Annotated in this window: 102 protein-coding genes, 1 pseudogene and 1 riboswitch (1 of these 104 running past the window's edge); of the genes and pseudogenes, 52 read left to right on the top strand and 51 right to left on the bottom strand. The window is 59.5% G+C overall.

Annotated elements, in window-relative coordinates:
- Positions 1 to 21 carry the 3' end of an alpha/beta hydrolase gene (locus AC1DTN_RS08915; protein WP_442206712.1) on the top strand. 588 nt of this gene lie to the left of the window's left edge, so 21 of the gene's 609 nt are visible here — the last part of the coding sequence; its start codon lies beyond the left edge, outside the window; it ends in the stop codon at positions 19 to 21.
- 65 nt (positions 22 to 86) lie between these two features.
- Here the strand turns inward: AC1DTN_RS08915 and AC1DTN_RS08910 are convergent, their stop codons facing one another.
- Positions 87 to 2,360 carry a polysaccharide biosynthesis tyrosine autokinase gene (locus AC1DTN_RS08910; protein WP_442206711.1) on the bottom strand — a complete coding sequence of 758 codons (2,274 nt, stop codon included), beginning with the start codon at positions 2,358 to 2,360 and terminating at the stop codon, positions 87 to 89.
- Between the two features lie 598 nt (positions 2,361 to 2,958).
- Here AC1DTN_RS08910 and AC1DTN_RS08905 point away from each other — a divergent pair.
- The gene (locus tag AC1DTN_RS08905; protein ID WP_477920513.1) at positions 2,959 to 3,792 is read left to right on the top strand and encodes a metallophosphoesterase family protein; all 834 of its coding nucleotides are present in this window, start codon (positions 2,959 to 2,961) and stop codon (positions 3,790 to 3,792) included.
- 14 nt (positions 3,793 to 3,806) lie between these two features.
- Here AC1DTN_RS08905 and AC1DTN_RS08900 read toward each other — a convergent pair whose 3' ends face one another.
- The 4 genes from AC1DTN_RS08900 to AC1DTN_RS08885 all read right to left on the bottom strand — a co-directional run bounded on the left by AC1DTN_RS08900 (position 3,807) and on the right by AC1DTN_RS08885 (position 8,539).
- On the bottom strand, positions 3,807 to 4,466 hold the full coding sequence (locus tag AC1DTN_RS08900) for a hypothetical protein (protein ID WP_477920511.1): 660 nt from the start codon (positions 4,464 to 4,466) through the stop codon (positions 3,807 to 3,809).
- Between the two features lie 257 nt (positions 4,467 to 4,723).
- The gene (locus AC1DTN_RS08895; protein WP_477920509.1) at positions 4,724 to 5,404 is read right to left on the bottom strand and encodes a hypothetical protein; all 681 of its coding nucleotides are present in this window, start codon (positions 5,402 to 5,404) and stop codon (positions 4,724 to 4,726) included.
- Positions 5,405 to 5,497: 93 nt separating this feature from the next.
- Positions 5,498 to 6,709, bottom strand: a complete 1,212-nt coding sequence (locus AC1DTN_RS08890; protein ID WP_477920507.1) for a polysaccharide biosynthesis/export family protein — start codon at positions 6,707 to 6,709, stop codon at positions 5,498 to 5,500.
- Between the two features lie 252 nt (positions 6,710 to 6,961).
- Positions 6,962 to 8,539: an O-antigen ligase family protein gene (locus tag AC1DTN_RS08885; RefSeq protein WP_477920505.1), complete on the bottom strand. Its 1,578-nt coding sequence runs from the start codon at positions 8,537 to 8,539 to the stop codon at positions 6,962 to 6,964.
- Between AC1DTN_RS08885 and AC1DTN_RS08880 the strand changes: the two genes are divergently transcribed.
- The gene (locus AC1DTN_RS08880) at positions 8,458 to 9,321 is read left to right on the top strand and encodes a transglutaminase-like cysteine peptidase (RefSeq protein WP_477920503.1); all 864 of its coding nucleotides are present in this window, start codon (positions 8,458 to 8,460) and stop codon (positions 9,319 to 9,321) included. The two genes, AC1DTN_RS08885 and AC1DTN_RS08880, sit on opposite strands and share 82 nt — an antisense overlap.
- Positions 9,322 to 9,419: 98 nt before the next feature.
- Here AC1DTN_RS08880 and AC1DTN_RS08875 read toward each other — a convergent pair whose 3' ends face one another.
- Complete coding sequence (locus tag AC1DTN_RS08875) at positions 9,420 to 10,466, bottom strand: substrate-binding domain-containing protein (protein WP_477920501.1); 1,047 nt, start codon at positions 10,464 to 10,466, stop codon at positions 9,420 to 9,422.
- A 285-nt stretch (positions 10,467 to 10,751) separates the two neighbouring features.
- Between AC1DTN_RS08875 and AC1DTN_RS08870 the strand changes: the two genes are divergently transcribed.
- The 6 genes from AC1DTN_RS08870 (at position 10,752) to AC1DTN_RS08845 (ending at position 17,092) form a co-directional block, all read left to right on the top strand.
- Positions 10,752 to 11,786 carry a Gfo/Idh/MocA family protein gene (locus tag AC1DTN_RS08870; RefSeq protein WP_477920499.1) on the top strand — a complete coding sequence of 345 codons (1,035 nt, stop codon included), beginning with the start codon at positions 10,752 to 10,754 and terminating at the stop codon, positions 11,784 to 11,786.
- A 12-nt stretch (positions 11,787 to 11,798) separates the two neighbouring features.
- Complete coding sequence (locus AC1DTN_RS08865; RefSeq protein ID WP_113320061.1) at positions 11,799 to 12,701, top strand: sugar phosphate isomerase/epimerase family protein; 903 nt, start codon at positions 11,799 to 11,801, stop codon at positions 12,699 to 12,701.
- A gap of 66 nt (positions 12,702 to 12,767) precedes the next feature.
- Positions 12,768 to 14,000 (top strand): ABC transporter substrate-binding protein, encoded by a 1,233-nt coding sequence (locus AC1DTN_RS08860; RefSeq protein ID WP_477920497.1) that lies wholly within the window; start codon positions 12,768 to 12,770, stop codon positions 13,998 to 14,000.
- A 298-nt stretch (positions 14,001 to 14,298) separates the two neighbouring features.
- A complete protein-coding gene (locus AC1DTN_RS08855; protein WP_477920495.1) occupies positions 14,299 to 15,201 on the top strand; it encodes a carbohydrate ABC transporter permease in 903 nt (300 codons plus the stop codon).
- Positions 15,198 to 16,025 carry a carbohydrate ABC transporter permease gene (locus AC1DTN_RS08850; protein WP_477920493.1) on the top strand — a complete coding sequence of 276 codons (828 nt, stop codon included), beginning with the start codon at positions 15,198 to 15,200 and terminating at the stop codon, positions 16,023 to 16,025. Before AC1DTN_RS08855 ends, AC1DTN_RS08850 begins: the two co-directional genes overlap by 4 nt.
- Complete coding sequence (locus AC1DTN_RS08845; RefSeq protein ID WP_477920491.1) at positions 16,022 to 17,092, top strand: ABC transporter ATP-binding protein; 1,071 nt, start codon at positions 16,022 to 16,024, stop codon at positions 17,090 to 17,092. Before AC1DTN_RS08850 ends, AC1DTN_RS08845 begins: the two co-directional genes overlap by 4 nt.
- A gap of 428 nt (positions 17,093 to 17,520) precedes the next feature.
- Here the strand turns inward: AC1DTN_RS08845 and AC1DTN_RS08840 are convergent, their stop codons facing one another.
- A complete protein-coding gene (locus AC1DTN_RS08840) occupies positions 17,521 to 17,658 on the bottom strand; it encodes a hypothetical protein (protein WP_477920489.1) in 138 nt (45 codons plus the stop codon).
- A gap of 80 nt (positions 17,659 to 17,738) precedes the next feature.
- Here AC1DTN_RS08840 and AC1DTN_RS08835 point away from each other — a divergent pair, with 80 nt between their 5' ends.
- Complete coding sequence (locus AC1DTN_RS08835; RefSeq protein ID WP_477920487.1) at positions 17,739 to 17,987, top strand: hypothetical protein; 249 nt, start codon at positions 17,739 to 17,741, stop codon at positions 17,985 to 17,987.
- A gap of 141 nt (positions 17,988 to 18,128) precedes the next feature.
- Complete coding sequence (locus AC1DTN_RS08830) at positions 18,129 to 18,431, top strand: hypothetical protein (RefSeq protein WP_477920485.1); 303 nt, start codon at positions 18,129 to 18,131, stop codon at positions 18,429 to 18,431.
- 6 nt (positions 18,432 to 18,437) lie between these two features.
- Here AC1DTN_RS08830 and AC1DTN_RS08825 read toward each other — a convergent pair whose 3' ends face one another.
- Entirely contained in the window at positions 18,438 to 18,680 is a 243-nt protein-coding gene (locus tag AC1DTN_RS08825) for a DUF6074 family protein (protein ID WP_025668238.1), read from the bottom strand.
- 228 nt (positions 18,681 to 18,908) lie between these two features.
- Between AC1DTN_RS08825 and AC1DTN_RS08820 the strand changes: the two genes are divergently transcribed.
- On the top strand, positions 18,909 to 19,688 hold the full coding sequence (locus tag AC1DTN_RS08820) for a DUF1194 domain-containing protein (RefSeq protein WP_477920483.1): 780 nt from the start codon (positions 18,909 to 18,911) through the stop codon (positions 19,686 to 19,688).
- A 16-nt stretch (positions 19,689 to 19,704) separates the two neighbouring features.
- On the opposite strand, the gene AC1DTN_RS08815 is transcribed toward AC1DTN_RS08820, so the two are convergent.
- Positions 19,705 to 20,625 carry a TIGR03571 family LLM class oxidoreductase gene (locus AC1DTN_RS08815; RefSeq protein WP_477920481.1) on the bottom strand — a complete coding sequence of 307 codons (921 nt, stop codon included), beginning with the start codon at positions 20,623 to 20,625 and terminating at the stop codon, positions 19,705 to 19,707.
- A 73-nt stretch (positions 20,626 to 20,698) separates the two neighbouring features.
- Positions 20,699 to 20,842, bottom strand: coding sequence for a hypothetical protein (locus tag AC1DTN_RS08810; protein ID WP_477920479.1), 144 nt, complete (start codon positions 20,840 to 20,842; stop codon positions 20,699 to 20,701).
- Between the two features lie 423 nt (positions 20,843 to 21,265).
- Here AC1DTN_RS08810 and AC1DTN_RS08805 point away from each other — a divergent pair, with 423 nt between their 5' ends.
- Positions 21,266 to 21,412, top strand: coding sequence for a DUF1127 domain-containing protein (locus AC1DTN_RS08805; RefSeq protein ID WP_113184802.1), 147 nt, complete (start codon positions 21,266 to 21,268; stop codon positions 21,410 to 21,412).
- 418 nt (positions 21,413 to 21,830) lie between these two features.
- Here the strand turns inward: AC1DTN_RS08805 and AC1DTN_RS08800 are convergent, their stop codons facing one another.
- From AC1DTN_RS08800 to AC1DTN_RS08790, 3 genes are all read right to left on the bottom strand, one after another.
- On the bottom strand, positions 21,831 to 21,998 hold the full coding sequence (locus AC1DTN_RS08800; protein WP_477920478.1) for a hypothetical protein: 168 nt from the start codon (positions 21,996 to 21,998) through the stop codon (positions 21,831 to 21,833).
- A gap of 95 nt (positions 21,999 to 22,093) precedes the next feature.
- Positions 22,094 to 23,023, bottom strand: coding sequence for a lytic transglycosylase domain-containing protein (locus AC1DTN_RS08795; RefSeq protein WP_477920666.1), 930 nt, complete (start codon positions 23,021 to 23,023; stop codon positions 22,094 to 22,096).
- 94 nt (positions 23,024 to 23,117) lie between these two features.
- Complete coding sequence (locus AC1DTN_RS08790; protein WP_442206701.1) at positions 23,118 to 23,381, bottom strand: DUF982 domain-containing protein; 264 nt, start codon at positions 23,379 to 23,381, stop codon at positions 23,118 to 23,120.
- A 316-nt stretch (positions 23,382 to 23,697) separates the two neighbouring features.
- Here AC1DTN_RS08790 and AC1DTN_RS08785 point away from each other — a divergent pair, with 316 nt between their 5' ends.
- The 3 genes and pseudogenes from AC1DTN_RS08785 to AC1DTN_RS08775 all read left to right on the top strand — a co-directional run.
- Positions 23,698 to 24,468 (top strand): siderophore-interacting protein, encoded by a 771-nt coding sequence (locus AC1DTN_RS08785; RefSeq protein ID WP_477920476.1) that lies wholly within the window; start codon positions 23,698 to 23,700, stop codon positions 24,466 to 24,468.
- Positions 24,469 to 24,602: 134 nt separating this feature from the next.
- Positions 24,603 to 24,785: a hypothetical protein gene (locus tag AC1DTN_RS08780; RefSeq protein WP_113320045.1), complete on the top strand. Its 183-nt coding sequence runs from the start codon at positions 24,603 to 24,605 to the stop codon at positions 24,783 to 24,785.
- A 41-nt stretch (positions 24,786 to 24,826) separates the two neighbouring features.
- Positions 24,827 to 25,036: pseudogene (locus tag AC1DTN_RS08775) on the top strand (DUF2934 domain-containing protein); the annotation flags it as partial.
- Positions 25,037 to 25,069: 33 nt separating this feature from the next.
- Here AC1DTN_RS08775 and AC1DTN_RS08770 read toward each other — a convergent pair.
- The 7 genes from AC1DTN_RS08770 to AC1DTN_RS08740 form a co-directional block, all read right to left on the bottom strand.
- Positions 25,070 to 25,444: a hypothetical protein gene (locus AC1DTN_RS08770; protein ID WP_113320043.1), complete on the bottom strand. Its 375-nt coding sequence runs from the start codon at positions 25,442 to 25,444 to the stop codon at positions 25,070 to 25,072.
- Between the two features lie 66 nt (positions 25,445 to 25,510).
- A complete protein-coding gene (locus AC1DTN_RS08765; protein ID WP_113320042.1) occupies positions 25,511 to 25,729 on the bottom strand; it encodes a hypothetical protein in 219 nt (72 codons plus the stop codon).
- 170 nt (positions 25,730 to 25,899) lie between these two features.
- Positions 25,900 to 27,903 (bottom strand): aldo/keto reductase, encoded by a 2,004-nt coding sequence (locus tag AC1DTN_RS08760; protein ID WP_477920473.1) that lies wholly within the window; start codon positions 27,901 to 27,903, stop codon positions 25,900 to 25,902.
- A gap of 36 nt (positions 27,904 to 27,939) precedes the next feature.
- Complete coding sequence (locus AC1DTN_RS08755; RefSeq protein WP_477920471.1) at positions 27,940 to 29,022, bottom strand: ABC transporter ATP-binding protein; 1,083 nt, start codon at positions 29,020 to 29,022, stop codon at positions 27,940 to 27,942.
- A gap of 11 nt (positions 29,023 to 29,033) precedes the next feature.
- On the bottom strand, positions 29,034 to 29,870 hold the full coding sequence (locus AC1DTN_RS08750) for a carbohydrate ABC transporter permease (protein WP_477920469.1): 837 nt from the start codon (positions 29,868 to 29,870) through the stop codon (positions 29,034 to 29,036).
- Positions 29,867 to 30,727 (bottom strand): carbohydrate ABC transporter permease, encoded by an 861-nt coding sequence (locus AC1DTN_RS08745; RefSeq protein WP_113320038.1) that lies wholly within the window; start codon positions 30,725 to 30,727, stop codon positions 29,867 to 29,869. Before AC1DTN_RS08745 ends, AC1DTN_RS08750 begins: the two co-directional genes overlap by 4 nt.
- An 80-nt stretch (positions 30,728 to 30,807) precedes the next feature.
- The gene (locus AC1DTN_RS08740) at positions 30,808 to 32,082 is read right to left on the bottom strand and encodes an ABC transporter substrate-binding protein (RefSeq protein WP_113320037.1); all 1,275 of its coding nucleotides are present in this window, start codon (positions 32,080 to 32,082) and stop codon (positions 30,808 to 30,810) included.
- An 85-nt stretch (positions 32,083 to 32,167) separates the two neighbouring features.
- Between AC1DTN_RS08740 and AC1DTN_RS08735 the strand changes: the two genes are divergently transcribed.
- Both AC1DTN_RS08735 and AC1DTN_RS08730 read left to right on the top strand, forming a co-directional pair.
- Complete coding sequence (locus tag AC1DTN_RS08735) at positions 32,168 to 33,076, top strand: helix-turn-helix domain-containing protein (protein ID WP_113320036.1); 909 nt, start codon at positions 32,168 to 32,170, stop codon at positions 33,074 to 33,076.
- A gap of 211 nt (positions 33,077 to 33,287) precedes the next feature.
- Entirely contained in the window at positions 33,288 to 33,572 is a 285-nt protein-coding gene (locus AC1DTN_RS08730) for an acylphosphatase (protein WP_113320035.1), read from the top strand.
- A 3-nt stretch (positions 33,573 to 33,575) separates the two neighbouring features.
- Here AC1DTN_RS08730 and AC1DTN_RS08725 read toward each other — a convergent pair whose 3' ends face one another.
- The 5 genes from AC1DTN_RS08725 to AC1DTN_RS08705 all read right to left on the bottom strand — a co-directional run bounded on the left by AC1DTN_RS08725 (position 33,576) and on the right by AC1DTN_RS08705 (position 39,991).
- Positions 33,576 to 34,556, bottom strand: a complete 981-nt coding sequence (locus tag AC1DTN_RS08725; protein WP_113320034.1) for an ABC transporter ATP-binding protein — start codon at positions 34,554 to 34,556, stop codon at positions 33,576 to 33,578.
- A gap of 3 nt (positions 34,557 to 34,559) precedes the next feature.
- Positions 34,560 to 35,384 carry a carbohydrate ABC transporter permease gene (locus AC1DTN_RS08720; protein WP_113320033.1) on the bottom strand — a complete coding sequence of 275 codons (825 nt, stop codon included), beginning with the start codon at positions 35,382 to 35,384 and terminating at the stop codon, positions 34,560 to 34,562.
- On the bottom strand, positions 35,381 to 36,244 hold the full coding sequence (locus AC1DTN_RS08715) for a carbohydrate ABC transporter permease (protein ID WP_113320032.1): 864 nt from the start codon (positions 36,242 to 36,244) through the stop codon (positions 35,381 to 35,383). Before AC1DTN_RS08715 ends, AC1DTN_RS08720 begins: the two co-directional genes overlap by 4 nt.
- Positions 36,245 to 36,307: 63 nt before the next feature.
- Positions 36,308 to 37,588 (bottom strand): ABC transporter substrate-binding protein, encoded by a 1,281-nt coding sequence (locus AC1DTN_RS08710; protein WP_477920465.1) that lies wholly within the window; start codon positions 37,586 to 37,588, stop codon positions 36,308 to 36,310.
- A 69-nt stretch (positions 37,589 to 37,657) separates the two neighbouring features.
- A complete protein-coding gene (locus tag AC1DTN_RS08705; RefSeq protein ID WP_477920463.1) occupies positions 37,658 to 39,991 on the bottom strand; it encodes a family 78 glycoside hydrolase catalytic domain in 2,334 nt (777 codons plus the stop codon).
- 142 nt (positions 39,992 to 40,133) lie between these two features.
- On the opposite strand from AC1DTN_RS08705, the gene AC1DTN_RS08700 reads away from it, so the two are divergent.
- Positions 40,134 to 41,153 (top strand): LacI family DNA-binding transcriptional regulator, encoded by a 1,020-nt coding sequence (locus AC1DTN_RS08700; protein ID WP_477920461.1) that lies wholly within the window; start codon positions 40,134 to 40,136, stop codon positions 41,151 to 41,153.
- Between the two features lie 29 nt (positions 41,154 to 41,182).
- Here AC1DTN_RS08700 and AC1DTN_RS08695 read toward each other — a convergent pair whose 3' ends face one another.
- Entirely contained in the window at positions 41,183 to 41,602 is a 420-nt protein-coding gene (locus AC1DTN_RS08695) for an RrF2 family transcriptional regulator (RefSeq protein ID WP_439017931.1), read from the bottom strand.
- 102 nt (positions 41,603 to 41,704) lie between these two features.
- Here AC1DTN_RS08695 and AC1DTN_RS08690 point away from each other — a divergent pair, with 102 nt between their 5' ends.
- The 3 genes from AC1DTN_RS08690 to AC1DTN_RS08680 all read left to right on the top strand — a co-directional run bounded on the left by AC1DTN_RS08690 (position 41,705) and on the right by AC1DTN_RS08680 (position 52,437).
- A complete protein-coding gene (locus AC1DTN_RS08690; protein WP_439017932.1) occupies positions 41,705 to 42,394 on the top strand; it encodes a TehB-like domain-containing protein in 690 nt (229 codons plus the stop codon).
- Positions 42,387 to 43,601: an NO-inducible flavohemoprotein gene (hmpA, locus tag AC1DTN_RS08685; protein WP_477920458.1), complete on the top strand. Its 1,215-nt coding sequence runs from the start codon at positions 42,387 to 42,389 to the stop codon at positions 43,599 to 43,601. Before AC1DTN_RS08690 ends, hmpA begins: the two co-directional genes overlap by 8 nt.
- Before the next feature lie 340 nt (positions 43,602 to 43,941).
- Positions 43,942 to 52,437 (top strand): glycoside hydrolase family 94 protein, encoded by an 8,496-nt coding sequence (locus AC1DTN_RS08680; protein WP_477920456.1) that lies wholly within the window; start codon positions 43,942 to 43,944, stop codon positions 52,435 to 52,437.
- Positions 52,438 to 52,503: 66 nt separating this feature from the next.
- Here the strand turns inward: AC1DTN_RS08680 and AC1DTN_RS08675 are convergent, their stop codons facing one another.
- The 7 genes from AC1DTN_RS08675 to AC1DTN_RS08645 form a co-directional block, all read right to left on the bottom strand.
- Positions 52,504 to 53,562: an adenylate/guanylate cyclase domain-containing protein gene (locus AC1DTN_RS08675; RefSeq protein WP_477920454.1), complete on the bottom strand. Its 1,059-nt coding sequence runs from the start codon at positions 53,560 to 53,562 to the stop codon at positions 52,504 to 52,506.
- Between the two features lie 88 nt (positions 53,563 to 53,650).
- The gene (locus AC1DTN_RS08670) at positions 53,651 to 54,097 is read right to left on the bottom strand and encodes an SRPBCC family protein (protein WP_113320024.1); all 447 of its coding nucleotides are present in this window, start codon (positions 54,095 to 54,097) and stop codon (positions 53,651 to 53,653) included.
- Positions 54,098 to 54,288: 191 nt separating this feature from the next.
- Positions 54,289 to 54,657 carry a c-type cytochrome gene (locus AC1DTN_RS08665; RefSeq protein ID WP_477920452.1) on the bottom strand — a complete coding sequence of 123 codons (369 nt, stop codon included), beginning with the start codon at positions 54,655 to 54,657 and terminating at the stop codon, positions 54,289 to 54,291.
- Between the two features lie 4 nt (positions 54,658 to 54,661).
- Positions 54,662 to 55,249 carry a GXWXG domain-containing protein gene (locus AC1DTN_RS08660; protein ID WP_477920450.1) on the bottom strand — a complete coding sequence of 196 codons (588 nt, stop codon included), beginning with the start codon at positions 55,247 to 55,249 and terminating at the stop codon, positions 54,662 to 54,664.
- Positions 55,250 to 55,367: 118 nt separating this feature from the next.
- Positions 55,368 to 55,703, bottom strand: a complete 336-nt coding sequence (locus tag AC1DTN_RS08655; RefSeq protein WP_477920448.1) for a glutathione S-transferase family protein — start codon at positions 55,701 to 55,703, stop codon at positions 55,368 to 55,370.
- A gap of 23 nt (positions 55,704 to 55,726) precedes the next feature.
- A complete protein-coding gene (locus AC1DTN_RS08650) occupies positions 55,727 to 55,996 on the bottom strand; it encodes a glutathione S-transferase N-terminal domain-containing protein (protein ID WP_477920447.1) in 270 nt (89 codons plus the stop codon).
- Between the two features lie 107 nt (positions 55,997 to 56,103).
- The gene (locus AC1DTN_RS08645) at positions 56,104 to 56,520 is read right to left on the bottom strand and encodes a DUF2000 domain-containing protein (protein ID WP_477920445.1); all 417 of its coding nucleotides are present in this window, start codon (positions 56,518 to 56,520) and stop codon (positions 56,104 to 56,106) included.
- A gap of 132 nt (positions 56,521 to 56,652) precedes the next feature.
- Here AC1DTN_RS08645 and AC1DTN_RS08640 point away from each other — a divergent pair, with 132 nt between their 5' ends.
- The 8 genes from AC1DTN_RS08640 (at position 56,653) to AC1DTN_RS08605 (ending at position 65,357) form a co-directional block, all read left to right on the top strand.
- On the top strand, positions 56,653 to 57,120 hold the full coding sequence (locus tag AC1DTN_RS08640) for an Lrp/AsnC family transcriptional regulator (protein WP_007823392.1): 468 nt from the start codon (positions 56,653 to 56,655) through the stop codon (positions 57,118 to 57,120).
- Positions 57,121 to 57,489: 369 nt separating this feature from the next.
- Positions 57,490 to 59,184, top strand: coding sequence for an ABC transporter substrate-binding protein (locus tag AC1DTN_RS08635; RefSeq protein ID WP_477920442.1), 1,695 nt, complete (start codon positions 57,490 to 57,492; stop codon positions 59,182 to 59,184).
- A gap of 19 nt (positions 59,185 to 59,203) precedes the next feature.
- Positions 59,204 to 60,184: an ABC transporter permease gene (locus AC1DTN_RS08630; RefSeq protein WP_477920441.1), complete on the top strand. Its 981-nt coding sequence runs from the start codon at positions 59,204 to 59,206 to the stop codon at positions 60,182 to 60,184.
- The gene (locus tag AC1DTN_RS08625; protein WP_037096740.1) at positions 60,184 to 61,086 is read left to right on the top strand and encodes an ABC transporter permease; all 903 of its coding nucleotides are present in this window, start codon (positions 60,184 to 60,186) and stop codon (positions 61,084 to 61,086) included. Before AC1DTN_RS08630 ends, AC1DTN_RS08625 begins: the two co-directional genes overlap by 1 nt.
- Positions 61,083 to 61,898, top strand: coding sequence for an ABC transporter ATP-binding protein (locus tag AC1DTN_RS08620; protein ID WP_477920440.1), 816 nt, complete (start codon positions 61,083 to 61,085; stop codon positions 61,896 to 61,898). The genes AC1DTN_RS08625 and AC1DTN_RS08620 overlap by 4 nt, the downstream gene beginning before the upstream one ends.
- Positions 61,895 to 62,821 carry an ABC transporter ATP-binding protein gene (locus AC1DTN_RS08615; protein WP_477920439.1) on the top strand — a complete coding sequence of 309 codons (927 nt, stop codon included), beginning with the start codon at positions 61,895 to 61,897 and terminating at the stop codon, positions 62,819 to 62,821. The genes AC1DTN_RS08620 and AC1DTN_RS08615 overlap by 4 nt, the downstream gene beginning before the upstream one ends.
- Before the next feature lie 13 nt (positions 62,822 to 62,834).
- Complete coding sequence (locus AC1DTN_RS08610) at positions 62,835 to 63,305, top strand: GNAT family N-acetyltransferase (protein ID WP_477920437.1); 471 nt, start codon at positions 62,835 to 62,837, stop codon at positions 63,303 to 63,305.
- A 30-nt stretch (positions 63,306 to 63,335) separates the two neighbouring features.
- The gene (locus tag AC1DTN_RS08605; RefSeq protein WP_442206685.1) at positions 63,336 to 65,357 is read left to right on the top strand and encodes a beta-N-acetylhexosaminidase; all 2,022 of its coding nucleotides are present in this window, start codon (positions 63,336 to 63,338) and stop codon (positions 65,355 to 65,357) included.
- Positions 65,358 to 65,492: 135 nt separating this feature from the next.
- Here AC1DTN_RS08605 and AC1DTN_RS08600 read toward each other — a convergent pair whose 3' ends face one another.
- The gene (locus AC1DTN_RS08600) at positions 65,493 to 65,945 is read right to left on the bottom strand and encodes a winged helix-turn-helix transcriptional regulator (RefSeq protein WP_477920434.1); all 453 of its coding nucleotides are present in this window, start codon (positions 65,943 to 65,945) and stop codon (positions 65,493 to 65,495) included.
- 85 nt (positions 65,946 to 66,030) lie between these two features.
- Here AC1DTN_RS08600 and AC1DTN_RS08595 point away from each other — a divergent pair, with 85 nt between their 5' ends.
- Positions 66,031 to 66,846, top strand: a complete 816-nt coding sequence (locus tag AC1DTN_RS08595) for an oxidoreductase (protein WP_477920433.1) — start codon at positions 66,031 to 66,033, stop codon at positions 66,844 to 66,846.
- Between the two features lie 49 nt (positions 66,847 to 66,895).
- Positions 66,896 to 67,897: an NADP-dependent oxidoreductase gene (locus tag AC1DTN_RS08590; protein WP_477920431.1), complete on the top strand. Its 1,002-nt coding sequence runs from the start codon at positions 66,896 to 66,898 to the stop codon at positions 67,895 to 67,897.
- 212 nt (positions 67,898 to 68,109) lie between these two features.
- Here AC1DTN_RS08590 and AC1DTN_RS08585 read toward each other — a convergent pair whose 3' ends face one another.
- Positions 68,110 to 68,997, bottom strand: a complete 888-nt coding sequence (locus AC1DTN_RS08585; protein ID WP_477920664.1) for a helix-turn-helix domain-containing protein — start codon at positions 68,995 to 68,997, stop codon at positions 68,110 to 68,112.
- Between the two features lie 130 nt (positions 68,998 to 69,127).
- Here AC1DTN_RS08585 and AC1DTN_RS08580 point away from each other — a divergent pair, with 130 nt between their 5' ends.
- Positions 69,128 to 70,039: a DMT family transporter gene (locus AC1DTN_RS08580; protein ID WP_477920429.1), complete on the top strand. Its 912-nt coding sequence runs from the start codon at positions 69,128 to 69,130 to the stop codon at positions 70,037 to 70,039.
- Positions 70,040 to 70,139: 100 nt separating this feature from the next.
- On the opposite strand, the gene AC1DTN_RS08575 is transcribed toward AC1DTN_RS08580, so the two are convergent.
- Positions 70,140 to 71,342 carry an ROK family transcriptional regulator gene (locus AC1DTN_RS08575; protein WP_113320012.1) on the bottom strand — a complete coding sequence of 401 codons (1,203 nt, stop codon included), beginning with the start codon at positions 71,340 to 71,342 and terminating at the stop codon, positions 70,140 to 70,142.
- 297 nt (positions 71,343 to 71,639) lie between these two features.
- On the opposite strand from AC1DTN_RS08575, the gene AC1DTN_RS08570 reads away from it, so the two are divergent.
- Complete coding sequence (locus AC1DTN_RS08570) at positions 71,640 to 72,554, top strand: DMT family transporter (protein WP_477920427.1); 915 nt, start codon at positions 71,640 to 71,642, stop codon at positions 72,552 to 72,554.
- Here AC1DTN_RS08570 and AC1DTN_RS08565 read toward each other — a convergent pair.
- The 6 genes from AC1DTN_RS08565 to AC1DTN_RS08540 are packed head-to-tail and all read right to left on the bottom strand — an operon-like array spanning position 72,551 to position 81,744.
- Complete coding sequence (locus AC1DTN_RS08565; protein WP_477920425.1) at positions 72,551 to 73,681, bottom strand: glycosyltransferase family 2 protein; 1,131 nt, start codon at positions 73,679 to 73,681, stop codon at positions 72,551 to 72,553. The two genes, AC1DTN_RS08570 and AC1DTN_RS08565, sit on opposite strands and share 4 nt — an antisense overlap.
- 10 nt (positions 73,682 to 73,691) lie before the next feature.
- The gene (locus tag AC1DTN_RS08560) at positions 73,692 to 75,434 is read right to left on the bottom strand and encodes an ABC transporter ATP-binding protein (protein WP_477920423.1); all 1,743 of its coding nucleotides are present in this window, start codon (positions 75,432 to 75,434) and stop codon (positions 73,692 to 73,694) included.
- Positions 75,431 to 76,522, bottom strand: coding sequence for a glycosyltransferase family 2 protein (locus tag AC1DTN_RS08555; protein WP_477920421.1), 1,092 nt, complete (start codon positions 76,520 to 76,522; stop codon positions 75,431 to 75,433). Before AC1DTN_RS08555 ends, AC1DTN_RS08560 begins: the two co-directional genes overlap by 4 nt.
- A gap of 6 nt (positions 76,523 to 76,528) precedes the next feature.
- Positions 76,529 to 79,540, bottom strand: a complete 3,012-nt coding sequence (locus AC1DTN_RS08550) for a glycosyltransferase (RefSeq protein WP_477920419.1) — start codon at positions 79,538 to 79,540, stop codon at positions 76,529 to 76,531.
- Positions 79,534 to 80,712 carry a glycosyltransferase family 2 protein gene (locus AC1DTN_RS08545; RefSeq protein WP_477920417.1) on the bottom strand — a complete coding sequence of 393 codons (1,179 nt, stop codon included), beginning with the start codon at positions 80,710 to 80,712 and terminating at the stop codon, positions 79,534 to 79,536. The genes AC1DTN_RS08550 and AC1DTN_RS08545 overlap by 7 nt, the downstream gene beginning before the upstream one ends.
- A gap of 45 nt (positions 80,713 to 80,757) precedes the next feature.
- Positions 80,758 to 81,744, bottom strand: coding sequence for an NAD-dependent epimerase/dehydratase family protein (locus AC1DTN_RS08540; protein WP_477920415.1), 987 nt, complete (start codon positions 81,742 to 81,744; stop codon positions 80,758 to 80,760).
- Positions 81,745 to 82,402: 658 nt separating this feature from the next.
- Between AC1DTN_RS08540 and AC1DTN_RS08535 the strand changes: the two genes are divergently transcribed.
- The 7 genes from AC1DTN_RS08535 to AC1DTN_RS08505 all read left to right on the top strand — a co-directional run bounded on the left by AC1DTN_RS08535 (position 82,403) and on the right by AC1DTN_RS08505 (position 90,702).
- On the top strand, positions 82,403 to 83,929 hold the full coding sequence (locus AC1DTN_RS08535) for an ABC transporter substrate-binding protein (RefSeq protein ID WP_477920413.1): 1,527 nt from the start codon (positions 82,403 to 82,405) through the stop codon (positions 83,927 to 83,929).
- A 78-nt stretch (positions 83,930 to 84,007) separates the two neighbouring features.
- Entirely contained in the window at positions 84,008 to 84,949 is a 942-nt protein-coding gene (locus tag AC1DTN_RS08530) for an ABC transporter permease (protein ID WP_477920411.1), read from the top strand.
- Positions 84,949 to 85,818 carry an ABC transporter permease gene (locus tag AC1DTN_RS08525; protein ID WP_439017957.1) on the top strand — a complete coding sequence of 290 codons (870 nt, stop codon included), beginning with the start codon at positions 84,949 to 84,951 and terminating at the stop codon, positions 85,816 to 85,818. The genes AC1DTN_RS08530 and AC1DTN_RS08525 overlap by 1 nt, the downstream gene beginning before the upstream one ends.
- Positions 85,819 to 87,027, top strand: coding sequence for an amidohydrolase/deacetylase family metallohydrolase (locus AC1DTN_RS08520; protein WP_477920410.1), 1,209 nt, complete (start codon positions 85,819 to 85,821; stop codon positions 87,025 to 87,027). It begins immediately after the preceding gene.
- Between the two features lie 21 nt (positions 87,028 to 87,048).
- Positions 87,049 to 87,582: a RidA family protein gene (locus AC1DTN_RS08515; RefSeq protein ID WP_477920409.1), complete on the top strand. Its 534-nt coding sequence runs from the start codon at positions 87,049 to 87,051 to the stop codon at positions 87,580 to 87,582.
- A 51-nt stretch (positions 87,583 to 87,633) separates the two neighbouring features.
- Positions 87,634 to 88,830 (top strand): aminotransferase class V-fold PLP-dependent enzyme, encoded by a 1,197-nt coding sequence (locus AC1DTN_RS08510; protein ID WP_477920407.1) that lies wholly within the window; start codon positions 87,634 to 87,636, stop codon positions 88,828 to 88,830.
- Positions 88,831 to 88,866: 36 nt separating this feature from the next.
- Complete coding sequence (locus tag AC1DTN_RS08505) at positions 88,867 to 90,702, top strand: ABC transporter ATP-binding protein (protein ID WP_477920406.1); 1,836 nt, start codon at positions 88,867 to 88,869, stop codon at positions 90,700 to 90,702.
- A gap of 57 nt (positions 90,703 to 90,759) precedes the next feature.
- On the opposite strand, the gene AC1DTN_RS08500 is transcribed toward AC1DTN_RS08505, so the two are convergent.
- Entirely contained in the window at positions 90,760 to 90,957 is a 198-nt protein-coding gene (locus tag AC1DTN_RS08500; RefSeq protein ID WP_113319998.1) for a hypothetical protein, read from the bottom strand.
- A 253-nt stretch (positions 90,958 to 91,210) separates the two neighbouring features.
- Here AC1DTN_RS08500 and AC1DTN_RS08495 point away from each other — a divergent pair, with 253 nt between their 5' ends.
- On the top strand, positions 91,211 to 92,386 hold the full coding sequence (locus tag AC1DTN_RS08495; RefSeq protein ID WP_477920405.1) for an adenylate/guanylate cyclase domain-containing protein: 1,176 nt from the start codon (positions 91,211 to 91,213) through the stop codon (positions 92,384 to 92,386).
- Between the two features lie 228 nt (positions 92,387 to 92,614).
- Here AC1DTN_RS08495 and atzF read toward each other — a convergent pair whose 3' ends face one another.
- The 7 genes from atzF to AC1DTN_RS08460 are packed head-to-tail and all read right to left on the bottom strand — an operon-like array spanning position 92,615 to position 102,214.
- Positions 92,615 to 94,420 carry an allophanate hydrolase gene (atzF, locus tag AC1DTN_RS08490; RefSeq protein WP_477920404.1) on the bottom strand — a complete coding sequence of 602 codons (1,806 nt, stop codon included), beginning with the start codon at positions 94,418 to 94,420 and terminating at the stop codon, positions 92,615 to 92,617.
- A 3-nt stretch (positions 94,421 to 94,423) separates the two neighbouring features.
- Positions 94,424 to 97,963 (bottom strand): urea carboxylase, encoded by a 3,540-nt coding sequence (uca, locus tag AC1DTN_RS08485; protein ID WP_477920403.1) that lies wholly within the window; start codon positions 97,961 to 97,963, stop codon positions 94,424 to 94,426.
- A 1-nt stretch (position 97,964) separates the two neighbouring features.
- Positions 97,965 to 98,615, bottom strand: a complete 651-nt coding sequence (locus AC1DTN_RS08480; RefSeq protein WP_477920402.1) for an urea amidolyase associated protein UAAP2 — start codon at positions 98,613 to 98,615, stop codon at positions 97,965 to 97,967.
- A gap of 10 nt (positions 98,616 to 98,625) precedes the next feature.
- Positions 98,626 to 99,447, bottom strand: coding sequence for an urea amidolyase associated protein UAAP1 (locus AC1DTN_RS08475; protein WP_477920401.1), 822 nt, complete (start codon positions 99,445 to 99,447; stop codon positions 98,626 to 98,628).
- The gene (locus AC1DTN_RS08470) at positions 99,444 to 100,268 is read right to left on the bottom strand and encodes an ABC transporter ATP-binding protein (protein ID WP_477920400.1); all 825 of its coding nucleotides are present in this window, start codon (positions 100,266 to 100,268) and stop codon (positions 99,444 to 99,446) included. The genes AC1DTN_RS08475 and AC1DTN_RS08470 overlap by 4 nt, the downstream gene beginning before the upstream one ends.
- A complete protein-coding gene (locus AC1DTN_RS08465) occupies positions 100,265 to 101,083 on the bottom strand; it encodes an ABC transporter permease (RefSeq protein ID WP_477920399.1) in 819 nt (272 codons plus the stop codon). The genes AC1DTN_RS08470 and AC1DTN_RS08465 overlap by 4 nt, the downstream gene beginning before the upstream one ends.
- Positions 101,084 to 101,140: 57 nt before the next feature.
- Positions 101,141 to 102,214, bottom strand: coding sequence for a putative urea ABC transporter substrate-binding protein (locus AC1DTN_RS08460; protein ID WP_477920398.1), 1,074 nt, complete (start codon positions 102,212 to 102,214; stop codon positions 101,141 to 101,143).
- Between the two features lie 74 nt (positions 102,215 to 102,288).
- A riboswitch (guanidine-I (ykkC/yxkD leader) is annotated at positions 102,289 to 102,401 on the bottom strand.
- Between the two features lie 327 nt (positions 102,402 to 102,728).
- Between AC1DTN_RS08460 and AC1DTN_RS08455 the strand changes: the two genes are divergently transcribed.
- The 9 genes from AC1DTN_RS08455 to AC1DTN_RS08415 all read left to right on the top strand — a co-directional run bounded on the left by AC1DTN_RS08455 (position 102,729) and on the right by AC1DTN_RS08415 (position 114,393).
- Positions 102,729 to 105,077, top strand: coding sequence for a helix-turn-helix transcriptional regulator (locus tag AC1DTN_RS08455; RefSeq protein ID WP_477920397.1), 2,349 nt, complete (start codon positions 102,729 to 102,731; stop codon positions 105,075 to 105,077).
- A 286-nt stretch (positions 105,078 to 105,363) separates the two neighbouring features.
- Positions 105,364 to 106,923, top strand: a complete 1,560-nt coding sequence (locus AC1DTN_RS08450) for an ABC transporter substrate-binding protein (RefSeq protein WP_477920396.1) — start codon at positions 105,364 to 105,366, stop codon at positions 106,921 to 106,923.
- A 109-nt stretch (positions 106,924 to 107,032) separates the two neighbouring features.
- The gene (locus AC1DTN_RS08445; RefSeq protein ID WP_477920395.1) at positions 107,033 to 108,055 is read left to right on the top strand and encodes an ABC transporter permease; all 1,023 of its coding nucleotides are present in this window, start codon (positions 107,033 to 107,035) and stop codon (positions 108,053 to 108,055) included.
- A complete protein-coding gene (locus AC1DTN_RS08440; RefSeq protein ID WP_113319987.1) occupies positions 108,055 to 108,936 on the top strand; it encodes an ABC transporter permease in 882 nt (293 codons plus the stop codon). Before AC1DTN_RS08445 ends, AC1DTN_RS08440 begins: the two co-directional genes overlap by 1 nt.
- Positions 108,933 to 109,775 (top strand): ABC transporter ATP-binding protein, encoded by an 843-nt coding sequence (locus tag AC1DTN_RS08435; RefSeq protein WP_439017970.1) that lies wholly within the window; start codon positions 108,933 to 108,935, stop codon positions 109,773 to 109,775. Before AC1DTN_RS08440 ends, AC1DTN_RS08435 begins: the two co-directional genes overlap by 4 nt.
- Positions 109,772 to 110,656, top strand: a complete 885-nt coding sequence (locus AC1DTN_RS08430; RefSeq protein ID WP_442206662.1) for an oligopeptide/dipeptide ABC transporter ATP-binding protein — start codon at positions 109,772 to 109,774, stop codon at positions 110,654 to 110,656. The genes AC1DTN_RS08435 and AC1DTN_RS08430 overlap by 4 nt, the downstream gene beginning before the upstream one ends.
- Positions 110,657 to 110,661: 5 nt before the next feature.
- The gene (locus AC1DTN_RS08425) at positions 110,662 to 112,209 is read left to right on the top strand and encodes a hydantoinase/oxoprolinase N-terminal domain-containing protein (protein WP_113319984.1); all 1,548 of its coding nucleotides are present in this window, start codon (positions 110,662 to 110,664) and stop codon (positions 112,207 to 112,209) included.
- Positions 112,199 to 113,302 carry a DUF917 domain-containing protein gene (locus tag AC1DTN_RS08420; protein WP_439017972.1) on the top strand — a complete coding sequence of 368 codons (1,104 nt, stop codon included), beginning with the start codon at positions 112,199 to 112,201 and terminating at the stop codon, positions 113,300 to 113,302. The genes AC1DTN_RS08425 and AC1DTN_RS08420 overlap by 11 nt, the downstream gene beginning before the upstream one ends.
- 8 nt (positions 113,303 to 113,310) lie before the next feature.
- Positions 113,311 to 114,393: a DUF917 domain-containing protein gene (locus AC1DTN_RS08415; RefSeq protein WP_113320168.1), complete on the top strand. Its 1,083-nt coding sequence runs from the start codon at positions 113,311 to 113,313 to the stop codon at positions 114,391 to 114,393.
- Between the two features lie 121 nt (positions 114,394 to 114,514).
- On the opposite strand, the gene AC1DTN_RS08410 is transcribed toward AC1DTN_RS08415, so the two are convergent.
- The gene (locus tag AC1DTN_RS08410) at positions 114,515 to 114,832 is read right to left on the bottom strand and encodes a hypothetical protein (RefSeq protein ID WP_477920392.1); all 318 of its coding nucleotides are present in this window, start codon (positions 114,830 to 114,832) and stop codon (positions 114,515 to 114,517) included.
- A 327-nt stretch (positions 114,833 to 115,159) separates the two neighbouring features.
- Here AC1DTN_RS08410 and AC1DTN_RS08405 point away from each other — a divergent pair.
- Positions 115,160 to 115,343: helix-turn-helix domain-containing protein (locus AC1DTN_RS08405; RefSeq protein WP_269833951.1), on the top strand; the 184-nt coding region annotated here is incomplete at its 3' end.

Genomic DNA, 115,343 nt, shown 5'->3' with positions numbered 1-115,343 from the left:
TTCTTTTCGGAATTGGCGTGACCAAAAAAAATTATGCGGCGAAATTCGCCGCATAATTCATTTCAGATCCTGCTCGAAAAGTGTTCTTACGATTCGTGATAATAGGCGGAGTAGCGGTTGTAGTAATACTCGCCGGAACCATAGGAACGATAAAGCTTCAGCTTTTCCGTATCGACCTTGTTCAGCACGACGCCGATGCACTTCTGCATGAGTTCAGGCTGAACCGCGAAGGTCGTGCGAACGACGCGCCGCGATGTACGGCCCCACTCGATGACGGCCAGCGAAGCATCGAGCATCGGGCTGATCGCGCGGGCATCGACGACCGGGCCAAGCGGAGGCAGGTCGAGAACGATATAGTCGAAGTGTGCCTTCAGCTCATCCAGCATGTTGACCATGATGGACGAGGAAAGCAGGTCAGAGGAGTGCGGTACACGGCGCTTGACGACCGCTGGCAGGAAGGCGAGCTTGGTCTTGCTGTCGAGCAGCAGCACGTCCTTCAGCGGCCTGCCTTCCAGCAATGCTTCCAGAATGCCCTGTTCCGCATGGCGGCCGATGGCGCGTGTCGCACCCGGGTTGCGTAGGTCGGCGTCGATCAGCAGTGTGCGTGAGCCCTGCATTGCAAGGAGCTGCGCAAGGTTGATGGCGATGGTCGACTTGCCTTCGCCCGGGAGGCTGGAGATGACGCCGATGACCTTGCTGCGCGAGCTCGGATTTTCCATGTCGACCGCGATCTTCGCGCTGCGCATCGTTTCGGCGAAGGCCGACAGCGGATGATTGACCACGTAATTGGTGATCCCGTTGCCGGTTTGCAGCCCGCGGGTCGACTCCAGCTCGCTGGCACCGTTGGCGGCTTCCTTCGCGTCGACAGCCGGAACATGGCCGATATATTCCAGCGACAGCACATCGCGAACCTGATCACCGGTTCTGAAGAAGCGGTCACGGAACTCTCGATAAGCACCGACGCCGCTGCCAAAGATTGCACCAAGCGCAATTGCAAGAGCAAGAACGAGCGGCTTCTTTGGCGAGCTGGCAGATACCGGTACCTGCGATCGGGTGATGACGCGCGCTTCCGTGATGGGGAAAGTCTGTTGCTGAGTTGCTTCCTGGAAGCGGGCGAGGAAGGTCTGGTAAAGATTGCGATAGGTATCAGCGGTGCGCTCGAGCTCGCGCAGTTGAACCTGGGTTTCTCCAGCGGCAGCCGTTACGCTCGTGGCTTGCGTAACACTGTCCTGAAGGGATTTTTCCCGGCTCTGGGCGACCTGAAGCTCACTCTGATAGCTTTCGGCAATACGATTTAGCTCTTCGAACATCAGCCGTTGATATTCGGCCATTTCGCCGCGCAGTCGAACGGCTTGAATGTGATCCGGTCCCAGGCGAGCCGATATATCGGCCTCGATCTTCGAAGCCTCAAGATACTTTTTGCGCAGATCGTTGGAAATCGAGTTATCAAGAACGTCGGTTACGATCGCATCCGTACGCTTGTTGTCGATGATTGATTTGACGCGCTCATATTTCGCCTGTGCTTTTGCCGTTTCGGCTTGCGCAGTAATAAGCTGTGTCGTCAATTCCGAGAGCTGCTGATCGCTGAGGAGCTGGTATTGTCCGCCAGTGCTGACGAGCCCTTTCGCCGTACGGAACTTCTGGACCGCAAGGTCTGAATCAAGTGCCTTTTGGCGCAGTTCATCTATCCGTTCCTGGAGCCAGTCACTCGCGCGGCGCGTCGCCTCGTATTTCGAGTTCAGCTTATCCACGAGGTAGGCGTCCGCAATTGCACCTGCAATGTTTGCTGCCAGATCCGGCGAAGTTGAGGTGTAGCTTATGGACAGAGCGTATGTGCGTCCCACGCGCTCGACATCCATATTGGAAACGATTTTGTCAGACGCCGCCCGTCGTTTAGCGTCCATATCATCGGCATCGACATCCGCGCTCGCAAACCATTTACGGAAATTGAGCATTGAACGAAGCATGGCGATTGGCGAGCGGTCCGGCGAGGTAAAGGCCGGATTGTCCAGCAACTTTAGCTTATCTATGACAGCCAAGCTGATCGTGTCAGACTTGAACAGCTCGACTTCGCTCAACACCGATGCATCATCCTCTACGGGAACGCCGGCGTTGGAAAGTTGGCTCAGAAGTTCGCTGTTGCCGCGGTCGATAAGCACGCTCGTTGCTGCAGTATATTTCGGAACTGCAGTGACAATATAAACAATTCCTAATACAAGGAAGGCAACTGCTGCAATCGCAACCGGTCGCCATTGACGTGCGGCGATTGCGATCAGCTTTTCAACGTCGATAGTGTCTCTTGACTCAGAGTGTTCCCACTCTTCGTTTGCGTATGCCGGGACCTTATCTGGCGAAAGCAATCCGAGACCTCCATTAAGTTGAGTCATATCAGGTAAAGGGTCTGTAGGTGCGCTTTATCAAATGCTTCCAGGAAGCCAATCGAAAGTGGGCGCACGCTACATGAAGGAGTAGCGTCAATCAATGTTTAAGCTCAAGCCGAGACAAAGCGCCCCGGCTTCAATGCCGTCAATTCGCATCAGGCCGCATTGACAACGTGTTTGCGCGGCGGTGATTTCTAGTGACTATCTTAGCATCCGGCAACGCCGCTGTGACACCCCAACTTGTCTGAATTTTATGAGAGGAATTTAGCTTTTTCTCACTGTCTGCACGTAGACTAGGCATGTATTGATGGATGGGTGATCGATTCCGTTCTCAGTGGAAGCCTGTAGTCCGTACTCATTGTTAAGCCAATCTGGAGATATGTCGAGGTCGTGCGCAGGATAATGGTGGATATCTATAGTGTTAGGCTGGCGCATATTGTTGTTATCTCTCTTCCAAGGTTGCGAATCTATTTTAACTATTCGTTAACCTGCATCTACCATCTGCAGAAGTTGTGAGGCTGTTTTATGCACGCAGTAAGCTCCAACTACGGTACGGGGTCTCGAGGATCAAAATAGAATGTCGAATTCCCACGTGAAGCGCCATCAAAGCTTTATAAAGCCGACTTTATTTGGGGTGTTTCAGAAGCTCATTGGTAAAGGCAGGGCCCTGCCGGCGGTCCGCGAGCAAACTCGGCAAAGGCTCCATTTCGATCCGGCTGACTTCTCTGTTATCTACGCTATTGGTGACGTGCATGGCTGCCACAGCAAGCTTCTTGAAGCAAAACAGAAGATATTCGACGATTTTTCGAGATATACGGGCACCGCACTAATAGTAATGCTTGGAGATTACGTAGACCGCGGCGTCTCTTCTAAAGATGTTATCGAGCACCTTAGCAGGCCAACCCCAGCCAATATTAAGCAAGTCGCGTTATGCGGTAATCACGACGACGCGTTTCTGCGATTGCTTGAGGAGCCGGATCTGCTTCCGAGCTGGTATCGCTTCGCTGGCTCGGAAACGCTGAAATCATACGGGATCGACGTCGCCTATTTGCTGAAGCATGGCGACAATGGGGCGGTCGAGCGTGCAATCAACGATGCCGTACCAGCTCACCACAGAAAATTATTGGCTGAAATGCCGTCAATGCTCACTGTGGGAGATATCGTTTTCGTGCATGCCGGGATCCGGCCGGGTATTGCTCTGCCTGAGCAACGAGACCGTGATCTATTCTGGATTCGCGAACCCTTTCTGACGCGAGGCCCCGAGCTGCCTTTGCTTGTGGTGCATGGTCATACGCCTGTTGCTCAACCGTTTTTTGGTAATGGGCGCATCGCCATCGACACCGGCGCGTTCGCCACGGGTAGGTTGACTGTGCTGCGCATCGTGAACCGTCAAGCGGTCTTGCTGAACTGAAGTGGCGGGTTGCCTCAGGGCAGTTTGTCAGGATTGAAGCCGAACCAGGTGAGTGAGCCCTTCTTGTTGGCTGGCAATTGTGTGGCGGCCTGCTTCACATAGGGCAGCAGGGCAGCGCTGATTCTGGTTAATGCCGGCGCGACTTTCCGTGAATCTCCAAGCTTCAGGAGAAGGCTGACGTCGCTTTGGACCGTGGTTCGCGCATTTTCAAGCGTTGCTACGTTCAGATGGTTCCAGAAATAGACGCGGGCGAGAAGGGCGAGTTCGTCGGCGGGGGCGAGCCGGGCTGACATCGTCATCAGCCGGGCAATTGATTTTGGCTCTTGCGCGATTACGGCACGAACGATCGCAAGCCTGAGCCAGAGATTGCTGTCGGTTGGCATGCAGGAGACGGCGTGGCGCATGTATCGCTCGGCGTCGTCTGCAGCCTTGGCCCAGGCCTCGTAGCCCGTGATCTCGTTTGCCGTGTCCAGCCTGTTCAGCACGAGTGTGGTGCCTGCCATGACGATATCTGAGCGGCAATAGTTGCCGGAGACGATCGTGTCGGTGTTGGCTGCCGTCCTGGCGACCGTTTCAGAGCTGATCTGTCCGGATTGTTCAAGTCTCTCCGCAACGAGAAAGATATCAGCAAAGCGCGCTGACTGCCTGATATCGGCAACTGCAAAGGCCAGCAATGCAATGCCCGTCAGAATAAAAAGGACAGATAGGGGAGAGGGAAGTGACAGCGCAACCGGGGCCGTGGCCCTTCGCCGCGTTTGTCCGCTTGCCTTGGCGCGCTGAGACATGTCCTACCGGTCCGACCTACTGCAGGAACGATCGGCTCCACTGCCGGCAACGACTCGCGCGAGATAGGAGCTTTTCTTTAAATGTTGAAAGGAAAGGAGAGGCCGAACGGCCTCTCTGATAGCATTACGTGAATTTTGGAAGCGGACTAGATGCTGCCGCTGACAGAATTGTTGATTATAATCGTAAAATTACCGCCGCCTGAAGCGCCCGTCTGGAGCGAACCCACGCCTGAAGCATTCGTCTGGAGCGAACCTCCGCCCTGAGTGGCGCCGCCGTCATCTGCGCCACCAGCCGGTCCGCCCAAACCTGATGCACCAGGACCGCTGATATCACCGCCACCTGCAGGGCCTGCGCCCGCGCCGCCGAGTGCTGCAACAGCGGTCTGGCTGGTCAGCGAAGCTTCAAATGCTGTGCGGAAGCTACCGAGCGCCGGGTTGCTGACGATTGCTGCTGCGACAGCTGCCGCAATCTCGTCGGCGAGATCAGAGTGCTGCGGACGGCAAACGTTGACGGCGCGCCCAAGGCCGGCGCCGATAGCTGCTCTTTGAGCATCCGTTGTTGCTGGGTTGGCTGCCAGCGTCAGCAGCGTTGCCGTGACGTTCGTTTCGGTTGCTGCAAGATCGCGAACCGAGCCAGTGAGCACGCTGTCGGACGGATTGCCCGTGAGAATGCTTGCCGGCGTCGCGTTAAAGGCGCCCATCTGCGAGCCGCTTGCCGCGCCAGGACCCGAAAAGCAGTTGCCTGCAAAGGACGAGGTCGCAAAGCAAAGGGCGCCGAATGCGAAGACAGCCGTACCTTTCAATATATTCTTCCCTGCTTTTACCATTCCCAGCCTCCAAAGATAACGGAGCTTATAACATAAACTCCGATGAGCACCAGTCCGTTCAATGTGAGGTGATCGAAGTATCGTTTAATATATTTAATTTCCAAGATCCTGGACTGCGTCGCGGGTATCGAGGGCATCGTTAGAAACGCCTCTGACCGTAGATGTAACCGAGTTCAGAATGTCGAGGAACTTCACGAGCTCAACAGTGTGTGCGTTGGAGATATACATGACGTCCTTGTCCGTCATGCGGAACTCCTGAACTGCGAAAAGGGTCGCCGGATCGCGCAGGTTCGCCCGGAAGATGACCGGCACCTGGTCGCTCTTAAAGCGGCTGGTGTCGATATTCAGGCGTTGAAGAGTGCTGCGGTCGACCTTTCGATAGACCACGACTTCGCGCGGATCTGCACGCGAATCGAGGAGACCGCCAGCCTTCGCCATGGCTTCGCCAAGGGTCAGGTTCGAATCCTCGAAGTCGATGCGGTTGTTGATGCCGGATGCGCCAAGTGCGATGAAGGTTCGGCGCTCATGCTCGACCGAAACAGTGTCGCCCGGCGCGAGGTAGATGTTTTCGGATGGGTTCTTCAGCAGTGTTTCGTAAGCGATGGTTGCCGTTTTACCGCGACGCTGCAGCGTGACGTTGGTCTCGATATTGGGAGTCGTGAGGCCGCCTGCCTCGGAGATCGCGTCAAGGATACGATCTCCGGCCGGCGAAAGAACGATCTTTTGTGGATCATTGACGTCGCCGACGACGGCTACTTCCGAAGAGCGGCTGGTGGTGGTCGTAAGAACGACCTGAGGCTCGATCGCGCGGCTCGCCAGCTTGTCTTCGATGTCCTGCTCGATTTCTTCCTTCATGCGACCGGCAGCGGGAACGCGGCCTGCGTAGGGAATGCTGATCGTGCCAGCCTTGTCGATCGTCTGCTGCGGCAGGGTGATGTAGTTGCCGGGGCGGCTGCCCGCGTCGGATGGGATGAAAAGACCGCCCGACTGAGCTTCGAAAATTGAAACCTGCACGACGTCGCCGAAGCCGAGCGGGATGTCCGGAGCACCCCCGCGACCGCCGCCGAATCCAGTCCGCAGAGAGCTCGACGGGATCTTATCGAAATAGGGCAGAATCCCCTTGTTAAGATCGATCAGAACGTAGTCAATTCCAACCTTTCGCTCTGGTGTCGTGACCTTAATTGCTGCAGCGCGGTCGATATCCGTATGGTCCGGACCGGACCTAGGGAGAGAAGTGCAGCTGGAAAGCACGATCAGCATCGATACAATGATGCCGCCGCGTCGAGTTACAGGAATGCCCATCATGACCCTACTTGGTAATAGCACTAAAACTGTCTAGCCCGCTCACAACTTCAATGACAAGTAAATATCCGACTCTGTCAGATACTGCATACCTAACAGAAGGTTATTGTGGCAATAGCGCAACATGGATTGTCCCATTTATGGTAAATTAGAGAGAGTTGATACGTTAAGATTCTGTGGTAATTCGCATGCAACCCAAACGAATATTCTGATGTTCTTTAGTGGCGATTTTATGGGCAGCCAGCCTTCAAATCGTCATATTTCAAGGATCTCCGCTGAATGCTCGATTCTTAAGCCGGATGGAAGATCTTTCCTGTTCTCGCCGACCCTTTCTTCGCGCCCGCAGCAAATGGARATAACTGTCGCAAGAAATGCCATGAAAAAAATGGCAAAACCGGGTATTTGAATCGAGAAATCGACGGCGGAATGAGCCGCCGTCAACAAGGTGCCAGCGCAACCCAAAATTGAATAATGTCTCAGCCGACGGCGAGCCTGATAGCCACTCCAGAAGGCCCGCATGAGCACGAAAAAGATCAGGCAGGTGACGAGCGGGAATATTACTCCGAGAGTCAGAAAGCCTTCGAGATAGGAGCTATGAGCCCTGTCCACGATGCCGCCAATTCCGCAATCGGGTGTCCGGTAGGCCGAAAAGACGGTGCGGAATGTGCCGAAGCCCGTTCCCTGAAACCAATTCTGTGAGAGGGCATGCATCGTATCGGACCAGACGCAGAAGCGATCGTCATCAGTGCCTCGCTGGTCTGCACGCAGGATGGCTCTTCCGCCGAAAATAGCGGCGAAAACGATAATAAGGGCGATCGCACTGGCGGCCGTTAACCAATTTCGGGTCACAGAGCTGCCCGCTTGAGGAAGCAGCCTGGAGCGTCTGCTCTTCCACTGGCGGGCGAGATAGGGGAGGTAGAAGATCGAGCCAAGGCCTGTTGTAAACAGTCCGGCACGAGACTGGGTAAGCATCAGCGCGGTCAGGCAGGAGAGGCTGAGGCCAGCAAAAAGCCAGAAACCGAGGCCCTCCTTGAAACTGCCTGATGGCGCGGATGAAAAGCCGAAATAGGCGCGGCCATTTTCCGAAGCAAATGTTGCAAGTATCAGAAAACTCAGCCCCAGGAAGGTCGCTGCCGTGTTGCGGTTGACGAAGACTGCAGTGAGGCTGTCGAGATAATAGCGCTTGCTTTCAGTCAGCAACATCTTCGGAAACAGCAGGAACTGGCCAAGCCCGAAGAGCGAGATCAAACCTGCGCCAACAGCAAGCACCATCAGGATACGGCGCGCCCGCTTGTCCGTATCTGCAACGATGAGGCCGGTCAAAAACGTCATGACAGGCAGCGCTATGTACAGGAGCGAAGTGAGTGTGTCGGCTGGCGCGACTGATATAGTGTCTCTCGATGCGCCGGCGAGCGCGTTTACATCCTTCCAGATCGGATTGATGAGGGATGGCCACGGGATACGCACGGTCTGCATGACGATCCAGACCGAGGTAACGATAAAGAGAAGCAGCGCCCATACGAAGACCCAGTGAGCACGCCGGGGCTCACCGAAAAGCAGGAGTGCCCCAAGGCTCAGCGCGAACATGCAGATCGCGACGGCCGCGAAAGGCGTTGCATCGACCAGACCGAACGGAATGACAGCAGCCAGCACCACCGTGCTGTAGAGGCCGGCAAGTATGGTCTTCAATCTATCAGTCACAGCCGCGGCCAAACTTTGAAAGGTCGGCCGCCCCTCCGGCGCCGCTGTGCTTGTCTCTGCAAGAATTCCGCGACTTTTGCAACCCTGCGCCATTCTGGTTCGACAATCGCCCCAGAATTGGTGGGGGCCCATTCGATCGCCTCCAAAAAACGCACTTCGTTAAAATTGTTGGGAACGATTTAAAAGGATCGAGAATGCTCCCTCCGTATGTTCCCCGTCATTGGCTGGAGCTGAATAGAACTTCGACCAAGGATCAAAAGCCGGATTTCAACCGGCATGAACATTTGACCGCGTTGCGGTCGTCGAAACGGGGTACGAAAATGTTTAAGCACGCACTGATTACAGCGGTGACGCTTGCATCTCTGTTTGCGGTTCAGACCGCGCAGGCGGCCGGTCCAGGCGGTATTGCCCGCGGATTGAAGACAGCGCCGGCATTCAGTTATATTTCTGAAAAGCGCCGAACTACGGCACCTTTCGCGCATGTGATGTTCTGCGCGCAAAATCCCAACGAGTGCGCGGCACGCGGCGGAGCTTCGGAGGTTTCGCTGAGCGCGTTCGCAAGCAAGCAGCTTCGATCGGTCAATGCCTCGGTCAACCTCTCGATCCGCCCGGTCAATGACCGCTCTGATCAGGGCGATGTCTGGCAGGTGAATGTGAAATCCGGTGACTGCGAGGATTTTGCGCTGACGAAGCGTGATCATCTCATCGCCATGGGGTGGTCGCCGAAGGCGCTGCGTATCGCCGTCACCAAGACGCCCTATGGCGAAGGCCACGCTGTTCTCGTGGTCAAGACCGATCAAGGCGATCTGGTGCTAGACAACCGCTCAAACGCGATCAAGGGCTGGAAGGATACGGATCTTCGCTGGCTGATGATCCAGTCGGGCGACAACCCGCGGGTATGGTACGAACTTTGATTGAACTCTGCCGTCGCAGACGAAACGGCAGCATAAGTGGTTTTGAGCGGAGTCGTTCGTTTCTTATCAAGAACATGGATAGAGTGACGCACATTGCGTCACATYTCAGGTTCTCTGAAGAACGCATCACTTTCCCCGGGCACAAGCTCTAGCGGCCAAATCCGATTGCGCGCACCACTGCGGTGGATCTCCGAATAGGCGGGCATGCTGGAAAGCAAGGTTTCGGCGAGCGCCGCACCAAGGTCGCGTAGCGACATGCGGAAGCAGGTGAGCGTCGGCTGCAGGAACTTGGCGCGAGGTTCCTCGCGGAAGCCGATGACGGCGAGATCGCGGCCCGGAACGATGCCGGCTTCGACCAGGCGGCGGTAAAGGCCGATCGCCATCAGTTCGTAGATCAGGATGATCGCCGTCGGTTTGTCTTCTATCAACAGCAACTCGTCGCCGGCCTGGTAGCCACCCTGTTCGCTTGATTTCACGCGGATCACGAGCTCCGGATCATATTCGATCCCATGCTTTTCCAAAGCCCTTCGATAGGCGCCCACGAAGACATAGCCGAGATTGATTTCGCCTGACGGTGCGGCAATCGCGATGCGGCGATGCCCCTTGGCGACGAGTCGATCGACGGCGCAGGTCGCGACGCCTTCGAAATCAAGGTCGATCCAGGTGAAATTACCGCCGCCGGAAGAGCTGCGACCGAGTGCGACGAAGGGAATCTTCGCCTTGACGAGCAGATCGATACGTTTGTCGATGCGTTGAGTTGCAGAGATGATCATGGCATCGACGACACGGCGCGCCACCATGCGCTTCAGATATTCGTAGGGGTCTTCGTCGCTGGGGCAGGGGAGCATGACGAGATCGAGCTTATGTCGCGAGAGCACGCTCTGCAGCCCGCCGGTGACGCCGAGGAAGAAGTTGTCGCTGTTTTCGACCGTCTCCTTGCTGGACTCAATCATCAGGCCGATGACGTTGGTCGTCCCCTGACGAAGGCTGCGGCCGGATTGATTGGCGACATAACCGAATTCTTCGGCAGCAGCCAGCACTCGCTTGCGCGTCTCCTCGTTGACATCGGCCTTGCCGTTCAGCGCACGCGAAACCGTCCCGATCGATATATCGAGATGTTCTGCGAGCTGGCGGATACCCTTCATCTGAGCGATCTTTCTTCGGATGCGATCATCTCATCTTATTGCCATGGGAAAACGTTTACGGAAAGCATTTGCCATGAAGGCGGAATGTATTTTTGCATGCTCCAAAAAAAATCTTGTTGCTGCATTGCCGAAGGTTTTGCCTAAGCGCCCGTTCGCATTGTGATTTTTCGCAGCATTTTGTCGAAATGCACTGGCATTGACAGCAGTAAACGTTTCCGCTTAGTATCGTAAACGTTTACGGAAGGCGTTTCGGGAGGAATCTGAAGCGCACCGCTGGAGGAAATCGTGAAATTGAATGCCGTTCTGTGCGGGTGCGGAGCTATGTCTAAAGGCTGGCTGCGTGCTATCAAGGAAACGCCTGATCTTGCCGAGGCAATCGAGGTCGTCGGCCTGGTCGACGTCAATCCCGCTGCTGCCGAGAAACTTGCCGAGGAATTCGGCTTGAGCGCGGCTCGCATCGGCACTGATCTCGCTGCCGTCATCGCCGAAGCCAAGGCGGATATCGTCTTGGACGTCGTTATCCCGACCGCACGTTTTGATGTCGTGTCAATGGCCATGAAGGCCGGCTGCCACGTGCTGAGCGAAAAGCCGATGGCGACTTCGCTTGCCGAAGGCGCCGCACTCATCGATCTCGCAGCCGAAACTGGCAAGATCCATGCCATCATTCAGAACCGTCGCTTCATTTCCGGTGTGCGCCGCCTGCGTCGCTTCGTCCAAAGCGGTGCGATCGGCGAGCTGACCGGTATTCATTGTGACTTCTTCATCGCTCCGCATTTTGGCGGCTTCCGTGAAGAGATGGACAATGTCCTGCTGCTCGACATGGCGATCCACACTTTCGACGCCGCCCGCTACGTGGCCGGCAAGAAGCCGCTCGCCGTCTATTGCGTCGAGCGCAATCCGAAGGGTTCCTGGTATCGCCACGGCGCCTCTGCCAATGCAACTTTCGAATTTTCCGACGATGTCGTCTTCACCTATCGCGGCTCCTGGTGTGCCGAAGGCGAGCGCACGAGTTGGGAAAGCCAATGGCGGATCGTCGGCACAAAGGGCATGCTGACCTGGGACGGTGAGGATGGCTTCAAGGCCGCCGTTTCGGGTAACGAGCCCGGTCTGCTTCATGGTTTTTCATCCGTCGAGGTTCCCGCACCCGAGCGTGCCGAAGAAACCCACGGTCATGCCAGCGTAATCGCAAGCTTCGTTGAGGCGATCCGCACCGGCAAACGGCCGGAGACGGCCAGTTCCGATAATATCAGAAGCCTCGCCATGGTCTTCGGTGCGATCGAGAGCGCCAAGACCGGGCGTCGCGTTGAAATTTCAGCATAAGGATTAGATGACGTGAGCAACCCCGCCAAAGCCATTCGCATCGGTACCATGGTCAGCGCCTCTAAGGGCGGCGCCGACAAGCGCATTGCCCAGATCGCCCATATGGGTTTCGAAAGCTTCGAGCCCTTCTTCTGGCAGACCACCAACGGCCAGGATCTCGCCGAACTCGGTAAACGCAGCGTGGAGGCGATCGGCGATCGCGACATCACGATTTCAACACTCGGCATGTTCGGCAATCCGCTCGAAGAAACCGAGATGGACCTGCAGACGCTGCAGGGCTGGAAGGACTGCATCGACAACGCTCATCACTTCGGCGCCACTTGCGTTGCCGGCTTCACCGGTCGCATCCGCAACAAGCCGCTGACTGAGAGCCTGCCGCGTTACAAGCAGGTCTGGAGCGAACTCGCCAAGCGCGCCGCCGACAAGGGGATCAAGATCGCCTTCGAAAATTGCGCCATGGATGGCAACTGGGCGACCGGCGACTGGAACATTGCCCATAATCCCGATGCCTGGGAGCTGATCTTCAACGCGACGCCCGACGACAATATCGGCCTGGAATGGGAGCCGTGCCATCAGATGGTCTATCTGATCGAGCCGTTGCCGCAGATCCGCAAATGGGCCAGCAAGATCTTCCACGTCCACGGCAAGGATGCGACCATCCGCTGGGATGTGATCAAGGAACACGGCATCTTCGGCAAGGAAAAGTTCGTCTTCATGCGCACGCCGGGTTTCGGCGACAGCAACTGGACCGACATCATCTCCGAACTGCGGCTTGCCGGCTGGTCCGGCTCCATCGATATCGAAGGCTGGCATGACCCAGTCTATCGTGACGCCCTGGAAATGACCGGRCAGGTCTATGCGCTGAACCATCTGAAACATGCCCGGGGCGGCGATTTCGTCGTCGATCCGGTATGAGTGAATATGGTCGGCGTGGAGGAAATCGCCGACCATTTTAATGGATAACCACAAAGGAGGAGAACCATGGCTATCCGGAAATCCGTAATTCTGGGCGCGCTGGCGCTCGCAGGCGTCTCGCTCTTCGGCCTGTCTGCCAAGGCGGAAGACGTCAAGCTGACGCTCTGGTCGCTGGACAAGGACACCCAACCGGCGCCGAACCTGGTCAAGGAATTCAACGACCAGCATAACGGCATCACCATCGAATATCGCCTGATCCAGTTCGATGACGTCGTCACCGAAGCGATGCGCGCCTATGCCACCGGTCAGGCGCCGGACATCATCGCCGTCGACAATCCCGAGCACGCGCTGTTTTCATCGCGCGGCGCCTTTCTTGATCTCACCGACATGATCAAAAGCTCGAAGGTCATCAAGCCCGAAAACTACTTCCCCGGACCACTGAAGTCGGTCGAGTGGGACGGCAAATATTTCGGCGTGCCGAAGGCGACGAACACGATCGCGCTCTACTACAACAAGGACATGTTCAAGGCGAAGGGCCTCGATCCGAACAAGCCGCCGCAGACCTGGGACGAACTTGTCGAGGATGCTCGCAAGCTGACCGACCCGGCCAAGAACGTCTATGGTCTCGCCTTCTCGGCCAAGGCCAACGAGGAGGGTACCTTCCAGTTCCTCCCCTGGGCCCAGATGGGCGGCGGCAGCTACGAGCATATCAATGCTGACGGCGCGGTGAAGGCGCTCGGAATCTGGAAGACGATCATCGACGATAAGCTCGCGTCTCCCGATACGCTGACCCGCGGCCAGTGGGATTCGACCGGCACCTTCAATTCCGGCAATGCGGCTATGGTGATCTCGGGTCCGTGGGAACTCGACCGCATGCTGCAGGAAGCGAAATTCGACTGGGGCGTCACCCTGCTTCCGGTTCCCAAGGAAGGGGCTGAACGCTCCTCGGCCATGGGCGACTTCAACTGGGCGATCTTCGCGACCAGCAAACATCCCGCCGAAGCCTTCAAGGCGCTCGAATATTTCGCCTCGCAGGACGACAAGATGTTCAAGAACTTCGGCCAGCTTCCAGCCCGTTCCGACATCTCGATCCCCGAGAGTGGCCAGCCGCTGAAGGATGCCGCCCTCAAGGTCTTCCTCGAACAGCTGAAATACGCCAAGCCGCGCGGCCCGCATCCGCAATGGCCGAAGATATCGAAGGCGATCCAGGACGCCATTCAGGCAGCGCTGACCGGCCAGATGAGCCCGAAGGACGCGCTTGACCAGGCGGCCGACAAGATCAAGGCTGTGTTAGGCTAGTTAGCGTCGAGCCAGCCGCTCGCTCTCTCTTCTCCCCAGCGGGGAGAGGATGCCCGAAGGGCAGATGAGAGGGGGGAAGAGTGAAGCGACGAGCGTTCTGAGCGCTAGTGAAGAACAGGAAACGCCGAACTCGCCGCCCCCTCATCCAGCTGCCGCCACCTTCTCCCTGCTGGAGAGAAGGGGAAACCAGCGGCGCATCATCCACCGATGGCACATGGCCATCCAACCATTTCCTCCCGGCAGGGGCCGTCTTCCGCATCATGCGCCAGGCGGCCCCGTTCGGAGCAACGGAGGACTCATGAAGAGGATCCTGACGAGCGTCAGGGACGGCCGCGGTTTCGATATCATGCTGGTCGCATTTCCCCTTGGCTTTCTGTTCCTGATGGCGGGACTGCCGCTCATCTACAATGTCGTGATGAGTTTCCAGGAGGTCGACATGTTCAGCCTCGGGACCTTCTCGCGTCCCTTTGTCGGCTTCAAGAATTACACCGACCTCTTCGCGCAGCCGGAAACACTGCCGATCCTCTATAATACCGTCATCTTCGTCGTCGGCTCTATTGCCGGCCAGTTCCTGATCGGCTTCGGCCTAGCGCTGTTCTTCTGGGTCAATTTTCCCGGCGCCTCGTGGATGCGCGGCCTGTTTCTTGTCTCCTGGATCATGCCCGGCCTCGTCGTCGGCGCCATCTGGAACTGGATCCTGTCCGGCGATTTCGGCGTGCTGAATTTCATCCTCAAGGAAAGCGGCATCATCTCCGCCAACATCTTCTGGCGCTCGGACCCGCATTATTCGCTCTACGCCGTCATCATCGCCAATATCTGGCTCGGCACCTCGTTCAACATGATCCTGCTGTCCGTCGGCCTCGCCGGCATTCCGGCCGATCTCTACGAAGCTGCCGAACTCGACGGCGCCAATGTCTGGCAGCGTTTCTGGACGATCACCCTGCCGATGATGCGTTCGACCATCGGCGCCATCGTCTCGCTCGGCCTGATCTTCACGCTACAGCAGTTCGACCTTTTCGCCGCGATCACGTCGGGCGGACCGAACAATTCATCGAACGTCACGCAATACTGGGCCTGGGATCTCTCCTTCCGGCAATATGACTTCGCCAAGGGCGCAACGATCTCCGTCATCATGATCGTCTTCGTCATGTTCGCGTCCGTCGTCTATGTCAGGTCCACACGCCACGAGGTACGCGGATGAATACGACGAACCGCGACCGCCTGATGCTCGCAATCTCGATCGTGATGGCGGCGATCTATCTCTTCCCGCTCTACTGGATGTACATTACGGCGCTGAAAAGCGGCTCGGAAATGTTCGCGACGCCGCCGAGCTTCTGGCCGGCAGCACCCCAATGGGGCACCTATGCCTATGTCTGGGAAAGCCGCGACATGGGCCTCTATCTCTGGAATTCGCTGGTCATCGCCCTGGGTTCCGTTACGCTGATCACCCTGCTCGGTATCGGCTGCGCCTATGTGCTCGCCAGATACCGCAACGCCTGGGTCGACGTCGGCCTGTTCCTGATCCTGATGCTGCAGGTTCTGCCGGCCTCGCTGATGATCACGCCGATCTTCGTGGGCTTCTCGCAGATCGGCATGCTTTCCTATCCGCGCCTTGCCGTCATCATCGCGATCGCGGCAAAGCACATGCCCTTCTTCGTCGTCCTGGTGCGCGCCACTTTCATGAGCGTTCCCCAGGAACTGGAGGAGGCGGCCCTCGTCGACGGCAATTCCCGCGTCGGCGCCTTCTTCAACATCGTGCTGCCGCTTGCCCGCAACGGCATCCTCGTCAGCGCCATCCTGATCTTCATGCAGGCCTTCGGCGAATTCGTCTATTCGAAGTCGATGATCCAGGCGGCCGAGCTTCAGCCAGCAAGCGTCGGCCTCAACTCCTTCATGGGGCCGAACACCAACGAGTGGAACAACATCATGGCCTACGCCACGATGTATGTGACGCCGATCCTTGCCATCTTCGTTCTCTTGCAGCGCCGCATCGTATCCGGCCTCACCTCTGGAGCCCTCAAATGACCACACAGATCGAGCTCAGCGGCGTCAACAAATATTACGGCGCCTTCCATGCCCTGAAGAACATCGACCTGTCGATCGCCAGGGGTACCTTCGTCGCGCTCGTTGGCCCCTCGGGCTGCGGCAAGTCCACGCTGCTGCGCTCGCTTGCCGGCCTCGAAAGCATTTCGACCGGCGATCTCAGGATCGCCGGCGAGCTGATGAACGGCGTGCCGCCGCGCAAGCGCGATGTCGCCATGGTCTTCCAGTCCTATGCTCTCTATCCCCATATGACGGTCGAGGAAAACCTGACCTACAGCCTGCGCATCCGCGGCACCGCAAAAGCGGAAGCCAAGAAGGCGGCCGAGGACGTGGCGGCGACGACAGGTCTTTCGCATCTCCTGAAGCGCTATCCGCGCGAGCTCTCGGGCGGTCAGCGCCAGCGTGTCGCCATGAGCCGCGCCATCATCCGCCATCCCAAGGCCTTCCTGTTCGACGAGCCGCTCTCCAATCTCGACGCCGCGCTGCGTGTTCACATGCGCAAAGAAATCCGGGCGCTGCACGACCGGCTGAACGCAACTTTCGTTTACGTCACGCACGACCAGGTCGAAGCGATGACGATGGCCGACCATGTGGTGGTGATGCGCGACGGCATCATCGAACAGCAGGGTGCGCCGCTTGATCTTTACGACCGGCCGGCAAACCGCTTCGTTGCCGGCTTCATCGGTTCGCCGGCGATGAATTTCATTCCCGCGATCGTCGGGGATGACGGAAAGAGCCTGGTCCTGGATTTCGGCGCAGTGAAGCAGACGCTTGCGATAGCACGCGCCGTCGAGCCGGGCCGTAAGCTCGTCGCGGGCATCCGGCCGGAGCATATCGAGGTCGTTGCACCCGGCCACGGCAGCTTCGACGTACCGATCGCCTTCGTCGAATCGACCGGTTCGTCGACCTTCATCGTCGCGGCGACTCAGCCGGAACTGACGATCGTCGAGTCGCGGCGCGACAGGGTCAAGGCCGGAGAGACAATCGGGCTTTCGGTCGATCCGGCGCAGGTACATCTCTTCGATGAAACGAGCGGCGTCAGAATTTGAGATCTGGTTTCGGTCTGATTGGTTCCCGCAGCAGCCTAATGCGGGACACCGCGCGATCATGACTTATCAGGGATAGATCTGATTGCCATATTCTCGGCCGCCATTATCGTCGGCCGAGCCATTGCCGCGCTTATCGAGCGAGCGAAGCCGGCGCAGCTTGCTTAACTGCCACCTCCGTATCGTGCGGTCGCTCGCTAGAGTTTGCCCATACGGCCACAGCAAGTCCTGCGACGATAAAGTAGGGCAGTTTGCTTGAAAGCCTGAGCTTGCCGGAAACGACATTGCCGCGGGTGCATTCAAAGCCGGACACTTCTGGGGTCATCAGTACCTGTCTCGTGTGAATATCACGTCGCAAACATAGTACATGCAACGATTCGAATGAACCCCCAGATTAGGGGATATACAAGAAGTTGCCAACATCAGGTAGATCAGTGTCCGCCCTGATGGCCCGAACCCTCACCAAGGTCGATTTTGCGCAGGATGAAGGCGAGCGGCAAAACTGCGAGCGATAACCACATCAGCGTGTGGAAAACGTCGATATAGGCGAGATAACTCGCCTGGGACAAACTGCAGAGGATCGCCGGCTTCGACGCTGGATATCTGTCGCTGTCGATCGAAGCGCGATAATGATGTCTGTGATGGGAAAATGTCAGACCCAACAAGCGAGCGCATCATGATCAACCGTTACATCAAACCTCGGGACGAAGCGCTGACATCGGATGACCTCGCCACATGCCAGAATGTGCTGGATGTGTTGAAGGCCGAGTTCGGGCTTGCCGATGACGACGAAGATGTGGCCCGTTCGGCCGCGATCATCATCGAGCTCTACCGTCAGGGCGTGCATGACGAGGAGCGATTGAAGACGCTTGTCTTTGCCACGCGCGGCAAGATCTGAAGCCAGCACGTTTTCAATGTGGATGGATCGATTTGGTTTGCCATCCGCCCAAATCCCAGCTCTACCGCGCGGCATCAAAGCCTGCTCTTGCGATCGAACCCCGCAGGCGCTGCTGCTAACCCGCCCGCATCAGGAGGTCTTATGAGAAGTTTGATTTTAGCGGCTGCCCTCTTTGTCCCCACGGCTGCCTTTGCTCTCGACGCCGTGGAGGTCAATGCCCGCGACCATTCCTGCCGCGAGCTCGCGCAGATTATCCACCAGAAAAAGGCTGTCTTTGTTCGCATGGGCATCGGAGGCCGGAGCTTCCGTTACCCGCCTGCGCGATGCCGGCTGGGCGACAAATATGATGTTGCAAGGGTACGCGCCGCCAATGGGGAAATATGCGTGCTCGACTACGAGTGCGTTTACGACCCGCAATCCTTCTACAACCGCTTCCCCAAGTAATGCTTTCTATCGCTCTGCCGCTGCGGCGTAGACGACCTGAAGCTCCATCTGTACCGCATCCATGAACAGGGCGGCCTGCCGCGATAGTTCGTGATCGCTGCAACCCTGTTCTCTTAAATTGGCCGCAAACCCGGCCATCTCCGACCGCCAGAAGCGGTTGGCGGCCTCGCCGTGAAGGTTCTGAAGGGCCTCGGCGCAGCGCCTGATATCGGCTGTGCGTCGGTCGGCGGGAAACTGCAGAAGCGGCATGCTATCTCCGTCATTGCTGGGCGAATCGCCAAGTGTCCCGCAGAATGGCTGTGAGTTCTTCACAAGTAGTGAAGCCGATCGCGAAGACACGACTCTTCAAATGCTGCCCGTTCGTTCGATGGCACCCGACATCACCGAAAATTGACAGGATGCACTCTGGCAGCACTCGCCGTCGCGCCAAGCTATTATGTTAGAGTTCTCGGCATAACGCAGTGATGGGAAGTGATGATGCTGACAACACTTGCGATGCTTGCGAGCCTGTCCGGCGCTGCCGCCACGATCGCGCAATCCAGTCAAAACGAAGTCGATGTCGAGTTGGTGCTCGCCGTCGATACGTCCCGTTCGATGGATTACGAAGAGGTCCGCATCCAGCGCGAGGGCTATGTCGAGGCGTTGCGGCACAAGGAGTTCCTCGACGCCGTAAAGGGAGGGCTGACCGGGCGGATCGCTGTCAGCTATTTCGAATGGGCCGGCTATGTCGTGCCCGGCTCCGTCATCGACTGGCAGGTGATCGAGACGGAGAAAGATGCGCTGGATTTTGCCGACAAACTGGAAGCGCGGCCGATTGCTACCCAGCGCCGTACATCCATATCCGCAGCGATCGTTCAAGGCGCGTCGCTGCTTGCCGCAAGCCCCTATAAGGGGAATCGCGAGGTGATCGACGTCTCGGGCGACGGTCCCAACAATTCCGGCGACCCCGTCACTCCTGCACGCGATGCGGCTCTGGAGGCGGGCATCGTCATCAACGGACTGGCCATCATGCTGCGACCATCCGATGTGCCCGAGGGACTCGACAAATATTACGGCGACTGCGTGATCGGCGGCCCCGGCTCCTTCGTCTTGCCTGTCCATAAGATCGAGGATTTTGCCATTGCCGTCCGCAGGAAGCTGGTCTGGGAAATCAGCGGGCTCGAACTGCCCGCACAGATCCGCAAAATTGAGATGAACCAGCCCACAACGGACTGCCTTATTGGCGAGAAGACTTGGCAGAATTTCTTCGATCGCTAACCGCGTACCTCAGAGATTATCGAGACGCCTGCAGTTCTGCGGCCTGGTTCAGCCGTGGCAGAACTTCCCGTGCGATGATCTCAAGATCGGTGAGAGCCTTGCGCCCGTTGACGAGCAGGTTGAAAGCAACGTGGTGAACGGCGAGATTGCGGAGGGAAGATAGGGCGGCGAGCAATCCTTCTGGTCCGGTTCGATATCCGAGATTGATCTCGTCGATGTGGTCTGATGGCGTATCCAGGAGATCGAGGGCCATGGCCTGACCCATGCCCCGGAATTCAGTGGTCGTACGCTGTACCGCCCCATGCCATAGGGCTATCCGGTCCTTCTGCGCGCCGAGGGGCCGATGGTAGGTCATCCAGGCGCCGGCGTTTCTGGCGATCCATTCGAGTGATTGCGAGGACGAGCCGACGGCGACCAGTGGAAGGCGCCGCCCGCTGCGCGGACGGATCTCGAATTGGTCCTCACTTGTCTGCGAGCCGACATGGCCGTCAAGCGCATTGCTGAGTGCAGCCCAGTTGGAACGAAACAATTCGCGCCGGTCGTCGACACTGCGGTCGAAGGCCCCAAACTCCGACGGGCGGTCGCCGGAACCAAGGCCGAGAACAAACCTGCCCGATGATAGGACGTCCATCGACAGGGCCGCTTTGGCGACATGAAGTGGATGGCGCAAGGGCAGAACGATTGCGCCGGTCGCCAATGCGATCGAACGGGTAGATGCCGCCAGCGCACCAAGCAGCACCCATGGGTCGGAATGCCCGATGGGATCAGGATAGGCGGGACTGTTCAAGGGGACGTCGCGGACCCAGATTGCCGAGAAGCCGAGTTCATCGGCGCGGCGAGCAAGCTCCAACTGAAGGCCGAAGTCGATGTCGTGCCGCTCTCGCTCCTGCATGGGGAGAACGACACCGATCGTCAGCCGTGAATCTTCGAAGAGCATCAGTCATGTCCAGCATTGCCCAAATGCACTTGGGTGATCCGGGCAAGCTTTGCAATAGGATGAGATGCTGCGGCTACCACGGGGCGACCGGCGCACCTGCGAGAAAATGTTCGAGAGCGGAGCCGACTGCGGGGGCGACGGCCACGATCTCCTCATGGGCGGCGAAGACGAGCAGCCCCAGCAGCGAAATCACCGATCCGACTTCCAGAGCAGACATCGGTTTGGCCCCGGACACTGGAACACTAGTGGGTAGAGCGGCGACGGCTGGCCGGATCGCATTTCGCCTATTGTCGTTTGCGGGATGGAACAGGCGGACAGGACGAGGGTGAGCGAGACGGTATTTACTGCATATTCCAGGATAGGTTTCGCAGACTGAGCTAGACATCGAATGGCCCCTGATCGGCTTTGGAGGATCGTGGGGGTCACATGGGGTTTCGGCAGGCCTCCTTCAAACTATACTCACGGATAGGAAACTGCCTCAGAAGAGGCCATTAGCTACATCGTCATGCGTTGTGTGCATAGGTGAACTGTAGTCTGAACGCTACTCATTCCCGCAACCCCATATTATATATTTCTCATCAAAGCGAACGAAGCGCCGCTACCTGGCAGCTGTCGCTGGACCCACGGAAAGGGGATTACAATGAGCATCGCACGCACCTTCAACAACTGGCGCAAGTATCGTCAAACCGTTACTGAGCTTGGCCGTATGTCGAGCCGCGAACTGAACGACCTGGGCATTGCTCGCGGCGATATCCGCGACGTCGCACGCGCCGCCGTCGGCCGCTAAGACCAGTTCTTAATGAATACCAAACGCGCTCGCCTGATGAAGGCGGGCGCGTTTTTTGCGTCATATGAGCTCTTCGTCTGACGCATAACGCATGGCAGCTTTGCAAATATGTGCCTAGAAGACTGGCAGCGACCGGCCTATATCCCAGTTCAACGAAGCGATGAAACTCCTCCCTCGTCGCTTTGTCCGAGACGCGGCTTACCTCCTCCCGAGCCAGCGTATACGTGGCGGCATCCTCCTCCCGCTGCCACGCGTCATAAAAGGCGTCTGCTGGATCTCCTCCCCCGGCAGACGCCTTATTCTTTTCGGGCAACGGCCCCAGTCACCAATAGTCTCGATAAGCTCTATCGGGGTTCTGCGGGTATCATTCACCAGTGCAGATCCTGGACCGGTACTGGCGGTCGCCGATTGCGATCCATCAGGTGGAAGGGCTATCCTTTGACGGCTCCCGCCATGGGCGACCGGGTGCGATCGGATCGCTTGCCGGAAATGTTTCCTCAAGCGACTCCTCGAGAAAGTCGTCCTGCTCCTGTTCCGAGGTGTCTGTCTCGATGGGTTTGCTGGTAGCTTCGGCAGCTTTGATCATTTCAATCCCCTTGATGCTTGGCCCGCGAACGTAGCAAGCCTGGCGGCACTTCGGCACTAAACTGTCGGATAGGCTGAGCCGCGATGTACTTCGGATTAGCGGTTTCGGAAGACAGTACAGGCAACGCCAGCGGCGCGGATCGTACTGCACAGCTTGGTCGCTTCGGCGCGGGTCTCCCGGCCGATCCTGGCGGCATAGCGCGGGCGATAGCCGAAGTTTCCGCCCCTCTGGCGCACGATCAGGGCGCGCTCGGCGTTCAGCGGTTCGGGAAGCTTTGTGAGTGATATGGTGAAGAGCCGGTCGGCCACGGACGGATTGTAGTGGGCGGCAAGCTGTACGCCCCACGGCGCCCAGTCGGCCGATCCGGTCAGGACCGGTTCGTTCATTTGTCGGGTTTCGGCAAGCGCCACACATGCGTCACGGAACGGCATGCCGTCCCGCAGCTCCGGCGCAGCGGTCTCCGGAGGGCTGTCCCGCCAGGTCTCGACGGTCTGCCCGGTAATCGCGAACACATAGTCGCGGGTCTCGATCGGCAGGCGGTCGGAGGAGAGAAACCGGCTGAGGCCGGATTCACCGGCATTATAGGCAGCGGCGGCAAGTCCGAGATTGCCGAAACGAAGCCTGAGTTCGTCGAGATAACTGGACGACGCTTTGAGCGCCTGGACGACATCGAAGCTGTTTTCCAATGCCCTCAGCCGGGCAGTGCCCGGCATGAATTGGGCAATACCCTCCGCGCCTTTCGGGCTGACCGCTTCAGGGCGGAACAGGCTTTCGCGCCAGATCAGCCGGGCGAAGAAGGCAGGTGGGATGTCATGGATCGCTGCGAAACGGTCCATGACGGCGCAGAGATCGGCATTGAAGTGATCTTTTCGAATGCAGAGCGTTTGCCCGTCACCAGCGTCCCCCTGGTAAAGGCAAGCCGCTTCTGGAGCGGATGGCTCGGCAGCGCTGGCCGTGGTCGCCAAGATACCCCACGCTGCGGAAACCAGCGCCGCAGCCACTAAGCCTATGCCGCATCTCATCATCGCCAAACCTTGCCTGGCGACATCGTCGCGGTTTTCAGGCAAGACGGCAAGCTTCAGTTGTCAGTCCCGCGGCCCTGGCCGCGGGTGACTGGCTTCAGTGAACAACGGTCAAGATCGCAATGCCGGCTTCAGCTGCCGCACGACGAATAGCGTTCTGCAGTTCGCCAACATCGATCTGTCCGCTGATCGCATCGACGCAGGCCTTGACGGCCACGACATATTCCTCGCCGTCTTCTGACGGCCAGTCCGTTATCAAAACCTCAGCGGCGTCTCTCAACGTTCTGAGGACCCTGTATTTTTCCCGGCCACCCAGCATCAGCACCAGAGGGGGAAAGCGCTCGTATGTGTTCCATTCCATTACACTTGGTCTCCCCAACGTAAGGATATTGGTAACGTTGCAAGAACCATACCGATCGCTTGTGAAAATCGTGCATCCAACAACTTTAGGGTTACGGGCCGAATTTGAGGTCTGGGTAGCACTCAAAAAATGGAGACAATCACTCAAGTTTCTATTGCGTCGTGTTCCGGCCTTCGCTAGAGAAGGATTATTGGCCGGAGACGATCCAGCCACGTAAGCGTTAACGTCACTCAACGCGTATGATCGAACGGCTTTGCGGCTTCGATCTGCGCGACTGTGTCCTGCGGATCGTTTCTCGAAGCCCCGGAAGGACATGATGGATAACAACCATTCCACACATCCCCAGTTCCCTGCACCTGCTATCGAACGGGTCCGCCATGAATTGCGCCGCCGTTCGCCGACGGTCGAAAGCGTGGCCGATATCACGCCCGGCATGCGGCGCATCGTGCTGATGGGTGAAGACCTCGCCGATTTCACCAGCCTTGCACCTGACGATCACATCAAGATCATCGTGCCAGGCGCCGATGGCGCCGAGGAACGTCGGGACTACACGCCGCGCCGCTATGATAACGCTGCCCGCAGCCTGACGATCGACTTTGCCCTGCACGAGGCCGGTCCGGTCACGCAATGGGCAATCGACGCCCAGCCAGGCATGTCTCTTGAAATCGGCGGCCCGCGCGGCTCAGCGGTGGTTGCCGGGAGTGTGAAGACATGGCTTTTGATCGGCGATGAGACGGCTTTGCCTGCCATCGGCCGGCGCATCGAGGAGAGCGGGGCCGATACGACCATTGCGACAATCGCCGCAGTCGCAGGCCCGGAAGAAGAGCAAACCTTCGAGACAGCTGCAGCGCTCAGAACGCGTTGGGTTTACCGTCCTCTGTCCGATGCGACGAACGCCGAACCGCTGATTGCTGCCCTGGCGGGGATCGATATCGTTCCCCAGACCTTCGTCTGGATTGCAGCCGAAGCGTCGGTGGTGCGGGCAATCCGTACCTATCTCGTCGAAGAACGCGGCTATCCGCTGAGCTGGATCAAGGCCTCGGGCTACTGGGTCAAGGGCAAGGCCGATACGACAGAGAAGTTCTGATAGCCGGGAAAAATTCCTCGGCTCCGCCATCTCGCTCCTGCCAGTCGGCCGGAGCGGCGTGGCAAGGCCCTCATTTGAACTCTGCGGCGGAACCTCGAACGAATGCCGGTGTTTCCTAGGAAAGGAGATGCGTCATGGGCACGAAGGATACCAACGCCAAAGCCGAACAGCGCCGTCCCAGGGATGTCGGACCGATTGTGGAAGCGCCAGATCGTGCGGACAAGGAAGCCAGTGCTCCACCGACGGTCCAGCCGCCGGGTGCCAGGGATGAAAGCGAGCGGGCGATCGTCGATCCGATCACCGGCGTCGCCCACTAACGAGAGAACGCCGGCAGATTGGGGCGATTGGAGGCAACAGAATGGCTAGGGACAAGGAAGAAGCAATTCGGCAGCGCGCCTACGAGATTTGGGAGCAAGAGGGCCGCCCGGAAGGAGCCGCACTTCGCCACTGGCTGCAGGCATCCGACGAGTTCAGCGAGGATGACGAACACGAGACGATGCAGGAATTGATCGATGAAGACGATCGCGACGATGCGGCTCTGCTGCAGGGCGCGGGTGAGAGCGGAGACATTCACACGCGACACTAGTCGCGCATAGGTAGATTATTTCTCGGTTCGCTCCAGGAGGATTCGAGCTTCCTCGAAGCGGCGTTTTCGATCGGCATCATCTTCACTTGGTGAATAACAGCTATTCGACACGCAGAACCGCGCAAGATGATGCGGCTTGTCAACCTTGTCGAATTCGCATTCGAACGTATCGGTCATCTCACCCGGTGCGGTTCCCGATCGCGTCGAATAGGTCATGCGAACGCCGGGTGGCTTGAGTTCGGGGAAGGATTGAACCGTGCCGATCGAAAGCTGATCGCTCATGAAGAAGCCCTTGGCGACTGATTGACATGTCGCCTCCAGATCCGGAGATTGCGCGAAAGCTGTCGTCGGAAACAGGATAATGCCGAATAATACTAGATATTTACGCAAAGGCGTCTCCTCATTGTATCGTTCAGAGTGAGGTAGCGCCAATACGGCAAAAACAAGTGGGGCGCCTCAGGCGGCGCCGGAAAAATCTTCCGAGAGCAGGCCGAGCAACTCTTCGCGATCCCGCACACCGAATTCGAACCAGTCGACCAACGCTTTCGCCTTTGCCATTCCAAGATTGCTGCTACGGCTGCAACGCGCGGCCGAGCACCATTCCTGGTGAATGCCGTCGAGAAAATTCATCGTCTCTGACGTCAGCGCTTCCTTCGGCCAAACCGTTCGCGTCATCGCCTTGCTCCCTGCTGCGGCCCTACACTAGATGACCTATGGTTGAGGGCAATGGCGAGAATGCAACACCGATGGATTAGTTGTCATTGGCCGCTGCGCCGTCGCGCAACAGAAAAGCGGCAGGCGTTGAGGCCCGCCGCATGTCGTCACGTACTCTCTGGGCGAGGCAATCAGCCCTCCAGCCACTTCACCTGTTCGGGCGTCAGCGTGATGTTCAGTGCCGAAAGGCTGTCTTCCAGCTCGGCGATCGTGCGCGGTCCGATCAGCGGGATAACGGGGAACGGCTGCGCGATAACATAGGCAAGCGCGATATGGATCGGATGCCGGCCAAGCTCTTTGGCAAGCGCGATTGCCCGGTCACGGCGCACGAAATTGCGATCCGAATACCAGCAGCGAACAATCTCCTCGTCATCGCGCTTGTCGCGGCCGGCCCGGTCGGTGAAGAAGCCGCGGCCCTGGCTCGACCAGGCGAAGTTCGGGATCTGCTTTTCGTTCAGCCACTTTTTCCACTCATCGTCCGAGGCAGCAACGCAGCCGGCCCAGATCGGATCGAGCATTTCGGCGAGCGAGAAGTTGTTGGAAAGGGCGGCAGGTGCTTGCTTCCCGTTCTTCTTAGCATAGGCGATCGCCTCGTCGAAACGCGCACGCGTCCAGTTCGAGCCGCCGAAGATGCCACGGATGCGGCCGCGCTTGACCTCGGCATCCATGGCATCGACGAATTCGCCGACCGGCACGTCGGTATTGTCGCGATGCATGAAGTAGATATCGACATAGTCGGTCTTCAGGCGGTTGAGAGACTGATCGAGTTGCCTGCTGATGACATCAGGATAGCAGAGCGGCGAGTGGGCGCCCTTGCCGATCACCACGATCTCCTCGCGCGGAACCTGCCGGCTCGTGTGCCAGTCGCCGAAAATGCTCTCCGTCTTGCCACCGCCATAGACGAAGGCTGTATCGAAGACATTGCCGCCAGCTTCATAGAAGGTGTCGAGCGTCAGCGAGGCGGCAGCGAAATTTGGGAAGAATTCGAAGCCGAGGGTGACGACCGAGGCCGGCTTGGAAATGCCGGGGATTTGGCGCTGCGGAATCGAGTTGCCGCGCCGGACAACGCCGCCGGCAATGTTCAGGGTGCGCTTGGCTGCTTTCTCGACGCCATATTCGAGACCAACCGAGGCGCGCCACTGGTCGAGCACCTTGAGGTTGTTGATGGAATCTGCCCAGCTCATGCCCGGCGAGCGGAATTCCTGTTCGCCAGCGCGGATCGCGTCACCGGCAGCGTCCGCTTCGAACGAGTAGAGCCAGCGGTCTTCCTTGACTTCGATCGTCTCCTGCTCGCCGTTCCTGAAGATCTCGATTTTGCCGACGCCGCCCTTGTGGCCGGAGGCAAACCAGAAATCCTTGACTTCGATGCGGCCTGCAGACCCGATGATGCGCAGTACGTTATCCTGCTGCGCCATGATCGAGCACGAAACTTCAGCGATTATGTCGTTCGGGAATTTGAGCACGGCCGACGCCCATTCGTCGACGCCGGATTGGCCGAGATGGGCGACACCTGAAACCTTCTCCGGATCCAGGAACGGCTTTCCGGCTGCTGCACCGGCAATCAACCGAGCCATGGAAACGGGATAGCCGCCAACATCGAGAATGCCGCCGCCCGCCGTTTCATTGGCAAAAAGGCGGTGTTCCGGCTTGTAGGTGCCCATGCTGAAGCCGAAGCTGGAGCGGATGATGCGGATTTCGCCAATCGTGCCACTCTTGACGAGCTCGACCAGCTTCTCGGTCTGCGGATGCACACGATACATGAAGGCTTCGCCGGCAAAAACGCGAGCCTTCTTCGCCTCGTAATAGATCGCCTCGGCATCATAGGCCGAGAGAGCGATCGGCTTTTCGACGAGCACATGTTTGCCGGCGCGGATTGCCTTGATGGCCCATTCGGCATGCCCGGTATGGGGCGTGGCGATATAGATCGCGTCGACCTCCTTGTCGGCCAACAGCGCCTCATAGCCATTGACGATGCGCGCACCCGGAAAACCATCGGCAAGGCCTGGCTTGTCGGGGTTGCGGGTGGCGATCGCCACGAGTTTGCCGGTGCGCGAATGCGCGACGCCATCGGCAAAAGTGCGGGCGATGGTGCCGGGGCCGATAATGCCCCAGCGGATCGGATTATCTGAAGTCATGACTATCCTCTTTCGTCTTTCTGTCTTGGGATTGCGTTATCGGAGCCGCTTGCCGGCTGCATCGAACAGGAAGGTGCGGGCGGCGGACAGCGACACGGTCAGCCGCTCAGTCTTGCCGAGGCTGCGGGATTCTGGCTGTTCGATGATGAGCTGCTCACCGCCAAAGTTTGCGTAGATGTAGCTGGTGTTGCCGAGGTGCTCGGCGACATCGACGGCAACCGTCAGATCCGCTTCGCCCTGACCCATCTCGCCGAAATGCTCTGGCCGAATGCCGAGCGTGACGGGCGTGCCCGATGTGATGAGGTCATGCAATGGTACCGCGAGGCGCACCGTTCTGTCGTCCGCGAGCACGACTGTCGCTTTGCCGGCCTGTATCTCGGTCACCTCGGCCTTGAGGAAGTTCATCTTCGGCGAACCGACGAAGCCGGCGACGAACTGGTTAGCCGGATCGTCATAGAGATCGAGCGGCGCGCCAATCTGTTCGATATTGCCGGCGCGCAAAACGACAATCTTGTCGGCGAGCGTCATCGCCTCCGTCTGGTCGTGTGTCACATAGATCATCGTCGTGCCGAGCTGCTTGTGCAGCCTGGAGATCTCGACGCGCATCTGCACGCGCAGTTCCGCATCGAGATTGGACAGCGGCTCGTCGAACAGGAAGACCTGCGGTTCGCGCACGATGGCGCGGCCGATTGCGACGCGCTGGCGCTGGCCGCCGGAAAGCTGTTTCGGCCGGCGCTTCATCAATTCTGTGATCTGCAGGATTTCCGCGACATGGCGCACGCGCCGTTCGGTGTCGTCCTTCGGGTTGCCATTCATGCGCAGGCCGAAGCTCAGGTTCTCCTCGACAGTCAGATGCGGGTAGAGCGCGTAGGATTGGAAAACCATGGCAATGCCACGGTCGGCCGGCTCGACATCGTTGACGACGCGGCCGCCGATCTTTAGCTCGCCGCCGGTAATATCCTCAAGGCCGGCGATCATGCGCAGCAGCGTGGACTTGCCGCAGCCGGAGGGGCCGACGAAGACGACGAACTCGCCGTCCTTCACGTCCAGATCGGCGCCATGAATGATTTCAAGCGCGCCGTAGCGCTTGACGATATTATTGAGTGAAAGCTCTGCCATAGGCCCCTCGATTATTTGATTGCGCCGGCCGCAATGCCGGCGATGAAGTGACGCTGCAGAGCCACGAAGACGACGAGGATCGGTGCAGTCAGAAGCACCGCACCCGCCATGATGCCACCCCAGGAAACCTTGGTGAGGCCGATCAGCACGCCGAGCGCCACCGGAGCCGTCATCATGCCGGGCTTCGAATTGATCAGCAGCGGCCAGAGATAATTGTTCCAGGAGGCGAGGAAGAGGATGATTGCCAGTGCCGCCATGGTCGGCCGGGCGAGCGGCAGCGCGATGCGCAGGAAGATCTGCCATTCCTTGACGCCTTCGACGCGGGCTGCATCGAAGAGATCGTTGGGCATCATGGAGAAGGACTGCCGCATGAAGAGCACGCCGAGCGAATTGAAGAGCGGCGGCACGATAAGGGCGACCCAGGTATTGGCGAGCTTGAATTCGCGCGCGACCATGATGAATTGCGGAATGACCACGACGAAATAGGGCAGGGTGATCGTGCCGAGGATGATGGCGATGACCAGCGAACGGCCGACGAAGCGGTAGCGTGCGAGTGCCCAACCGGCCATGGAGGTCAGGAGCACGGATAAGACGGTATAGACGGTGGCAACAACGATGGAGATCACCATTGCGCCGATGAAATTCGTGTCCGCCTGCAGGTTCTGGAAGTTTGCGACGAAATTGGTCGAGGGCCAGAGCACGATCTGCGGGCTGAAGATGCCGTAATCAGGCATGGTCGAGAAAACGAACATCATCCAGAGCGGAAAGAGCCAGATGATTGCGAGCGGCAGCAGGAAAGCGTGCAGGGCGATCTGGCGGATGAGAAGGGATTGCGACTTGGATCTCATTTCGGCTCCCTCCCGACCCAAAGGTTGAGCAACGAGATCGCGACTGCGAGCGCTGCCATCGTATAGGCGATCGCCGAGGCATAACCGAAGTTCAGCGATGTAAAGCCTTGGCGATAGAGCAGCAGGCCAAGTGTCTCGGTGCCACCGCCAGGTCCGCCTCTGTTGGTAATGAGGAAAGGTTCGGCGAAGAGCTGCATCGTACCGATGACGGACAGAACCACGCAGAAAAGAATGATCGGTTTCAGGAGCGGCAGGGTGATGTGGAAGAACTGTTGCAGCTTGCTGACGCGGTCGAGCGTAGCCGCCTCGTAGACATCTTCCGGGATCGATTGCAGGCCGGCCAGGATGATGATGGCATTGTAGCCCGCCCATCGCCAGGTGACGGCAATGATAATGACGACCATGGCGGCATTGGCATTGTCGAACCAGGAAACGGGGGCGAGGCCTGCTGCGCCGATCAGCTTGTTGATGATGCCGAAATCGAGATTGAACATCAGCCGGAAGACAGCCGCATAGGCGACCTCGCCAACCACGACTGGCGCGAAAAATGCGAAACGAAACAGGACGCGTGCTTTCAGAAGCGGCGAATTGAGCAGCACGGCCATGATGGTCGCAAGGGCGATCATGACAGGCACCTGGATGACCAGGATGATGAGCGTGTTATAGACGGCGTTGTAGAAGGCCGGGTCGGCGAAGAGGCGCCCCCAATTGGCCTGAAGGCTGAATTTCCACGGATTGATGCGCGTGTTCTGGAACGAGATCAGGAACGAATTGATGATCGGCCAGACCCAGAAGGCGGCAAAGACCAGAAGATAGGGCGCGAGGAACGCATAGGCGCTGCGGTTTCTGATCGGCATGAATCCTCCTTACCGAAACGAATGTGCCGACCGCCTCCCGCGGCAGGCGAGGCCGGGCGCTTCGGCGCCCGGCTTGCCATTCATTGTGCGATCGGAAGACCGGTCGCCGATGCAATCTGCTTGGCGGCATCGTCGAGAGCCGCCTTCGCATCGGGAAAGCCGCCGGCGAAATACTTCGTCTGCGTCGTCTTGTAGATGGCATCCGCATCCGTCTGGAAGGCCGTACCGCGGCTCGGCACGATCTTCGGCAGGGTAGCCAGGATGTCGGCCCAGATCTTCTGGCCGCCCCAATAGGGCTGCGGCTGGTTGACGAAGGGATCCTGAACAGCCGACAGCAGCGACGGTACGAGACCGAACGACTTCAGCATGGTGACCTGCCCCTCGTTGGTGGTGAGCGCATAGGTCAGGTATTTGAAGGCTGCTTCCTTGTTCTGCGAATTGGCATTGATGGCGAGCGAGGAGCCGCCGAGGTTGGCGGCATGCGGGCTGTCTGCGGTCATGCCCGGCATGGCGTAAACGCCCCACTTGCCTGACAGATCGGGAGAGCCGGAACGGATCGTGCCTTCGTACCAGCCGCCGAAGACCTGGCTTGCCACTTTGCCGGCGGTGTTGGAGGAGATCTTCTCATCCCAGTTCGCCGCCGTCAGCGTGCCGGCATCCTTCATCGCCTTGACTTTTTCCAGCGTCTGCACGCAAGCGGGCTGGTTAATGGTGATCGACTGGCCATCGGTCGAGAAATAACCGCAGCCCTGTTCATTGGCGAGCATGCGGAACCATTCGCTGTCGCCGTTGAAATCGCCCTGGCCCATGACGACGCCGGGATTGGCTGCCGAGACCTTCTTGCCGGCGGCAATGAAATCGTCCCAGGTTGCGATCGACTTCGGATCGACACCGGCCTTTTCATAATAGTCGCGACGATAGAAGACGGTGACCGGACCGGAATCCCAGGGCATGGCGTAGGCGACATCACCGATTTCAAGCTCCGTACGCTTGAACTCGGGGAATTTCGCCTGCATGTCGGCGTTGTAGCCGAGGTCCTTCAGATTGGCGAAGCAATCCGGAAAGCGGCTCCAGAAGATTTCCGCCTCGAAATTCTCTATCGTGACGATATCGGGAAGGCCATCGCCGCCGGCAGCGCAGGCGGCGAGTGTCTTGTCGAAGACCTGCTGGTTGCCGAGATCCTGGACATCGACCTTGATGTCTGGAAACTGCTTGTTGAAGCCTTCGACCGTCGATTTGAGAGCGGAAGCTGCGACATTCCAGCTCCAGATGGTAAGTGTTGCGGACTGCGCGTAGGCAGATCCGGATGCAAGCAGCACAAGCGCTGTCGTTGCAGTGATGAGTTTAGAGCGCATGAAAATCCTCCCTTTTCAATTGCCGTCGCTGAGCGAACGTGGCTAATTTAGCGCGGCGGGAGCGGCTGTCTCATAAAAAGGGAATATAGAATTGGCGGAAAGTAAGGTCGTTGGTAAACCTGTTTACCAGCCTGGTGCCAGCACGATTGAAGGCATGCCGATGGCGCTGCAGATGTTTTATGCTCATCCGCCTGTTATGGCGATGCCGCATTGGCATGCCCAGGTCGAGGTCAATTACATCATGCGCGGCAGCGTCCATTATCGCATGAGCGACCATGACATCACGCTCAAAGCCGGCCAGATGTGCCTTTTCTGGGGCGGGCAGCCGCATCAGATGGATGAGTCCTCAGATGATTCGCTTTATGCGGGCGCGCATCTGCCGCTCGTCTATTTCTTCAGGATGCGCCTGCCTCCGACCATAGGCACCCGTCTGATGAAGGGGGAAATCCTGCTGACATCGGCGACCGATGCGGCGGATGAGGCAAATTTCCCGCGCTGGTATGACTATGCGAGATCCAATGATGTCAGAAAGACGCAGCATGCCGTCGATGAATTGCTTCTGCGCATCGAACGGATTGCCCTGGAATCATATCTGATGGTTCCGGGCACCAGCACAGACGAGCTTGAGCAGCCCAATTCGCATCTTTCCCGCAGCGTCGCGCGTATGTGCGATTTCATCGCGAGCAATTTCCTGCAGGACATCGATACGGTCGAAATTGCCCGCGCGGTCGATCTTCATCCGAAATATGCGATGAACCTGTTCAAGAAGACGACGGGTATGACGATCAGCAAATACATCAATCTGCTGCGTCTTTCGCATGCCCAGGCGCAACTGATGGGCGAAGGGGCGAACGTTCTCCAGATCGCGATGGATAGCGGTTTCGGCTCGATCAGCGCCTTCAATAAGTCCTTCCGCAATATCGCCGGCATGTCTCCATCCGATTTTCGGCGGGACATGCGTTCGATGATCGGCGCTATCTCCGCCGCTGGTTGAGACGCCCTGAATTTGCCTTCGAAGACCGATCTCGATCGCGGGCATGGATAGGGTCGATCCAGTCGCGCTCGGGCGCTAGGTCGACTGCCGATCGTCAAGATCTGCCCCGCAAGAAGAGGTGTTGAACGGGGTGCATCTTCCGCCGACGGAAACATGGCCCTTGCAAAGAGCGCCGGGAGCGACATCATCTGGTTGTCGGAGAGGAACCCAGATGACCGCGACCCAGGATGCTTTTCGTGTGCACATCACCGGCGGGGTGCAAGGTGTCGGCTATCGCGCCTGGACCCGCGGTCAGGCCCTTCAGCTCGGCTTGACGGGCTGGGTCAGGAACGAGGCCGACGGCTCGGTCAGCGCTTTGATCGTCGGTTCTCAAGGCGCCACCGGCTCCATGCTCGAGCGTTTCTGGAGCGGTCCGGCCGGCTCCTCCGTGGCAGACGTGAAAGCGGAGCCGGCAAATCTCGATGAGATACCGGGCGACTTCCGCATCGTACGATAGAGATCAGGAGAACCTGTGTTCTTTCCCGGAGAGCGGTGAGGCGAACTGCGTTTCACCTGTTGTCACCGGCCGGTCGCCATCCGTACGCACGACAAGTGTCTGCAATTCCGGCACATCGAGGTAGACGACCGTATCTGCGCCGAGCCGCTCGATATGGCGCACCTTGCCCTGCCATTTGCCTTCCGTCGGCGAGAGCGTGATATGTTCGGGCCGGATACCGTAAGTCCGGCATCCCTCCTGTGCGGCGATCTCTCCCTCGAACAGGTTCATCTTCGGCGAGCCGATAAAGCCGGCCACGAAGGGGCTGGCCGGATTGTTGTAGAGCGTCATCGGCGTTCCGACTTGCTCGATTTGTCCGCCATTTAGAACGACGATCTTGTCGGCCATCGTCATCGCCTCGACCTGATCGTGGGTGACGTAGATCATGGTCGCTCCGAGCTTGGCATGAAGTTCAGTCAGTTCGATGCGCATCTGCGAGCGTAGCGACGCATCGAGATTAGACAGCGGCTCATCAAACAGGAAGACTTTTGGATTGCGGATAATCGCCCGCCCGATCGCCACGCGCTGCCGCTGCCCGCCCGACAGTGCCTTCGGCTTGCGATCGAGCAGGTGCGACAGCTGCAGGATATCGGCGGTCTGCTTCACCCTTTCGGCGATTTCTGCCTTGGGTCGCCTGGCGAGCGACAGGCCGAAGCCGATGTTTTCTGCAACGGTCAGATGCGGATAGAGCGCATAGGACTGAAACACCATGGCGATCCCGCGCTCGGATGGTTCGGCATAGGTCATGTCCTTGCTGTCGATGAAGACCTTGCCCGAAGTCTGCGTCTCCAGTCCGGAGATGATGCGCAGCAGGGTCGATTTCCCGCAGCCGGACGGGCCGACGAAGACGCAGAATTCTCCCGGCTCAACGGTGAGATCGACGCCCTTCATGACCTCCAGGCTGCCGAAGCTCTTACGCACACTTTCGAGAACAACTGATGTCATGGCTTATCCCTTGACTGCGCCGGCGGTCATGCCTGCCACGATCTGCCGGTTGAAGAAGATGAAGACGATCAGGGGCGGAATAGTCACCAGAAGGATGTTCATGAACAGCAGGTTGAACTGGGTCTGGAACTGGCCCTGAAAATTATAGAGCGTCAGCTGCACCGTGACGTTTTCCCGGCCCGGCAGGTAGTAGAGCGGGTTGGTGAAATCGTTGAAGATGGCAATCGACTGGACAACGATAACAGTCACAGTGACCGGCTTCAGGAGTGGCAGGATGACACGAAAGAAGATCTGGAATGGCTTTGCGCCGTCGATGATGGCGGCCTCGTCGAGATCCCGCGGGATCGTTGCGATGAAGCTGCGAAACAGGAGAACCGTGAAGCCGAGGCCATAGGCGACCTGGATCAGCACCATGCCGGACAAGGTCTTGAAAAGGCCGAGGAGTTGCAGCACCCAGATGGTCGGAACAATGGCCGGCGGGATCATCAAGCCGGCGAGCACGCAGCCATAAATGATAGTATTCCAGCGTGAGGGGCGGCGCTGCAGAACGTAGCCGACCATGGCACCGAATAGCACCAGCAGGGTGACGGCGGCCACCGTGATGACGGTCGAGTTGAAGTAGGCGAGCAGCAGCATGTAATTGCGGGTCTGCACGACCTCCATGAAATTCTGCCAGAGCTGCCACTCGACCGGCCAGCTGAATCTCAGCGTTGCCGCATCCTGTTTCGTCTTGGCTGCCGTGACGAAGATGAAGATGAACGGCAGCACGAAGATCACACCGCAAGCGGCCAATGCCGCAATCCCGGTATAGAGCTGGCGGCGGCTCATAGATCCACCTCCTTGCGGTTGAACCAGGCCGTCAGCGGCAGGACAATGACGCCGATGAGCAGGAAGAGGATGACATTCCCAGCCGTCGAAAGGCCGTAGAAGCCCGCCTGGTACTGCTTGTAGATGACGCTTGCGAGCACATCCGAGGAAAAACCGGGGCCGCCGCGTGTCATTGCCCAGATCAAGTCGAAGCTTCTGAGGCCACCGATCAGCGAGAGCGTCACGACCGTCACCGTCGCGGGCTTGACCAACGGGACAGTCACGCGGAAGAACATCTGGGTGCGGGTCGCACCATCGATGCGGGCGGCCTCATAATAGTCGGGGCTGATCGATGCGAGCCCGGCAATATAGATCACGGTCGCAAGCCCGATGCCCTTCCAGAGGTCGACGAAGACGATGGAGTAGAGCGCAAGAGCCGGATCGGTCAGCCAGCCGGGGCCGTGGATGCCGATGGCGGCGAGCGCCACGTTGATCAACCCGCGTGTCGGATGCATGAGCACCGAGAAAGTGATGCCGACGCCGATCGTCGATACCAGAACCGGAAAGAAGATCACGGTGCGCAACAGGCCTTGTCCCCAAAGGCCGGAGGTCAACAGCACCGCGAGCAGGAGACCGAGAACGGTTTTCGTGCCCGAGGTCAGCACCGCATAGATGACGGTGTTGACCAGGCCCTGGATCAGAAAGGGTTCGCGGAAGAATTGCCGGTAGTTTTCCAGGCCGATGAACTGCGTGGTGAACAGGTCCCAGCGCGTGAGGCTGAACCAGAAGGAGGCGACCGTCGGAGCCAGAAAGAGGACGGTGAATATCACCGCCGCCGGCAGGACGAACCAGTAGGGATAGGGTGACTTGCGTTTTATCATACGGACACCGTGAAGCGTCCCCCACCCAGGCTCCAAGAGGTGAGTGAGGGATCGGCTGGAAGGTTACCAGTTCGGCAGGCCGAGCTGCTTGGCCTGCTTCTCGACATCCTGGTCGTAGAGCGCGGCCGCATCCTTGGCGGAGCGTATGCCGGTTCCGACCTCGACCGTGATCTGCTCAAGCGCCGGTCCCTTGACGGGCGAGAGGAATTCGAGCGCCGGACCGTTGCGTCCCTCGGTATCGAAATAGGGCAGCATGTCGGAAACGACCGGCGGAATGTCCTTGGGAAGTTCACATCCCTTGACGAGGTAGGGACCCGAGGGAACGGCCTTGGCCATCAGGTCGCACGCTTCCTTGGAGCCGACGAAATCAAGAAATTTCTTGGCCCCTTCGAGGTTTTCGGACTTTGCGGAAGCATAGAGCGCGGAAGGCATCCAGACGGTGAGGCCGTTCTTGGCAGCGTCCGTTCCGGGCTGGGCGAAGAAGCCCAGATCCTTCAGGTTGTCAGGGAAATTCTGCTGGATGTTGCCGATACCGAAGGTAAGGTTCGGATAGTGAGCGGCTTCGCCTGTGGCGACCATGCGCATGCCATCGTCAAAGGTCGCCGCGCCGAAGTCCGCGTTGAGGAAACCGCCTTTCGCGACCTCCTCAAGATGTTCGAAGCCGCGAAGCGCAGCAGGCGTATTGGCATATTTGATCTTGTTGGCGGTATAGTCGGCCGCGAAATTCGGAACCTCGGCCTGGACGTTATAGAAGTCGGCAAGCACGAAGAGCTGCGAAGTCCAGGTCGTGCCATAGGTCTGCGCCACGGCAACCTTGCCGGCCGCCTTGATCTTCTCGTTGTTGCTCATGAACTCCGCCCATGTCTTCGGCGGGGTCAGCCCGAGATCGGCGTAGATCTTTCTGTTGTAGAAGATGCCGCCGCCCATGGCGGGACCAAAAGGAAGGCCGCGGACATGGCCGTCCGGGCTGGTGACGACCTTCTTGAAGCTGTCGAGAATTCCGGCTTCCGACGGAAGATCGGAAAGATCTGCGATCGTTTCCTGCGGCTTCAAAGCCTGGAAGAGGGAGCCGCCGTTATACAGGAAGATATCGGCCATTTCGCCGGTGGCGAGCCGAGTCTTGATGATGTTATCGCCCTCCGAGCCTCCGGCACGCTGCTCGACATCAAATGTGACGTCGGGATGCTTTTCCATATAGGCTTTGGAAACGGCATCGAACGAGGCAATCGTCTCCGGATTGGTGTCGATCAGGACGCTGAGGGTCACATCCGCATGGGCCACTCCAGCGGCAAGAGCCATGATACTGGCTGCAAGGATGCTGCACTTCGTCATTCGCATAGTCATTTCCTCCTCTTGAAGACCGGAATGCGTTGGGCTGGTTGCCCGCGGATCGAAAACCCGCGAGCAACCGCATCAGATAGAAAACGTAATCGTATGTTCTCCTGCGCCGAGCCTGGTCTCCTCACCTTGCTCGATCAGGGTGCCATCTGCCCGCAGCGACTTGCGGTCGCCCCTGCCTTGCAGACGCGCAGTCACGCCCTGCGGCAGCGCCAGGCGGCACGTGACGGTCTCCCCCTCCAGGGCCCATCCAGCTTCGATACGGCCAAAGCGCGTGTCATGCCAGGCCGAAACCGGCGAGAGAGCAGGCAGGATGGCAGGATCGAAGGCAACTTCCTCGAAACCGGGCTTGTCTTCCAGCGGCTTGATGCCGGCGACATCTTCGAAGAGCCACTGGCATACCGCGCCATAGGCATAATGGTTGTAGCTGTTCATGTCGGGATCATAGATCGTGCCGTCCTCGGCGAGCGCATCCCATCGCTCCCAGATCGATGTCGCGCCGCGCTCGACCTGATACAGCCATCCCGGAACCTTCCGGTTCAGGAACATCTTCTCGGCAAGGTCCAGCATGCCGAGCCGGGTCAGCGCCGGCAGCAGGGCAGGGGTGCCGATGAAGCCTGTGCCGATAACGCCGTCTGTTTCTTCCGCCACCCGGCGGAAATAGTCACGAGCAGCAGGTTCATATTCCGGCGGCACGAGGCCATAGAGAAACGCCAAAGACCAGGACGTCTGGTCGTTATGGGCAATGCGGCCGGAGGGCGAAAAGAATTCGTGCTTGAACGCGGCCTTGATTTCATCAGCGCGCTTGTCGAGCCTTGCTGCTTCGACAGTCTCACCCAGAATGCGCGCGATCTTTGCCGTCAGCTGGGTGGAAATGAAATGATAAAGGGTCGCTGCGCAATCGTCTGCCACGGTCGGGCGCGGCTTCCGGTTGTCTCCGACCGGCTGCAACCAGTCGCCAAAAGTGAAGCCATGCGCGCCCCAGACTGCCGGAGGACGGATAATCGGTCCATCGAAGATACCCCAGAGGTAATCGAGCCAGCGAAGCATTGCAGGGAAGCATTCTTCCAATACGGCGCTGTCACCGTAATGCAGGTAAAGCTGCCACGGAATGATGGTGATCGCATCGCCCCAGCCGGTTGAACCCGCCCAATCGCCGCGCCCGTCGATCGGGTGAAGCCGCGTCGGATCAGGTGAAAAATGTGGGACTGCGCCGTCGGCACGCTGGTCGTGGACCACATCGCGAAGATACTTCCTGAGGAAGGACTGGCTGTCGGCAAGCCAGCAGGCCGTTCCGGCAAAGACCTGGGCGTCGCCGGTCCAGCCGAGGCGTTCATCGCGCTGCGGGCAATCCGTCGGCACTTCAATGAAATTGGAACGCTGCGACCAAATGGTATTGTCGACGAGCCGGTTGACGGCCGCAACACCTGACGTGAAGCCGCCGGCACTTATTGGCACCGAGGTAATCGGCACCATAGTGATCGCGATCAGTTCAACCTGGCCTGTCAGGGTGATGCGCGCATAGCGGAAGCCCATGAAGGTGAAGAGAGGCGCGTATTCCTCTTCGGCTTCACCTGAGAGCGTATAGATCAGTTCGGCACGCGCGCTGCGGTAATTGCGATTGTCGAAGAAGCGGTCAGGGCCGAGCACCTCGGAATGCTCGACGCGTACCTGCCCACCGGCTGCACCCTTGAGGCGCAGGCGAATATAGGCGCCAGCATTCTGTCCGAAATCATAGACAATCCGACCATCGGCCTCCGTCCAGCGGTCGATGGGAGAGAGCCCGGCCAGTTCCTTGACTGCGCCGGCCTCGTGAGGAACGAGCAAAGCCTTGTCGAAGGAGAGAACGTCGACGCCGTGACTGTCCTGCGGTCGGATACGGGCGTCATAATCCTCGCCATAATAGATCCCGTTGCGGACAACGGGGGTAAAGCCGCTCTTCCAGCTGTCATCCGTCTTCAGAAGCGTTTCACCGCCGGTACGCAATTCTGCGATCGCCGCCGTCCGGTCGCCCCAGCAATTGATAATTGGATTGGAAGCCCACATCAGCTGGCTGCGATACCAGCCGTCGCCGAGCCAGATCTCGATGCGATTGGCGCCGGGTTGCAGGAACTTCGCGACATCATAGGTCTGATAGGCGATCCGGTCATCGTAGCAGGTCCAACCGGGCGTCAGAAGATCAGCGCCGATGCGCTCGCCATTGACGAAAGCGCGGTAGAGACCGAGGGCCGAGATGCGCAGGGTTGCTTCCGCTGGAACGGTGTCGAGCGCGAATTCGCGTGAGACGAAGGTGCCTGATGTTGCCTGGCCACTATCGCAGGACGGGCCGATCATCGACGCTGTAAACTGGAAAGCAGAACCGGCAAGGCCGTCTTCTCCGGCGCTGCCGTGGGCCGAAACAGTCTTCATTTGGAGCCTCCCTCAACCGCCAATCTCCTCAAGCGGTCGCTCAGTGTGTATCGTTCTATGTATATCATTCTACATTATCAATTGCCGCGCAAGAGGTTTTGTGCCTATAATTTCCCAACACTTGAGAGTGAGGCAATTTGGAATGAAAAATCAGACCGTTAACGCGACGAGGGACAGGGTTACGATCCGCGATGTGGCGCTGGATGCCGGCGTCTCCGTCGCTGCGGTATCCAAGGTCCTTCGCAACGCTTACGGCGTCAGCGAAGTCCTGCGTACGAAGGTCGAGATCTCGATTGAAAAGCTGAATTACCGACCTTCTGTCGCAGCCCGCGCCATGCGTGGCCGCACGCAGACGGTCGGCGTCTTGGTGATCGAACTGTCGAACCCGTTCCTGGCGGGCGTCATCGAGGAGGCCAACGCCACGCTGGCGGAAAGCAGCTTCAAGGCGTTGATCGGGATCGGCCGCTCGACAAGTCCGATCGAGGCTTCGATGATCGAATCGATGATCGATAACCGTATGGATGGCGTGTTGATCATCGCTCCGCGAATCTCGGGCAAAATCCTTGAGCTCTATGCGCGGCAAATTCCGATCGCGGTCATCGCCCATCACGAGCCGCATGCCCAGACCTACGACACCGTCAATTCCGATGACCACAGGGGCGCTTATCTGGCAGTCGAAGCCGCCTTGCAGTGCGGCTATCGGGACATCGCAATGCTCGGCTACGACCTTGCCGACTCGCCGCCGACTATCGTCGCCCTGCAGCGCGAGAAAGGGTATCTGGATGGCGCGAAGGCGGCGGGGCTCGAAGGCCGCATCATCCGCCTGCCGTCGGTAGGCGCTGACCGTCGGGCGGCAATCAATGATTTCCTGGCCTTAGAGGATCGCCCCCGTGCGGTCTTCGTCTGGTCCGATCTCGATGCCGTGCCCCTCATCAATGCCGCGCGCATGAGCGGCATCCGGGTTCCGGAGGACCTCGCCATCATCGGCTACGACAATTCGCCGATGGCGGCCATTCCCCTCGTCGGCCTGACCAGCGTGGACCAGAACGCCGCGGCACTCGGCAGAACAGCGGCAGAGACGCTGCTCGGCAGGATTGATGGCCGCGAAGAGGCTCGTCATCTGTTGATCGAGCCGCATGTCGAGATGCGCGGAAGCACCTGAAAGCTGACAGCCTTTCGGCAGTCTACAGCCTATGCTGCGGCAAAGAGAGTTCTCAGCACGTCTTTCCGTTCTATGATGTCGGCGACGCTATACCGATCGAAGACGCCGACAAAAGCGGCCGTCGCCTCTCGCAGGATGGGCGGCATGCCGCAGCCGGCTCTGATGGAACAGGAAGAGCATTCGAGAATATCGTCAAGGCCCTCAGTATGTCTGAGCAGGCGACCAAGATTGATGGAGGCGGCCGGACGGCCGAGCCGGATTCCGCCGTTTCTACCCCTGATCGATTCCACGAAACCGGCTTTCGCCAGATCCTGAACCACCTTCATCAGATGGTTCTGGGAGATTTCATAGGCGTCAGCGACCTCCTTGATGGACGAGATCTCTCCCTCGTGTGATCCGAGGTAAATCATCACGCGGATCGCATAGTCGGTGTACCGTGTGAGCTTCATGGCACCTGCGTCAAAACGCCCAAAAAGAAATGATGCATTTCAATAGCATCTTTTACTGACGGCGTATACATGCATTGCAGATGCATGATTAGGAGTGACGCGATGGATGCGGCCAAGTTGCAGGAGAGTCAGATTCTGCCAGTATTGGAGCGGTTCTATGAGAAAGTCCGGCGCGATCTGATGCTTGGTCCGGTTTTCGCGGTGGTGGCGGATTGGCCGGAGCATTTGCAGCGACTGACTGAATTCTGGTCTTCGCTCATGCTCACGACTGGTAAATACAAGGGCAATCCAGTCGCGATCCACCTGATTCATTCGGACAAGATAGAACCTGCCATGTTTGAGCGCTGGCTTGCGATCTGGCGCGAGACGACAGACGAGATGCTGCCGCTCGCGGTCGCGCAAGAGATGCAGATCAAGGCGGGGCGGATTGCCTCGCGGCTGAACCTGGCGCTGACCGGGGAGATGCTTGAGTTACGGGCCGAAAAGTCTGCACCGCCACCTCTGAAGCCATACAAGACGACAAAGATCTTCGATGAAACGACTGTGCCAAATGCACTTCTCGAAAATCATCGGGTCAAATCCGGCGCCTGGGCACTCATCCGCGTTCTGACGGGCAGCATGCGCCTGGTGACAGGGCAGACGGTGAGCCCCTTAAGCCCCGATCACATCGGCCGGGTCCTGCCGGAGGTGGAGCATCACCTGGAGCTCCACGGCCCTGTTCAATTTCAGATCGAATTCTTCGATCGCGACCCTCTCCATATTGATAGCATTGAAAGGAAAGAACATGCCTAACCCACTTTCGGCACGCACCATTGAACTGGTGAAGCAGAGTGCTCCGGCGGTTGCCGCCCATGCGAGCGACATAACGAAGACGATGTACTGGCTGCTCTTCAAGGACGAGCACATCAAGGCGCTCTTCAATCAGGCTAATCACGGCGAGAATGGCTCTCAGGTTCACGCGCTGGCGGCGGCAATCGTCGGTTATGCGCAGAACATCGATAACCTCGCGCCTCTTTTGCCCGTCATCGAAAGGATCGCGCATAAGCACATCGGTTTTCATATCCTCTCCGAACATTATCCCTATGTCGCCAAATCACTGCTGGCAGCAATCCGCGAGGTATTGGGTGAGGCGGTATCCGAGGAACTGATTGATGCCTGGGGAGAAGCTTACTGGTTCCTTGCTGACACCCTGATCGAACGAGAGGAGCATATACGAGCCGAGCTTGAAAAGCGGGCCGGGGGCTGGAACGGCTGGCGCGAATTCAGGGTTGCCGAAAAAATCAAGGAAAGCGATGTCGTGACATCGTTCGTCCTGCGTCCGGTCGACGGGCAAGGCGTCGCGCTTCATCGAGCCGGCCAGTATCTGACTTTCGATCTCAGCCTGCCCGATGGCAGCAAGATGAAGCGGAACTATTCGATCTCGTCCGGACCAAATCAGGATTTCTATCGCATCTCGGTCAAGCGGGAGGAGAACGGCAAGGGCGCCTCTCGCTATCTGCACGATCACGTCGCGGTCGGTACGGTGTTGAAGGTCACGCCGCCCGCCGGAGACTTCTACCTGCCTGAGGAGCCAACCAGCGAAATGGTTCTGTTGTCAGGCGGCGTGGGCCTCACGCCGATGGTCAGTATGCTGGAGGCGATCGCCGGCGACTATCCTGATGTCGAAGCCCATTTCGTTCACGGAGCGATGAACAGCTCGACGCACGCGATGGACAAGCATGTCCGCTCGCTTGCCCAGCGGCACGGTCGGGTATCGGTCAGCACCTTCTACAGCGAGCCCGCCGCCAGGGATGTTGCCGGTTTTTCTCACGACGAGGATGGTTTCATCACCAGAGGATGGCTGGAAGCAAATACGCCGATCGACACGGCAAACTTCTATATTTGCGGTCCAAAGCCCTTCTTGCGGTCGATGGTCAGTGATCTGCGGACGCTTGGCGTTTCGAGTGATCGCATCCATTATGAATTCTTCGGCCCGGCCGATGAATTGCTGGCGGCCTAAAAGCGTCCGGCTGACAGCCTAAATCCACAGCACGAACAGATATTCGACCAGGCGAAGCCACCGCGGCTCCGCCTGGTCGATTGCATTTTCAGAGGCGGCGATGGATGCGGCGGCATGGCGATAGGGGTTCATTTTACCCGGCCAACGGTTCGATTAATCGTCCGTTCATTTTGCGGCCGCTATTGACCACTATCCGCCATTTCGAACAATCCACGTTTGAATGTAAACTCCCGCTCAAAAGCAATGAAGATGCCCAATTCGAAACGCTCGTGCCCCTTCTCGCATCCAGTTCTGCAAGAATGCATCGGCCGGACACGAACCCAGTAGAAGAGAAAACACTATGTCCTCTCAAAATATTACGGGCGCTTCGGGCGCGAATGTTCATGCAACCGCCGCCGATCCCGATTTCGGCATCCGCGCCGCTCTCCTGTCGAATGATCAGCTGAGGGTAAAGGCCGCGCAGTTTGCGGAAAACCGCGCCCTTGACGTGGCGAGTTTCAAGAATTTCGATTTCTTCCAGCGTCACCGGGAGAACGAAGCCGAGATCCTTAGGGTCTATCGCGCTGCTGCAGCGGATGTCGATGCGGGCGAGAGCATCACGCCGGCGACCGAATGGCTGCTCGACAACCACTACATCGTCGAGGAAGCCATCCAGGAAGTCCGTCGCGACTTTCCGAAGAAATTCTATCGCGAACTGCGCAAGATCAAGCTTGACGGAATGGAAGTACCGCGCACGCTGGCGCTTGCCTGGCTCTACATGGCGCATGCCCATAGCAATATCAGCAATGCTGGTATGGCCGCGGTCACGGAAGGCTTCCAGGACAGGGAGACGCTGCGCATCGGCGAACTCTGGGCGCTGCCCTCGCTCGTGCGCTACGTGCTGATCGACAATCTTCGCCATGTTGCGACGCATGTCGACAAGAGCCGCGAAATGCGCACCAGCGCCAATACAGCGGCTACCCAGGCGATTGCGCTCGGTGATGCCGGGTCCGCCGGTTTCCTGGAGACGCTGGTTGCCAATCTCGATGACACGACCTTCGTCACCCAGCTGCATTATCGCCTGCGTAACGCGCTGGAGCCGACCGAAGCTGCGCTGAGCTGGCTCGAGGCCAAGCTCGCGGCAAAGGGGACCGATGCCGAAACGGTGATGTCGGCCGAGCAGGTGCGTCTTGGCGCGGCCAATACGCTGATGGGCAGCATCATCAAGAGCCTGCGCGAGATCAACGACACCGACTGGTCCGAATGGGTCGAAGAGGTCAGCACGATCGACAAGCTGCTCTGGCAGCAGACGGATTATGCCGAGCTCGATTCCGGCTCCCGCAACAGCTACCGCCGCCAGATCGAAAAGCTTGCCAAGCGCTCCGACAAGACGGAAATGGATATCGCCGAGGCGGCCGTGCGCCTGGCTGACCGCGCAAAGGCAGGAAGCCAGGATCCATCTTCCTCCGCCGGCAATGTCGGCTATTATTTCGTCGGCAACGGGCGTCCGGCGCTGGAGTCTGAGATCGGCTTCCGGCCGACGCTTGGCCTGCGGTTCATGCGCGTAATCCGCGAGCTGAACTGGCTGGCGATCGCCGTGCCGGTTCTGTTGCTGACGCTGCTGGCGCTGGTCATCGCCGATGCGATTTTTGTCGATGCCGGCATGCCGCTTTTTGCGACGATCGTGCTGTTGCTGATGTTCGCGCTTCCAGCATCCGAAGGCGCGACGGGCCTCTTCAACTTCTTCGCCACCTTCTTCATCACGCCCGACCGTCTTGTCGGCTATGAATTCAAGAAGGGACTGCCTGCGGAAGCCCGCACGCTCGTCACCATCCCTTGCCTGATCGGCAAGCGCGAACATGTCGATGAACTCGTTCGCAATCTTGAGGTCCATTATCTCGCCAATGCGCGCGGCGAAATCTACTACGCGCTTTTGAGCGACTGGCCGGACGCGCAGGAAGAACAGAATGCCCGCGATCTCGAAGTGCTCGACTATGCGCTGAGCAAGATCGCCAATCTGGAGGCACGTTACGCCGAGGACGGCAAGCAGCGCTTCTATCTGCTGCATCGCCGCCGCCAGTATAATCCCGCCGAAGGCGCCTGGATGGGTTGGGAGCGCAAGCGCGGCAAGCTGCATGAGCTCAACATGCTGCTGCGCGGCGAGCCGAACACGAGTTTCCTGCCAGGCGCCGATGTCGTGCCGCAGGACGTGAAATATGTCATGACGCTCGACAGCGACACGCGCGTCGTCCGCGACACCGTGACCAAGCTTGTCGGCAAGCTGCATCATCCGATCAATCGCCCGGTCTTCGACGCCAGGAAACAGCGGGTGGTCGATGGCTACGGCGTGCTTCAGCCCCGTGTGACGCCGTCGCTGACGACAGGCAAGGATGCATCGACCTTTCAGCGCGTCTTCTCGGTCAACCGCGGCCTCGACCCCTATGTCTTTGCCGTCTCCGACGTCTATCAGGACATTACCGGCGAAGGCACCTTCACCGGCAAAGGTCTCTATCACGTCGATGCCTTCGAAGCGTCGCTGAAGGGACGGATCAAGGAAAACTCGGTTCTCAGCCACGACCTGCTTGAAGGCTCGATGGCGCGTTGCGCACTGGTGACGGACTGTGAGCTGGTCGAGGACTTTCCGATCCGCTACGAAGTGGAAGTCTCGCGCCAGCATCGCTGGGCGCGTGGCGACTGGCAGCTTCTGCCTTACATCTTCGACGATCGCCGTGGTGTCACTGCGCTCGGCTGCTGGAAGATGTTCGACAACCTGCGTCGCTCGCTGACGCCGATCGCCTGGTTCCTGGCATCCGTGCTCGGCTGGTACTGGATGGACCCGCTCGGCGCGCTCATCTGGCAGATCCTCCTGATCTTCAGCCTGTTCGTCGCACCGACCCTGTCGCTGATCAACGGCATCATCCCGCGCACCAGCGATATCATCCTGCAGGCCCATCTGCATACTGTCTGGAAAGATATCGAGAATGCCAATGCCCAGGTGGCGATGCGCATCGTCTTCATCGCCGACACCGCCTGCGTCATGGCCGACGCCATTATCCGCTCGCTCTACCGCCTGTTCGTCAGCCGCAAGCTGATGCTGCAGTGGCGCACCGCCGCAAGCGCCCAGGCCATGGCTCAGACGACCATCCTCGGCCATTACAAAGTCATGTGGCGGGCTCCGGTGCTCGCCGTCCTGGCATTGCTTTTCGTCATTTCCTCCGGCGACAGCGCCTGGATGGTCGGCCTTCCCTTCGTTATTTTGTGGGTCCTCTCGCCGGCTATCGCCTGGACGGTCAGCCAGACGGCGGAAACCGAGGACCGGCTCGATGTGCCGGACAATGTCCGCAACGAATTGCGCAAGATCGCAAGGCGTACATGGCGCTATTTCGACCACTTCGTGGTCCCCGGCCAGCATTACCTGCCGCCGGACAATGTCCAGCAGACGCCGCATGCCGTCGTCGCCATGCGTACCTCGCCGACCAATATCGGCGTCTACCTTCTGTCGGTGATTTCGGCGCGCCGCTTCGGTTGGATTTCCTTCGAGGATGCGGTCAAGCGCATCGAGCAGACGATCGAAACCGTCGACAGGCTCGAGAAATATCGCGGCCATCTCTTCAACTGGTATCATACCGACACGCTGAAGCCGCTCGGTCGCCGATATGTGTCATCGGTCGACAGCGGTAATTTTGCCGGCCATCTGATTGCGGTATCGTCGGCCTGCCGCATCTGGGCGCAGGCTCCGCTTGCCCACATTCACACGGATCTCGATGGCATTGGCGATGTCGCGGCCATTCTTCGCGAGGTGCTGAACGAGCTTCGGGAAGAAGACAAGTCTGTCCTATCCCTTCACGATCGGCTCGATGGCCGGATCGCCGATCTCGAAACAGCGGTTGCCACGGGCAAGCGGGAGAAGGAATTCTCCTCAGGCCTGATCGAGCGATTTGCCGGACAGGCCCGCGAAATCCGCGAACTTGCCGGCAGCCTCGACCGAGAGGTCAAGACGGCGCAAAGCGACGAGATCGTCCAATGGGCGGAAAAGCTCGTGGCAACCTGCGAGCTTCATCTCACCGACAAGGCTTTCGATCCTTCGCAGGTGGATGCCATCAGCGAACGGCTGATCCACGTCGGCAATCGCGCCCGCGAAATCGCTTTCGACATGGATTTCAGTTTCCTCTATCGGCCCGAGCGCCGGCTATTGTCGATCGGCTTCCGGGTCGAGACGGAAGAAGTCGATGCGGCCTGCTACGACCTGCTTGCCTCGGAAGCACGCCTGACCAGCCTGTTTTCCATCGCCAAGGGCGACCTTCCGACAGAGCATTGGTACAAGCTTGGTCGTCACGTCGTCCCGGTTGGCCCGCGCGGGGCGCTGGTCTCCTGGTCCGGTTCGATGTTCGAATATCTGATGCCGCCGCTCGTCATGCAGGAGCGCAGCGGAGGTATTCTCAACCAGACCAACAACCTGATCGTTCTCGAACAGATGAACTATGCCCGCAAGCTCGGCACACCGTGGGGCATTTCGGAAGCGGCCTTCAATGCCCGCGACCACCAGATGAACTACCAGTACAGCAATTTTGGGGTGCCGACGCTCGGCCTGAAGCGTGGTCTCGGCCAGAACGCAGTCATCGCGCCTTACGCTTCGCTGCTGGCGAGCCAGTATCACCCGATCGCCGCACTCGAAAACCTCAACAGGCTGAGGGCTGTCGGCGCGCTTGGCATGTATGGCTTCCATGATGCCGTCGACTTCACGCCGAACCGCGTGCCTGAGGGCAAGCAGTGCGCCGTGGTCTATAACTACTATGCGCACCATCACGGTATGTCGATTGCAGCCGTCGCCAACGTCGCCTTCGATGGAATGCTGCGTGAGCTTTTCCATGCTGATCCTGTCATCGAGGCAGCCGAGCTGCTGCTGCAGGAAAAGGCACCGCGCGACATCCCTGTCATGGCGGCCAAGCATGAAACCGATGCGCCTGCTACCATCCAGGGCGACCTCATGCGTCCGGAAGTGCGTCGCCTGGAAGACCCGGCATCGCGCGAACGCGAATTGCTGCTGCTGTCCAACGGTCGCTATTCGACCATGCTGACAGCGACGGGTTCCGGCTACAGCCGCTGGAAGAACCTTTCCGTCAACCGGTGGCGGGCCGATCCGACCGAGGACCGTTGGGGTTCCTTCATCTTCCTGCGGGATACAGAATCCAACGAATGGTGGTCTGCGACGGCCGAGCCGCGCTCGATCGCCAACGAACACGTGCGCGTCAGCTTCAGCGACGACAAGGCCGAATTCGTCAAGACCGTCGGTGAGCTGACGAGCGAGATGGAAGTCTTCGTCGCGAGCGATCACGATGCGGAAGGCCGCCGTCTGACGATCACCAATACCGGCACTGAAGATCGCGTCATCGAAGTGACCTCCTATATGGAACCGGTCGCGACACTCGATGTCGTCGATACCGGCCATCCGGTCTTTGCCCGCATGTTCCTGAAGACCGAGATTGCCGCTGCCGGCGACGCGATCGTCGTCGAACGCCAGAAACGCGGCCTGACCGATCCCGATGTCACCATCGCGCAGCTTATCGTCGATACGTCAGGCGAAAATGCCCCGACGCAATATGAGACTGACCGTATGCGCTTCCTCGGCCGGGGCCGTACCCTGACCGAAGCCGCTGCGTTCGATCCGGATGCCAAGCTGTCGGGCACGGACGGCTTCACCATGGATGCCTGTGTGTCGCTGCGCCGTACGCTTCGCGTGCCGGCCGGCGAAAAGGTCAGCGTGACTTTCTGGACCATTGCGGCGGCCGAACGCGCCGAACTCGAAACGGCGCTGGAGCACTATCGCCAGCCGGAAAGCTTTGCCCAGAGCCTCGTTCAGGCCTGGACGAGGACGCAGAGCCAGCTGCGCCAGATCGGCGTCAACTCGAAGGAGGCCGCCGCCTATCAACGGTTCGCGCGCTACATCATCTATCCCGACATGGCGCTGCGCGCCGACAGCAAGGCGGTTCGCGAGGGTCTTAAGTCGCAGTCCGTTCTCTGGGGTGCAACGCTATCAGGCGATGCGCCGCTGATGACGCTGCGCATCACCGACGAACTCGGCACCGATCTCGTCAAGGAACTGCTGCGGGCTCAGGGTCTCCTGCAATCGCGCGGCGTCGAGGTCGATCTCGTGATTTTCAACGAGCGTGCTGGCGAGGCGGCTGCGGAAATGCAGCGCACGATCGACCAGCTCTGCGACGCGGCGCGCCATGCAAGCGAAATTGCCGGCATCCAGCGCAACATCTATGTGCTGCGCAAGGACCTGACCACACCGGAAGCCTACGACGCCATCATCGCTGCCTCGCGCGTTGTTCTGCGTGGCCGCGACGGCAGTCTCATCGACCAGCTGCAGAAGGCTCGTTCCGTTGCCGGATCACCCGCGCTGCTCGGTCAGTGGGGCGATTCCACCCTGGTGCCGAGGATGGTCCGCGGTACTGCTGAGCCGGTACAGGCCGATGGCGGCGATCTCGCCTTCTGGAACGGCTATGGCGGCTTTGCGGCCGATGGCAGCGAATATGTCGTGCGCCTGTCGGGCGGCGAGCAGACGCCGCAGCCGTGGGTCAACATCATGGCCAATGATAGTTTCGGCTTCCATGTTTCGGCCGAAGGTGCCGCCTTTACCTGGAGCCAGAACTCCCGCGATCACCAGCTGACGCCCTGGACCAATGACATGGTCACCAACCGGCCGGGCGAAGCCTTCTACCTGAAGGACCTCGATCGCGGCTCGGTCATCGTGCCCTATGCGTCTCTGGCGCAGCGCTCCGACACGCGCTTCGAAGCCCGCCATGGCCTCGGCTACTCGGTCTTCTCGACGGTCCAGGATGACATCGCCTTGGAAGTCACGCAGACCCTGCATATGGAAAAGTCGGTCAAGCTGACGCAGCTGCGCATCCGCAACGATGCGGGCGAGGCACGCAAGCTGCGCCTTTATGGCTATGCCGAATGGATTCTCGGCAACAACCCGACGAAGAGCAAACCCTTCATCATCTCCAGCTATGACAGCGCGAGTGGGGCGGTCTTCGCAAGCAATCCGTTCAGCGTGAGCTTCGGGACGCGTGTCGCAGCCTTTGCGGCAAGCGAAACGCCGTCGAGCGTTTCCACCAGCCGTCGCGAATTCATCGGCCGGCACGGAACGATCCAGCAGCCGCGCACCGTCTCGGCGGGCTCGCGTCTCTCCAACGCGTTGGATCTCGATGGCGATCCGGCAGCCGCTATGGCCTTCGATCTGACGATCGGGCCTGGCGAGGTACGCGACATCTGCTTCTATATGGGCGATGCTGCCTCGCAGGAAGACGCCGCTGCTCTGATTGCTGAGATCCGCTCGGTCAGCTTCGAAGCTGTTCTTGGTCAGACCCGCGACTTCTGGAAGAACTTTACCGGCAAGACGCGTGTTTCTACGCCGGATCAGCGCCTCGACTTCATGGTCAACAGCTGGCTGCCCTATCAGACCTATGGCTGCCGTATCATGGCCCGCACCGCCTTCTACCAGTCGAGCGGCGCGTGGAACCTGCGCGATCAGCTGCAGGATTCGCTGGCCTTCCTGCTGCACTCACCCGAGATCGCCCGCAAGCAGATCCTCGATACCGGCCGGCGCCAGTTCCCGGAAGGCGACTTCCAGCACTGGTGGCTGGCAGACAGCGGCGCTGGCGTTCGCACGAACATCTCCGACGATCCGGTCTGGCTCGCCTATGCGGTCGATCAATATTGCACGGCGACTGGTGATGCTGCGATCATGGACGAGATGCTGCCCTTCGTCGAAGGCGCGCAGCTCAGCCCCGGCCAGTATGACGCATTCCTGCAGCCGCGTATCTCGGACACGACCGCATCGCTCTACGAGCATGCCGCCCTCGGCCTCGATCTTGCGATTAAGCGCACCGGGGTCAACGGCCTGCCGCTGATGATGAGCGGTGACTGGTGCGACAAGATGGATCGGGTCGGTATGGCCGGCCGCGGCGAGAGCGTCTGGCTCGGCTGGTTCCTGGCCGGCGCGCTACGCCGCTTCATCGCCTATGCCGAGGCGCGCGGCGATACTAAACGTGTCAGCCACTGGACGACGCATCTTGGCAAGCTCAAGGAAGCGATCGAAACGGCCGGCTGGGACGGAGAATATTATCGCCGTGGCTACTATGATAACGGTGCGCCACTCGGCTCCAGCCAGTCCGAAGAGGACAAGATCGACTCGATCGCCCAATCCTGGAGCGTACTGTCGGGCGAGGGCAATCCGGAACGCAGCGACATGGCGATGAAGGCGGTCCTTGGCAAGCTCGTCGATGAAGAGGGCAAGTTCATCCGCCTCCTGACGCCGCCCTTCGTCAAGCCGGTCAACGATCCTGGTGTGATCAAGGCCTATCCGCCTGGCGTTCGCGAAAACGGTGGCCAGTATACCCATGCTGCCACCTGGGCAGTCCTGGCTCTCGCCCGCATGGGTCGCGCCGAAGACGCCTGGCGGGCCTTCGAGATGCTGAATCCGATCAATCATTCGCTCGATAAATCGTCTGCGGACGTCTATCGCATCGAGCCCTATGTGATCGCCGGCGACGTCTATGGTGAGGGTGCRCTCAAGGGCCGCGGCGGCTGGAGCTGGTACACCGGTTCGGCTGGCTGGCTCTACCGTGTGGCAGTCGAGGGCATCCTCGGCATCCGCTCGGAAAATGGCCGCCTGCATGTCAAGCCGGTCCTGCCGGCCGGATGGAGCGGCTTCTCCGCCGAACTCGATCTGCCGAGCGGGAAATATCAGGTTTCCGTTTCGAAGGTGGGCGCGGATCGCTGCTCTGTGACGATCAACGGCACGGCGCTCGATGATTTGAGCGAGGGATATTTGTTGGCGGCCAAATGAGAACTCACTGCCGGGGCAGATTGACTGGTGTCACTGCCCCGGCGATTGCCGCGATCTGCGCGTCGTTCAATCCGTTGGCAGAGTGAAGACCGCGCAGGGATCGGCGATGCCGCGCAACCGGTGTTCACCGAGGGGGACCAGTTGCGTCGAAACCTCCGCAGCGAGCGCACCTGATATCAGTACACGATGACCAAGGGACTTGCAGAGCCCTTCCAGCCGGCTGACCAGATTGACCGCGGGGCCGATGGCGGTGAAGTCCAGCCGGTCGGCCGCACCGATATTGCCCCAGAGCATTTCGCCAAAATGCAGCGCGACGCCGAAGGGCAGCGGCGGCAGACCTTGTGCGTGCCGCGCGGTGTCGAGATGGGCCATGCCGGCACGGGCGGCCGCGACGGCGCGTAGCGACGCTTCGCAAGCCTCACCAGGCGTTCCGGTAACGGGAAAGATCGCCAGAACACCGTCACCAATGAACTTCAGCACCTCACCCCCGAAAGCGTGTACCGCGCCTGCAACACGATCGAACCAGGCATCGAGGGTGGTGATCATGAGAGAGGGCTCGGTTGCTTCGGATAGGGCCGTGAAATCGCGCAGGTCAGCACAGAGCAAAGCGGCGCGAATTGTTTCACCGCTGCTGCGGCCGAGCGCTCCGGCCTGCACCTGCGCGGCACTGCGTTTGCCGAGATAGGCCTCTAAAAGGGTTGTCAGCGCCGTTCGTGCGGTCAGAGCCGCCAAGGGTGCCACTGCAAAGCGGGCGGCCTGGTGCAGCCGGTCCGCCTCGTCCGGATCGAACGAGCGGGATCCAGCCCAGCCCAATGTCGGACTGTCGGAGCCTCGACCGATCTTTCCTTCGTATACTGGCCCAAGCCCGGCAAGCCAGTCGCCCGCAGCCTTGTTGAGCGAGCTGCCGGCAAAGTCGAGCGCTTCGATGACGGTGCCGGTCTCGGCCCGCCACAACCAGGTGCGACGCGCAATGATCGGATGTGGAACGGCAAGGGTGAGGGCTCCACCGGCGAGCGGCAGGCCATCGGCAAGCAACTGGCGGCCAAGCTCGGCTATGAAGTGTTCGGGGCCGGACGAGGCGCCGGCCTCATCGATCAGCCAGGCGAGGTGGGCGGGCAAATCCATGCCTCGATCATGCCATAGCGGTCACCGGATGTCAGCCAGACGTAGCCTTCCTCGTGAATTGGGCTTCTCTTTCAAATGAGAATCTTGGTCATTTCCTGCCATAGAAGGGATCGGGTCCCGGGTCGCGTCCGGCCGCCACGGTGCTCAGCCGACCAAGGTAGTGAGCCCAGCCCTCGGCATGGCCGGCGCATTGCTCGGCATTGGGCAAGCCGGTATGCGTCAGACGCAGGAGCGTTCCATCAGGCTGTTCGATCAGATCGATCTCGACCAGGCTGGAGCCCGGCGGCACTACTTCGCTCCCATCCCAGCCGAAACTATAGGCCAGGCGGTGGACCGGCACCACTTCGCGGAAAGAGCCGCGAGCGAAACGTGCGCCGGTAACGTTGACGAGATAGAGCCCTCCGGGCTGCGGCTCGATCTCTGCTTCCGTCCCCATCCAGCGGAGGATCTTTTCCGGATCCGTCAGCAGGGCGAACACGGCCGCAGGCGGCGCTGAAAGATGCGTTTCGCGGCGAACGACGAGGGCCTCTTGCATCGCTTTCTCCCAAGTTTGGTCCGCGCCGACCGAGGGCACGACGCGGTATACTGAACTAGAGGGAAGTTCACCCGCAGCAAGGGTGTCATGCGTTACGAGCGGTTGAATTGTGGAGGGCGCTCATCCTGCGAATTCACGTGGAGAAGGTGACAAAGCTCTTATAGGCCTGCCATCGTCCGCCGCCTGCGCTACTACGGATTTGCCTTCAGAAAGGCGATAAGGTCGTCGATCTCGAAGCTCCAGAGCCCCCAGAAGCGCATCTTTGTGCCGGGGATTTTTCTGCTCGGGCTTGCCAGAAATTCCGCAAGTTCATGCTCGTTCCACACAAGCCCGTCTTCGCCGGCTTTCTTCAGGGCGGGAGAGTAGGCATAATCGTCTATGATAGCTGCCCGCCGTCCCACAACACCCTTCAGGGAGGGGCCGAATGTACTCCTGGTGTCATCGATAATGTGACATGAAGAACAGGCCCGGAAAGTTCTCGCGCCACGATCCGCATCAGCCGCGAAACCGTTGCCCGCAACCGAAGCTGCCGTAATCGCCCATGCGATTGTTCTCAACATCGCGCTAACCTTGCGCGTCCATCTTCGTGAGTTTGAAGAAGAACCGCCTTTCGTCGTCGCGCACGCACATCATCCCAGCCAGCGTATTTTCATCCACCCATCTGAAGTGGTCGACGATCGGCTGCTCGTTGTAGACCATTGCAGCGCTTGCAATGTGCTCGAATGTCCGGACCTCCAGTGCGGCTGTCGTGCCTCGCGCGCGGAATACCTTATGAAAATACGAAAACGTGGTTTGGGCGAGGGCGGTCCGTCCGAATGGCGCAAGCTTGATCGCGAGCCCGATAGGGACGAAGCGCGGATCGATGGCCACGAGCCGTGCCGGATGCCACTGAAAGAGTAGGGCGTCGGCCCGCATGTCAGGATGAAAGCGTTTGCCGAACCATCGCAGGTTTTCGAGGACGCCATCGAGCGGATGCCCCGATGGAACGCCGCCGCCTCGCCACAATCCGACCATCTCAACGGGCTTGACGAGCTCCAGCGACTGGAACCAGGCCGTCATATCTTTCTGCAGGTCCGCTTGCACGGGCTCACCTTCTCCCACGATCACATCAGGAATGAAGTAGCGATTGCCGGCGAAGATTCCGAGACCCAATTGGCTATCTCTGTGCGGAACCTTCAAAGTCGATGCTGGATATCTGCTCTTACCTGCCGTCGACCCGTATCGCCACTAACGCCGACACCGCGAGCATGCGGTATTTAAACACCAGAGCTCACGGCAGCACATCGTAACCGCCTCGCCGGAAGGACGGTCGTTCCTTGAGGCGATCAAAGTAGGCTGTGACCGCCGACAGCGCGGGTCGTTCGATCGGTGTGTGAAGCCAGCGATTGACCGACAGGCCGATCAAAATATCGGCCAGCGTGAAGTGATCTCCCGTTACGAAAGGTCCGCCCGTCGAGAGGGTATTTTCCAGGACTTCCATCTTACCGTTCCAATCCCTGGCGCTAGCGGCAATGATCGAGGGGTCCGCATAAGCGGCGTCTTTGCGCACAAGACCCTGGAACGCGCCGCGCCAGGCACTGTTCAGCTCTGTTGCCTGCCAATCCATCCATCGCTCGACCAGTGCCCGCCTCAGGGGGACGACGGTAGGAGATCGTCGCGGCTGTGTCTGGACGCGAGATAACGGCAGATCGTGTTGGATTCCCACAAGATGCCGTCATCGCTTTCGATGACCGGCACGAGACCATTCGGATTGAGTGCGAGGAATTTCGGTGTCCTGGTCGAGGCAAACCCCGTTCCCCAATCCTCCTGCACGTAATCAATGCCGATCTCTTCGCAGGTCCAGAGCACCTTGCGAACGTTGATGGATGATTGCCTGCCAAGAACTCGAAGGACGCTCATGATCCACTCCTAACCAGTCGGCCCCCGGGTATCGATTAAGACGTCACTTTGCACCACCAAACATGTCCCGGCGACAACAAAGCCCTTTGTTGTGCTTGCTCGGCGATCTAGCGCAGTAATTTAAGGGAACCGGTCAGCGACCTCACCCATTTCGCTGGCCCTGCAAGGCCTAATCCATCGATCTCTTCTTCGCTCAAGTCCCTGTCCGGGAAACTGCGCTGATAATCAGCATAATCATGCAGTGACCGCGCAAAAGCGGGAAACGGTACGATGGCATGTTCCTCCGGCTGGTTCAGCGCCTTCAACATGATCTGGCGGATCGTCTGTCCGTCGGCCTGCAGAATCGGCACTGGTCGGTTGGAGATGATATCGGTGGTCCTTCCGGTGTGGTCGCTGAGCCTTTCGGCGCCGAGAAGGGGCATCTTGGCGCCCATGCCTATGCCGATGGCGCTGACGGTATTTGCAATAAGAGCTGGCGGGAGTTTGGGATCGACGACAATGGCAATGCGGATATCTGAGAGCATGGAAAAGACCTGAGATTGCGATGGCCACAGCCTAAGCGATCCCGGCAGAAGGATCCTATCTAGTATTGCCGTTCAGCGTGGATATTTGGTAGGTTTCACCCAGTTTATGTAATTTTTGGGTAGATATTACCGATGACGACATTTGAGCCAGTTGAGCTGAAAATTCTTTCAAGCCTACAGGCTGAGGGGCGGCTGACAAATCAGGAACTGTCCGAGCGCGTCGGCATGTCGACGTCTCCTTGTTGGCGAAAGGTACGTCAGCTCGAAGAGACGGGTGTGATCCGGGGTTACCGGGCCGATCTCAACCGGCGCAAACTCGGGCTTGGGGTCCTTGCCTTCATCCGAGTGAAGATCGATGGCCATAACGAGGCGGAGGCGGACGCCTTTGCCGCCGAAGTTGCACGGCTGCGGGAGGTTGTTGCCTGCTACAGCATTGCCGGAGACTCGGATTTTCTGCTGCAGGTCGTCTCACCTGATCTCGATTCCTATGCCGATTTCGCGATGTCCGTCGTGCGCCGTCTGCCGCGTATCAAGGAAATGCAGACCACCTTTGTTCTCAAGGAAATCAAGCCGTTCGAAGGTTTTCCGGTAGGTCTTTAAGAGGCTGATCTGAACCGATAATCGGTGAAATAGCCGCCCAGCAGATGCTGGACGGCTGATCGTGCTGAAAAGTAGGCCGTCATGGCTTCAACATAGGCTGGATCAAATAGTCACGCCTTAACGATTTCAGTCTGACGAATGGCGCTTGCGCCAGGCTTTTCGCGACGCACAATAAGTATGACAATTCAGTTTTCCCGGCGAAGCCGCGGTTGGCGAGCAATCTGTCGGCATCTGCGCCGACGCGATCAAGTTCAAATGTTGGAGCCGAAATTTTAGTTTCCACCCGATTGACCGGATCGGAAATCTTGCGTTAGCTTGATTAAATCAATTTGATTGAATCTAAAAAATAACAAGCAAGGGAACGTAAAAATGGGACTGGATAAGAGCGTAATCCGCAGTGTTTCCGCGCGTGCCGGCTGGGCGGCGGCGACCGCCTTGACGGCGGTGATGGCGTTTGGCGCATCGGCTGTTTCGGCCGCCGAAGCCGTTCTGACGATGCATATCGAAGAGCAGACGAGCTGGGTGCAGAACTTCAATCCATTCGACCTTGCCGGCCGCCGGCAGAGCACCATGGATTTCATCTATGAGCCGCTCGTCATCTTCAACGCACAGGACGGTGGCAAGCCGGTCTGGCGCCTTGCCACGAACTACAAGTTTTCCGACGACATGAAGTCGATCACCTATGAACTGCGCCCGGGCGTGAAATGGTCGGACGGCCAGCCGCTGACATCGGCGGACGTCAAATATACGATCGATCTGATGCTGAAGAATGCCGCGCTCGATACCGTTGGTGTCGGCGAAACCGTGGCATCCGTCGAGGCGCCTTCGCCGACCGAGGTGACAATCAAGCTCAAGGCCGTCAATTCCGACTTCCCCGAATCGCTGGCCGACCTCGCCGTCGTTCCCGAGCATGTCTGGAAGGATGTTTCCGATCCCGTGGCATTCAAAAACGAGAAGCCGGTTGGCTCCGGTCCGATGACGGAAGTGCGCCGCTTCACACCACAAGTTTATGAGCAGTGCCGCAACCCGAACTATTGGGATGCAGCCTTTTTGCGTGTCGATTGCCTGCGCCTGCCGCAGATTTCCGGCAACGACCAGATGCTCGCGATCCTGCCCGAGGGCAATATGGACTGGATCGGCTCCTTCATTCCCGAGATCGACAAGACATTCGTGGCGCTCGACGCCGAACATAACGGCTATTGGCAGCCGCCGGCCGAGACCGTTGCCTTCCAGATGAACTTCAAGACCAAGGACGAGGGCAATCTGGAAGCCTATAAGGACCTCAACTTCCGCCACGCCTTCAGCCTTGCCATGGACCGCAAGTCGATGGTCGATATTGCCGGCTTCGGTTATCCTGTTGTCAACGAGCACGCCTCCGGTCTGCCGCCGCGTTTTGAAGGCTGGAGCAACAAGGCGGCTGAAGGCGACAAGGACGCCTTCATGGGCCTGGATACCGACAAGGCCAACAAGATCCTCGACGATGCCGGTTACAAGAAGGGTGCGGACGGTTTCCGCACGACCCCCAGCGGCAAGCCGATCACTTTTCCGATCACCGTCCCAAACGGCTGGACGGACTGGATCGACGCCGTGCAGATCGCCGTTGAAGGCCTGCGTGCGGCCGGCATCAATGCCTCGGTTGCCACTCCCGAATACGAACAATGGCGCAAGCAGATTCTCGATGGCAGCTTCGAGGTCGTCATGAACTCGCGCGCCGATGGCGCCACACCTTTCCGCGGCTATTACCAGAACCTCTCGACCGCCTATGGCGGGCGCATTACCGGCGCTCCCTCGCGCTACTCGAACCCGAAACTCGATGCGCTTTTCGATCAGTATCTGAAGGCGACRTCGGAYGAKGATCACAAGAAGATCTTCAACGATATYCAGCTGCTGGTTGCCGAYGACTTCCCGGTCGTGCCTGTCTTCAACGGACCGACCTGGTATCAGTTTTCGAGCAAGCGTTTCACCGGCTGGGTGACCGACAAGGATCCGGTCATGAACCCGGAAGATCATGACAACAACCGGATGCGCCTTATGCATCTCCTGCGCCTGAAGCCGGTCCAATAAGACCGGCGAGGCAAGGGATATGCGTGTTTCCGGACGGCGCCTCGGCGTCTATGCGGTCGCCCTGGCGTTCGCCATCGTGATGAATTTCATTCTTCCCCGGCTCATGCCGGGGACACCMGTCGATGCGATGGTCGCTCAGCTCGGCCCGCGGGCCACACCCGCAGCCGTCGAGGCGATCAAGGTTCGCTTCGGCGCCGTCGATCAGCCGATGCTTCTGCAATTCGTCGATTATCTGAAGGGGCTTGCGAGTTTCGATCTCGGCGTCTCGGTCAAATATTATCCCCAGACCGTCGTCCAGGTTCTCGCCCGCTCGACCATCTGGACCGTTTTCCTCGTCGTGACCGCCATCATCTTTTCGCTCTGCATCGGCGTCGTGCTTGGCGCGGTCTCAGCGTGGCGGCGCGGTGGCCGCTTCGACACGATCGTCTCGCCACTATCGGTCATCATGATTTCGGTTCCGCCTGTCATCATCGCGCTGACGACGCTTTTCGTCTTCGGCGTCTCGCTGCGCTGGTTTCCGGTCGGTTACGCCTATGACCCGAATCTCGATCCTGCGTTCAACTTCACCTTTGCCGGTAGCGTCTTCATGCATGCCATCCTGCCGGTACTGACGCTGTCGCCTTTCCTGATCGGTGAATTCCAGACGACCATGCGTTCGTCGATGATCTCGATCCTCGGCGAGGACTATGTAACGATGGCCCGCGCCAAGGGTCTCAGTCATCTTAACGTGATGTTCGGCTATGGCGCGCGCAACGCCATGCTTCCTGTCCTGACAAACCTTGCCCTCATGCTTGGCGCTGTTTTCGGCGGTTCGATCGTGACCGAGATCGTCTTCAATTATCCGGGGCTCGGCCTGACGCTCTATACGGCGAGCATTGCCCGCGATTATCCGGTCATCCAGGGGCAGCTGCTTCTGATGACGCTCGCAACGCTCGGGGCCAACTTCCTCGTCGACATCATTTACGGGTTTATCGACCCCCGACTGCGGGATGCTGTGTAATGGGCTTCACGCTGAGATCCATCCTTCGCCAGAAGAAGGCCGTCGCCGGCCTCATCATTGTAGTCGCTCTCTGGCTCATGGCGCTATCTGCACCGATCATTGCGCCCGGCGAACCCGGCGCCCGTGTCGGTCGCTCTCACCAGCCTCCGTCCATCGAGCATGTGCTCGGCACGACGAAGATGGGCCGCGACGTCTATCGCCAGTTCGTCTGGGGTGCGCGCAGTTCGCTCACCGTCGGTTTTGCAACGGGCATCGCAATCACCGTAATCGGCACCGCCATCGGCCTCGTCGCAGGCTATGTCGGCGGCAAGACGGATGCCGCCCTCGATCTCGCAACGAACGCGGTACTCGTTGTTCCGAACATGCCGCTCTTGATCCTGCTTGCTTCTTTTGCCGGCACGGTCGGGCCGATGACAATTATGACGATCATCGCGCTGACCTCGTGGCCATGGGGTGCCCGTATGACACGGTCGCAGACGATGGCGCTGCGCAATCGCGATTTCGTCACCGCATCGAAAATGATCGGCGAGCCCGCCTGGCGGATCATCTTCGTGGAGATCCTGCCGAACCTCACACCGCTGATCGGTATCAACCTTGTCGGCAGCATCATCTATGCGATCGTCGCGCAGACGACGCTCGAATATCTCGGATTCGGCGATCCGCTGAAAGTGTCCTGGGGCACCATGCTCTATAATGCCCAGAACGCTTCGGCGATCATGGTCGGCGCCTGGTGGGATGTCGGTGTCCCGGCGGTCGGCATTGCCGTGACGGGCCTTGGCCTCGCACTGCTCAATTTCACCTTCGACGAGATCGCCAATCCGCAGCTTCGCTCCGGGCCGGCGCTGTCGCGCTGGTTCCGCCTGACCCGAGCCCGCAACCGTCAACTGGAGGCCGGCCGATGAGCGACAATCTGCTGGAAATCGAAAAGCTCAACGTCGACTACCTGCTCGACAAGGGCGAGTTCCGCGCCGTCAAGGATGTGTCGTTCAGTATCGGTCGAGGCGAGATCTTCGGGCTGGCGGGCGAATCCGGCTGCGGCAAGAGCACCATCGCCTATGCCATCACGCGGCTTTCCAAGGCCCCGGCCTGGATCAGCGGCGGCAGCATCCGGATGGACGGGCAGGATCTTCTCAAAATGCCGGAGCGGGAGCTGCAGAGGATCCGCTGGAAGCGCATCGGCATGGTCTTTCAGAGCGCCATGAACTCGCTCAATCCTTTGATGCGCGTTGAGGCACAGTTCCACGATGTGCTCTACCGGCACACCGGCTGCTCGCGCCAGGAGTCACGGGCGCGCGGCGAGGAGATGTTCCGGCTCGTCGGCATACCGCCGCAGCGCATCAGCGATTATCCGCACCAGTTTTCCGGCGGCATGCGCCAGCGCATCGTCATCGCCATCTGCCTGGCGCTGAGGCCGGAGCTCATCATCATGGACGAGCCGACGACGGCACTCGATGTCGTCGTGCAGCGCGAGATCCTCGAACAGGTCGTCGATCTGCAGCGGACTTACGGTTTCTCGGTACTGTTCATCACCCACGACCTGCATCTGATGGCGCAGCTTTGCCAGCGTATCGGCATCATGCTGAAGGGCGAACTGGTCGAAGTCGGCGATGTCAGGCAGGTCAGCCAGGCGCCGCTGCACGACCATACGCGCAAGCTCTGGAACGCCATTCCCCAACTTCCGAGCAAGCCCCATCTTTCAGGAGCATTGGCATGAAGCCCGAGGCACATCCGTCCCCGGCCGGAGCCGTCATACGGCTTGAGGAGATCAGGCGCCAGTTCGGCCCGGTGCATGCGCTGAAGGACGTCTCCTTCTCGCTCTTTCCCGGCCGCGCGCTGGCACTTGTTGGCGAATCCGGCTGCGGCAAGACGACCTGCGCCCGCATCATCGCGCGTCTCGATCGGCCGACCGGCGGCAAGCTGTTCTTTCACGGGCAGGATCTGACCGCTCAGGGAACGGCAAAAGACGAGCGTCTCTATCGCAAGGACGTGCAGATGGTCTTTCAGGATCCGTTCTCGTCGCTCAACCCGGCCTTCACCGTCGGCCATCATCTTTCCCGGCCGCTGCAGCTTCACAGCCAGAACACGTCGCGGAGCGCCCTTGAGAATGGCATCACGGGATTGCTGGAAAGCGTCGGCCTTGACCCAGCACTCTCCAAACAGAAGTTTCCGCACGAACTCTCTGGCGGCCAGCGGCAGCGCGTCAACATTGCCCGGGCACTTGCGGTGTCGCCAAGCGTGCTTGTCGCTGACGAGCCGACCTCGATGCTCGATGTTTCCATCCGCAAGGATATTCTCGATCTGCTCGCCCGGGTGAAGCAGGAGAACGAACTGGCGATGCTCTATATCACCCATGACATCGCGACGGCGGCGCACGTGGCCGAGGAGATCGTCGTGATGTTTGCCGGTCAGATGGTCGAATGGGGCGACACCGAAACGGTGCTCTCCAGTCCGCGTCATCCCTATACCCAGTTGCTGCTCTCCGCAGTGCCTGACGGCGGACGGCCCTTCGTGACCGGCGGCAGCGCGCGCTTCCTCGAACAGGCAGAGCGCGTCCGGTCACTCAGCCGCCCGGAATCCACCGTGATCGAGCAGATCGGTCCCAATCATTTCATGCGCGCGCTCGGCGCGCCGAGCTAACAGGACGTCTTTCATGGATTATCTCGTCAACCTGTCGACCCTTCCGCAGGACACAAAGTCACCCGAGGCCATGGCAAAGGCAGGTGTCACCATCCGCCGGGCACTGCCGCCCGAACTGAAGCTGATTGTCCGCTGGATCGACGAGCATTTCGGCGAAGCCTGGGCAAGCGAGGCAACGGTTGCGATTACGCGCCAACCGCCGACCTGTTTCATCGCCACGCGCGAAGGCAAGCTTGTCGGCTTTTCCTGCCACGAGGCGACCGCGCCAGACTTCTTCGGACCGACCGGTGTCGACGAGAGCCTGCGCGGGCTTGGCATCGGCAGGGCGCTGCTCTTTGCCAGCCTCAATGACCTGAAAACCATGGGCTATGGCTACGCGATCATCGGGGATGTCGGCCCGTCCGCCTTCTACGAAAAAGCCGTCGGCGCAACTGCGATCCCCGATTCCGCTCCCGGCATCTATGCCGGCATGCTGAAGTCCTGATTTCGACAATACGAATAGAAAGAAACGATCATGTCCACACCGCGACCTCAGGCCCTGCGGCTCGAAACAGTCTGGAATCCGCCGGCCGAGGGCAAGGATTTTTCCTATGTCCTGCAGCTCAAGAACCTCAACGCCGAGCCGCTATCCGGCTTCTCACTCTGCGTCAGCGGCCCCGGGCGGGTCGATCCCGCCGGTCGCGTCGAGGGTGCGACGGTTTCAAAAAGGCTGTCAAATTTCACCGAATTTCATCCTCCGGAAGGCTTCGTTCTCGATAGGGGCGAGACCTGGACGATTTCCGTCCATGCATTGAGCTGGCAGTTCCGTCATTGGACGGATGGTGCAACGAGCGCCTATCTGGCCTTTGCCGACGGCAGCACAGTTTCGCTTGGGCTCGAGCCGACGCGGTCTTCCGCCAGCAATGCACCATTGAAGCGTGGCGCGGAGATCTTTCCGGTACCTGCCACTGTGCCCGTTCAGGTTTCAATCATTCCCTGGCCGAACCACGTCGCCGTCGGCTCGCGCCAGCCCTTGCCGGCCGGGTTTTCGCTGCAGGCCGACGATCCGGACGCAAAAGCGGCTGCCGACAGCTTCAAGGCGCTGGTCGACCATCTCTTCGCTGTCGAAGGCATCATCCGCACTGCCGCGGAAGGCGCTTCAAGCGTCAGCTTGAAGAAGACTGCCGGTTTCGGCCCCGAAGCCTATCGGCTGAGCTTCGAAGGCGAGGCGATCACCATCGAGGCGAGCAGTCGCGCCGGTTTTCTCTACGGCCTTGTGACGCTCGGGCAGATCTGGCGCGGTGCGCGCCTGCATCCGAGAACCTTCCAGTTCCCCGCCTCGGGCGAGATTGTGGATGAGCCGTCGATGGGCTGGCGCGGGCTGCATCTCGATGTTGCCCGCCAGTTCTATAGCGAGGCAGAAATCAAGAAGCTGATGGCGGTGCTAGCTTGGAACAAGCTCAACCGTTTCCATTGGCACCTCTCCGATGACGAAGCTTGGCGCGTCGAGATCGATGCCTATCCGGCACTGACCGAAATCGGTGCGTGGCGCGGTCACGGTCTTGCCCTGCCGCCGCTGCTCGGCTCCAGCCCGGCCCGCACCGGCGGCTACTATACCAAGGCTGCCATTCGCGAGATTGTCGCCTACGCACAAGGGTTCGGCATCGAAATCGTGCCGGAGATCGACATACCAGGCCATTGCTACGCCATGCTGCAGGCCGTACCGGAACTGCGCGATCCGCAAGAGGCCGGCAGCTACTATTCGGTTCAGGGCTTCCCGGACAATTGCATCAATCCCGCCCGAGAAAAGACCTATGAGGTCATCGAAACGATCTTTTCGGAACTCATCGAGCTTTTCCCCTTCAAGACCATCCACATCGGCGCCGACGAAGTGCCGCTCGGCGCATGGTCGGGCTCGCCGGAGGCGCTCTTGGAGCTGCGTTCCCTCGCCGGTGATGAGGTTGCCGATGCGCATGCCAAGCGCCTGAACGTCATCACCAATACGCATGGCGCTGATGATATCCATGGTTCGGGTGCGGCCTTCCTGCAGGCAGAGTTCCTGAAGCGCATTCAGAACTTCCTCGCCTCCAAGGGCTGCATTACCGGCGGCTGGGAAGAAGCGGCGCATGGCGACGTCATCGACAAATCGAAGAGCTATCTTTGCAGCTGGCGTAATGTCGAAGTCGCGGCCGAACTTGCCAATCGTGGCTATGAGATCGTCGTCTGCCCGGGGCAGGTCTATTATCTCGACATGGCGCTGCGGCCCGACTGGGATGAGCCGGGCGCCAGTTGGGCCGGCACGTCGGATGCTGAGAAGATCTATACGTTCGACCCGGTCGGCGGCTGGACGGAAACCCAAAAGCAGAAACTTCGCGGCATTCAGGCCTGCATCTGGTCCGAACCGATGACCGATCGCGCCGTCTTCGATCGGCTGGTCTTTCCTCGCCTGTCCGCGCTTGCCGAAACGGGCTGGACGAAACCGTCGTCCAAGTCGTGGGAGCGTTTCAGGGCGCTCGCTGGGCTGATGCCGCTGCTCTACGGGCTGCAGCAGTCGTAAGCTCGGGTTAGGATTGAGGATCATTTTTGCCATCACCGGAGACGGTGATGGCAATGGATACGGACATTGCTCTCAAGCTGCGAGCTTGAGCGTCGCAGACCCACCGAAGCAAGCCTGCGTCGGCAGTCAGTCCTGTTAATCCTGCGGTGGAGCGGCGCATCCGGGTTCGGCAATGCGAATGGGGCGGGTTCCAACAGGAGCGCCGGTTGCGCGATCGATGGTGACGGGATCGATCTCGGTTCCGGTTTCAGCATCGAAGAAGCGGGTGACTTCGCCGCCGCCGCGGTGCTTGCGGCCCCATGCGCCGATCGCAAACAGAACTGGTAAAAAGTCGCGGCCGGCCTCTGTCAGCACATATTCGTCGCGCGGCGGGCGCTCGGAATAGCGACGTTTTTCCAGCAGCCCTTCCTCCGTCAGCGATGACAGCCGCCCCGTCAGCATCGTCGGGGCAATGCCGAGGCTTTTTCGAAAATCATCAAAACGGGTCAACCCGGCATGGGCGTCGCGCATGATCAGCATGCTCCACGCATCGCCCACGAGCGCCAGGCTGCGGGCGATAAGGCAGGGCTGATCCGAGAGTTTTTTCATGTCGATATCTTTTTAGTAGTGACTTGCTATCAATTTAATAGTAACAGAATGCGCATCGATGTTCCATGACAAAACGAAGGCAGAGATGAGCAAGAGAGAACGCGGCATTGCCCTGGTCACCGGGGCGTCCTCCGGCATCGGGCTGGTGACGGCGAAAGCGCTGCGGCGCGACGGTTACCGTGTGTTCGGCACCAGCCGAAGGTCGATGCCCGATACCGCCGACGGGATCACGATGCTGATCTGCGATGTCATCGACGATCAATCCGTGCAGGGCGTCGTTGACGAGGTTCTGAGCCGGGCAGGGCGGATCGATCTTCTCGTCAACAATGCCGGGATCGGCCTGCTTGGTGGCGCCGAGGAATCGACGACGGCACAGGCGAAATCCGTATTCGACGTCAACGTCTTCGGCACCATACGGATGACGAATGCGGTACTGCCGGTGATGCGGCGGCAACGCAGCGGCCGGATCGTCAACCTGAGCTCGATCCTCGGGCTGATCCCGGCGCCCTTCAACGCGCTGTACGCAGCGACCAAGCACGCGGTCGAAGGCTACTCGGAATCCCTCGACCACGAAGTGCGCACGCAAGGCATCCGTGTGGTGCTCGTCGAACCGGGCGTCACCCGTACCTCCTTCGAGGAGAACATCACGCGGCCGGACCGTCCGCTTGCCATCTATGATGCGGTACGCGCCGACGCCGAAAAGCTGATGCGCGAAATCGTCTCGAAGGGCGATGCACCCGAGGTGGTGGCCGCAACTGTCGTCCGAGCCGCCAATGCGCCATCGCCAAAGAGACGCTACACGGCCGGAAAAGCCGCCGGACAGGTGCGCTTTATCCGCCGCTTTCTGCCCGAGTCCTTCGTCGACAGGAACCTCAGGAAATTCAACAAGCTTCCCGACTGAGCCTGCCTTGTCGCTGTGTCGGCTCACCACAGAAACGAAAGTTCGTCCAATGAAAGCATTTCTGATCGATCGCTACAAGAAAGGCGGCGCCCTCAGGCTCGGCGACAGCCCCGAACCGCAACTGCATGAAAACGACGTGATGGTCGAGATCCATGCCGTCAGCGTGAACCTGCTGGATGCCAAGATCCGGGACGGGGAATTCAAGCTCATTCTGCCCTATCGGCTTCCGCTGGTGCTCGGCAATGATGTCGCGGGCGTCGTGGTCCGGGTCGGGGCGAATGTCCGGCAGTTCAAGCCGGGCGACGAGGTTTACGCGCGGCCTGGCCAGGATCGCATCGGGACGTTCGCCGAGTATATCGCCATCGATGCGGCCGATGTCGCACTGAAGCCCGCCAATCTCAACATGGAAGAGGCCGCGTCGATTCCGCTGGTGGCGCTGACCGCATGGCAGGTTCTGGTCGAGCGTGCCAAACTGCAGAAGGGACAGAGGATACTGATCCATGCGGGCTCCGGCGGCGTCGGCACGGTTGCCATCCAGCTTGCCAAACATCTCGGCGCCCATGTTGCGACGACCACGAGCACGGCAAACATCGATCTGGTGAAAAGCCTCGGCGCCGACGTGGTGGTCGATTACAAGAAGGACGACTTCGAAAAGGTGCTGAAGGGCTATGACGTCGTGCTGAACAGCCTCGGCAAGGATACGCTGGAAAAGTCGCTCGCCGTCCTGAAGCCGGGCGGCAGGCTGATCTCGATATCAGGTCCGCCCGATCCCGATTTCGCCAAGGAGAACGGCTCGGGCTGGCTGCTGCAGCAAGTCATGCGCCTTTTGAGCTTCGGCATTAGGCGAAAAGCAAAACGCCGGGGGATCGGCTATTCTTTCCTCTTCATGACCGCAAACGGCGCTCAGCTCGGCAAGATCACCTCGCTGATAGAGACAGGCGCCATTCGCCCCGTCATCGATCGGGTCTTCCCGTTCGAGAAAACCAACGAGGCGCTGGACTATGTGGAAACGGGCCGCGCGAAAGGCAAGGTCGTCATCGCGGTGAAGTGAGGTCTGGAAGGCCGAAGAGCGCTCGGTTTAGCCGAGCGGCTTTTGCAGGCGTCGAGGCGCGGATTGGTTTCGGAAAAGAGAAGTGCGCAGGCATCCGCGTCGATAGCTATGGGTACCCGGCCGAAAACAGCGGAAGTACCAGCGCCGGCGTTATCCGTCAGAGATCAAGGCTGCCGTCTCGCCACAACGAACACTTGTCAAGCGAAGGGACTTCACTGTCGTTGCCGGTAGGCAGAGGGTGTGACGCCTGTGCCCAGCTTAAATGCCCGTGTCATGTGGCTCTGGCTGCTGAAACCGCAGGCCGAAGCGATCTGCACGATTGGGTCCGTGCCGCACAGCAACGATTTGGCGCGCTCGACACGCCGGTGGGCCACCCAGCCATGCGGGGACACACCATAACTTGCTCGGAACATCCGCTGAAAATGAAAGGCGCTGAGCTGCCCGATCGCCGCCAGATCCTGCAAGCGGATTGCCTCATCGAGATGGGCCTCGATATACTCCAGACTCCGGCGCCGCACATGAGGAGCGAGCCCGCCGCTGATCGTGCAGGGACGCATCCCTCCATAACGCGGATCAACGAAGAAATCGTTGATCGTCTGTGTCATCGCTTCTTCAGCCTGCAGATGGCTGCCCGCCACCATCGCTTTCGTCATCTGAAGAAGCGTACGCGCCAAGGCGGGTGCATCTGCGAAGGTCACTTCGGGAAGGGCCATAAGCCGAGCATCGCGGTCAAACGTCTCCGCAAACATCCGGCGCATCTGATCATCGGGAACATACAGATGGACGAATTGGGAGAAGTCGGAGATTTCCCATTCGGACGAGTGCTCCTGTGGCATGATGCACAGGACTCCCGGCCGGCCGCGCGCGGCGGGGCTGCCATCCAGGCGACGCGTTCCCGCGCCACCCCTCAGATAAAGACTGAACGTATGACCGTTCGGCCGCTGATAGCTCATCCTGTCGTGTGCATTGCTCCAGATGGCAGCTGATCGCCCGAACCCCAAATCGATAGACTGTGACATCCGCGCAGTGGGAGATGCGGACAAAAACCTGAAAACCGAGGGGTGATTATATTTCACCAATTCTTCCCCACACCTGACCATGCCGTGTGAATAATACCGGCGGACGACCCGCATGGCGAGCCGGAAGTCCGGGCAGATCGATTTCATAGCAAGAATCTGCAAGAGGCCTGCTCACGGTTCGCCTATCGGTCGGGAAAACGAGGATCACTCCATGGCAAATGCCGCTCTCTTCATCGCGACCGTCCTTATACGGGGGACGACATGGATCGCCATTGCGATGCAGGTCGGCCCCGTGTCGGTCTTGGTCTCGGTCTTTTACAGATTTGCGGTCGCAGCGATGATCCTCGTCACCATCCTGGCCGTCATGCGGCGGCTCAAGCTCCCCGCCTTGCGCGATCAGCCTTTCATTCTTGCGCAAGCGCTCTGCCTGTTCAGCCTCAATTTCATCTGCTTCTACAACGCAGCCGCCTCTATCCCGTCCGGACTGATCTCCGTGATCTTCTCGCTCGCAACGATCTACAATGCCGTCAATGCACGCCTCTTCTTTGGCGACCGCATTACAGGCCGCACGCTTCTCGCAGCCGCGCTCGGAGCAACCGGCCTTCTCCTCCTTTTCGGGCAGGATGTTGTCGTCGATTTCGATATGGGCACGTTGAAAGGGATCGGGCTCGCGGCGCTTGGCACGCTGTTCTTCTCGCTGGGCAACATGGCATCGCGTCGAAACAGCGCGGCCGGAATCTCACCGCTGACCGCCAATGCCTGGGGCATGACCTATGGCGCGATCATCCTCCTCTTCCTCATTGCCGTGACGAAAACGCCGATCGTGGCGCCGCCCAACATCACTTATCTTGCCGCACTGCTCTATCTCGCGGCGATCGGATCGGTGATCGGCTTCACCACCTATCTCATGCTGGTGTCGCGCATCGGCTCCTCACGCGCTGCCTATGCCACCGTCCTGTTCCCAATCGTCGCCCTGTCGCTATCGACTGTTTTCGAGGGTTACCACTGGAGCGGTCTAGGCCTCATCGGCCTGGCGCTGACACTTCTCGGGAACGTGGTCATCTTTGCGCGACCTCTGGCCCGTCGTCCGCACCAAGCCGATGCGAGGCCGTCTGCCTCCTGAGGGCGCCGATAGGGCGGTCATCGATACTTTCGATGACCGCTGCGTAAACATCTTCTTTTCGATCGGAGCTGTGGCGGCGACCTGACCAATGAGCCTCGGCTCAGCCGAGCGGCTTTTGCAGAACGTCGAAGCGCGGATTGGTTTCGGAAAATATCGGCAGGGCGGCGGCGCCGAGAATTGCCGTATCCTTGCCGGTCATGCCGATCATGACGCGAGGAATGGTCCGCTTCTGGTTGGGGTCGATCGGAATGTGCAGCGGCTCCAGCCGCTCGGCGAGCCGCTGCATCAGCGATGTCGATATGCTGCCCCCAAGCACGATGGTCTGCGGATCAAAGGCCAGTTCCAGAAAATCGACGGTCTGCCGCAGCGGCTGGACGGCCTGGTCCAGCCAGGCATCCAGACCTTCGCCGCCTTTGGCGATCAGCGCATCGAGTTCATCTGGCAAAAGCTCTTCAGCATTCGCAATGCCCATGAATTCATATGCGACAGTCGGCGACACGTAACGATCGAGGCACCCGCGCTTGCCGCAGCTGCAGAGCCGGCCATGCGGCTCGACGATGATGTGGCCAATCTCGCCGGCATTCTGCCGGCTGCCTTTGTAGAGGTGCCCATCGAGAAACATGCCGGCGCCGATGCCGCCGCCGCCGGCAAGAAAAAGATAGACGAAGCTGCTGAAGCCGCGGGCAACACCATGCAGGCGCTCGCCGATGGCAGCCGCGGTTGCGTCATTCTCGACAAGCACCGGCACCTTGACGCGCCGTTCCAGCTCATAGCCGACTGGGAAGTCCTGCCAACCGGGCAGGTTCTGCGGGCTGAGCGACGTGACCCCTCCCTCCGCATAGCGGCCGGGTAAGGCCATGCCGACACCGAGCAGCCTGTTGCGATCGAAGGAGAAAGCTTGCTGCAGATCCTCGACAATAGAACCGAGGACAGGCATCGCCTGTTCGGGATCGGGATGTTCGACATGACGCTCGATGCGTGCACAGACAGCGCCCGAGAGATCGGTGAGCACGCCACTGGCACGCTGGCGGCCAAGTTCGAGGCCGATGGAATAGGCCCCGTGCGGGTTGATCGAGTAGGGAATGATCGGCTGGCCACGCGCAAGCTTCTGCGCTTTCGCTGGCACGAGCAGGTGAGAACGCTGCAATTCCTCGACGATGTTCGAGACCGTCTGCGCCGTCAGCGCGGTCATACGGGCGATCGCGGCGCGCGACAGCGGACCGTTGGTACGGATAGCCTCAATCACGACACGCCTGTTGTGTGACTTGGCCTGCTCGAGATTGGTGCCTGAAATCGCTTTCATGATGTCTTTATGGAGGTTGAGTATCACCATTGCCACAAGACGACCAAGTGGGGAAGGGGAGAAGTGTGCAGTCTTTTCAATGTGATCGCTCCGACAATTGATACCGATTGTTTCGCCGGTTCTTAAAGTATCACTTTAACGGCTGTGTCGCGGAGATCGATGCTGTTGACGGCGCCGGACAGATGTCGAATTCCCCGGCGTGATAGGAGATCGGTGATGAAAATCGCCTGCCAGCAATCGATGGCGCCAGGATGAAGTTCTATGGCAGAAGGAAAGCCTAACCAATTGGGACGAATCATGAATTTGCGCRTCAGCCGCACCGCGGAAAACACGGTATTCTTCGGCGTGCTGCTGATGCTTTTCGGCGATTTCCTGTTTTCGCTCAACGACGCCATGGGCAAATGGCTGGTGGCGAGCTTCGCGGTCGGTCAGGTCCTGGTGATCCGTTCGCTCGGCTCCTTTCTGATCCTTGCGCCGATGATTGCCAGGCAAGGACCTCGCTCGCTATTTCAGGTCGAGCGTGTGCCCCTGCAGATCCTGCGGGTGATCCTGACGACAGGGGATGTCGCGTTTTTCTATGCCGCGGTCGCCTACCTTCCGCTCGCCGACGTCATGACCTTCTACATGGCCGGCCCCATCTATGTAGCCGCCCTTTCGCACTTCTTCCTCGGCGAAACGATCGGCTGGCGCCGCTGGCTCGCCGTCATCATAGGCTTTATCGGCGTCGTGATAGCGCTGAGACCCTCGACGGCGATGTTATCCTGGCCGTCGATCTTGGGCCTGATCGGCAGCCTTTCCTTCGCGCTGACGCTGATCCTCGGCCGTCGGCTGCGACAAACAGGTGACGCCACGCTTGTGACATGGCAGACGGTCGGTGCCCTCGTCACCGGTCTAATCCTAAGCGTGGGCGACTGGCGGGCCATGTCCGCCCTCGACTTCGTCGCGATGCTGGCGCTAGGCATCGTCGCGGGGAGCGCCCATATGATGATCACGCGCGCGCTGAAGCTTGCCCCGGCCTCCCTGCTTGCGCCGCTTCAATACAGCCTGCTGCTCTGGGCAATCGTGCTTGGCTATGTTTTCTTCGGCGAGCTGCCGGACAGCCAGATTCTGGCAGGCTCCGTCATCATCGTTCTCGCAGGCCTCTTCATTTTCCATCGCAAGAACATCGTGGACGTCACGCCCAAAGCCGACGTTCCACCCGATGGCCATTAGGGGTCACACGATCTTGTGTTGATTTCACCGTTGGGGAAGTCTACCCGCTCATCGCTCATCCTGGTATCCACCGCAGTCAGTCGCCTCAGATGACGTCGTGAGGACGGGGTCTCTTCCGCGCCTTCAACAGGCGAAAGGATGATTTGTTCGTCGAATTTCGATCTGTTCAACATACCATGCGCCATTCCTGGCATGGGAGCATGGCGCTGCTTCATGACAAGCAGGATGGCTTGCCTTACGAGACTGAGCATAAAACGCGGGTTTTGAAAAATCCGCCAAGCGGTTACCATTGACAGGTGCAAATTCCCCGCCTTTCTGTACTGCCGGAATGCATATTTTTGAGTAAGCGCGATAGCGCTTCTGGCTGCGTATCTCGGAAGCTGCGGATTTGCGGCGATCGAGCGCTTGATTACTTCCAGAAGACCTTGAGCCATTCGCGTGTAATTGGACGACATGTTGCCGGGATATTTTCTGTATCCCACCAGGCGTTCGGGAACGACTTCCATGCAATAACGCGCGGCGAGCCTGAGTTCGAAATCGACGTCTTCGCAGCCTCCAATACCTGCTGCTGCGTATGAGCTATCAAACCCACCGATCTCAAGCGCAACGTCCCGTCGCACGAGAAGCGCGCTTCCGTTACCTATATATTTGAAATTCAGATGCCGGGCATAGATATAGCCCCTTGCGATTTTGGATCCGCCGAGCCCAATGATCTCGTCATCCTGATCGATAATATAATGCAGCACATAGACCGCGGCCCATTGTGGGGATAAGCGACTGAGAGCGTTGACCTGCTTCTCGATTTTCGTCGGGTGCCAGAGATCGTCGGCGTCGAGGAATGCTACAAATCGACCTGATGATGCGTCGATTCCAGTATTCCTTGCGGCAGCGACACCGCGGTTTGGTGTGGACAGGAGGCGGATGCGTGAATCCGTCATCGCTATCTGCTCGACAAGTTGGGCCGTGTCATCCGTGGAGCCGTCATTGACAACAATGATCTCCAGGGCGGTATAGGTCTGGCGTACAGCGGATCGAAGCGTGCGCTCAATATACGCGGAAGCGTTGAAGGCCGGAATGACCACCGAAACGAAAGGCTGGGTGGAATAAAAAGCATCTCCTCGATCCATTGATTATTCCTTATACCGCTGGCGGGACGAGACAGATCTGATGCTTCATCAGGCTGGCAACGGACGATCTATGGCTGACGATAATCAGTGTTCGGCTCTGATATTCCCTAAGCAGAAGGGAAAGCACCCGCGCCTCGGTCGCTTCGTCAATCGCGTTGGTGGCTTCGTCGAGGAGCAGTATCTCGGGCCGGCCGGCGAGTGCGCGTGCCAGGCCGATGCGCTGCCGCTGGCCGCCCGAAAGCCTTATTGCCTCATCGCCCAGCCATTCATCGAAGCCAGAAGGCAGTTTCTCGATGAACTCAGTCGCGCAAGCCACATCTGCAGCCCAGCGGACATCTTCCTCGGTAATTTCGCGGCGGAACCGGATGTTGTCGAGGACCGTTCCTTCCATCAATTCGACGTCCTGGCCCGAGACTGAGAATAGTCGCAGCCAGCTCGATCGTTCGATGGTTGAAAGATCCCTGCCGTCGAAGGTTATGCGCCCCTCACTCGGCTGGATGAGATCGAGCAGCATGTTGAGGATGGTTGTCTTGCCGGAGCCGCTTGGCCCGGTCAGCGCGGTCGTCTCTCCTGTCCTGATGGAGAAGCTGGCTCGGCTGACGGCAGGAACGCTGCTGCCTTCATATGAGAAGGAGACATCATGGAAAGCGATTTCCTTCTGCAGATGTTTGAGTTTTTCTCCGCAGGCGACCTGTCTGACATCGTCCGCCTCGGAAATTATCGCCAGCACGTTCTGTAGAGGTGCCTCCAGGGCATGCAGGCCAAGGATCTGGGAATCAAACTCCTTGATATACGGTTGAAGCCTGTAAAGAAGAATGGTCGCCGACAATGCTGCTCGGAAGTCTACCGGCAGAAATTGCGAAGACAGGATAATCGTCAGGATAACCCCGAATGTCAGCACCTCGCTCAAAAGCGAGGTTGCCGCACTCATCCGGTCGGAATGGGACCAGGTTTTCCCGACATCCGTGGAAAGCGCATCGAAAATGCTTTCGTGGCGCTTTTCCAGGCCGAAGCTTTTCACAGCCTTTAAGGTCTGCAGCGTGGTCCAGGTTAGTTGTGTCAGGTCCTCCACTGCCGAAATGGCGGCCGCGCCTGTACGCCGATAGGCGTCGGCAAACAGGCCGAGGGTCAGATTATGGACAACGCCGAAAATAAGCCCGAGCACGGCGATCGGCCATGCCATCACGAGCATTCCGGCACCGAAGATGACGATGGTCCCGAGATTGATACCAAGGCGAACCAGGCTCGCGTGAGCCGAAGCGACCGCATAGGATTCCGTCGCGATGACATTCATGAGGTCGCTGCGTTCGTAATGCTGAAAGCGCTGAAATGGGATCGTCAGGATTTTTGAATAAAGACGATGCCGAATGCTGCCACTGATTTGATGGCTGACGGTGCTCGCGATGATCGAATTGGCGAAACCCAGAACGATCCTGAGGATGATCGCGCAGATCAGGATGGTGACCAGCATCGATTTCGATATCGCGGTTTCAAACCCACCGAAAAATGCAGGAAGTCCGGTGATTGCAGGACTGGAAGAGGAGCCCTGCTGGCCGAGAACAAAAACGAGGCTCACCAGGAAGGTGATCCCGACCATTTCCATCAGACCGCTCAGGATCCCGACCACGACCATCACCGACGTCTTGAGCCGAAGCGACGGCACGAGTTTCAGAAGCTCGCGGAAGCGGGCTGCGACGATCATATTGAAGGCGCCTGTCGGCTTGGCGGAAACGGATTTTTGCAGTGTCATCATGCACCACCTCCGCGCGGTTCCATGAACACGCCAGTCTGTCCAACAGCCGCCGCTTCAAAACGGTCACGGAATGACGAGCCATTCTCGGGGAAAGCGATGACTGTCATTGCTTCCCGCATCGGCGCGGCAGGCCGCTTTCCGGTCACGCGTCCCGACAATCGATTTGCCAATCGTCGTCCGCGGCCTTTGACTGAGCGCCAGACAAGACCGGCACCATGAATGGCGAGCCTTAGAGGGAAGCGCCCAGCCATCATCGGCGCCAGCTTTCTGACCTGATCATGGTCTTTGCTGGAAAGCGCCTTGTGGAAATACCACCGTGCCGTATCGAATTCCGCGGTAGTGGCGGCGGCGGCAAGATGCGGGTGGCGTTTTTTGACCTCTGCCATCACCAGGGCGTGAGATCTCAGCATGCGACAGGCATTGCTCGACATGTTTCCCTGAGTAAAACGATATCCCGTCAGAAAATCAGGGACCGGGGCGAAAGGCAGCCTTTCGGCCAGCGCCATATAGAGCTTCTGATCTTCGCATCCCTCCGCCTTCTGATCGCGCAGTGACGGATCGTAGCCGCCACATGCCAGGACATCCGCACGCGGCATGAGCGGCGTGCTGCCGTTACCGATAAAATTCTCCCGAACCATGATTTCGAAGACGTCGCCCTTGTACAGCACAGGGTTTGAATGGGCGAAAATCACGTCATTCACATCGATGGCCGCGTACCAGTTGTAGGCGACCCCATGCCCTTCGGGGAGGCTTGCGAGCGCTCGGAGCTGCAATTCGATTTTGCGGGGATGCCAGAGATCATCGGCATCGATCGGGGCAATATAGCTGCCGGTCGCTTCGCGGATTGCCAGGTTGCGGGCGCGAGCCACGCCGCCGTTTTCTTGTCTCAGGACCCTGATGCGTGAATCTTGAAGGCGACATTCGTTTGCCAGTTCGTAAGTTCCGTCCTCAGAACCATCGTCGACCACGAGAATTTCGAGGCATTCATGGGTCTGGTTCGATACGCTGCGAAGTGTATTCGCGAGTGTTTTCGCAGCGTTGTAGGCAGGAATAACAACCGTGACCAAGGGGAGCGAATCGACGTTCATGGTTTGCTATCCAATGAAGGCGTCGGGTTGGCTCATCAGCTCGGCGAAGGCCTGGAGAGGACGGTCCCCGCGAACTTCGAGGCGTGGCAGGGATAAGGGGTGGTCCGAGAAGCTCGTCCTCGCGGGTTTTGTTGAAAAGCCGATCTCGTAACCGGCTTGAGCAAGAATGCCAGGAACGCGGAAATCGGTGGAACCGAAGGGAAGGGCGATGGACATCACGGCCTCGCCCAACCGGCTTTCCAGCGCATCGCGCGAAAGGACCGCTTCGCCCATCAATGTAGCATTGTCCAGCGAACTTGCCGGCCTGTGAGAGGCAAGATGGGACCCGAAACGGATTCCTTGTCGGTGCAAGCTCTGGATATCGGCCCAGGACATCAGCGGTGCCGTATCCCCGTAACCGGCATCCCAATCCGACCTGCCGCCCACCTTATCCGTTACCACGAAGACGTCTGCGCTGAACCCGCTTTCAGCCAGGATCGGGAAGGCATCGGTGAGAAAATCGAGATAGGCATCGTCAAAGGTCAGAACGACGGGTCGCCCCTGGATGGGCTTGCCCTCACGCAACAGGTTGGTCAGGCTCTCGGCCGTCAGCGCATAATAGCCCTGCCGCCGGAGGAACTGCATCTGTTTACGGAAGGCTTCCGGTGCGACCCGAAAGCGATGGAGCGAGGCCGGTCCGTCGAGTGCGATTCTGTGATACATGAGCACCGGAACCGAGGTGACGACCTCATTCGTCCTTGCGGTCTCGCTATCGACGCCGGCGGGCCCCCAGATAATGTATTTGGCGACGTTCGCATCGAGCGGTACACCATGGGGCTCGATATGCACGACTGGTATTGCCGCATTGCGCTTTGCGAACCGATGAATGGCATAAAGCTCCGTCTCGATCGTTTCTTCCAGAACGAGATCGGGCAGGGTTGACAGGACCTTCCTGATCGTGCCCATGCCAAAGGGATTGTTCCAGTCGAAACCGGTTCTGCCGGGCTCGTCGCGCCGGAGATGGGCGTGGGCCGTGACAAGATAGCCGCCCGGTTTCAAGGCGGCCGCGATTTTCCGGCATACCTGCTCCAGGCTTGCCTCGTCGTCTATGAAGTAGAGGACCTCAGAACAGATGATCAGATCCTGTTCGGGCGGAAGTTCGTTTTCGACGAAATCCAGGACGCGAAGCTCCACGTTTGGAAGGTCGCGGCATCTCTCGGCTGCCCTTTCCACAGCGCGGCTGGAAATGTCCGCAGCCATCACGAAGCCGACCTTTTGCGCAAGCTTTGCCGTGAACAGCCCTTCCGCGCAGGCAAGCTCCAGGGCTTTTTCGACCCCATCCGGAATGAGGCTCAGCGTCTGCTCGTATTTGACCTGTTCGTATACCGAGACATAGTTCCAGGGATCCGGGCGCTCGAAAAAACGTTCCCAATATTCCTTTTTCGTCGTTGCCTCAGGCAGGGCCGTTTGTTCGCCTCTCGCTTCAGAGGACTCGTCGGTCCTCGCGACGACAGGGGTGGCAAGCCGTTGCTGATAGTCGGATTCCGTCTCCAGCAAGCATGCGTCATTATTCCCTCGTCTTCTAGCTGCAGTTTCGACGAGCGCGGTCAGATGTACCTTTTTGACGAGATGTTTGATCTGCCGCCTTCGCCCGCTGCGCTGTCGCACAATTTTGCCGAAAGCCCTCATATTGCGAACGGCTCCGGCCGTCCAGGAGCGGGCATAGGAGAACGTTAAAGGTGTGGGTAACCGATCTTCGGCCTGCAATTCATCGATAATGAGGCGAACTTGAGTGCGAACCGAGAGATCTCCCCACAAGGGGCCGACATGCGATCCGATATATAGCCCTCTAGCAAAGACGTGCAGCAGCAGCGTATCGGCCCCATCAATCTTGGTGATCCAGGCGAGCTTGTCGATGTCGATGGCAGCCACCTGCAGATGGCCGAGCGCGAAGGAGCGAGACATGTCGGGTGCCGAGATTGACCAGACAACGAGCTCTTCCACCCGGCGCCCGGTTCCGGGCAGGGAGTGCCGCTCTAGCAATTGTACGAGATCGAGGAATGCCGGCTTCCAACGCTCCAGCAAATCGACGAGATCGGCCGGGCGCGCTGCTTTCAGGCCAATCTGCAATCCGTGCAATATCACTTCAGTCAGGAAATTCTCATAGCCGGAAGCGTTGGGAAATTCGGGCAGAAGCTCTGCAAGCGCGGCAAGTTCGTCTCCCGCACAGAGGTTGACTGAGGTGGCCCAGGCGAGCATTCGCAATTGACCGAGCGCAGGCGCCGTCCATCGGGCGTCCTCATCATCCGGCGACAGCCCCTCTTTCAGGTGCAGCGCTTGCGCCCTGCTGGTGACGCGGACTGCATCCCTCAGCATTTTCAGCGGATCACCCGAGAGAGAGCCGCTCTTCATGCGATAAAAGGCAAGGCACCCTTCGACCTGCCGGAACGAAACTCCTGCAAATGCCATGCGGAGCCAGAGATCCCATTCCTCGCAAGTCTGCAGTTCGACATCCAGACCGCCCAGCCGGATGAAAAGGTCTCTCGGAAAGACCACTGTATGAATGGCCAGGGCACAGAAGGACGAGAATTCCCGCTTTGCCTTGTCGCCTGCGAGATCGGGAGGTATTTCGACACCCAGCATCCGGCCGTTCGGCGTGACACGGCGATGGCTGCAATAAGCAATGATCGGTTGCTGGCCATCGGCGGCAACCGGCAGCATGCTTTGGATGAAAACAGGGTCCAGCCAGTCGTCCGCATCAAGCATGCAGAGCAGGGGAGCGGTCGCAAACCCGGCGGCTGCGTTACGTGCTGCGGATGCGCCGGCATTCGGCTGACGGTGGATGAGGATCCGGCTGTCGGCTTTCGCAAAGCCTTCGAGCACTTTCCAGGTATCGTCTTTCGAACCGTCATCGACGACCACCGCCTGCCAGTTCGACACCGACTGTTTTTGCAAGCTGCCCAAGCAGTCGGCCAGAGTTTCTGCCGCGTTGTAGGCGGGGATAAGGAACGATATGTCCGGCTTTGATGCGGTTACCATGCCGGCATCTTCCAGCGGCGAAGGACATACCAGACACCGTTCAGGCATCCCAGTATTTCCTCCTTCAGAAAGAAGTTGTCCGAGGTTGCTCCCCTCGGCAGCCGTTTCCTCAACTTTCGAAGATAATACCGGGGCAGGGCTAAGAGGATGCGCCGCAGATTGCCTCGGTTTCCGGTATTCTGGTACTGGATCAGCAGGGCCGCCACATGGCCGCTCATATATTGGCGAATCTGCTTGGCGAGCCCCTTCATCTCCTTGCGATGGAAATGCCAGGAAACCGCGGTCGGCTCGTAGCGACAGGTGCCGCCGTGATGGAGAAGTCGATTCCAGAATTCGGAATCGCCCGAACACCCTGCCGCACCCATATCCAGCCGCACGTCGAACAATCCGATATCGTCGAATACCTGGCGGCGGAATGCCTGGCTTGCGCCCGCGCCGATCAGCCAGGCAGGCGCCCCGTATGGTACGCTCTGGCGATAGAAGTCTTGACCGAAGTCCTGACGTTTATAGCCTCTGCCAAATCCCCAATGGATCTCGAATATCAGTTGCGCGGGCGTGGAGAGCTCTCCGGGAAGGATAAGGCCGGTAACGCATCCAATCTCGGGCCTGTCAAAGGCCTTCATCAGGTTCTTCAGCCAATGTTCATGCAGCACCACGTCATCATCCGTGAACGCCAGGAACTCGGTCTTTGCCGCGCGCACGGCGGCATTGCGGGCATAGTCCAGCCCGACCCTATTCTCGCGCACATAGGTCGCGCCGGCCGCCTCCACCACGCGGCGCGTTCCATCACCGGCTGAGGCGTTGTCGACGACGATTACCTCAACAGGAGGCAGGGACTGCCTGGGGATTGACGCGAGACATCTGGCCAGTTCGTCCGGCCGATCCTTGGTGCAGATCAGGAGGCTGACGTCGCGGTTCCTGATCGGCGCCTGCATCACATTCCGAGCGTGTTCGATGCTCTCCGGCGACACGGCGCGCGCAGCCAGGGCGCCAGGGTTTTCTGACCCCTCGATATAGGCCTGACCGACGGGAAGGCCTGCGGAGACGAAGACGACGAGCCCGGCGCCGATCGCCGGGGCATTCGCACCAACGTCATCCGACGAAAGATCGAGGTATCGGATGGGCACGGGAAAGACGTTGTCTTTCATGTCACGCGGTATGGCGTCACTCATTATTACACTCTGCGCCAGATGCCGGGGAACTGTTCAGCGTCCTGCCTAGGCCAGCCGGCGGGAGCCCGCCTGGGCAGCCTCTGTCGCATTTATTTTCATCTCCTGCCTGAACCATTCCAGAGTCTTTGCAACGCCTTCCTCATAGCTGATCGCGCACGACCATTCGGGCATCACGTAGTTCGCATTCCTCAGATCTGGCCGTCTGTTTGTCGGATCGTGCGGCGGCGAAGGCTCGAAGACGATCGGAATCCCGCCCATCAGGCGCGAGACATACTGAGCCACTTCCAGGACTGAGATCTCCCGATCGTTCCCGACGTTAAGCGGACCCCTGTAATCCGTTTCGTTCATCCAGAAGTAGCGTGCAAAGCCATCAATGATGTCATCGACGTAACCCCAGCTTCGGGACTGCAGGCCATCCCCGAACACAGTAATGGGGCGGCCGGTCAGGGCCTGGGCGACGAAGTTAGAGACGGCTCGGCCGTCGTCCGGCCGCGTCCTCGGTCCGTATACGTTGAAGGGCCGAACGATTTTAAGGTCCAGACCCTGCGTGCGCTGCATTTCGAACAGCAAGGACTCGGTGCAGCGTTTGCTTTCGTCATAGGACGAACGTGGCCCAGTGCAATCGACCTGGCCCTTATAAGACTCAGGCTGCGGCGAGACGAGCGGATCGCCGTAGACTTCTGAGGAAGAGGTGAAACAGAAGCGGCCTCCTTTTTTCAGAAGGTCCAGAAGACGAAAGGCTCCAATGAGATTTGCCGAGATAGTTCTCTTGGGTTCTTTCATGTACCACGGCGGCGAGGCCGGGGAGGCAAGGTGGTATACTTCGTCAAACTTGTCCGAAGTCTGAAGCTCTTCCACGTCGGACTGCACGAAATGGAAGCGGGGATCCTGGATGTGGGAAATATTCGCCTCACGGCCAGTCCAAAGATTGTCAACAACAACCAGCTTTTCGATGTCGGTGCGATTTAAAAGCCTATCGCACAAATGTGATCCGAGAAAACCAGCTCCGCCTGCTACAAGCACTTTCTTCATGACTTCTCCAGCAGATGACATATTTCGTTTTTCTGGAATTTAAAGTTCAGAACTTTGATTGTTCAGTTCGGCGAGTGGCGGTTACTTTGGATTTTTGCAACGCCTCTATAGAAAATCGATGCGCCAAGAATGATCTCCATCCATGCACCGTTTTAGAGAAGGATACTGATGTCCGCCTTCGGCGCACCTCAATGTCCTCGATAAAAAGCAACACAATCGCGTTCTAGCTTTTTTGCGCGCTGGCCAACACGGACTTAAGTCCGACATGGCCTACCTTCCTCTGAGTGAATGCCGAAACGCTTAAAGAGCGAGATGGATGCGCGACCCGCGGTCATTTAATTCCAGATTGCGCCTCCATAAGATCAAGGCGCGACGCCAAGATCGGGCCTGTTGTTGGCGACGAGCGGCCGCACAAATCTCCCATGAACTCAATCGTCTTGGGCTACGGCTCGAGCAGATCAAGCGCGTTGCACGCAATGGCGGACTCGCCTGCGCCGTTGCGAAACAGCATGAAATTGCGACGATTACGGTTCCGCCCGCGCGCCTGTTCATTTTTGCCGCTGGAGCCGCTTTCCCGATTGACAGGACCACTTCCGTCGCTATTCTATTATAAAAACTGACATAACATAATTGTGGAATATTAAACCGGGAGCATGAAATGAAGACACTTGTCGCATTCCTTCTCGGCACTGCGCTGGTCGCATTGCCGACAACTTTGCTGGCCCAGGAAAAGGGTGGTGTTATCAACGTCGCAACGATCGGCGAGCCGCCGACGCTTGACCCGATGTCCTCGACTGCCGACCTCGTCGGCATCGTCACGCAGCATATTTTCGAAACACTTTACACCTTCGACAAGAAGTGGAATGTCACGCCGCTTCTGGCTGAAAGCTTGCCTGAGATCAGCGCCGACGGTAGGACCTACACGATCAAGCTGCGCACCGGCATCAAGTTTCACGATAACTCCGACATGACGTCTGAAGACGTCGTCGCCTCGCTGGGCCGTTGGACGAAGATCGCCTCGCGTGGCAAACAGGTCGCAGGCTTTATCGACTCCATCACCGCCGTCGATCCGGCGACCGTCAAGATCACGCTGAAGCAGCCTTATGCGCCATTGACCTCGCTGCTCGCTTTCAACAACTCCGCCGCCATCATCATCCCCGCTGAAAAGCAGGATGAACCGATGAAGGAATTCATCGGTACCGGCCCCTATATGCTGAAGGAGCGCAAGGCGGATCAGTATATCCAGCTCGTCCGCTTCGATGGCTACAAGTCGCGCGATGGCGAGAGCGACGGTTACGGCGGCGCGCGCCACCAGTATCTCGACGAAATCCGCTTCGTACCGGTTCCGGATGCAAACACCCGCGTCGAGGCCGCCGTTTCCGGCCAGTATGATTATGTCGACTCGATCCCGGTCGAATCCTTCGACAAGCTGAAGGCATCGAGCGCGTCGCAGCCGGTCATCCTGAAGCCATTCGGCTATCCGGTCTTCGTCTTCAACACGAAGGAAGGCCTTGCCAAGAATGTCGAGGTTCGCAAAGCAATCCGCCAGGCGCTCAGCATGGAGGACATGCTCGCCGCCGCCTTCGGCAGCACGGATTTCTACACGCTCGACGGCGACATCTATCCCAAGCCGTATGTCTGGAATACCGATGCAGGCGTCGAAGGCAATTACAACGTTGCCGATCCAGAAGGCGCCGCCGAAGCGGCCAAGAAGGCCGGCTACAATGGCGAGCCGATCCGCATTCTGACCAGCCGCCAGTACGAATTCCATTACAAGATGGCGCAGGTTGCGGCCGAATATCTGAAGACAGCCGGCTTTGCCGTCGACCTGCAGGTCGTCGACTGGGCAACGCTGACACAGCGCCGCACCGATCCGAAGCTCTGGGACATCTACATCACCCACAGCCCCTTCCTGCCGGAACCGGCGCTGATCGGGTCGCTGTCTCCAAGCTCGCCCGGTTGGTGGGATACGCCGGCGCGCAAGACCGTCGTCGATGCCTTCACTTCCGAGGTCGATCCGCAGAAGCGCGTGGCACTTTGGGCCGACGTCCAGAAGGCCATGTATGACGAGTTGCCCTACATGAAGATCGGTGATTTCAACGCCGTCTCGGCAAAATCGACCAAGCTCGAAGGCGTCGATCCGGCTCCGTGGCCGTATTTCTGGAATGCATCTGTCAAAAAGTAACGCTCCATCGAAGGATACCGGTGCGCTTGCGCCGGTATCCTTCTTCCATCGTGCCCGTCCGGCACCGGGACAGACTTCATGATACGTTACATTTTCCAGCGCCTGCTCGGCATGATCGTGGTGATGTTCCTCGTCGTCACCATCGTCTTCGTCATCGTGCGCGTCACCCCCGGCGATCCAGCGGCCGTCATGCTCGGCCCCGATGCGACGTCACAGGACATCGCCGATTTGCGCGCCAGCCTCGGTCTCGATAGGTCGATCGGCGTTCAATATCTCTATTATATCGGCCAGCTGCTGAAGGGCGATCTCGGACAGTCGATCTTCCTCAACATGCCCGTCACATCGGCGCTATTCGATCGCGCCGAACCAACCTTCTTCCTGACGATCTTCTCGCTTGTTATCGCCAGCGTCATCGCCCTTCCGATCGGTATCTATGCCGCCTATCGCCGTGGCTCCTTCGTTGACCAGGCGGCGACGACGCTGGCGATGTTTGCCGCGAGCATTCCCAGCTTCTGGCTCGGCCTCATTCTGATGCAGGTCTTTGCCGTGCGTTTCGGTCTGTTTCCGGTCTCCGGATACGGCGGGCCTGGCTCGACATTTCTCGATCGCATGTATCACCTGACGCTGCCTGCCTTCGCGCTCGGCATTGTCTCCTCGGCGCTCATCCTGCGCTTCACCCGCGCCTCGATGCTCGACGTCCTTGGTGATGATTATATCCGCACGGCTCGCGCCAAAGGCCTGATCGAGCGCAGGGTTATCCTCAAGCACGCGCTGAAGAATGCGCTGATCCCGATCCTGACCGTCCTTGGTCTCACCGCCGCCGTGCTGATCTCTGGCGCTGTCGTAACCGAGACGGTCTTCGGTCTCCCGGGTGTCGGCAATCTGGTGGTCTCGGCTGTTCTGCGTCGCGACTATCCTGTTATCCAGGGAGCGCTTCTGGTGATCGCCGCGCTCTACGTCCTGATCAATTTTGTGATCGACATGCTCTACCTGCTCGTTGATCCGAGGGTGCGCTACTGATGACGGATATCGCGATCAAGCCGGCCGAGAGCGAAGGCCGCAAATTTATCCGCCAGTTTTTAAAGCGCAAGACAGTCGCCGTTGGCTTGCTCATTCTCATAATTTTCGTGCTGCTGGCGATCCTGGCGCCATGGGTTGCACCCTATTCGCCGTCGAAGCTTTCGATCATCAACCGTCTGAAGCCACCGAGCGGGACATATTTCTTCGGCACGGACGAGTTCGGCCGGGATGTGCTGTCGCGCACCATCTTCGCCGGCCGCCTGTCGCTGCTTGTCGGCGTCGCGGTCGTCGCGCTTTCGGCGGCGATCGGGGTCACGCTGGGACTGCTTGCGGGCTTCTTCAAGAACCTCGACACGCCAATCGCTCGCCTGATTGATGCGATGATGGCCTTCCCGGATATCCTGCTGGCGATTGCGCTTGTCGCGGCTCTTGGCCCGTCGCTGACGACTGTCATCATTGCGCTGTCGATCGTCTACGCACCGCGCCTGGCCCGCATCGTTCGCGCCTCGACGCTTGTCATCCGCGAGTTGCCTTATGTCGAGGCCGCACAGGCGCTCGGGATCTCGACCTTCCATATCATGACGCGTCATGTGCTGAGGAACCTGCTTTCGCCGATCATGGTGCAGGCGACTTTCCTCTTTGCGAGCGCCATGCTCGCCGAGGCCGGCCTGTCTTTCCTCGGCCTCGGCGTCAGCCCGGAAATCCCGACCTGGGGCACGATGATTGCCGCTGGCCGGCAATATATCGGTCAGGCGGACTGGATGACGCTGTTTCCGGGCGTCGCCATCATTCTCTCCGTGCTTTCGCTCCAGATGGTCGGTGACGGTCTGCGCGACATGCTCGATCCCAAACTTCGAAAGGACCTTTAAATGACCGGTGAAAAAGTGGGCAAGCCGCTCCTCCTCACCAATGTAAAGCCTGTTGGCTTCGGGGCTGGCACGCCGGACGGCGCGATCGACATTCTGGTCGATGCCGATGGCAAGATCGCCAAGCTCGGCCCGTCCCTGGCTGTGGCCGATGAGGTGATACGCGTCGACGGCAAGGGTGCCTTCGTCTCGCCCGGCTGGGTCGACCTGCACGTGCATATCTGGCATGGCGGCACCGACATCTCGATCCGCCCGTCCGAGTGCGGCGTTGAGCGTGGTGTGACGACGCTGGTCGATGCCGGTTCTGCCGGTGAGGCCAATTTCCACGGTTTCCGCGAATATATCATCGAGCCGTCGAAGGAACGCATTAAGGCTTTCCTCAATCTCGGTTCCATCGGCCTGGTTGCCTGCAATCGTGTTGCTGAGCTGCGCGACATCAGGGATATCGACCTTGACCGCATCCTCGAATGCTATGCCGAAAACAGCGAGCACATCGTCGGCATCAAGGTGCGCGCCAGCCACGTGATCACCGGCTCCTGGGGTGTCACTCCCGTCAAGCTCGGCAAGAAGATCGCCAAGATCCTCAAGGTGCCGATGATGGTGCATGTCGGCGAGCCGCCGGCACTCTATGACGAAGTGCTGGAAATCCTTGGCCCCGGCGATGTCGTCACCCACTGCTTCAACGGCAAGGCCGGTTCGAGCATCATGGAGGACGAAGACCTCTTCAATCTCGCCGAGCGCTGCGCGTCTGAAGGCATCCGCCTCGACATCGGCCATGGCGGCGCTTCCTTTTCCTTCAAGGTGGCGGAAGCGGCAATCGCCCGTGGCCTGTTGCCATATTCGATCTCGACCGACCTGCATGGTCATTCGATGAACTTCCCGGTCTGGGATCTGGCAACGACCATGTCGAAGCTTCTGTCAGTCGGCATGCCCTTCGACAAGGTGATCCATGCGGTGACCCATGCGCCTGCATCCGTCATCAAGCTATCGATGGAAAACCGTCTGAGTGTTGGTGCTACCGCCGAGTTCACGGTTTTCGATCTCATCGATTCCGACCTGGAGGCGACCGATTCCAATGGTGACGTCTCGGTGCTGAAAAGGCTCTTCGAGCCGCGATATGCGGTGCTGGGCAACGAGGCATTCACTTCCAGCCGTTACGTGCCGCGTGCCCGCAAGCTGGTGCGCCACAGCCACGGTTATTCCTACCGGTAAGACCAGAACACAAGACATAGCATGACAGGAGTTTGCGTGAACCAGTCTTCCGCCACCGCCGGCCCGCCCGTTACCGCAGGTCAGCCCAGCGCGTCGCCCTACGAGAGGCTAGCAGCGCTTGGCATCAAGCTTCCGGCCCCACCGCCGCCGATTGCTAATTTCGTCACCCATGTGCAGGAGGGCAACATGCTTTACCTGTCGGGGCAGGGGCCTCGCGAGCCGGATGGCTTCATGCATATCGGCAAGGTCGGCGCCGAGGTCGGCGTCGAAGCCGCCTACGCGCATGCAAAGCTCACCGGCATCAATCTGCTTTCGGTCATGCATGAGGCGCTCGGCGACCTTTCGCGTGTCAAGCGTGTCGTCAAGCTGCTCGGCATGGTCAATGCTGTGCCGCATTTCGTCGACCACCCTGCCGTCATCAACGGCTGCTCGGATCTCTTCATCGATGTCTTCGGCGAAGAGGTTGGGCAGCATGCCCGCTCTGCCGTCGGCTTCGGATCGCTGCCAGGAAACATCACCGTCGAGATCGAGGCCATCGTCGCGCTCAGGGATTAATGAGGATGCGCATGATCGCTCCGGCTCAACAGATTGAAATTGGAGATACCCATGTCTGAGGACATCCGCACATCGATCGGCCTTCGCCCGGTCATCAACGTTTCCGGCACCATGACCAGCCTCGGCGCCTCGATCGTCGTTCCCGAGGCCATCGCCGCTATGTCGTCGATCCTGCCGCAGTTCGTTGAGGTCAACGATTTGCAGCGCAAGGCGAGCGCGGTTATCGCGAGGCTGACCGGCGGCGAGGCGGGCTTCGTGACCGCCTCGTGCTCGGGAGGCATTTCGCTTGCCGTCGCTGGTGCCATCACCGGCAACAACCTGCTCGCTATCGAAAAGCTGCCGGATGTAGTGCCGGAGAAGAATGAAGTCCTCGTCCAGATGGGCCATATCGTGAGCTACGGCGCACCCGTCGATCAGGCGATCCGGCTTGCCGGCGGCAAGGTTGTGATGGTGGGCCAGGCGACATCCACCCATCGCTTCCATATGGAGAATGCGATTACCGAAAAGACGGCCGCCGCCGTCTATGTCGTTTCGCATCACGTGGTTGACTACGGCCTGCTGAACCTCAAGGAATTCGTCGAGATTGCCCATGCCAAGGGCGTTCCTGTTATCGTCGATGCGGCCTCGGAATATGATCTCAGGATATTCCTGGAGCAGGGGGCTGATGTGGCGCTCTATTCCGGTCACAAGTTCCTGGGCGGCCCGACCTCGGGCATCGTCGCCGGCCAGAAGGAGCTGGTGCGCAACGCCTTCCTGCAGAATATGGGCATCGGCCGCGGCATGAAGGTCGGCAAGGAAAGCATTTTCGGCGTCATGGCGGCGCTCGAAGCCTGGGAGAAGCGCGACCACGCCGGTATTCGCGAGCGTGAGACTGGTTATCTCAACCTCTGGAGACAGACGCTCGACGGCCGCCCCGGCGTGACCGCACTGATCGAGCCGGACCCGACCAACAACCCGCTCGATCGCATGCGCGTGATCATCGATACCGATGAGGCCCATATCACCGCCTGGGACCTCGCCGATGCGCTCGGCCGCGGCTCACCGCCGATCATCGTGCGCGATCACGAGGTCGAGCATCGCTACTTCTACCTCGATCCGTGCAATCTGCATCCGGGCCAGGAGAAGATCGTCGCCAGCCGCCTGGCTGCGGAGCTCGACAAGGCGCGCGCCTCCAACGAGATCATCGCGACGCCGATCGAAAACCGCAGCAAGCGACGTTTCGAAGGTGTGCTGAAGTGGCCGGATTGATCCGAGAAACAAGGCGCGAATTCTAAGGAAGCGATCATGACAGGCATCCAGGCACAATCCATCGCAACGACGGAGCCGGTTCTCTCCGTCCAGAACCTGACGACATCGTTTCTGGTCGATGGCGCCTGGAAGCCGGTCGTTCGCAATGTCTCCTTCGATGTTGCACCGAGAGAGACGGTCGCGATCGTCGGCGAGAGCGGCTCCGGCAAGAGCGTGACTTCGCTATCAATCATGCGCCTTCTGCAGGCGGATTCGAGCCGCATCGAAGGCAAGATCATACTCGGCGGGCGCGACCTTCTGGCCCTGCCGGAAGGCGAGATGCGCAAGGTTCGCGGCAATGATGTCGCGATGATCTTCCAGGAACCGATGACGAGTCTCAATCCGCTCTTCACGATCGGCGACCAGATTTCCGAGGCATTGTTGTGCCACCGGCCGATGTCGAAGGCAGAAGCTCGGGCCGAGACGATCCGCTTGCTCGAAAAGGTGCGCATTCCTTCGGCTGTCTCGCGCTTTAACGAATATCCCCACCGCTTCTCCGGCGGCATGCGCCAGCGTGTGATGATCGCCATGGCGCTTGCCTCACGGCCGAAGCTCCTGATCGCCGACGAACCGACGACGGCACTCGACGTGACGATCCAGGGCCAGATCCTCGATCTGATCAAGATGTTGCAGGAAGAGGAGGGGACGTCGGTTCTGTTCATCACTCATGATATGGGCGTGGTTGCCGAGATCGCCGATCGTACCGTCGTCATGTATCGCGGCGAGCAGGTGGAAACGGGAGCGACACCCGATATCTTCCATCGCGGCAAACATCCCTACACCCGTGCCTTGCTGTCGGCCGTGCCGGTGCTCGGTTCGATGCAAAATTACCAGCGGCCGCTGCGCTTCCCCGTCGTCAATACGGCAACGGGAGAATCAAACATCCCGGTCGAAACGGCCGATACGGTCGCCGCAACATCTCGCCCGGTGCTCGAGGTGAAAAACCTCACCAAGCGCTTCGACATTCATTCCGGCCTCTTCGGCAAGCTGACTGGTCGCGTCCACGCGGTCGAGAACGTTTCTTTCGATCTCCATGCCGGTGAGACGCTGTCGCTCGTCGGCGAATCCGGCTGCGGCAAGTCGACAACCGGACGCGCAATCATGCGGCTGATCGAGGCGCAGAGCGGTTCTGTCATTGCCGATGGCAAGGATGTGCTCGCGCTCGGCAAGGCGGGCATGCGCGAGATGCGCAAGACCGTGCAGATGATCTTCCAGGACCCCTTTGCCAGCCTCAATCCGCGCATTCGTGTCGGCGACGCCATTGCCGAGCCTTATCTCGAGCACAGGATGGGGACGGCAAAGCAGGCGAGGGAACGCGTCGCGGACCTCCTCGTCAAGGTCGGCCTGACGCCCGACATGGCCTCACGCTTCCCGCATGAATTCTCCGGTGGGCAGCGCCAGCGCATCTGTATTGCGCGTGCACTTGCACTGGAGCCGAAGGTCATCGTGGCCGACGAGAGCGTCTCGGCACTCGACGTTTCGATCAAGGCGCAGGTCATCAATCTGATGCTGGATTTGCAGCAGAGCCTCAATCTCGCATTTCTGTTTATTTCTCACGACATGGCCGTCGTCGAGCGCGTCAGCCACCGCGTCGCGGTCATGTATCTCGGAGAAATCGTCGAAATCGGCCCGCGCGCCGCCGTCTTCGGCAACCCGCAGCATGACTATACCAAGAAGCTAATGGCAGCCGTCCCGGTTCCCGATCCCGATCGCCGTCGCGAAAAGCGCGCTGTCGCCAATGACGAGATCAAGAGCCCGATCCGGCCCGTCGAATACAAGATCAAGCCGCTCGGATACCGTGAGGTGTCGCCGGGGCATCTGGTGGCAAACTGAGCGGAGCGGGGGCGGCACTTTCAGCCGTCACGACGCCTAACGCAGCGTCAGGGAATCTTAGTGCGTGATATCGTCGGCTCGAAGCTGGTCGATCGCGTCAAGGGCTTCGTCTGCCGTCCAACCGGCGCGCAATGCCGCGGCAACGAGCCGGACCTCCGCCTCCATTTCGAGCCTTAGGTAAAGTCCCTCCAGGGCCTCTTTGGCCGTAACCACGTGATCGTCATGCGGCACAACATCAGCAGTCCGTACGGTCATAGACACGTTCCTTTCCTTCCTCGAAGTGGGGTTGTGTTTCTTGTTAGCGCGATAACAGGTTCTTTTGCGTCCCAGAGGGGGATTACGCAGCAGCGCCGATTTTGTTCCACGCATTTTGCTTCAATCGGCGCGCATTAAGATTTTTTGCAACGATGATGCCCGAAGCCCGGGAATGACACGACCGATGGACCATTGATAAAATTGCGGTAGAACGGCAGACCTCCAAAAAATCCGGAGGCCGAAGGACGTGACTATGCCTCGCTTGCAGGAACTGATCGACTGGATCATCGCCGAAGGACTATCGACAGATACCATTGAGACCATTTTGCAGGGCGTTGCGGAACGACTGACGGATCTCGGATATCCGATCCTTCGAGCGTCGATAGCGATGCCGTCGATCGATCCCCTGCAGCGGGGATTTTCGCTTGCGTGGTATCGTTCTTCCGGCTTCTCGACGGAAGTACAAGGGCATGATGAAGCGGGTCAGGAATTGTTCCGGCGCTCTCCCATCTCCTACCTTCTGGAAAACAATCTGCAATATGCCCGCTGGCGATTGCCGCCGGGACCAGATGTTCCGCCGATTCCACTGCTGACTGAGCTGGCGGAGCTCGGGGCTACCGATTATCTGATGAAGCTCGTTTCATTCCCCGGCGATACGGCGCTGGCGGGTGTCAGCTTCTCGATCGCCGTTGATGACCCCGATGGCTTTTCGGACAGGCTGATTGCCGATCTGGGGAGGTTGGTCCCGGCGCTGTCACTCGCCTGCTGCCGGATCGCTACCACACGGGTTGCGAGCGATGTGCTGGCTGTTTATACGGGCACGCGGACCAGCGGACGTATCCTGAGCGGTCATATCAGGCGCGGCGACGGCACCGCGGTCTATGCCGCGATCCTTCTTGCAGATCTCAAGAAGTTCACTTCGCTCAATGAACAGCATCAGCCCGAGCGCATCGTTGCCTGGCTCAACGAACACTTCGAGGCGATCGGCGCGCCGGTCGAGCAGGAGGGCGGCGAGATCCTGAAGTTCATGGGCGACAGTCTGCTCGCCATCTTCCCTGCCGATATCGACAACCCGGCCGAGGCATGCGACCGCGCATTATCGGCGGCGCGAACTGCCATGAACGCCAATGCTGATGTCAATCGCAGGCGAGCGGAAGCGGGAGAGCCGGAGCTTCTTGTGGATATCGTCCTTCACGTCGGCGAAGTGTTCTATGGGAATGTCGGAGCGGCTCGCCGCCTTGACTTCACCGCCATCGGCAGGGCGGTCAATGAGGCGGCGCGCATGGAGAAGCTGGCCGACGAAATCGGCCACAGCCTGCTGGCATCCGCCGATTTCGTTTTGCAGGCGCCAGGCCGTTTCGAGAAAGCCGGCATTTTTCCGCTCAAAGGCGTCGCTCGTCCAGCCGCGATTTACGCCTGGCCGGATTGAAGCGACTGTCGCGGATGTGGTCCGGGCGTTTTATTGGATCGCGCGCTCGTGCACTGCACGATAATAACTAGCCTGATCGTCAGCTCGGCGGCCGTCATTTCGACCCGTCTCGGCCATGGAGCGGGCTGCGGACCAAGATGACAGGTCGACCTCGTAGCGCGCCCGCACGCGCCACGAGTCCATTCACCAGCAGCCGAACTATGAATTTCACTGTCGTACCCCTCCGGTTCAGGCGGCCGATTTGCTGCGCATATAGCTCCGCCAGCCACCGAGAGCCGTGATCTCCTCGGCCCCCTTCACAGCATGGGCTTCGCAGAGGAAGCACGATATGCTCGAACCGTCCTCCAGCGTGACCTTGCCGATACCAAGCGGGGCAGGGATCTTGGCAACGAAACGGCCGAAGCCCTCTGGGGGCAAGGCCCAGACCTCAATCTCTAGTCCGAGACCGTCATGTCCCGGTTCGCACACGAGGCCGGGCTTCTGCGGGGTCGTATTAGGCAGCACGAAGAGGCGATAATCACCTGCTGTGCGGCAGGCCCTTACCAACGTGCCGCCCAATGTGGTCAGTTCGTGATTGAGCGGCATGCCTGTCAGATGTGCACCGACCACGGCGATGGCGATAGTATCGTCTGTCAATGAGGCGACGCGGCTCTGCTCAGGGATAACCGCAGCGCGATCGATGCCCATGCCGGCGGCGGCAGCGCGGTGCAGCGCATCGGCAAGGGGAGCCAGCGCATCGTCAGTGAAGGCTGGCGCAATCAGCGTCACGCCACCCGGCAGGCCGTTGTCGCCGAATCCGGCGGGAACAGCGATCGCGGCGCAATCGAGCAGGTTGACAAAGTTCGTGTAGCGGCCAAGCCGGCCGTTGAGCACGATCGGATCGGCCTGCATATCGGCAACCTTGTAGGTCGTCGGTGCCGTCGGCAGCAGCAGCAGATCGGCTTTTGCCCATTCGGCTTCCGTCTTGCGCCTGAGATCTTCGAGCTTGTAGCGGCCGTTGAAGGCTTCGACTGCCGTCTTGCCTTTCGCGCCTTCGATGATCTTGCGAACCGTGGGATCGAAATCGTCGGCGTTACTCGCCAGAAAGTCCTCGACGGCTGCTAGGCGCTCGGCAACCCATGGGCCGTCATAGAGGAGAGAAGCCGCCTCACGGAAGGGCGCATAATCGAAGGGAACGATCGTCGCGCCGAGCGCTTTGGCGCGCTCGATTGCCTGATCATAGAGCGCTTCGACATTGGCATCGCCGAAGAATTCCCGCTCCGCGCCGTCGAGAACGCCGAGCCGCAGACCGGCAACCGGAAGAGTTGCCGGCTTGGCACGCCGCGAAAACGCATCGGTGGCATCGAAGCCCTCGGCAATCTTGCGGATCGCGACCCCGTCGCCGACCGTCGGCGCGAAGATCGTGATGCAGTCGACGCTCTTGCAGGCTGGCACGGCGCCGGTATTCGACAGCAGGCCCGGGGTCGGCTTGATGCCGACAAGATTGTTGAAGGCGGCCGGCACGCGGCCTGAACCGGCCGTATCCGTGCCAAGCGCGAAGGTGGCGAGGCCGGATGCCACCGTCACCGCCGAACCCGAGCTCGAACCGCCTGAAATATAGTCGGCGTCAAAGACCGATCGTGGCGCTCCATGGGGCGAGCGTGTGCCATTGAGGCCGGTCGCGAACTGGTCGAGATTGGCCTTGCCGATTACGATCGCACCTGCCGCCCGCAGTCGTGCAACGACAGTTGCGTCCTTCTCGGGATTATAAGCGAAAGCCGGGCAGGCGGCGGTGGTCGGCAGCTCCGCCACGTCGATGTTATCCTTCACCGCGAAGGGAATACCCCAGAGCGGCAGGCTGTTCGGCTCGGGTGCACGTTCCATCAGAGCTCGTGCTTCGGCCCGCAATGTATCATCAGGCGTCGGCGTGATGAAGATTGCCGGATCCTTCGAGGCGGCCCGACGCGTAATGACGGTCTCGATGACATCGAGCGGGCTTTTGCCTGCCTCATAGGCTGCGCGAAGGCTTGTCAGATCAAGAATGGTCGGCAGCATGGTTCAGCATTCCTCCAGAACAACAATGATATCGCCCGCTTTGACGTTTCGTCCGGGGCCGGCACGCAGGTCGCGAACGCGGCCCGGCGCATGTGCGGTGACGTTGATTTCCATTTTCATGGATTCGATGATGGCAAGCGTGTCGCCAGCCGCGACCGGTGCACCCGGCTCGACCAGAAGTTTCCAGATATTACCGGGCACGGCGCTGGCAACGCCGAAGCAGCCTTCGGGGATATCTCCGTCAGGGCTTTCACCGGTGCCTTCGTCGGTAACGAAGCTGTCGAGGCCTGCCTCCTTCCAGCGCTGGCGCTCGGCGTCGAAGGCGGCCTGCTGGCGAGCCTTGAAGGTCCCGATCGAGACGGCATTCGCCTGCAATTCCTTCTCGTATGCGGCGTAGGAGAATTCCGTTTCCTCAATCTTCACAGGATAGCCGCCATGCGGGAAGGCATTGCGCGCCTCCGTCAGTTCCTGGTGGCTGACGGGGAAGAAGCGGATCTGATCGAAGAAGTTCAGCAGCCAGGGTTTGCCCTTGGCAAAGACCGGTGTCTGCCGCCAGGTGTTCCACACCTGGATGGTGCGGCCGAAAAGCTGGTATCCGCCCGGGCCTTCCATGCCATAGATGCACATATAGGCCCCACCGATACCGACGGCATTTTCCGGCGTCCAGGTGCGGGCTGGATTGTACTTTGTGGTCACCAGCCTGTGGCGCGGATCGACCGGTGTTGCGACCGGCGCGCCAAGATAGACGTCGCCGAGGCCGAGCACGAGATAGCTCGCATCGAAGACGACGTCGCGCACGGCCTGCTCGTCTGCCAGCCCGTTAATGCGGCGGATGAACTCGATATTGGACGGGCACCAGGGCGCATTCGGGCGGACGAGTTCCTGATACTTGCGCATGGCAAGTTCCGCTTCCGGATCGTTCCAGGAAAGTGGCAGATGCACAATGCGGCTCGGCACCTTGACGTCCTGGGCTGCCGGCAGGCTCGCCTCGATCTCCGCCAGCAAGCCGAGCAGGCGTTTGCGGGTCAAAGACGATCCGTCATAGTGGATCTGCAGCGAGCGGATGCCGGGCGTGAGATCGATGATCCCGGGCAGGCGGGCCTGCGATACGGCCTGCATCAAGAGATGTACCCTGAGCCGCAGGGCGATATCGAGCGTCATCGGTCCATATTCGACCAGCAGATTGTCATCACCCTGGCGGCGGTAGACGACAGAGACAGGTCCGCCGTCGCTCTTGCTAATAACAGGCGAGCCTGTCTCTTCTTTCGCCCGATGCACGACCGGCCCGGCAATCGGGTCCTCAGACCGCGTGACGGGATGGAAGCGGATGCGATCGCCCGGCTTGAACTGGCCCATCTTCCATTGCTCGTCGCGAGCGATCACCGCTGGGCAGACGAAGCCGCCGAGGCTTGGGCCGTCCGGTCCGAGGATGATCGGCATGTCGCCGGTGAAATCGATCGCGCCGATCGCATAGGCATTGTCATGCAGATTGGAGGGATGAAGGCCGGCTTCGCCGCCATCGCTGCGCGCCCATTTCGGGGCCGGGCCGATTAGGCGCACGCCAGTGCGGGCGCTGTTGAAATGCACCTCGTAACTCGTCGAAAACAGCGTCTCGATATCGCCGTCCTGGAAGAAGTCAGGTGCGCCATGCGGACCGTAGAGAACACCGACCTCCCACTCGCGCGTCAGTTCCGCCGGCTCGGTCGCCGGTTTCGTTGGTTCGGCGGCGGCCTGACGGGCAAGATGCAGCACATGGCCGGTCTTCAGCGTGCCGGTGGCATTGCCGCCGAACTGGCCGAGCCCGAACGTGGCGCGAGAGCCGAGCACGACGGGAGCGGCAAAGCCGCCCGCCACAGCAAGATAAGCCCGCTGCCCGGGTCCATCGATGCTGCCGATCGACAGGATCTGACCGGCGCGGATGGTGACGGCCTCACCATGAGGCAGCTTCACGCCATCGGCGCTCATCGCCATCCTGGCGCCGGCAAGCGCAACCACAGTGTCGGTATGGAATTTCAGCACCGGACCGGACACTGTCAACTCCAGTGCCGCGACCATATCGCCATTGCCGACGAGACGGTTGGCATGCCGGAATGAGCGCTCGTCCATCGGACCGCTCGGCGGCACGCCGACATGCCAAAGGCCGAGCCTGCCCGGCAATTCCTGAATGCTCGACTGCGCGCCCGGGGCGATCACCTCGATAACGTCAGGCACGAAGGAAAAGTCCCGCAACGCTGTGGTGGCCACCTTGCCGCTGGCGAGAAGCTCGGAGCCTGCGATGGCGCGAAGATAGTCGAGATTGGTCTCGATACCCGATATCGACGTGCCAGAGAGTGCTGCCCTCAGCTTCTCGATTGCCGCCGGACGATCCTCGGCGGAAACGATCAGCTTGGCGAGCATCGGATCGTAGAAAGGCGTCACCTCTGTGCCGGTCTCGATCCAGCCATCGAGGCGGACATCTTCGGGGAAGACAACCTCCGTCAGCAGGCCGGCACTCGGGCGGAAATCGGCATGTGGCATCTCGGCATAGACGCGCACTTCGATCGCTGCTCCCTCCGGCTGTAGCGCCTCGGAGCCCGAAAGCACGTCCTCGCCGGCGGTCTGGCGGATCATCCATTCGACGAGGTCGATGCCGAACACGGCTTCCGTAACGGGATGTTCGACCTGCAGGCGGGTGTTCACCTCGAGGAAGTAGAATTCCTCACGTATGGGATCATAGATAAATTCGACGGTACCGGCGGATTCGTAGGAGACAGCCGAGCCGAGGTCGATGGCTGCCTTGTGCAGGCGAGCGCGGGTTGCAGCCGAAAGACCGGGAGCGGGGGTTTCCTCGACCACCTTCTGGTTTCGCCGCTGCAGCGAGCAGTCGCGCTCGCCGAGCGCGATGACCTTGCCTTTGCCATTGCCGAAGATCTGCACCTCGACATGCCGCGCCTCCGCCACGAAACGCTCGATATAGACGCGCGCATCGCCAAAGCTTGCCCGCGCGGTGCGTTGCACGCTTTCGAAGGATGCCTTCAGGCTTTCGGGATCAGCGCAGAGCTGCATACCGATGCCGCCGCCGCCGGCCGTACTTTTCAGCATCACGGGATAGCCGATCGTTTCTGCCGCCGAGAGCGCTTCATCGGCGCTCGAGAGCAGGCCGGTGCCGGGCAGGAGTGGAACGCCGCTCGCCTTGGCGAGTTCGCGCGCCGTATGCTTCAGGCCGAACGCGGAGAGGTGTTCGGGCCGCGGGCCGATGAAGGCGATGCCTTCGGCGGCGAGCCGCTCGGCAAAACCGATATTTTCCGAGAGAAACCCATAGCCGGGATGCACTGCTCCCGCCCCCGTCGCCTTGCAGGCGGCGATGACGGCATCGACATTGAGATAGCTTTCGCTCGCCGGTGCCGGCCCAAGGCGGATTGCTTCATCGGCCACCATTGCGGGTTTGGCGAAGCGGTCGGCATCGGAATAGACGGAGACCGACGCAATGCCCATGCGCCTCAGGGTCTTGATGACCCGGATGGCGATTTCGCCTCGGTTGGCGATCAGGACTTTCTTGAACATGTCAGTCCTCGCCATCCCAGATCAGCACCCGGATCGGCGTCGGATCGAAACCGTTGCAGGGATTATTGATCTGCGGGCAGTTGGAGATGACGCAGAGCACGTCCATCTCGGCGACGAGTTCTACATAGTCACCCGGCGCGGAAATGCCGTCGACGATCGTCATCTCGCCATTCGGCTTGATCGGCACGTTCATGAAGAAGTTGATGTTCGGCACGATATCGCGCTTGCCCATGCCGTGCTTGCTGACTTCAAGCACGAAATTGTCGCGGCAGGCGTGGAGATATTTCGTGCCATGGCCGAAGCGCACGGTGTTGCTCTCGCAGGAGCAAGCGCCGGCCGAGGTGTCATGGCGGCCGCAACTGTCGGCCGTCATGGTCAGCATGACATTGCCTTCGTTCGACACGATTTTCGTACCGATGCCGATATAGGCGGCACCCTGCATGCGCATCGTATCCTGATTGGAATAGCGCTCGGAGACATCATCGGCACGATAGAAGAGCGTGTCGATCGCCTGCTGGCCGTAGCTGTCCTCGATGCGGATCGTCTGGCCCTTGCGCACGATGCCGGACCACGGTGCTTCGGCCGCGATGAAATGATCCTCGATGGCGGTTTCCGGGCTGCGGGCAGGGGAGGTCTGGATGAAATCGGACATCGGTCTCTCCTCAGGCCTGCATCAGGATGTTGTTTTCGAAACCACGCACGGCTTCGGCAGTTGCCGTGCGGCAAAGATCATCCGTAGCCGGAGCCGCCACCTTGTAGCGGGTGATGACAACAGGCTTCGGTTGGTAGGTCGGATCCGGATCGAGGGGATGCGGGCAATTGGAAAAGCCGACCAGCATGTCCATTTCGGCACGCAACTCGACGTAATCGCCGCTGTTGGAGCGTTTGCCCTGCCAGCAAAAGCCGCCGGCCTCGGCAAGGCGCACCGGCGCGAAGAGATTGAGGATGCCTGGAATATCGCGACGGTCGAGGCCGAGCTTGACCGCAGCGAGGACGAGGTTGTCGCGGGTGTTTCGGGTCTTCTGGCCGTCATATTTCGCTGCGTTCGAGGCGGGCGTCGAGCCACCCATCAGGCAATCATGCGCGCCGGAACTATCCTCGATCATCGAGAACATGACGCGACCCATGTCGGAGAAGATCAAGCGTCCCTTGCCGAGCGCCGTCGTCCACTGGACCTTGGCGGTATCGACGAGATTGATCCGCTCGCTCGTATCATCGGCATTCCAGGCGGCGAGCGCCACGGTGGAATTGCCTTCGGCCTGATCGACGCGGATCGCCTCGCCACGCAAAAGCTTCGTCGACCAGTACCAACCGCCGGGGATGGTCTCCTGGTGGATGACGGTGTTCGCATCGATGGCCGGCGCCGGCAGCGGGCTTGGGCCGGGCAGGGCCTTTGGCGCGAATTCCAGGCCCTTCTTCTGRTGCTCCTCGTAGCGYGCGCGATTGGCGGCGATCTCYTCGGGGGAGCGTCTTAYATGCATCATWGCATCTCTCCTGACGGTGCCAGGTCGTCCCGGCTGTGCCCCRGGGAAGMGACCGGGCCGTCCCGGTCGGGGCTGAAGATCGTTGACTGGCCGGCAAGGCGCGGCGGCCAGATGGAAATGTCCTTTGTAATGGTGGCGCCGTAGCGCTCCTTCTCTTCCGGCCGGTCGCGACGGCGTTCGAAGGCGACGACGCGGCTGGCGAGTGTGAAGGCCTCGCGCATGTCATGGGTAACCATGACGACGGTCATCTGCGTTTCGTGCCAGAGCCGTTTCATCAGCGTGTGAATTTCGGCGCGGATGCCGGGATCGAGCGCGCCGAAGGGCTCGTCGAGCAACAGTACCTTCGGCTTCATGATGAGTGCCTGGGCGAGCGCAAGGCGCTGCTGCATGCCGCCGGAAAGCTGGGCCGGATATTTCCCCTCCGAACCGGCAAGCCCGACCTCGGCGATCAACTGGCGTGCTTCCGCGATGGCGTTGCGACGTGCCGCGCCGAAGAGCTTGGCCTTGTAGCGCGCGGCGGACAACTCCTTGCCGAGCAGCACATTGCCGAGCACGGTCAGATGCGGAAAGACAGAATAGCGCTGGAAGACGACGCCGCGATCCGGTCCCGGCTCCGGCGGCAGCGGCTCGCCGTCGAGCAGGATCTTGCCTTTCGTCGGCCGTTCCTGGCCGAGGAGCATGCGCAGGAAGGTGCTCTTGCCGCAGCCGGAGGGGCCGACAAGGGCGACAAAGGCGCGCGAGGCAACGGTCAGCGACACGTCCTCGAGCACGATCTGGTCGCCATATTCCTTCCAGACCCTTTCGATCTTCAGTTCGCTCATACCTGCTTCTCCAGTTCCGACCAGGGGAAGACGGCAATGCGTAGACGGTCGAGCAAAGTGTTCATCACTACGGCGAGCAGGGTGATCCAGACCACATAGGGAAAGATAATATCCATCGAGAGGTAACGGCGGACGAGGAAGATGCGGTAGCCGAGGCCGGAATCCGAGGAGATCGCCTCGGCCGCAATCAGGAACAGCCAGGCCGGGCCGAGCTGGAGTCTCAGGCAGGTGATCAGCCGCGGCAGGATCTGCGGCAGCACGACGCGCAGGCCGATCTGCCAGGAGGAGCCGCCAAGCGTCTCGGCCTTGACGATCTGTTCGCGAGGCAGTTCCAGCGCCTTCAGTGCCAGGTCGCGGATCATCGTCGGAGCGACGCCAATGACGATGAGGGCGATCTTCGAAGTCTCTCCGAGACCCATAACGATGAAGAGGATTGGCAGAAGCGCCAACGGCGGAACCATGGAGATCACGGCGACAAAGGGGGAAAGCAACGCCCTCAGATAGGGCAGCATGCCGATCAACATGCCAATGGCGAGCGCAATTGCCGTCGAGATGCCAAGGCCGGAGAGCAGGCGGATCAGGCTCGCGCCCGTGTCCGACCAGAGCAGAAATTCGCCGGTACGCTGGTCGGCGATGAAGGCCAGACGGTTGATCGCATCGGCAAAGCCGGCAAGGCTTGGCAGAAGCTTGTCATTGGCATTTTCCGCCAGTCGTGCGGCCGAGCCAAAGGCATAGGCGACAACGAGCAGCACGAAGGGTAGCAGCATCAAGGCAAATTGCGTGCCCCGGCTCGGCCTCGTGTTGATCCAACGCATGGGAAATGCTCCGCTGGTGAAGGGAAGGGGCGCGGCTAAGCCGCGCCGCCATTGCGATCAGAGCGAACCGTCGGCGGCTGCCTTCATGTAGGTCTCGGTGAAGCGCAGCTTCACATTGCCTGTGTCGCCCAGTACCTTGCCATCGGGCATTTCAATGCCGATGACGTCAGCGGACGGCGCGCCATTGCCGAGCAACCCCTTCTCGAAAAGGAAGGTGCGCACCAGATCCATGGTCTTCGGCAGGYCGGGCGAGGCGGTGAAAGCAACGGCATCGGCCGGCTTGTCGAAGAGCTTGGTGGCGGCCAGCTGAGCTTCGAAGCCGGCGAGATCGGTGCCCGAAGCGGAGCCCATGGCCTCGCGGGCCGCCTTGCCTTCGGCAGTATCGGCTCGCAGCAGGGCAGCCGTCTCGTACCAGATGCCGGCGAGCGCCTTGCCGAAATTCGGATTGTCCTTGAGCACGCCGCTATTGGCGACCATCAGGTCGATGATTTCGCCTGGCACCTGCGAGCTGTCAAAAACCTTCTTGGCTGTGGGATCTTCGAGGATGGTCGAGACCAGCGGGTTCCAGGTGACAACGGCGGTGACATCGGCGGTCTTGTAGGCAGCGACCATGTCGGCATCAGACGTGTTGACTACCTTTACGTCGCGCTCCGTCAGCTTGATGCTTTCGAGCGCTCGGGCGAGCAGATAGTGCGAGACGGAGAATTCGACGAGATTGACGTTCTGGCCCTTGATATCGGCAAGGCTCGCCTTGTCCTTCAGGATGACGGCGTCATTGCCATTCGAGAAGTCGCCGACGATGACGGCGGTCGTATCGACGCCGCCGGCGGCCGGGATCGACAGGCCGTCCATGTTGGTCAGCGTCACGGCATCGAAGGCGCCGGCCGTATACTGGTTCATCGACTCCACGTAGTCGTTGAACTGGGTGACATCGATCTTGATGTCGTATTTGTCGGCCCATTTCTTGACGATGCCGTGGTCAGCCGCATAACCCCAGGGCATCCAGCCGACATAGATGGACCAGGCGACCTTGAATTCGGTCTTCTGCTCGGCCTCGGCGATGGAACTGAAACCCAGTGCCAGCGAAGCGGAGAGGGCGGTAATGGAAAGGATCTTCGAAAAAGTCTGCATTGAAATTCCCCTTTTGCTTTTCTTCAAAAGGGATCGGCAATGACCATCGTGCCGCCAATCCCTTGGCTTACGAGGTCTCCCGGGCTTTTGTCCCGCCGTGCACCCGACAGGATTTCTCCCCCGCCGGTAGTAGCTCTCGGACCAGTCGCGCTTTTTTGAAAACGCCGGAACCCTAGCCACCAACTCTGCCCATTTCGATGCAAGCGCTATGCCAGGTCGCGTATGTGTTTGATTTTCAAAGATTGGCATGTGTCGCGCATTATTCAGCGCTGTGAAAGTGCATACTGATGCCTATCTGATGAGCAAATCGCGAAATGGCGTAGATAAAACGCACAAGATTTGTGCGGCCGCAAAATACCGGCTAAGTTAGGAAGTGGTCGGTTTCTGCAGCAAAGTGACCAGCACGTAGATCGTCAAAATACTCCTGAGAAAGAGGTAGTTCATTCGGTACCTCACTGCTGCTATGACATGCGTGAAGCGGGTTGATGAACGCATGTTCACCCCAGAGAATTGAGTGCAGCATTTGGTCCACAGACCTCGAGTCTTCGATGCTCTTCTGGCGCGCCGCGAGCCGATCGTCGTTCTCGATGCGCCCGCCGGCATGGGCAAGACGTTGGCTCTGAATGAGATTGCCGCTCATTTCGGCGCCGAGATTCACGGCGATGAAACGGCACCCGCATGGCGACCTGATCAGGTCTGCATCTGGGATATCCCACCCCATGGCAAGCCGGCCGCCTTACCTGAAGCCTTTCTGTCGGCTCGGGCGCGGATTTTTATCGCAAAGCGCCCCGATACGCTGCTGCCAGGCCTCTCGCGGGCTATCGCCTATGGTCAGGCCTATGTCGTGGACCAAGCTTTTCTGCTCATCGACCAGCACGAAGCGACAGAGATTTTTGCCGAGGGCGTGGCTGATATCATGCACGCATCAGGCGGGTGGCCCCTGATTGCATTCAATCCGACATTGAGCGCTGAACGCTTGAGCGCATTCCTCGAAAGCGAGCTTCTTCAATCCGCGCCACCCGAAGTCCTTGTCGATCTCCGCATCGTTCTGGATACGGGCAAAGGGGATTTTCGCGAACAATCCCATTTCCTTCCCCTCGTCGCGGAGAACGGCCTGCGCGTAAAGGCGATCGCCAGCGAGATCGATCGTGCGCTCGATGCCGTGATAGCGGAGCGGATCAAGGTGCTGGCAGACGCCAAGGCGATTGCGGACAGTTTTGCAGCCCATGGCCATCCGATACGAGCGATCGAGATATTCCAGCGCATTGGCCTATACGACAACGCGCTCAAGGTCTTCACCGAGGCGAAAGGCATCTTCCTCCTCTATTTCCATGGACCGGAAGCCTATGATCGAATTCTCGCCGGTTTTCCGCGAAGCTACGCGCTGCAAAGCGAAGTCCTGGTGCTTGCACTCGCACTGCAGGCATTGAAACTCGGGGATGTGTCGCGTGCGCGTCGACTGCTTGCCGACCGTTTCGGCGATCTGGCCAACGATCCGGAGGCAGTCTTTGCCCAGAATGCCGTGTTTTCTCGGGAATTCAGGGCATTCCGGCTGCTGATGCTCATCTATGAAGACTATTTCTTCTCCGAAAAGCTCCTGGAAACCTGCTTCGCGCTCGTTGCCGAATTCCCGCTCGACGACCATCTTTTTCGCGGCAGCTTCTACAATTCCGTGCTCGAATTCTACATCCGAAACCGGCGTTTTGCGGAGGCAGAGGAAGTGGCGCAACGTGCAATGCACCATTACGAGCGCGCCAATGCCCCGATGCTCTGCTTTTATGTCAGCCTCCATCAGGCGCTGATCCGTCTCTTGATGGGTGATGCGCTGGCGGCCCGCAAACATTCGCTCCGGGCTGCGGAAAGTCTTCGCGAGCTTCCATTCGAAAGCCGAAATGATCAGCGTCTTCAATTGCTCCTTGAGGCCTGCGTCGAATACGAGACCGGACGGGCTGAACCGCTTGCGCGGTTTCTCAGCCTCGAGATCGACGATTTCTCCCATAGCGAGATCTGGCCAAGCCTGCTGGAATTTGCGTTACACTACGGCAGCCAGGCACTTGGAGACCATTTCTCGACGATCGCGGCGCGCAGCTTTCTCGACCGTTGGCGAGTTTATCAGGTGTCCAACCGCCAGTTCCAGGCGATGATCGAAATCCGCGAAGCGGCCATCCTGCAGAATGCAAATCGCTGGCAGGAGGCGTCGCAATGCCTTGCAGCAATCACGTCGCGCGTCGACCGGAACCGGGTGGTGAGCAATGACGGAGAGCTTGTCCATCTGCATGATCGCGACGAGATCGCGCTCGCGCTCGCATGGCTGCGTCAGATAACGTACGAGCAGCCTGCACGCCCTGGACTTGACGATCTGATCGAGGGCATTATCGGCAATCTGCATCTGACTGACCGCCAGCGTCTGAGTGGGCAGATTTGGCTCGCCTATATTGCCAAGCGCCAGCGCAATCTGACGCGTGCCCGTGCCATCCTGCAGAAGATCTTTGAGGATTGCGCCCGGCTTGGCGCAATCGCCCCGCTTTCGGAAGAACGCGTTTTTCTGGAGGAACTGATCGACAATCAGCGCATTGGCGGCTTTCTGGCGACATCGCTGCCTATCAAGCAGATCATCCGCAAGCTGCGCGACAGCGGCAGGTTATCGAGCCGCTCTGCAGGCGGACGCAATGACCTGTCCCGGCGCGAGAGCAAGATCCTGCTGATGATTTCGGAAGGCGCCGCCAACAAGTTCATTGCCAGCACCCTCGGCCTCAGCGAGGCGACAGTCAAATTCCATCTTGGCAATGTCTATCGCAAGCTCGGCTGCCGCAACCGGCAGGAGGCGATCAGCGCGGCAAGGGCGCTCGGTTTTGTCAGCTGATTCAGAATCCGGGCGAGATCGGCGTCTCCACGGACACAAAACCTAGACCATTTAAACAAAAACCTAGACCCGTCATCTGTTGAGCAGGTTGCTTTGCATATGCGATCTTCTTCTCAGACCTCCTCTGGCGGACAATCGGATGGGTCAGCGATGGGAATGCGGCAAACCGGTAACCCAAGTGTCGGATGCTCCTCCCGAGCAGACCGTACGGTTCAGTGCCGGGTGGAAGGCGGTCCAACAAAAGCGATCAAAATGGTCGCAGGGAACTTTTGAACCGGGAGATATCATGAGCAGATTACAGCTGATTGCTTCTACCGCTATGGCCGTGCTTGCCGCCGGCTTTGCGGGCTCGGCCGCGGCCAAAACAACCGTGACCATGAATACCGTTCAGATCTTCGGTACGATTGATCCCGCCAAGATCTCTGACTACACCGACTATATGGCTGCCGTGAACCTCTACGACGGTCTGGTGACCGTCGATTCCAGCGGCAACCTGCAGCCTGAGCTTGCCGAGAGCTGGACGGTCTCGCCGGATGCTAAGGAAGTGACCTTCAAACTGCGTTCCGACGCGCATTTCAGCGATGGTTCGCCCGTCGAGGCCGCAGACGTCGTCTATTCCTTCGAACGGCTTTTGAAGATCAATCTCGGGCCGGCCAACCTCTTCGCAGACGTGCTGAAGCCGGGTTCGGTTGTGGCCGTTGATCCGCATACCGTTAAATTCACCCTCTCGAAAGCCTTCGCACCGTTCCTCAGCACGGTCCCGGCCGTCTTCATCGTCAATGCCGATGTGGTCAAGGCCAATGCCGGCAGTGATGACGGCCAGACCTATCTTTCAACGAAGACCGCCGGTGCTGGCCCGTACACGCTGAAGGACTGGGACCGCGGCGCGTCAATGACGATCGAACGCGATCCCAAATACTACAAGGGCTTTAATGACGGCCCGATCGACGAAGTGCGTTGGATCATCACCAATGACGAGGCGACCGTCCGCTCGCTTGCAGCCTCTGGCGAACTCACGATGAGCAGCCAATACCAGGCGCCCGATACCTACAAGGCGCTGCAGGAGATGGGCCGCTTCAACATCGTCAGCGAAGATACGACGATCGGCTTCTACCTGAAGCTCAATACTAAGGTACCGCCGACCGACGATATCCATATTCGCCGTGCACTTGCCTATGCAACCGACTACGACACGATCCGCAGCGTCATCGTGCCGGGCGGTCAGTTGAATGGTCCGCTGCCTTCAGGTTTTGCCGACTATTATGCGAGCGACCTGCCGGCACCGAAATACGATCTCGAGGCTGCCAAGGCGGAAATTGCCCAGTCGAAATATGCCGGCGGCGAGATACCGATCACGCTCGGCTATGTTGCCGGCACCAAGTTCGAGGAAGAGCTCAGCCTGCTGATGCAGTCGAACCTCGAACAGCTCGGCTTCAAGGTGACACAGCAGGCCGATCCGTGGAACCGAGTGACGGAAATTGCCGGCAAGGTCGAAACGACGCCAAACGTCAACCAGATCTTTTTCGGCCCGACCTATCCTTCGCCGGATTCCATGTTCTTCACGCAATATCATTCGAAAGCGGCCGGCACCTGGGCTTCAGCCGAATGGCTGCAGGATCCGGCGATCGATGCCCTGATCGATCAGGCTCGCGAAACGCCCGACAAGGCCAAGCAGGCCGAGATCTACAAGGAATTGCAGCACAAGATCGTCGATCTGCAGCCGGATGTCTTCCTGGAAACGCAGACGGTACAGCATGCCATGGACAAGTGCCTGGAAGGCTTCCATGCCGTGCCGATGCAGTCCTTTGACTACAAGTTCACCCGTTACCRCTGGACCTGCAAGTAACGGCTGAGCGCGTTTCGGGCAGCGTCACCCTCATGACGAACTGCCCGGAAAGGACGGCTCGAAAGGGCCGTCCACATCCTCCATCATGAGTTGAAACAGGGCTGGAACATTGGAATTCCTCCTCTTCCTGGTCAGGCGCGCTTTGTGGTCGCTGCTTGTTCTTTTCGGACTGTCGGTGGTGATCTTCACGATCGCTCGCGGCATGCCGGGGGATCCGGTGCGACTGGCGCTCGGGCCTCGGGCCAGCAATGAGCAGGTCGAGCAATTTCGCCAGACACTCGGCTTCGACAAGCCGCTGATCCAGCAATACGGGATCTATGTATCCGGGCTCGTCGGCGGCGATCTCGGCCTGTCGCTTCTGACCAAGCGCCCGGTCAGCGACGATATTCGCGAGACTTTTGCTGCGACCTTCGAGCTGGTGCTCGCCACGATCACCATCGCCTTCCTGTTCGGTGTTCCGTTGGGTGTCGCTGCAGCGCGCTGGAAGGACAAATGGCCAGATAATTTGGTGCGGCTGATTGCGATCTTTTCCGCCGTAACGCCGAGCTTCTTCCTTGCGCTCGTATTGCAGATCCTTGCCGGCTATGTGCTGCATATCCTGCCGACGACCGGGCGCCTGCCACCGGGCATGGTCTTCAGCGCCGATATTACCGGTCTCGTCACGCTCGATTCCCTGCTGCACGGACGGCTGGACGTTTTCGGCGAGGGCCTGCGCTATCTCCTTCTTCCCTCGCTTGCGCTCTCTGCGGCGACCATGGGCCAGATAGCACGCATCACGCGCTCCTCGATGATCGACGTTTCCAGCCAGGATTATATCGAGGCGAGCCGAGCCTTCGGCATTCCCGAGCGCGTGCGGGTCTTCAAATATATGTTGCGGCCGAGTTTCGTTCCGCCTCTCACCATTTCCGGCCTCGAATTCGCATCGCTGATCGGCAACGCCTTCGTCGTCGAACTCGTCTTCGCCTGGCCCGGCATGGCCGCCTATGGCGTGCGCACCATCATGCAGAAGGACCTGAACGCAGTCATGGGCGTGGTGATCGTCTCCGGCGTCTTCTTCGTCATCGTCAATCTCGTCATCGATGTGCTGGTCGGCATTGTCGATCCGCGCATTCGTATCCGGGGGAGGCGCTGATGTCCGATACGCCTGTTATCGAGGTCGAACGCCTCTCGAATGCCTATCAGAACTGGTATCGCTTCTCGCGCAATCCGACCGCCGTCATCGGTGCAGCGATCGTCATCATCTGCGTGCTCGCCGCGATCCTCGCGCCATGGATCACGCCGCATCCCGAACATGTCGGTGCTGCCGTCAATTTTCGCGCCCGCCATCTGCCGCCATCAGGCGACTTCTGGTTCGGCACGGACAATGTCGGCCGCGATATCTTCAGCCGCGTGATCTTCGGCATGCGTATCTCCTTGCTTCTGGCGCTGGTCGTGCTCGGCACGGCCGTTCCGATCGGCACCATCCTCGGCATTCTCGCCGGCTATTTTGGAGGCTGGGTCGAGGTGCTGATCATGCGCGTGACGGATATCGCGCTCGCCATCCCGCCGCTCGTCATGGCGCTCGCCGTCGCCGCGGTGCTGTCGCCAAACCTCATCAATTCGCTGCTTGCCATATCGGCGCTCTGGTGGACATGGCACACACGACTGATCTATTCGATCACCAAGCAGATCCGCGCCCAGGAATTCATCGAGGCGGCGGAGACACTCGGTGCGAGCAAGTTCCATATCCTCTTCCGCGAGATCCTGCCGAACTGCGTCTCGGCAATCGCCGTGAAGACCTCGCTCGATTGCGGCTTCGTCATCCTCGTCGGCGCCTCGCTCTCCTTCCTGGGCCTTGGCATCCAGCCGCCGACGCCGGATCTCGGCACGATGGTTGCCCAAGGCGCCGCCTTCCTGCCGGATTACTGGTGGGAATCGGTTCTGCCTGGCTCCGCCATTCTTTTCGTCGCGCTGGGCTTCAACCTCCTGGGTGATGGCCTGCGAGACCTCTTCGACGTCCAGGAGGTCCGATGAGTTTCCCTCTCCTGCGTGTCAGCAATCTCTCGGTCGAGTTCTCCACCTATGGCCGCACCAGCCGCGTGCTGCACGGCGTCAGCCTCGACGTCCCGGCCCGATCGCAGGTTGCCCTTGTCGGTGAAAGCGGCTCCGGCAAGACGGTGACGATGAAGGCGATCATGGGCCTGCTACGCCAGCCACCCGCCCGCATCACATCCGGCGAGATCTATTATGATGGCGCCGATCTGCTCACCATGCCCGAGAAGGACCGGCTGCGGCTGCGCGGTACCGCCATGTCCATGGTGTTCCAGGACCCGATGAGTTCGCTCAATCCGGTCTTCACCGTTGGCGACCAGATGGGCACGATCCTGAAATATGCGGATAAGCGTCTCGGCCGCTCGCGCTCGCGCAGGGAGCGCATGGTGCGTGTCCATCAGGTGCTCGAACAGGTTCGCATGCGCGATCCCGAGCGCGTTACGCAGGCCTTCCCGATCATGCTGTCAGGCGGCATGCGCCAGCGCGTGCTGATCGCCATGGCGCTCTTGAGTGAACCGCAGCTTTTGATCGCCGATGAACCGGGCACCGCGCTGGACGTCACCACGCAGGCGCAAATCCTGAAGCTGCTGAAGGATCTTGTTGAAGAGCGCGGTCTGGCGCTGCTGATGATCACCCACAATCTCGGCGTTGTGCGCGAGACCTCGAACTATGTCTATGTCATGAACAAGGGCGCCATTGTCGAACACGGCGAGACCGCCGGTATCTTCGACAATCCGCGCGATCCCTATACCCGCAGCCTGATCGATGCCGTTCCGCGGCTGACGGGTGGCACGCGCTCTAGCGGGGAGGTCACCGCATGAGCACGCCGATGCTTGAGATCCGCAATCTTGCGAAATCCTTTCCCGTTCGCAATGCCTTCGGCCGCCAGATCGGCGAGGTGAGGGCGGTTGACGACGTTTCCTTCTCGATCGAGAAGGGGAAGGTCTACGGCCTCGCCGGCGAAAGCGGCTCCGGCAAGTCGACCATCGCCCGCATGATCATGGGGCTCGAAAAACCGGATGCCGGCGAAATCCTGATTGACGGCGAAGGCCTTGCGAAAACGAGACGTCACCATTCGCGGCATGTGCAGATGGTCTTCCAGAATCCAGGCTCCTCGCTCAATCCGCGTCGTACCGTCGGCCAGTCCGTCGCCGTGCCGCTCGATGCGCACGGCTTTTCCGGCAACAGGCGCCAGCGCATTTCCGAACTCCTGGAGATGGTGCAACTGCCGGCGAATTTCGCCGAGCGTTATCCGCATGAGCTTTCCGGTGGCCAAAAACAGCGCGTGGCAATTGCGCGGGCACTCGCCGTCGAGCCGAAACTGCTGGTGCTCGACGAACCGACCTCGGCGCTCGACGTGTCGGTGCAGGCGCGGGTCATCGATCTTCTGACCGATCTCGCGGGGCGTATGGACCTCACCTATCTCTTCATTTCCCACGATCTCAGCCTGATGCGTAATTTCGCCGGCAATGTCGGTGTGCTCTATCGTGGCCAGATCGTCGAAACGGGGGCGGTATCCTCCGTCTTCGAAAACCCATCCCACGATTATACCCGGCTTCTCCTCGCCTCCGTTCCCGTCATTTCGAAGGAGGAGGAGGCGATGCGCCCGAAAATTCCATTGATCGACGGGGAGATCCCGACAGCCGAGAAATTGCTGGCGCTCAGGGAAGTCGATCAACAAGCAAGTCACCAACGAGGTTAGGACTGATGATCAGAATTGGTATTGACGTCGGCGGCACCAATACGGACGCCGTCATCATGAATGGACCGGACGTGATTGCCGGCGTGAAGTCAGCGACAACAGCAGATGTCATGAGCGGTGTCGTCAACGCGCTGCGTGACGTGCTCGCAGCCTCAGGGATGGAGGCATCCGCGGTCGACTTCGTCATGATCGGCACGACACATTTCACCAACGCTGTCGTTCAGCGTCGTGATCTCGCCCAGACGGCTGCCGTGCGGCTTGGCCTGCCGGCCACCGCCTCGCTGCCCCCGATGGTCGACTGGCCGGAGGATCTGAAGCAGGCAATCGGCAATCATGCCTATCTCGCTCATGGCGGCAATGAATTCGACGGCCGGGTGATCTCACCGCTCGACGAGGAAGAACTGCTGAAGATCGCCGCCGACATCAAGGCGAAGGGCATCGACACGATCGCCATCACGTCCGTCTTCTCGCCTGTGAGCACTGACTTTGAAAAGCGCGCTGGCGAGATCTTCGAAAAGGCACTTCCAGGCGCTCATATTACGCTGTCCAGCGAGATCGGCCGCATCGGCCTGCTCGAACGCGAGAATGCGGCAATCATGAACGCCTGCCTGCGCGATCTCTCGGCCCATGTAATCGATGCCTTCCGCAAGGCGATCGCGGAGACCGGCATCAAGGGCAAGTTCTTCCTGACGCAGAATGACGGCACGCTGATGGATGCCGCCTTCGCCGAGAAATTCCCAGTCCTGACCTTCGCCTCGGGTCCCACCAATTCCATGCGCGGTGCGGCCTTCCTCTCGGGTGTCAGCGATGCAATCGTCGTCGATATCGGCGGCACGACATCGGATGTCGGCTCTCTGTATAAAGGTTTCCCACGGCAGGCCACGGTCGCCGTCGAAGTGGGTGGCGTGCGCACCAATTTCCGCATGCCCGACGTCTTCTCGATCGGCCTTGGCGGCGGTTCGCATGTCGTCGAAACGGAGAACGGCATCAAGGTCGGTCCCGTGTCGGTCGGCTACCGTATTCAGACGGAAGCGCTCATCTTCGGCGGAAAGACGCTGACGACGACCGATATCACCGTTGCTGCCGGCAACGCGACACTCGGCGATCCTGCCAAGGCTTCCCATCTTCCGGCCGATCTGCTGCAGCGCGTACAGCAAAAGATCCACGACATGCTCGAGGATTGCGTGGAGCGCTCCCGCCTGTCTCCCGATCCCTTGCCTGTCATTGTCGTCGGCGGTGGCTCCATCCTCGTCAATCGGCCGATTGCAGGACTCGAAGTGATCAAACCATCGCATTTCGGCGTCGCCAACGCCGTCGGCGCGGCGATCGCGCAGGTCTCGGGTGAAGTCGACCGGGTCTATGCACTCGCCGAAATGGGGCGCGAGAAATCACTCGAAGATGCCAAGAGCCGTGCCATCGAAGCAGCGGTTGCGGCAGGCGCTGCACGCGACTCCATCGAGATCGTTGATGTCGAGGATGTGCCGCTCGCTTATCTGCCGGGCAATGCTACCCGCATCCGCGTCAAGGCTGTGGGAGAGCTCAATGCCCGCTGAAGGTTACCTGCTTAGGGAAGAGGACCTGTTGCCGCTGTCGATCGGTGCAGCGCTGCTCGGGACCGGCGGTGGCGGCAACCCCTATATCGGCATGCTGCGCGCCCGCGAATTGATACGCAAAGGCGCACAGGTGCGGGTGATACCGCTGGAGGCGCTTGCAGAGGACAGCTGGGTCGCTGAGGTCGGCGGCATCGGCGCGCCCGTTGTCGGTGTCGAGAAGATCGAGGAAGGCGGCGAATGCTATCGCGCGATGCGCGCGGTCGAGGAGACCGCGGGTGTCAAGGTTTCGGCAGTGATTTCCGCCGAAATCGGCGGCGCCAATTCCATCGAACCGATCATTGCCGCCGCGATGGCCGGACTGCCGGTCGTCGATGGTGATGGCATGGGTCGCGCCTTCCCCGAGGTGCAGATGACGACTTACATGATCTACGGCGCACCGGTCTCGCCGGCGGCTATCGCCGATGAGAAGGGCAATGTCGTCGTTTTCAAGGACGTCATCGACATGTTCTGGCTCGAGCGTTTCGCCCGCGACACGGCTGTCGCCATGGGGGCAGGGGCCGGCTTCGCCACCGCGCCGATGCGTGGCGACTTCGTCCGCCGCACCGCCATCCCCGGCACGGTCAGCCAGGCACTGGAAATCGGCCGCACGGTGCTCGATGCCCGCGCCAAGCGTCAGAATGTCGTCGAGCGTGTGATTGAAAGCGCCGGCGCCAAGCTCTTCTTCACCGGCAAGATCGTCGATATCCGCCGCGAACTGAAGGGCGGCTTTGCGCGCGGCCATGCCATCATTACTGGGACCGGCGACTGGACGGGTTCGGAAGCCCGCATCGCCATCCAGAACGAGAACCTCGTGCTCTGGATCGACGAGAAGCCGGTCATCATGGTGCCCGACCTGATCATGAATCTCGAAATCGACACCGGTGAGCCGATCACCACGGAGATGCTGCGCTATGGCCAGCGCGTCGCCGTCATCGGCCTGCCGGTGCACGATTTGATGAAAACGCCGCGCGCACTCGAAATCGTCGGGCCGAAAGCCTTCGGTTTTCCGGAGCTGACATTCGAGCCGCTCGTTACGCGCCAGACTGCGCGATAGGGGGAATGATGAAGACGTTGAGAACGATCCATGCAGAGGATCTCGAAGACATCGCGATCGGCGGCGCCATTCTCGGCACGGGTGGCGGCGGCGATCCCTATGTCGGCAAGCTGATGGCGCAGGAAGCGATCCGCAAGCATGGCCCCGTAAAGCTTGTCGATGTCGACGAACTGCCGGACGACGCGCTGGTCGTGCCCGTCTGCATGATGGGCGCTCCGACCGTCATGACCGAAAAGCTGCCCCAGGGCGACGAACTGATGAATGCCTTCCGTCAGCTCGAGAAAGTGCTGGGGCGAAAGATCGACGCGGTGCTTTGCGGCGAGGCAGGTGGGATCAATTCGACCACGCCTTTCGTTGTCGCCGCAGCAAGCGGCCTGCCGCTCGTCGATGGTGACGGCATGGGGCGTGCCTATCCCGAGCTGCAGATGGAGACCTTTACGCTGCACGGCGTCTCGGCAACGCCGATGGTGCTTTGCGACGACAAGGGCAATTCACTGGTTCTGGAAACAGTGAGCAACGGCTGGACGGAACGTCTGGCGCGCGCCGCAACTGTCGAAATGGGCGGTTCTGCCTTGCTCGCCTTCTATCCGATGAGCGGAGAGGTGGCCAAGAAGGCGGTTGTGCGCGGGACGCTGTCGCTATGCGTCAATCTTGGCCGCACACTGCGGGAAACCCGAACAGCACATGCCGATCCCGTGGCTGCCATCACCAGGTTGCTCGGCGCGAGCATCATCTTCCACGGCCGCGTCAAGGATGTCGATCGCCGCACCATCGGTGGCTTTGCCCGGGGCAGTGCGCGTTTCGACGGTCTCGACGATTGGAAAGGCCACGGCTTCAGGCTGGATTTCCAGAACGAATTCCTGATGGCTGAGCGGGATGGCAAGATAATTTGCACGACGCCCGATCTCATCACGCTGCTGGAGGCTGAGACGGGGGCTCCCGTGACCGCAGACTCCTTGCGGTATGGATTGCGCCTCGTGGCGCTCGCCTTCCCGTGTAACCCGCAATGGCAGACACCGGCCGGGATCGCCTTGGTGGGGCCGCGCTACTTCGGTTACGATACGGATTACAAGCCTTACGCGTTCACCTAGGTGTGGGACGGTTTGCAGTGATGGTTCGAGTGCTCAGCGCGGCTTTGTATGCGCTGAGCGCCGAAGTTGTGGCGCTTTCCGCATGACTGCCCAGCTTTAACTGTATGGTCTGTCCGGCACTCTAGGGAATGTCTCTCGACTCCAGTTCCGGGCAGCTTGACTCGTTTCCGAAGGTGATCTCCTTGCGATCCCCGTTAACGGTCAGCCCTCTGAAGGTCAGCACGTTCTCGTCGCGATAGACGATCTCGCTGCGGTAAATGCCGGCGCGTATTGCTCTGTTCCTAGCCCGACTGACGTTGCACTGCCCGATTGGCGGCGTCACATGCCAATTGGATGTGCCTTGCGTGTCGGTCTGCCAGCCGCCCGCGGAAGCAAGCGTCGAACTGGCGAGCAGTGCAAATGCTGAAAGTACAAGTTGGGACGACAATCGAGATTTCACGATGTTACTCCGAGGCAATTCCGCTATCGATGCCTCCGCTATTATCTGAAGTTGCTCAATAGATCATCCGACATCGTCCTGATCGGCTTTGAACTTCTCGGGGAATGGTGAACAACCACTCTAACAACACGCTTCCTTTTTAGCTCGGGTTCATCCGTTGTCGACTTATGTTGCCGCTTCGCGGTAGCGGGTTTGGGAGTCTGAGGTTCGGGCTATGGTTTTGGTTCCATAATATCTATTATGCGATCCTTATGTGCTGCCAGGTACATTCTATTTCCAAGTGCGACATGCCAGTAATTTCAATGGCTTCACTTTGGAGATTTTGGCATGTCGCTTTGCTATCAGCAGTTCACCCTCGCCGATCGTCGCCGTCTTTATCACCTCAGAGAGCGAAAGGTGCCAGTTGGCGAGATCGCCCGCCAGCTCGGACGTCATCGCTCAACGATCTATCGTGAGCTCAAGCGCAACACTTTCCACGATCGCGAGTTTCCCGAGTACACCGGCTACTTTG

This window comes from Rhizobium sp. 01T444 (genome assembly GCF_056398305.1).
Note: the sequence above shows the minus strand (reverse complement) of the source record. Positions and strands in the feature narration are given on the sequence as shown.

Coding starts and splice junctions, on each gene's coding strand:
- AC1DTN_RS08905 (WP_477920513.1), top strand. CDS start 2,959: ATGTCGAATTCCCACGTGAAGCGCCATCAAAGCTTTATAAAGCCGACT.
- AC1DTN_RS08895 (WP_477920509.1), bottom strand. CDS start 5,404: ATGGTAAAAGCAGGGAAGAATATATTGAAAGGTACGGCTGTCTTCGCA.
- AC1DTN_RS08890 (WP_477920507.1), bottom strand. CDS start 6,709: ATGATGGGCATTCCTGTAACTCGACGCGGCGGCATCATTGTATCGATG.
- AC1DTN_RS08860 (WP_477920497.1), top strand. CDS start 12,768: ATGGCTATCCGGAAATCCGTAATTCTGGGCGCGCTGGCGCTCGCAGGC.
- AC1DTN_RS08855 (WP_477920495.1), top strand. CDS start 14,299: ATGAAGAGGATCCTGACGAGCGTCAGGGACGGCCGCGGTTTCGATATC.
- AC1DTN_RS08850 (WP_477920493.1), top strand. CDS start 15,198: ATGAATACGACGAACCGCGACCGCCTGATGCTCGCAATCTCGATCGTG.
- AC1DTN_RS08845 (WP_477920491.1), top strand. CDS start 16,022: ATGACCACACAGATCGAGCTCAGCGGCGTCAACAAATATTACGGCGCC.
- AC1DTN_RS08835 (WP_477920487.1), top strand. CDS start 17,739: ATGTCAGACCCAACAAGCGAGCGCATCATGATCAACCGTTACATCAAA.
- AC1DTN_RS08830 (WP_477920485.1), top strand. CDS start 18,129: ATGAGAAGTTTGATTTTAGCGGCTGCCCTCTTTGTCCCCACGGCTGCC.
- AC1DTN_RS08825 (WP_025668238.1), bottom strand. CDS start 18,680: ATGCCGCTTCTGCAGTTTCCCGCCGACCGACGCACAGCCGATATCAGG.
- AC1DTN_RS08820 (WP_477920483.1), top strand. CDS start 18,909: ATGCTGACAACACTTGCGATGCTTGCGAGCCTGTCCGGCGCTGCCGCC.
- AC1DTN_RS08815 (WP_477920481.1), bottom strand. CDS start 20,625: ATGCTCTTCGAAGATTCACGGCTGACGATCGGTGTCGTTCTCCCCATG.
- AC1DTN_RS08810 (WP_477920479.1), bottom strand. CDS start 20,842: ATGTCTGCTCTGGAAGTCGGATCGGTGATTTCGCTGCTGGGGCTGCTC.
- AC1DTN_RS08805 (WP_113184802.1), top strand. CDS start 21,266: ATGAGCATCGCACGCACCTTCAACAACTGGCGCAAGTATCGTCAAACC.
- AC1DTN_RS08800 (WP_477920478.1), bottom strand. CDS start 21,998: ATGATCAAAGCTGCCGAAGCTACCAGCAAACCCATCGAGACAGACACC.
- AC1DTN_RS08795 (WP_477920666.1), bottom strand. CDS start 23,023: ATGATGAGATGCGGCATAGGCTTAGTGGCTGCGGCGCTGGTTTCCGCA.
- AC1DTN_RS08790 (WP_442206701.1), bottom strand. CDS start 23,381: ATGGAATGGAACACATACGAGCGCTTTCCCCCTCTGGTGCTGATGCTG.
- AC1DTN_RS08785 (WP_477920476.1), top strand. CDS start 23,698: ATGGATAACAACCATTCCACACATCCCCAGTTCCCTGCACCTGCTATC.
- AC1DTN_RS08780 (WP_113320045.1), top strand. CDS start 24,603: ATGGGCACGAAGGATACCAACGCCAAAGCCGAACAGCGCCGTCCCAGG.
- AC1DTN_RS08765 (WP_113320042.1), bottom strand. CDS start 25,729: ATGACGCGAACGGTTTGGCCGAAGGAAGCGCTGACGTCAGAGACGATG.
- AC1DTN_RS08760 (WP_477920473.1), bottom strand. CDS start 27,903: ATGACTTCAGATAATCCGATCCGCTGGGGCATTATCGGCCCCGGCACC.
- AC1DTN_RS08755 (WP_477920471.1), bottom strand. CDS start 29,022: ATGGCAGAGCTTTCACTCAATAATATCGTCAAGCGCTACGGCGCGCTT.
- AC1DTN_RS08750 (WP_477920469.1), bottom strand. CDS start 29,870: ATGAGATCCAAGTCGCAATCCCTTCTCATCCGCCAGATCGCCCTGCAC.
- AC1DTN_RS08745 (WP_113320038.1), bottom strand. CDS start 30,727: ATGCCGATCAGAAACCGCAGCGCCTATGCGTTCCTCGCGCCCTATCTT.
- AC1DTN_RS08740 (WP_113320037.1), bottom strand. CDS start 32,082: ATGCGCTCTAAACTCATCACTGCAACGACAGCGCTTGTGCTGCTTGCA.
- AC1DTN_RS08730 (WP_113320035.1), top strand. CDS start 33,288: ATGACCGCGACCCAGGATGCTTTTCGTGTGCACATCACCGGCGGGGTG.
- AC1DTN_RS08725 (WP_113320034.1), bottom strand. CDS start 34,556: ATGACATCAGTTGTTCTCGAAAGTGTGCGTAAGAGCTTCGGCAGCCTG.
- AC1DTN_RS08720 (WP_113320033.1), bottom strand. CDS start 35,384: ATGAGCCGCCGCCAGCTCTATACCGGGATTGCGGCATTGGCCGCTTGC.
- AC1DTN_RS08715 (WP_113320032.1), bottom strand. CDS start 36,244: ATGATAAAACGCAAGTCACCCTATCCCTACTGGTTCGTCCTGCCGGCG.
- AC1DTN_RS08710 (WP_477920465.1), bottom strand. CDS start 37,588: ATGACTATGCGAATGACGAAGTGCAGCATCCTTGCAGCCAGTATCATG.
- AC1DTN_RS08705 (WP_477920463.1), bottom strand. CDS start 39,991: ATGAAGACTGTTTCGGCCCACGGCAGCGCCGGAGAAGACGGCCTTGCC.
- AC1DTN_RS08700 (WP_477920461.1), top strand. CDS start 40,134: ATGAAAAATCAGACCGTTAACGCGACGAGGGACAGGGTTACGATCCGC.
- AC1DTN_RS08695 (WP_439017931.1), bottom strand. CDS start 41,602: ATGAAGCTCACACGGTACACCGACTATGCGATCCGCGTGATGATTTAC.
- AC1DTN_RS08690 (WP_439017932.1), top strand. CDS start 41,705: ATGGATGCGGCCAAGTTGCAGGAGAGTCAGATTCTGCCAGTATTGGAG.
- hmpA (WP_477920458.1), top strand. CDS start 42,387: ATGCCTAACCCACTTTCGGCACGCACCATTGAACTGGTGAAGCAGAGT.
- AC1DTN_RS08675 (WP_477920454.1), bottom strand. CDS start 53,562: ATGGATTTGCCCGCCCACCTCGCCTGGCTGATCGATGAGGCCGGCGCC.
- AC1DTN_RS08670 (WP_113320024.1), bottom strand. CDS start 54,097: ATGCAAGAGGCCCTCGTCGTTCGCCGCGAAACGCATCTTTCAGCGCCG.
- AC1DTN_RS08665 (WP_477920452.1), bottom strand. CDS start 54,657: ATGTTGAGAACAATCGCATGGGCGATTACGGCAGCTTCGGTTGCGGGC.
- AC1DTN_RS08655 (WP_477920448.1), bottom strand. CDS start 55,703: ATGGATTGGCAGGCAACAGAGCTGAACAGTGCCTGGCGCGGCGCGTTC.
- AC1DTN_RS08650 (WP_477920447.1), bottom strand. CDS start 55,996: ATGAGCGTCCTTCGAGTTCTTGGCAGGCAATCATCCATCAACGTTCGC.
- AC1DTN_RS08645 (WP_477920445.1), bottom strand. CDS start 56,520: ATGCTCTCAGATATCCGCATTGCCATTGTCGTCGATCCCAAACTCCCG.
- AC1DTN_RS08640 (WP_007823392.1), top strand. CDS start 56,653: ATGACGACATTTGAGCCAGTTGAGCTGAAAATTCTTTCAAGCCTACAG.
- AC1DTN_RS08625 (WP_037096740.1), top strand. CDS start 60,184: ATGGGCTTCACGCTGAGATCCATCCTTCGCCAGAAGAAGGCCGTCGCC.
- AC1DTN_RS08620 (WP_477920440.1), top strand. CDS start 61,083: ATGAGCGACAATCTGCTGGAAATCGAAAAGCTCAACGTCGACTACCTG.
- AC1DTN_RS08615 (WP_477920439.1), top strand. CDS start 61,895: ATGAAGCCCGAGGCACATCCGTCCCCGGCCGGAGCCGTCATACGGCTT.
- AC1DTN_RS08610 (WP_477920437.1), top strand. CDS start 62,835: ATGGATTATCTCGTCAACCTGTCGACCCTTCCGCAGGACACAAAGTCA.
- AC1DTN_RS08605 (WP_442206685.1), top strand. CDS start 63,336: ATGTCCACACCGCGACCTCAGGCCCTGCGGCTCGAAACAGTCTGGAAT.
- AC1DTN_RS08600 (WP_477920434.1), bottom strand. CDS start 65,945: ATGAAAAAACTCTCGGATCAGCCCTGCCTTATCGCCCGCAGCCTGGCG.
- AC1DTN_RS08595 (WP_477920433.1), top strand. CDS start 66,031: ATGAGCAAGAGAGAACGCGGCATTGCCCTGGTCACCGGGGCGTCCTCC.
- AC1DTN_RS08590 (WP_477920431.1), top strand. CDS start 66,896: ATGAAAGCATTTCTGATCGATCGCTACAAGAAAGGCGGCGCCCTCAGG.
- AC1DTN_RS08585 (WP_477920664.1), bottom strand. CDS start 68,997: ATGGTCAGGTGTGGGGAAGAATTGGTGAAATATAATCACCCCTCGGTT.
- AC1DTN_RS08580 (WP_477920429.1), top strand. CDS start 69,128: ATGGCAAATGCCGCTCTCTTCATCGCGACCGTCCTTATACGGGGGACG.
- AC1DTN_RS08575 (WP_113320012.1), bottom strand. CDS start 71,342: ATGAAAGCGATTTCAGGCACCAATCTCGAGCAGGCCAAGTCACACAAC.
- AC1DTN_RS08565 (WP_477920425.1), bottom strand. CDS start 73,681: ATGGATCGAGGAGATGCTTTTTATTCCACCCAGCCTTTCGTTTCGGTG.
- AC1DTN_RS08560 (WP_477920423.1), bottom strand. CDS start 75,434: ATGATGACACTGCAAAAATCCGTTTCCGCCAAGCCGACAGGCGCCTTC.
- AC1DTN_RS08555 (WP_477920421.1), bottom strand. CDS start 76,522: ATGAACGTCGATTCGCTCCCCTTGGTCACGGTTGTTATTCCTGCCTAC.
- AC1DTN_RS08550 (WP_477920419.1), bottom strand. CDS start 79,540: ATGGTAACCGCATCAAAGCCGGACATATCGTTCCTTATCCCCGCCTAC.
- AC1DTN_RS08545 (WP_477920417.1), bottom strand. CDS start 80,712: ATGAGTGACGCCATACCGCGTGACATGAAAGACAACGTCTTTCCCGTG.
- AC1DTN_RS08540 (WP_477920415.1), bottom strand. CDS start 81,744: ATGAAGAAAGTGCTTGTAGCAGGCGGAGCTGGTTTTCTCGGATCACAT.
- AC1DTN_RS08535 (WP_477920413.1), top strand. CDS start 82,403: ATGAAGACACTTGTCGCATTCCTTCTCGGCACTGCGCTGGTCGCATTG.
- AC1DTN_RS08530 (WP_477920411.1), top strand. CDS start 84,008: ATGATACGTTACATTTTCCAGCGCCTGCTCGGCATGATCGTGGTGATG.
- AC1DTN_RS08525 (WP_439017957.1), top strand. CDS start 84,949: ATGACGGATATCGCGATCAAGCCGGCCGAGAGCGAAGGCCGCAAATTT.
- AC1DTN_RS08520 (WP_477920410.1), top strand. CDS start 85,819: ATGACCGGTGAAAAAGTGGGCAAGCCGCTCCTCCTCACCAATGTAAAG.
- AC1DTN_RS08515 (WP_477920409.1), top strand. CDS start 87,049: ATGACAGGAGTTTGCGTGAACCAGTCTTCCGCCACCGCCGGCCCGCCC.
- AC1DTN_RS08510 (WP_477920407.1), top strand. CDS start 87,634: ATGTCTGAGGACATCCGCACATCGATCGGCCTTCGCCCGGTCATCAAC.
- AC1DTN_RS08505 (WP_477920406.1), top strand. CDS start 88,867: ATGACAGGCATCCAGGCACAATCCATCGCAACGACGGAGCCGGTTCTC.
- AC1DTN_RS08500 (WP_113319998.1), bottom strand. CDS start 90,957: ATGACCGTACGGACTGCTGATGTTGTGCCGCATGACGATCACGTGGTT.
- AC1DTN_RS08495 (WP_477920405.1), top strand. CDS start 91,211: ATGCCTCGCTTGCAGGAACTGATCGACTGGATCATCGCCGAAGGACTA.
- atzF (WP_477920404.1), bottom strand. CDS start 94,420: ATGCTGCCGACCATTCTTGATCTGACAAGCCTTCGCGCAGCCTATGAG.
- uca (WP_477920403.1), bottom strand. CDS start 97,963: ATGTTCAAGAAAGTCCTGATCGCCAACCGAGGCGAAATCGCCATCCGG.
- AC1DTN_RS08480 (WP_477920402.1), bottom strand. CDS start 98,615: ATGTCCGATTTCATCCAGACCTCCCCTGCCCGCAGCCCGGAAACCGCC.
- AC1DTN_RS08465 (WP_477920399.1), bottom strand. CDS start 101,083: ATGCGTTGGATCAACACGAGGCCGAGCCGGGGCACGCAATTTGCCTTG.
- AC1DTN_RS08440 (WP_113319987.1), top strand. CDS start 108,055: ATGTCCGATACGCCTGTTATCGAGGTCGAACGCCTCTCGAATGCCTAT.
- AC1DTN_RS08435 (WP_439017970.1), top strand. CDS start 108,933: ATGAGTTTCCCTCTCCTGCGTGTCAGCAATCTCTCGGTCGAGTTCTCC.
- AC1DTN_RS08430 (WP_442206662.1), top strand. CDS start 109,772: ATGAGCACGCCGATGCTTGAGATCCGCAATCTTGCGAAATCCTTTCCC.
- AC1DTN_RS08425 (WP_113319984.1), top strand. CDS start 110,662: ATGATCAGAATTGGTATTGACGTCGGCGGCACCAATACGGACGCCGTC.
- AC1DTN_RS08420 (WP_439017972.1), top strand. CDS start 112,199: ATGCCCGCTGAAGGTTACCTGCTTAGGGAAGAGGACCTGTTGCCGCTG.
- AC1DTN_RS08415 (WP_113320168.1), top strand. CDS start 113,311: ATGAAGACGTTGAGAACGATCCATGCAGAGGATCTCGAAGACATCGCG.